The following is a 96762-nucleotide window of genomic DNA, read 5'->3' on the forward strand; positions in this document are numbered from 1 at the left end:
CCAGCCCGTGGCGGTTGCAAAGCTATTTACTCGGGGTTACCCTTGGCTCACTCGCTATATTATTGACATTTGCTTACCTCGCCAAAAAAATTGCTGATCGATTTCAGCAAAGTGTTCTTCTCAAAAAGATTCCGGGCATCACGTTGTTAATACTGGGTATATATGCACTGATGCAATATATTTTCTAATCAGCAAAAGTAAGTGCAGCGTGGGTATTTACAGTCAGTTTGCCATTGGCGCCATGCCTCCATGCGAGATTCGGGTTTTCATGACCGACAGGAAAACCGAAGCCAACCGGATAATTATAGTTGCGCACATGATTCAGAAGAATCTCTTCAGCGGTTTCTCCGAAACCTAGCTCTGAATCTTTTATATCTGTCATGTAACCAACAACGAGTCCGTTGAGCCTGGCCAGTTTTCCTGCGCGTTGTAATTGCATCATCATCCGGTCAATTTTATACCGGTACTCATCGATCTCTTCAATTACAAGAATGCTGCCTTCCATATCGGGCTCGCTGGAAGTTCCTAATGAGTCAACGATAAGTGACAAATTGCCTCCTATAACTTTTCCTTCGCCGATACCTGCACGGTTATAGTCACTCTTACGGGATTGAAGTATATCACCCTTTGTAAACAATATTCGGCGAAGACTTTCAACAGAAGATGCTGCACTTTCCCGTGCAAACAATATGGGCATCGTAGCATGAATGCTTTGAATGTTCATGCCATATAGTTTTAAATGAAGTGCTGTTATATCGCTAAACCCTATTATATATTTTGGTTGTGCAAGCAGTGGTGTAAAATCGATTTGATCAACAATGCGTGTGCTGCCATAACCTCCGCGTGCGCATAGAATGGCTTTTACATCGGCATCATTTATCAGTGATTGAAAGTCTGCCAATCGTTCTGCATCTGTACCGGCCAGGTATGAGTGTTTTTGACTGAAGAGATATGGTGCGAGGCGCACATTCAGTCCCCATGACTCGAGTATAGCAATGGCTGCCTTGAGGTCGGCTTCAGGAATTTTTCGTCCCGGTGCAGCAACGCCAATGGTGTCGCCCGGTTGTAGTTGTGGAGGAGTGATCATATCTGAATGGTATAACGATGTGTTGTAAAAATAAAAGGCTGCCTGTTTAAAGGCAGCCTAAATTTATAAAACCTGAATTCTTCTATAAAGACTTAGTGAGCAGCAGGTGCTGCAGAACCAGCCTTTGGTGTAATCATCGCCTTGAAGCGAAGTGTTGTTTGCTTGGGATACGTATTGGCTGTTACTGTAATCGACTTGCTTTGCAAGTCCTGTTTGCCGTTGCTGTCGAATTTAGCTCTTACATAACCTGTGCCTCCCACCGGGATAGGTTCTTTTGTAAAATCAGGCACAGTACATCCGCAGGAAGGTCGTGCACTTTGAATGATAAGTGGTGCTGCACCAGTGTTCTTGAGCTTGTAAGTATATTCAACAATATCGCCTTCCTTAATGGTGCCGAAGTCATGATCAACAGTTTCAAACTCCATGGTGGGAAGCGGACCGTCCGGCTTTGTTTCGGGTGCAGTAACGTCAGGAGCAGGTGTTGTAGCGGCAGGGTTTTTCTGTGCTTCCAGATTTGCTATTTTATCTTCCAGAGCAGCAATTCTTTTTTCAGCTGTGCGATCTTTACAGGCTGTGAATGTTACCAGCAATACAGCGGAAAATAAAAACGATTTTACAATTCCTGTTTTCATATTGTCAATCAAATCAGTTTAACCTTTCTTACCACGAATTTGCTCTAAAAGTTCATCCACATCTTCCAGCAATCGTTCGGCTTTGTTCTTGGCTTCATCAACCACTTTTTGTCCCTGCGATTTTGCTTCAGTAGTGAGCGGAGTTTCTTTGCCTTCTACAAAATCGTTTACCAGGTCTTGCAGCATCTTGCGATACTTGTCAAGCTGAAACGATAATTTTTCGCGCGTATTAGAGCCCTTATCTGGCGCATAGAGAATTCCGAGGATCGCACCGGTTGCTGCGCCCACGAGGAACGCCATCAAAAAATTTCCACTCTTTTTGCTCATAAACTTTTCAAATTAATTACGGTCTGGACGCAAATTCAAAATTTTAACAATTTTTAACAAACGGAATTACTTATTGTCCATAAGCCCGCGACCACTTTTCTTCACATCACCTTTATCTTTCAGTTCCTTGGCAATAACATCAAGAATACCATTGATGAACTGACGACTTTTCGGTGTGCTATAGTTCTTGGAGAGCTCGATGTATTCGTTGATCGTTACCTTTACCGGAATGCTGGGGAATTCAAGCAATTCGGCAATAGCCATTTCCAGAATCATACGATCTGTTAATGGTAAACGGTCAACCTCCCAATTACGTGTGTTGTTGGCAATCAGTTCCTTATATTTTTCGTCAAGATTAGAAGCTTTGTGATAGAGCTTTTCGATAAACTCTTTATCTTCTTCCCAATTCACTGACAAGGTGTGGAGTGTAAGGGTATTTTGATCCTCACCATCAAACGATTTCACTGTTTTTTCTACAAGACCTTTTACAATTTCCTTGTCTTCGGCCCAGCGCAGAACTTCTTCCTCAAAAAATTCATTGATCACCGTTTTACCCAGAATCACTTTCTTGAACAGGTGATTGGCAAATTTCTTCTGATCATCCAGTGTAGGGCTTTTCTTATCGAGGTAATTGAGGTACTCGTTATCCTGGCGCACAACATCGCGGAACCAGCCTTTTACGCGGTCGGCCTTGTCCTGCCAGTGGCGACCCAATTTGAGAGCATCTTTCTTCAACGCTTCCTGATTGCGAAGCGCTTTGATCCAGACGTTATTCACAAAATTTTTGTGGCTCACCTTTTTATCGGCTTCTGCTAATTCAGCAAAGGCCGGAAGCAGACTCAGCACTGCTATATAGTGGTCGTATATCTTTTCAACTTCGCTGATCAGGTTCTTCAGAAAGAAGTCGCTGTCTTTTTTGGATTGCTTCGCATAGAACAGGAAGCATTCGTTACAGATCTTTTTGATTTTGGGATCATCGTGGTCAACAGAAGTTTCTCCTTTTTTGAAAGCTTTTTCAAAAAGCTTGGAGGCTGTTTTCTTTTGAAGCGTTAAAGCAGCCTTGTCCTGAACTTCCATGGAGTTCAGATCGGGCGCAAACGCCTCACTGATCTTGTCAAGGCACAGTTCATAGTTGGCATCTTTACACTGTTGCAAGGCAAACAGGCTTTGCATGACTTTGATTCGGAGACTTCTTCGGTTAAGCATGATAAAGAACGGTGTTTTTAAAAGCTGGCCGTAAAAATAATGGATTGAGGTTCACAGTTCAAGATTATTATTACACGATGACCAACAGATTTACGTAGTTTTGTCAGTATTCATTCCTATAGGCCGGTTAAATGCGTACTGACAAACAGCACAGCAGGCTATGAATGATCCTCGCGATAAAACGAACAAGCCAGCAAATTCTAAAGAATTCACGCGAACTATTGAAAGGATATTTCGTTTTACCGTGAGCCACCAAATTTTTCTGCATGCGCGAACTGAAATATCTTAACAAATATCTTTTCAAGTACAAGTGGCATCTGATTCTCGGAACAGTCTTTGTCATTGTCTCCAACATTTTTCAAATTATACCTGCACAATTGGTGCGCGATTCCATTGACCTGGTGGTAGATAACATCCGGCTGTATAAATCGCTGGAAGGAACCGGTGTACAGCAAAACTTTTTCAAGGTTTTTGCCTTTGGCATTCTGATCTATGCCGGCCTTATTCTGGTAATGGCTTTTCTGCGTGGCATATTTCTATACTTTGTTCGCCAAACACTTATCGTAATGTCGCGACTGATTGAGTACGACTTGAAGAATGAAGTGTTTGAGCACTACCAGACGCTGCCGCTTAGTTTCTATCGAAGAAATAACACGGGCGATCTGATGAACCGCATTTCTGAAGATGTGAGCCGCGTGCGTATGTACCTCGGGCCTGCCATTATGTATGGGCTTACACTCATCACACTGTTCCTGATGTTAATACCGATTATGTTTAGCATCAGTGTAAAGCTTACCTGGTATGCCTTGAGCCCGCTGCCATTCTTGTCGCTCAGTATCTTTTTGGTAAATAACATTATTGAAAAGCGCTCAGAAGAAATTCAGCGTCATCAGTCACGACTGTCTACGTTTGTGCAGGAAGCCTTCAGTGGTATACGTGTACTCAAATCATTTAATCGCGAAGAAGAGTCTATCGGGAAATTTGAGAAGGCAACGGATGATTACAGACGTCAGTCGCTGAAGCTTACCAGTATGCAATCACTTTTCTTCCCCATTATCATGGCGCTGGTTGGTATCAGCACGATTCTTACAGTATATGCCGGCAGTATGGAGGTGATCAACGGCAATCTTACCTTTGGAAATATAGCGGAGTTTATTATCTACGTAAACTTGCTTACCTGGCCGGTAACATCACTCGGCTGGACGAGCAGTCTTGTGCAGCGCGCAGAGGCATCGCAGAAAAGGATAAACGAATTTCTGCGCACGCAAACCAATATAGTATCTGAGAAAGAACTCGTAAATGAAATACGAGGTAAAGTTGAATTCAGAAAAGTAACGTTTACCTATCCGGATACCGGTATCAAGGCGTTGAAGAATGTTTCGTTCGTCATTAACCCCGGAGAATCGCTGGCTATTATTGGTACTACGGGCTCTGGAAAAAGTACGGTATCAAATCTTGTATCACGTTTGTATGATGTACGCGAAGGCGAGATATTGATCGATGATGTTCCGATCACGCATTATAACCTCACTTCATTGCGAAGCCAGATTGGTTATGTTCCACAAGACGTATTTCTCTTTAGTGACACCATCTTCAATAATATAGCTTTCGGCATAAAAGACCCGGATGAAGGCAAAGTGTTACAAGCTGCTAAAGACGCAGATGTATATCACAACATCATCGAGTTTCCACAAGGATTTGATACACGCGTTGGCGAGCGTGGTATAACGCTTTCCGGAGGACAAAAGCAACGCGTGTCTATCGCGCGCGCCATTGTGCGTGAGCCGAAGATATTAATGCTCGATGACGCTCTTTCTGCTGTGGATACGAAGACGGAGAACAACATTCTCACCAGCATGCGCCGGATCATGCAGGGAAGAACCACGATCATTATCTCCCACCGCGTGTCATCGGCGAAACTTGCCAATAAAATTATTGTATTGATTGATGGAAGTATAGCGGAAGAAGGAACGCACGAATCCTTGATCGCACAAAACGGCTTGTACAAAGAGCTCTATGAGAAACAGGTTCAGTTAGATGAAGAAGAAGCTTAAGTCACCTTCTTCTTCATTAAAACGAATATATAGTGAGATACTTAAAATCTATAGCGGGCACCCGTGCCGGCAAACAGCCGGAATGTAAACCGGTCTACGAACTCGAGTTGTAAACTGGTTTCTGCAAACAGCGATAGGGGTAAATCTTCAAACGTATATTCCACTCCGAATATGCCTTCCGGACCAAAGTCAACATCGGTGCGCTTGTCGTGCAGGTATTCGTTGTTGTTGGCGGGGTTGAAATACCAGTAATCTACTTTGGCAAATTTGAGCATTGCTCCCGCACCCCAATACCATTGAAATTTACCGTCCACATCGGTTACATCAAGATCATAATGAAAGAGCATCCGTGCCTGCATATATACCGAACTGGATACATTTACAGCATTGTAGTTGTATTTATCATAACGGCTCATGTGCTTGAAGGAATTTTTATAGTAACGGTTGTCCATATTGTTTGGTGTAGTGCCCAAACCAAACTCCACCGCTTTAAAATCGGAGAGAAAGCGCTTGTAGGTAATTCCTGTGGGCAGACCAAGGCGTAAACCTATACCTTGCTGTTGCGCATGTGCGCTTGCAGCTACGATGATCAGGAGGGAAATCAACGCAACGTGTTTGTTCATGTTTTTATAATGGGTTAGAAAATATACCGAAGACCAACGCCGCCTTCTGTGCGGCTCCAGCCGGGATCAAGCTGTACGTCTGTAAAGTATTCAAGTTCCATGAAGGCAGAGATCGGCAATTGAAAGTAAGAGTACTCTATACCGATTACGCCCTGCGGGCCTTGCGTAAAACGCGACACAGTAAAATTTCCAATCTGGTTATTGCTATTGGGACTTGGATTGTCGGGCTCGTCATAAACATAATCATATCGTAATTTGGAGTACTTCCACTCCCATCCGGCTCCCACATAAAACTGTAGGCCTGGAGAAATTACCTTGGCATCGAAATGATAGAGGAGCTTTATTTCCCCTATGAAATCGGACTTTACGGTATGCGTTAGGTAACGTACTTGCGCTCCCTGCGAAAGTGTATCGCGCTGATACGTATTGAATGTCTGGCGGAAATAACGATTATATAATCCACTGGCAGGCTTACCCACATCAGCAGCGATAGCAAAATTCTTGTTAGGATAATATTTATAAGTGAGTGCAAAAGGATCGCCCATCTTTATGCCCAAACCATGATAAGGATACTTACTCTTATCAAAAACAGGGCACACAATCTTGGCTTTATTCCCGCGAACACGTGTGGCATTGTGGTTGAACCGCTCGCGGGTATACATACTTTTACCGCCATTGTTCATACGTGATCGCTGGGCAAACACACATGCACTTAGCAAGCAAAAAAATAAGAATACCGTTGTTTTTTGTACAAGCATTACGGCAAATATAAGCCTTTTGCCGTGCTCGCCTAAAACCCCGGAACGAAAGCAGCATCAAACAAACTCCTTATACTGCATTTTATGGAGCTGGGCGTAATAACCATCCTGCAGCAGCAGCTCTTCGTGCCTTCCTACTTCTTTGATCTCGCCGTGATCGAGCACAATGATCTTGTCAGCTTTTTGAATAGTAGATAGCCGGTGTGCAATTACAATGGAAGTTCTGCCGCTCATCATTTTCACAATGGCTTGCTGAATCATCTCTTCGGTTTCGGTATCTACCGATGATGTTGCCTCATCCAATACCAGTATTTTCGGGTTGAATACCATGGCACGGATAAAGGAGATAAGCTGTCGTTGCCCTACCGATAAGGTGGCACCACGCTCCATCACATTGTAAGAAAGTTTCCCCGGCAAGCGGTCAATAAATTTACGTGCCCCTACCAGGTCGGCAGCGTGCCAGACCATGTCTTCCGTTACATCCGGGTTGCCCAGCGTGATGTTGTTAAGAATAGTGTCTGAGAATAAGAACACATCCTGTAATACTACGCCAATGTTTTTGCGCAATGTGCCGAGCTCATATTGCTTCAGGTCTATATGATCGATCCTGATAGAGCCTTTATTGATCTCGTAGAAGCGATTGAGAAGATTGATAATAGAAGATTTACCGGCACCTGTTGCCCCTACCAGGGCGATGGTTTCACCGGGCTTGATATGGAAGTTAATATCTTTTAATACAAAGTCGGGCTCGTTATAGGCAAACCACACATGTTCAAATTGCACATCGCCGGCAATGTGCCCGGGTATATGGTTGCCGTTTTCCTGCACATGCTCCTTTTCATCGAGCAGGTTCATAATACGCGATGAGCTTACAATACCCATTTGTAAGGTATTGTAACGATCGGCAATCATGCGGATTGGCCGGAAGAACATTTGCACATACATGATGAAGGCGATAAGCTTACCAATGGTAATGCCTGTTTCCTGGTAATGTATAATTCCTTTGGCTCCATACCACACGAGCAGCCCTATACCGGCGGCAGCGATGATCTCTGCCACAGGGTAGTAAATGGAATAGTATAGAACAGAGCGCAGGTTTGATTGCTTGTGCTCGCTGTTAATCTCCTTGAATTTTTCAAACTCTCTTTTTTCACTACCAAAGATCTGTACGATGTTCATGCCGGTAATATGCTCCTGCACAAACGTATTGAGGTTCGATACCGCGTTACGCACTTCATTGAAAGCAACCTTGATTTTTTCTTTGAAGATATATGTGCTGATAAGAAGTAACGGAAGCGTTGATAAACTCAACAGGGCCAAACGCCAGTCTTCATAGAACATGAACCCGAGAATAAAAATGATTTGCAACAGATCGCCCGCCATGGCAGCAAGACCTTCGCTGAAAACATCAGACAGTGTTTCTACATCGGAGATCGTGCGTGTTACCAGGCGACCGATGGGAGTTTTATCGAAGAACTTTAATCGCAAGTGAACAATGTGCTGGTATAGACGAAGACGTATGTCGCGGATTACCTGTTGCCCGAGCCAGCCGGAAAGATACGTGTGTACATACTGCGCAATGGAATTGATAACGAGCAGAATCATGAGCACCCACATCATCCATATCATAGATTGATAATCTCCGCGAGCTACATCATGATCCAATGTATATTGGATCAGAATAGGCCTTGTGGGGGCGAGAATGCCAAGCACTACCGTGAGGAAAATTACCAGTACAAAGCGCCCCTTGTAAGGCATTACAAATTTCATAAGCCGGTTCAGCACCGACCAGTCTATGATATTTCCGCTGCTTACCTTTTCTTTCTCCACGGTGGTTGGGTCATTAAGTCACGTGACTTTGGGGGTGAACGTTGAACTGAAACAACTTGTTCGACCCTTGAGGTAGATTTTTTGAAGTTCAGTATCTTTTTAACCCACAGAAGCTTTATAGTATAACACACTCGCATTACTTTCCTGCAGCACGTCTGTAGCCACACGCTGAATGTCGGCTACCGTTACAGCTGTTAATTTTTCTGCCTCGCGATTTACCAGATCAGCATCGCCCGAAAGTTTGGAGAAAGCAAGGTTCATCGCGCGATTCATTACCTCCATTTCACCAAACTCTAATGTGGACTCTGCTTGATTCTTCACCTTTTCCAGTTCGTCAAAAGTTACACCGTTGGCAACCACTTCATCCAGTATAGCATTTACTTCCTTCTCGGCATCCTGCAGCGATACACCTTCTTTTACGCGGCCACTTACTACCAGTAGACCAGGATCAATCGTGCCCATTACAAAAGACGAAATGGAAGTAAAGATTTCCTTTTCTTTTATCAACTGCTGGTATAGTCTGCTTGATTGTCCGCGGCTTAATACATCGCTCAACAGATCAATCGCATAGTAGTCGTTATGAAAGCGACCCGGCATATGCCATGCTTTATAGAATGCATCGGCCGGTACTTTTGCTTCTACCTGGGCAAAACGCTTTTGTGCTTGCTTGTTTTCTTTCGGAAGATTTCGCGGCTTGAGTTTTCCGGCAGGTATAGGACCAAACCATTTTTCGGCAAGTGTTTTTACCTGGTTAAAAGTAACGTGACCTGCCACAACCAGTATAGCATTGTTGGGTACATAATGACTGAAGAAAAAATTCTTCACATCGTCCATGGTGGCATCTTCAATGTGTGCGATCTCCTTGCCAATCGTTGCCCATTGATACGGGTGTTGCTGATAAGCCAGCGGGCGCAGCTTTAACCAAACATCTCCATAAGGCTGATTCAAATAGCGTTGCTTGAATTCTTCTATAACAACTTTGCGTTGTACTTCCAGCACTTTCGGATCGAAAGAAAGACTTAACATGCGATCGCTCTCCAGCCAGAAACCTGTTTCAAGATTGGCCGCTGGTAACGTCAGATAATAATTTGTGATGTCGGTATTGGTGAAAGCGTTATTCTCACCACCCACGCGCTGCAGCGGTTCATCATAGCTGGGTATGTTAACCGAACCTCCAAACATGAGATGCTCGAAGAGATGCGCGAATCCGGTTTTATCCGGATGCTCATCGCGTGAACCAACATCGTATAAAATATTCATTACAGCGATCTGCACGGTAGGATCTTCGTGTACAATTACGCGCAGGCCGTTCTCCAAAGTAAATTCCTGAAAGTTTATCATGTGACGCCAAAAATAACAAGATCAAACGATTTGATGACGATAAATAAATTGCCCTTATTCCGACACCTCTTGAACCGGCAGTGAGATTGTAAATACCGTGCCTTCTCCTAACACCGAAGTGGCTTGTACTGTTCCGCCCAGTTTGGCAACCGACTCTTTCAAAATATACAAGCCTAATCCTGAGCCTTGTGCATCTTCGTTGGCACGATAGAACATATCAAAGATGTGAGCGAGATGCTCATTTCCAATACCAATACCGTTGTCTTCTATGGTAATCACGTATTGTTTCTCCGATTTCTCCAGCGATATGCATACAAAAGGCTTTCGATCGCCACCCGTCCAATAGAACTTGATAGCGTTGGAGATAAGGTTGTTGAGAATGATCTTTAACCGGGTTACATCAGACACCATTTCGGTAGCCGCGCGATCATTGATCATAAACAATATTTTGTTATAGCTGGGAGCATATTGATGGTCGAGCAACAGGTTCTGAACAAATTCCCGGAACGAAAATTTTTCGAGTTTGACGGGCATGCGTGAGTTGCGCGAATAGCTCACCACTTCTTCAATAAATTCTTCCAGCTTGCGTACACTGCTCTCCATCATTGACAAATACGTCTCATGGCTTTCAATGGATTTATCCATGCGTGCTACCATAATAAGACCAAGAATGGATTTTAACGGAGCACTTAAATCGTGAGAGGCACTGTATACAAACCGGTCAAGCTCAGAATTGCGCTGCATTAATTCTTCATTGGCGCGTTGCAGATCATGTGTACGTTCAGTAACAAGCTGTTGCAGGTAAAAACGCCTCTTCTTCATGAAATAAGAGCTGATCGAGAATGTAACCCAAATAATGAACAGGGCAATGAGTATAGCACCGAATATAAATTTATCGCTAAGCCAATACGGTTGCCCTATAGATATAGCAAGCGATGTAACTTCACTCCACCCCAGACCAGTATTTTTCCGTGCACGCACATGGAGTGTGTGCTTCCCGAATGAGAGGTTGGATAGACTTAGCTCAGAAGATTCGAACGTATGCCATGTAGCTTCACTATCAATGCGGTACTGCATGGTAATCTTATTCTCCGGAAAGGTGATCGGAGAAAACTCCAGATTGATGAATGATCCATAGGGTGCATCGAGACCATCAACATATTCTTTACGTTTGCCATTTACCTGCGCACTTACGCAATACGGTTTTAACGTAGGCTTGTTACCCATGATGGATTGTACAGAAGAAGCAAGTCCGAACGAAGTTCCTACCCAGATACGTTTTTCGTGGTCAACATGTATACCTCGTGCGGTTATGGTGTTGGATGGCAGACCAGCATTTTCATTGTATAGCCAATACTCACCTGTAGTAATGTTGTAGCGGATAAGCCCGAACGAATTGGAAAAGAGTATATTTCGATCGTCCATAACTTCCACAGAGCTTACTGAAACATAAGTAAGCGGACTTCCGAGATCAATTCTGCGAATGGTTTGATGATCATAGCGAAGCAATCCTTCAGTGGATGCAATCCAAAGCACATCGTTTTGAACGGCCAGATCGCTGATGCTGAAATCGGATATAACTTTAAAGTGTACAGGAAGGCTTATATTCTTGAATTCATGAGAGCCATTTTCCTTCAAAAACAAATAGGCATCTACACCACTGGAGGCAACATATATACCGCGCGATCCTTCGCGCACCAGGTTTATTTCACTCTGGCTTCCCAGGGGTATTTTATAGCGCTCAATTTGCAAATCGTTATTGATAACTTTTAGTGTAGGGCTTCGTGCCTGCCCCAGCCATACGTTATCGTGAGAGTCCAGAAAAATGTCGTGAACAAAATTTCCTTCCTGTGAAAAATCCCACCGCTTCTGCACTGCACCATTTTTAAAAAGAAGTATGTCAAAAGCAGAACTTGCCCACAGACCTCGTTTACCAAACTGTAGCGATTGAAAATAGTTGTCTTTGTTATTGTATATAACTTTTGCTTCCCAATTGCGCCCATCCTTTAATGGGTGCAGTTGTATTAAGGTTTCCTTGTAACAATAATATACGGACTTTGTTTCGGGGTCATCTGCTATATCTTCAATAAAGTGTGCTTCCGAATTAAGATCGGGCACGGTGAATTGATTTTTCTGCGCAATCACCAGACCTTTATCAGAAGCAATCCACAAATCTCCTTCCTCACTGAAATAAGCACTGTTTACACTATTGAAATTAAACAACAATGCTTCTACCGGTGCTGAGGCACTATCGGGCCTTACGTGGTATACATCCTGCCCAAACGTACTGATCCATAGACTTGAATCTGCAGCCATCAGTAAATGGGAAGCATTCATAATGGGAAACGCACGCTGTAGCTGCTGCAGTTCTCCTGATTGAAATGTAGCCCTGTATATGCCTTCTTCTGATGCTATCCATAAGACACCATTATTATAAATCACATGACTTATCGACGCAGGGAGCGATGACTTCAATTGCAGGAAACTGCGTGTAGACCGATCGTAACGATATACTTTTCCCTGATACGATATAGTATAGAGCTGGCCTTCATTATCTTCAAAAAAACTGAACGACCTGACAAATACGGGCGAACGGTTTGCCATACCAAAATCGTAGCGATTGAACGTTTTACCGTTATAGGCCAGTATAGATTGCGACTCCCCGAGCCAGATCAAACCTTCTTTGTCTTCATAAATAGACTTGGCATACCAAAGCGTTGTATCTGTGAGGGTGCGCGCTCCGCGGATTAGTTTTTTGAAGAAGACGGTATCGATCCGGTTTTGTATTTCGATCAGGTCAAGGTCGCCAAAGGCCAGCAAGCGCCCGTCATGGGTTTTGAGAAATCCTTTGGTGTACTGACTAAGAAAAGCGTTTTTATACGTGTGAAAGTGAAGCCCATCGTATTTTACCAGACCATCATCGGTGGCTATCCAGAAAAAACCCAGCGAGTCTTGTGCAACAGCTTTAATAACATCGCTGGGCAAGCCATTCTCAACTCTGTATTCATGAAAACGAAACTCCTGCCCATGGATAGTAATAGTCGCCAACAAGCACCCGATAATCAATAGGCAGTACCTCATCACTTAAATCATGAACGCTAAAGATAACAGAGTTTTTGTAGTGTAAGTATTTGGGTGCATTAAGAATTCAATATCAGATTGGAAGTGAAAAACTCGTTTAACTTTGCCTGGCTCATTGACCCGAATTATGAAGTTTGACCGGAAAAATAACACAAACGATCAGTTAAAGAAACTGTACGAATCTCTTCTGTTTCCACGTATGATCGAAGAAAAGATGCTCATCCTGCTTCGACAGAATCGAATCTCGAAATGGTTTAGCGGCATCGGACAGGAAGCAATTTCAGTTGGGATTACACAGGCTCTTTATAAAGACGAATATATCTTGCCCATGCACCGCAACCTTGGTGTGTTTACAGGAAGAGATATGCCTTTCGAAAGACTTTTTGCCCAATGGCAAGGCACTATGATGGGCTATACCAAAGGAAGAGATCGCTCCTTTCACTTTGGCACCAACGAGCATCACATTGTAGGTATGATCTCGCATCTTGGTCCGCAAAATGGTGTGGCCGATGGTATAGCACTTGCCTCCAAACTGAAAGGTGAAAAGAAAGTAACGGTTGTGTTTAATGGTGATGGCGGTACCAGTGAAGGCGATTTTCATGAAGGCATCAACGTAGCAGCGGTGTGGGACTTGCCGGTAATTTTTGTGATTGAGAACAATGGCTATGGATTGTCTACCCCAAGTAGTGAACAATTTCGTTGCAAGCAATTTATTGATAAAGCCATTGGCTATGGTATAGAAGGTGTACAAGTGGATGGCAACAATATTCTGGAAGTATACAATACGGTATTGTCGCTGGCAGAACAGATTCGTAATAACCCACGGCCCGTCTTGTTGGAATGTATAACGTTCCGCATGCGGGGTCATGAAGAAGCTTCAGGTACTAAATATGTACCGAAGGAATTGATGGAAACCTGGGCCAGTAAAGATCCGGTAGAGAACTATGAAAAGTATTTGCTGGATGAAAAGGTCATCGATCAGATATATATCGACAGCACCCGCAAGGAAATTAAAAAGAAAATTGAAGATGGTCTGGAGATCGCATTCCAGGAAACGCATCCCATAGCGGATACAGCACTGGAAGAGAAGGATGTATACGCGCCCTTTACACAGGTAGTGATTGCACCATCATCTGAAAAAAAATCAGAGAAACGATTTATCGATGCCATTAGCGATGGTCTGCGGCAGAGCATGGAGCGTTTTGATAACCTCGTGCTAATGGGCCAGGATATTGCCGAATATGGTGGTGTATTTAAAATCACAGAAGGCTTTGTTGAAAAATTTGGGAAAGCACGGGTACGCAATACTCCGTTGTGCGAAGCCGCTATAGTAGGTACCAGTCTCGGCTTATCGGTAAAAGGCATGAAAGCGATGGTTGAAATGCAGTTTGCTGATTTTGTTACTGAAGGATTCAACCAGATCGTTAACAACCTGGCAAAGACACATTGGCGTTGGGGCCAGGCAGCGGATGTAGTGGTGCGTATGCCTACCGGAGCAGGCACAGCGGCAGGGCCATTTCACTCCCAAAGCAACGAAGCATGGTTCTTCCACACACCTGGACTAAAAATCGTATACCCTTCTAATCCTTACGATGCAAAAGGTTTGTTGTGCGCAGCACTGGAAGACCCTAATCCGGTAATGTACTTTGAGCACAAGCTGATGTATCGTTCTCTGAAAGACACTATACCGGATGATTACTATACGGTGGAGATCGGCAAAGCAAAAATAATTCGCGAAGGTTCCGATCTGTCAATCATTACCTATGGTATGGGCGTTCATTGGGCAACAGAAATACTGGATACAATGCCCAATGTAAATGCAACGTTGCTGGATCTGCGTACATTATTGCCATGGGATCATGAAGCAATACTGGACGCAGTAAAGAAAACAAACCGTGTGTTGATCTTGCATGAAGATACATTAACAGGAGGTGTCGGAGCGGAGATCGCTGCCTGGATAAGCGAGCATGCCTTTCAATACCTCGATGCACCAGTTATGCGCGAAGCCAGCCTGGACACGGCCATTCCCTTTGCACCAACTCTGGAAACGAATTTTTTACCCAAAATCAGATTAAAGAAAAAGATCGAATCGCTGCTGGAATATTGACGGTTCAGTGCAGCTATAAAGAGCCAATAAAACGCTTTGTCGAACGTTCTGGATCAGGGATTTAATTTTTACTTATCTTAGCCTGTTTCTTTTCCATTTTTTGAACGCAAGAACACACAATAGCAACAGCATTTTTTCAACAGCCATCAAGTCGGCAGGACTTATCGTTATTCTTTTTCTGCTGGCACTTCCGGCCATGGCCCAGAACACGAAAGGTGACAGACCTCAATCTTCAGGAGGAGGCGGTACCAGACGCGAAAGCCGTTTCAAACTTTTCAAGAAGAAGAATAAAGGATCTAAGGGACCAGGCTACAGCCGGGCTCAATCCAGAGGACCGTCACGGGCGAGTAGTGCACGTAAGCCATCGAAGACAAAACCGGGTAAGCCTATCGGCGGACGCCTGCCGCGTACTGCTTCCAAGCCTGGCAAACAGCGAGCCTGGCGTGGTGATATTACCGGAAGACGCATCCGTACTAAAAACACAGAGAGTGCCGGTAGCGCCCGAAATGTATACCCACAGAGTGGCCGCTATGTAAACCACAGCTCTACAAGTGAACGTGGCACGAGGCAGAATACAAGGTCACAAGCACCGGTTCGCGTACGAAGTGTGTCGGGTAAAATGAAGAAAGTATATCCGCAGAGCGGGCAGTTTGTACATAATCCATCAAAAAATCCCCATGAGGGTTCTCCGCCCGGAAAAAAAAGAAAAGTAGTGCGCTCCGCCTCCCGGTCATTTATAGCGCGGAAGAGCACAAACATTTACGCCAACTTTCCACGTCCCAAGCATAAACCTGAAAGAGCGTACGTTGGCGATATAGCAGGGCGAAAACTGCGCACTAAAAATTATGAATCGCCAAGACCCGGCCTGAGTGCTCCCGGATTTAAACCGTATGCAGGCAGGAAGCGGGTGGGCGAGCGCCCTTATCGTGGTCCGGCAGCAGGCAGCTACCGTTCAGCCACACGCACCAAACCACAGGCGTGGATCGGCGATGTTTCCGGAAGAAGAATAAGAGGCCGAAATTATACCTCTAAGAAACGGGTAGAAGGTGTACCCATGCTTGGTTCAAGACCTCGGTCGGCTACCCGCACGGGTATGCGTTCGGGTGCGCTTCCACACAAAGTTCCAGGTAGAGGCTTTTTCAGTTTGCGGAAATATCAATCACAGGCCAGAGGAAGAAGACCTTTACAGGGCGGAGGCAGCGTAAGTGGCAAGCTCTGGAACAACCAGCAATCGGCTATACCAGTTCGTGTACCGAAGTCAAATGCGATGGTCGGTTATTCAGGTAGAATAAAATCGGGCAGACCGTTGAAGGGAGGAGGCAGTGTAAGTGGCAAGCTTTGGAATAACAGGCAATCTGCTATCCCTGTTCGTGTACCCAAATCAAATGCAATGGTGGGTTATTCGGGCAGAATAAAATCGGGCAGACCGCTGAAAGGCGGAGGCAGTGTAAGTGGCAAGCTTTGGAACAATAAGCAGTCCGCTATTCCTGTTCGCGTACCCAAATCAAATGCAATGGTAGGTTACTCAGGCAGAATAAAGGCTGGCAGACCTCTAAAAGGTGGTGGAAGTGTAAGCGGCAGAATATGGAATAACAATGGCAGTGCTATCCCTGTTCGCGTTCCTAAATCGGATGCCATAGGCAAATATAGCGGTAACATGAAAGGAGGTCGCCCCTTGAAAGGTGGCGGTAGTGTGAGTGGAAAATTATGGAACAATAATGAGTCTGCTGTTCCTGGAAAACTCCCTCCAACATCGGCACAGAAGATCAATGGCTATCCGGGGAAAATGAAGAGATTTTCTGCTCAGCCCGGATTCTCAGATCAGGGTGAAGAATTTACAGGCTACATCAGACGGCCCCGGTTGTGGAAAGACTATATCAAAAATCCAAAGTCGCACGAAGAAGCCTTGAAAAAGAAAAGACCGAAAAGCCCTGTGTATGCGGTAGATGGTTATCAGATAGCAGTGCGCACACGCAAGTATGTGAAGAACGAGAACGCTGCCGAAGATGCAACACCCAAACTGAAACCAACACGCGCAACGCATCAGGTAGGCGAACTCCAGATTCGGGTAAAACAGCCGGCTCATGGTAAGAAAAAGAATGCTCCCGAAGATGCTCTGCCGGGTTTAACACCAACCAAAGAAACCATAAAGGCAAGCCAATACGCAAAAGGTGTGCGCCGCACGTGGCGTTATATTCACAATCAGAGCAGTGCAGAAGAGGCCATGAAGGTGCGCGAACCCGGAAAAGCCTTTGCGCGCGCTACCGATTACCAAGGCAACATCAAAATGCAAAAGTTCAGGCTCTTTGAGAAGAACCGGGCACTACATCCGGATGCAAAGTTTGTAAAGCTCAACAAGAACAATGTAGATGGAGAACGTGATCTGCTCACGAACTTTAAGCTATGGTGGGCGCGTTTATTCAAGAAAGAAGAAACACAACCGGATCATCTCAAAGACAAGGGGCATAAGCCTCGTTATGATAAAGGTGAACAGGGACTGTGGTATGATTAACAAAGAACTATGAATTGGAGTACTCTGAACACCTTGACTCAGCTTGAGCAGATCAAAGAAGAATCAAAAGCAAATCCGGTAGTAATTTTCAAACACAGTACGCGTTGCTCCATCAGTCGTACGGTACTCGACCGGTTGGAGCGCAACTGGAAGCATGAAGATTTGGGCCATGTAAAAGCCTATTATCTTGATCTTATTTCCTACCGCGAAGTGTCCAATCAAATTGCTGAGCAATTTGAGATTGAACATGAATCGCCACAGGTGCTAATTATATCGCAGGGTAAGGCAGTATACGATCAGTCTCACCTTGGTATTGATTACAACCAGCTACGCCAGGAGCTCAAAAATTAAAACTGCTAATCTGCGCAATAAGGTGAAGTGTATTGGGTACGATTGTTAACTTTCTCTTGATAAATTCCTGTTGTTGAAATCATTATGAATAACTTCAGGTTTGTATTTGAGTTGGGTATTTAAAAGTCTAAATTTATTGCAAAGATTCTTGTGAGGATGTTTCGGTCTGTAAGGATTCCCATTTTATCGGTCTTGGCCGTAGTACTGGCGGTGGCTGCAAATGCGCAAACGCAAGACAGCTATACATATTCCAAAGAATTTACCTGGGGAATCAACAAGAATACTTCCGGTGGGCTTATCGGCGGGCTGGTTTTCAAAAAAGCAAGAAAGAGAAGTGAACGAGTGCTGGAGACTTTCGGCCTTGAGATCATGAATGTGAAGCACCCGCAGGAGGTACGCACCAATTCCATTCAAACCGGTAACTTCTTCATTTTCGGCAAAAGCAATTATCTCTATGCACTCCGTTTTCAATATGGTCGTGATCTGATTCTTTTCAAAAAAGCTCCGCAGCAGGGTGTGGAGATCAAAGCCGTTTTTGCAGCAGGCCCAACGTTAGGTATAGTGGCGCCTTACTATGTAGAATATGCGCGCAGCAATGATCTCGTTTCTAACTCGGTGCAATATCATCCCGGCATGGCGGCTGAAGATATACTGGGCACAGGAAGATTGTTTCAGGGAATAGGAGAGTCTAAGATTGTTCCGGGCGGAAATTTGAAAGCTGCAATCAACTTTGAATTGGGAACCACCAAAAGCCAGGTAACAGGTTTTGAAGCAGGCTTCCTGTTAGACGCCTATACCAAAACAATCGAGCTAATGCCTGAATCCAAAAATTACTCCGTGTTCCCTACATTGTTCATCACACTGTTTTACGGAAGCAGGAAATAAATCCTGAGCTCCTGTTAGCGCGATCATCCTTTATCTTCATAATCACAAAACTTCTATGCAACGCAAGCAGCTTCATGCTAACGGCCCCGTTTTTTCCAGAATTATATCCGGTGCCTGGCGATGGAATTTACCGGAAACAACCGTTCATGCATTGATTGAAAGTTCGCTTGCCTGTGGCATCACTACATTCGATCATGCAGATATATATGGCGACCACAACAATGAAGCGATCTTCGGAAATATACTTCGCAAAGATCCATCGCTGCGCAGGAAGATGGAGCTCGTTACCAAGTGTGGCATCAAATTCCCTTCTGCTCACAGGCCTGCCAGCTGGGTAAAACATTATGATACCTCCAAAGAACACATACGCTGGTCAGCAGAAAACTCACTGAAAACATTGGCCACAGATTATATCGATCTTCTCCTCATTCACAGACCAGACCCCTTATTGAACCCGGAAGAAGTAGCAGGCGCGTTCACGGCATTGAAGCAGAGTGGTAAAGTATTGCATTTTGGTGTTTCTAATTTTACACCCGCACAATTTGAAATGCTGCAGAGCTATCTGTCATTTCCGCTGGTAACAAATCAGATTGAAATTTCTCTAGCAACTCACGCACCGATGTTTGATGGTTCATTGGATATACTGATGAAACATCGCGTAGCCCCCATGGCGTGGTCACCTCTTGGTGGCGGCAAACTTTTGAAAGACGATGCTGCTGTATTTTCAAAGGCTGGTAAATATGCAGCTACCCAAACGCAGATGGCACTTGCGTGGCTATTGAAACATCCATCCGGTATATTCCCGGTGATTGGAACAACAAAGCCAGACCGCATCAGGGAGAGCGCAGATGCAATCAATATCCAGCTTGATCTCCAGGATTGGTTTGAGATGTTGAAGATCGTTCAGGGAAAAGAAATGCCTTGATGCTGCGCGATTTTTTACCAGGCGATGTGTGTTGGAAAAGCGTACTATTCAGTTGGAAGAATACTAAGAAATCGCATACTTTTAATCCTGGCAAAAGAAAGCGAACCCAATCCGGTAGCACACGTAAAGTAAAGCATGGCAATGTTTCAGAAATGATGGGGCAAACAGCGGGATAAGATGTTATAATTCTTTTTCCCATTTGACCGGAAACATTCAGCAGAGCATTTTTGTATTCCTCTTATTGCAAAGTTTATCATGGCGAAAGCAGCAGAAAAGAAAGCGATTGACCTGACAGGTCATGAAAATATTGAAGTGATCGGTGCAAGAGAGCACAACCTCAAAAACATCAACGTAGAATTTCCGCGTAACAAGCTGGTGGTAATTACCGGTATTAGTGGCAGCGGTAAATCTTCACTGGCATTTGATACAATCTATGCAGAAGGGCAACGCCGCTATATGGAGAGCTTTTCTGCTTATGCACGTAGCTTCCTGGGCAATCTGGAACGACCGGATGTTGACAAGATCAATGGTTTGAGCCCGGTGATTTCCATAGAACAGAAAACCACTTCACGCAATCCACGATCAACAGTAGGAACCGTAACGGAGATATACGACTTTATGCGCCTGCTATATGCGCGCGCTGGAGAAGCATTTTCGTATCTCTCAGGCGAGAAAATGGTACGCCAGTCTGAAGAGCAGATACTCGATGCTATACTTCAGAATTTCAAAGGAAAGAAACTTGTGCTGCTGGCTCCCATTGTGAAAGGACGCAAAGGCCATTACCGTGAGTTATTCCAGCAGATACGGAAGTCAGGCTATACAAAAGTGCGTGTGGACGGTGAGTTGCAAGACATCACCGCGAAGATGCAGGTGGACCGTTACAAGATTCACGACATTGAAGTGGTAATCGACCGCATCGTTGTAGATGCGAAAGATCGTCATCGTATAGGACAGTCAATAGCCAAATCGCTCAAGGAAGGTAAAGGCGTTATCATGGCCATGGAAGAAAATGGTAAGGTGCATCACTTCTCCAAATTCCTCATGGACCCTAAAACAGGATTGTCGTACGATGAACCTGCTCCCAATGTGTTCTCCTTCAACTCACCGTATGGTGCTTGTCCTGTTTGCAATGGTTTAGGACAAATTGAAGAGATCACGGAAGAATCAATTATACCCGATAAAAAATTAAGCATTAGCCGCGGAGGCTTTCTGCCACTGGGAGAGTATCGCGACATCTGGATCTTCAAAAAAATTGAAGCGATACTAAAGCGATATAAATTAACGCTCACAACGCCTATCAAAGAATTTCCAAAGGAAGCATTAAAGGTGCTGCTCTATGGCGATGATGAACCGGTAGCAGTGGCCTCTGTAAAATATCCTGGCACAGAATGGAATACGCGCTTCGAAGGCATTATCAACTTCCTGGAAAAACAACGCGATGAAGGTTCAGAGGCCATTAAGAAATGGGTAGAAGATTTTACCATCATCAAGAAGTGCCCCGAGTGTAATGGTGCACGTCTGAAGAAAGAATCGCTGCACTTCAGGATCGACAATAGAAATATAGCCGAGCTTGCCGAGTTGGATATACTGGCACTGCAAAAGTGGTTTGAGGGATTGGAGAAGCGCCTTAATGAAAAGCAACGTGTAATCGCTACCGAAGTATTGAAAGAGATACGCAAGCGCATTGGCTTTCTGCTGGATGTGGGATTGGATTATCTCAACCTTAATCGCCCGATACGCACATTGAGTGGAGGAGAGTCGCAACGCATTCGCCTGGCAACACAGATCGGTACACAGCTGGTGGGAGTGCTATATATACTTGATGAACCCAGCATTGGTCTGCATGCACGCGACAATGTGAAACTTATCAAAGCATTGAAAGATCTCCGCGATATAGGCAACAGCGTAGTGGTGGTGGAGCATGATAAAGACATGATGCTTGAATCAGACTATATCCTGGATATAGGCCCGGGTGCCGGAAGACACGGAGGACATGTAGTAGCAGCTGGCGATCCTAAAACATTTATTGCCAATAACAGCACCACCGCTAAATTTCTCAGCGGAAAAATTTCTATTCCGTATCTGAAGGAAAGAAGAAAAGGCTCAGGTGAAAAAATAGTATTGGCGGGTGCCTCCGGTAATAATCTGAAAGATGTAACGCTGGAGATTCCACTGGGAACGCTCACCTGTATAACCGGTGTATCAGGCAGCGGTAAGTCTACACTGATACACGAAACTCTTTTCCCGATACTGAATCGTCATTTTTATAATTCGCGAACAGAGCCACTCGAACACGAGAAGATCGAAGGACTCGAGCACATCGATAAAGTTATAGAAGTAGATCAATCGCCTATCGGCAGAACACCACGTTCCAATCCGGCTACGTATACAGGTGTATTCAGCGATATACGCGATCTCTTTGCACAGATGCCCGAAGCAAAAATACGTGGGTATAAAACAGGACGTTTCTCCTTTAATGTAAAAGGAGGACGCTGCGAAACATGCGAAGGAGCTGGGCTTCGCCTTATTGAAATGGAGTTCTTGCCCGATGTACACGTGCCCTGCGAAACATGCAAAGGCAAACGCTATAATCGGGAAACACTCGAAGTACGCTTTAAAGGTAAATCCATCAGCGATGTGCTCGACATGACGGTAGAGGAAGCGATATCATTCTTCGAGAATCAACCGAAGATACTCCGTAAGATACAAACGCTGGGTGAAGTAGGATTAGGGTATATTTCACTCGGTCAGCATGCCACTACACTTTCAGGAGGCGAAGCGCAGCGTGTAAAACTGGCTACGGAACTCTCGAAGCGAGATACCGGTAAGACATTTTATATACTGGACGAGCCAACAACCGGTTTGCATTTTCAGGACATAGCACACCTGCTCGATGTATTACAGAAGCTTGTCGATAAAGGCAACACTGTACTAGTGATTGAACACAACCTCGATGTGATCAAAGCATCAGATTATATTGTCGATCTTGGCCCTGAAGGAGGAGCGAAGGGAGGAAAGATCATTGCTAAAGGAACACCTGAAGAAGTGGCCAAGAGCAACCAAAGCTACACCGGTAAATTCCTGAAAGCAGAATTGAATTAATATACTATATCTTTCGGGAAGAAGAAAGACACCAATCAAAGAGTGACTATGAGTGCTACTATTCGTCAGTATCTTTTCGGGGCGATTTTTTTTGCTGTGGGTATTTACCAACTATACCGGAATGATTTCCTGGAGGCAGCACTTTACCTGTTGGCGGCATTATCGTTCGTGTTCAACACGCTGGCAACGGAGCCTAAATTGTTGGCCTACAAGAAAATGCTGGTAATTATAACCTGGTCGCTGATCATCATTACCGCCCTGGTGTTTCTGTATGTGCTCCAGTTCAAATTCCTGTAAAGCCCTGCTTCTGCCATCCACATAAATCCTGCATCCGCAAGGGAGCGATTTCAGTACCTTTGAAGTTGAAATTTTAAATGGTCAACAAGCATAGACTATATTGGACATTGCAGATAGGCGGATGGTTGCTATACGCATTCATCCAGATCGGCTCCAGCGTTCTGGCGGCAGCCGGCGATGTTACGCCCAGGCGCATTATATTCCTGATGGTGGAGGCCATGCTTTGCCTGTTGATTACACACCTCTTCAGAGGTTTTTTGATTCGCTGGAAGTGGCTTTACCTTTCCATGCCCAAGCTCATACCGAGTATACTCATTGCGGTATTTGTTATGGGCGTTATAGTATACTTCCTCCGTATACCAGTAAACCTGGTGCTTGGCAGATTGTTTGACCCCATTGTTGCATTCGATCCGTCACAAATTGTTGGGCAGTCGTTTTTCTATGCCATTGTGTTCTTCCTGTGGTCACTTTTTTACTTTATATACCATTACTTCGATCGCTATAATAAATCATTGAAGTACGAGGCTTCCATGATCGAAATAGAATTGAATAACCTCAAATCGCAGCTTAATCCGCATTTTATTTTCAATGCGCTCAACAGTATTCGGGCGTTGGTAGATGAGAATCCGTCTAAATCGAAACAGGCTATTAATCAGCTTTCCAATATTTTGCGTAACAGCTTGGCGTCTGACAAAAAAGGCTTGACTAAATTTGATGATGAACTACGAATGGTGAAAGACTATCTTGGCCTTGAGAGTATACGTTTTGAGGAACGACTGAAGACTGAGTTTGATATTCACCCCCTGTCATACGGTTTTCTGGTGCCACCACTAATGATTCAAACACTTGTAGAAAATGGCATCAAACATGGCATATCCAAGCTCACGAAAGGTGGCATGATACAAGTAAAAACGTATGTAGATAATGATCGCATGAAGATCCACATTCGAAATACTGGACACCTGGTAAATGGAGCCAAGCGAAGTAAAACAGGGCTTGGACTGAAGAATACAACGCAGCGTCTTAAGCTTATTTATGGAGATGAAGCGTCTTTCCGTATTGTAAATGAAAACGATAATTTTGTACTTACTGAAATCATAATTCCTCAACACATCACTTATGAGAGCATTAATCGTGGATGACGAGCGCCTGGCGCGCAAAGAATTAATGAAATTATTGGAGGACCACCCGATGATTGAGGTTGTTGGGGAAGCAGCCAACGCAGATGAAGCAACACAACTTGTAAATGATCTGAATCCGGATCTGCTATTTCTAGATATTCAGATGCCGGGTAAAACAGGATTTCAACTCCTGGAAGAGTTAGATGGTGTGCCACTGGTGGTATTCACCACTGCGTATGATGAATTTGCCTTGAAAGCCTTTGAAGTAAATGCACTGGATTACCTCCTGAAACCGATACAGCCCGAGCGCCTTGCTGAAACCGTTTCGAAGCTTGCAGAGAAAGAGCGTGCAAAGACCGTGGCAATGCGTGGCCCTGAAAAGAAACTCGGTCTCAATGACCAGGTGTTTGTAAAAGATGGTGACCGTTGTTGGTTTGTAAGCCTCTCCAATGTTCGCCTTTTTGAATCCGATGGCAACTATATCAAAGTATATTTTGATGCAAATCGTCCCATGATTCACAAATCATTGAACGCACTCGATGAGAAACTGGATGAACGCGCATTTTTCCGGGCAAGCCGCAAGCATATCGTAAATCTGAGCTGGGTAGAAGGCATAGAACCCTGGTTTAACGGAGGCCTGATGGTAAAGCTGCGTGGTGGTGATAAGGTGGAGGTAAGCCGTAGGCAAGCGGCTAAATTCAAAGACATGATGAGTCTCTGATATAGCGGTTTACGCCAGTACGAGTTCGATTAATTCTTTTTGCACATTCCAGTCTTTCGCCAGCTTGAGCATGGCGGTGGCTTCCATTTCTGTTACGTAGCCTTTCAGATTGTTGGCCTGCCATACCATGTTGATTAACTCAATGCGTTTTTCTTTTTGGTAATCACCAATAATGTTATTGAGAAATTCGCGTGCGCGGTCAAAGGCAGTGACATAGTCTTCGGCGATAAAATCAAGCGCCCAGGCATATTCTACGTGTGCATCCAGCTCCAAGGCTGTTTTATCAAGATCTTTCTTCTCTTCATCATCAAGCCCGTGGTAGTAAAAAATTACAGACTTGAGTAGCATGAACACTTTCTTCTCTTCGGAGGATTTCATTTTTGGGTCGAAAGCATGAAAAATACGAAACTTCCTTGAGCTTGAACGACAATCAGTTACTGAATCAAAAATAAATCTGAGGCAATCTTGTCTGCTAGCAGTCTGCCCGCTTTTGTTAATACCAGTACGTTATTTTCAAGTGTAGCAAATTTCCGTTCGAGCAACGAATCGATGTACGCACGATGATCAAATATCAAATCATAACCATATAATGTTTTCAGTTTTTTCAGATCAGCGCCCCATTGTGTGCGCAGTGTGGTCAATAAAAAATCATTGATCTTGTCTTCAGCGGTCAACTCTTCCAGTGTAAAAGGAATAATATTGCGTCTAATGCTTTCGATGTACCGGTGGTTGTTGTTGATGTTGTATTGTCGGCTGCGCTCGTTATATGAATGTGCACTAGGCCCGATACCAAGGTATTGCTCCTGCTTCCAGTAGCTGCTATTGTGCTTCGATTCAAAGTCAGGTTTAGAGAAATTTGAGACTTCATATTGGGCAAACCCTGCATCTTCCAGCTCAGCCACCAGAATCTCCAGTTGTGTGGCAGTTGTTTCGTCTTCTGTAATCTTCAGTTTTCCTGCCGCTGCCCAACGACCAAAAACAGTTTTGTCTTCAATGGTAAGTGAGTACGATGAAATGTGTTCCGGATGAAGATGCAATGCTCGCTGAATGTTCTGTTTCCAGAGCGCATTGTCCTGATCCGGAATAGCATAGATCAAGTCTATACTGATGTTATTGAACCCGGCTTGACGAGCTTCTTCCACACATGCCGTTGCTGCACGACTGTCGTGAGCTCGATTCAAAAATTTCAATACTTGGTCGTCAAAAGATTGTATACCAATACTTAACCGATTAATACCAGCAGCGCGAAGCTTACTCAAATGAGATATTGAAAGATCATCGGGGTTTGCCTCCAACGTAATTTCTGTCTGTGGATTAACGCGGAAATTTTTATAAATAGTATCCATTATCAACTGCAATTCATCTTCCGACAACAGCGATGGAGTCCCTCCGCCAAAATAGATCGTGTTGATCACATCGTTGCCCAGGTATTCTTTCCGAAGCACCAGCTCTTGCGCCAGGGCCTGCACTAGCTCATGCTTTCGCTGAAGATTGGTAGAGAAGTGAAAGTCGCAGTAATAGCAGGCTTGTTTGCAAAAAGGAATATGTAAATAAATTCCGGCCATAAAATCAGGTGCAAACTTACCAGCATTTCCGATATCAGACCAATTCTGATATTTTTGAGACTTTCTTATGAAGCTGATCCGACATTTTATTGCTGTACTGTTGATGGCTGCCGTTGTGACAGAAGGTTATACGAGGGATACAAAAGATCTCGTGGTAAAGACCGATCTGAGATCACAATGGAAAATTTTTCAGCAAGACCAGTACTTGCCTTTTGACAGTGCAGCCGGAGATGTTTCAACCATATATTTTCAGTTATTGGCAGCAGAGTATAGTGGAGATTTTTTACTCATCAAAGATTCAGATCCTGTTAGTCTCTTTGTGAATGGAAAATTTGCAGCACAGTCACAACAAATGCTGCTTGACATAGACAGCCTATCAAAAGCATTTGCCTCCGACAAAATGATGGTGGGTGTTCGTACACAAGGCAATGTTACAGAAACGCTGGTGATACAAGTGCGTTCATTGCCAGCACCCGTAAAGCCTGGTGAAGAAATATTATACCCGAGGTCATCATCTTTTCGTGATTTCGCCGTGGTGAGTTTTACAATTCTTGTGATCATGCTTATCACCACTATTCGGTTAAATCCCAAGCTGGCATCAGATTATTTTTCGATTAATAAAATATTTTCCCTGCGTGAATCCGATGAGGCACAGGTGTACTCTCGCATTACCAGCAGCAGTAATATTTTGTTTTATGTTTTCTGTAGCCTGATGCTGGCTTATTACCTGATGATTATTTTTCACTTTGTTCCAGAGCATCATACCATTGCCTTTTCTTTTCAATCCGAAAGCTTCAGTGTGGCCATGCTTCAATGGCTGAAATTGAGCGGTATATTATTAGGGATATTCTTTGTGAAGATCATTTTGATCTACGGACTGACAGCAATGTTTGGCGCCAACGAAATAGCTGGTGTGCATTTTTTTAACTGGGTGCGCATGGTGCTGATATTTTTCGGAGCACTCACCATCGTGCTGTCAGTTTATTTTATCATGCACGGCCAGCAAGTGAAATTCTTCTCGCTTCTGCTAAAACTTTTATCGTGGGTGTTGGCCGGTTGGATGATCCTGATCGGTTTGAAACTAAGTAACAAAATGGGACAATCTATGTTTCATTTATTTTCGTACATTTGTGCCACAGAATTGATACCCTTTCTGATTACACTTAAGGTATTGTACAATTAGCCTGAATTCGTCTACGTGTTGATATGAGTGAAATTGCTACTGACAGAATGCGCAAAGTGAAAAGCATTCTGGTAACCCAAGAAGCTCCGGCAGATGCTAACTCTCCATACTTAAAGCTTGCTGAAAAATACAATCTGAAAATAGACTTTCGTCCATTCATTCAGGTGGAGCCAGTGCCTGTAAAGGAGTTCCGGAAACAGAAGATTGATATCCTCAATCACACCGCCATTATTTTTACAAGTCGCAATGCGGTAGATCATTTTTTCCATATCTGCCAGGAGTTGAAGATCGAAATGCCTCCTGAAATGAAGTACTTCTGTATTTCTGAACAGACATCAAACTATCTTCAGAAATACATCGTGATTCGTAAGCGCAAGATATTCACAGGCCTGAAGACAGCTCAGGATCTTCTCGAGATTCTGAAGAAGCACAAAAATGAAAAATACCTTTTCCCATGCTCCGATATCCGTAAGAATGACATCCCGGATTTTCTGAAGGATGGTGGATACAATTATACAGAGGCGATCATTTACCATACCGTAGCGGCTGATCTTTCAGATCTGAAAGAAGTATTCTATGATATACTTGCCTTCTTTAGCCCATCGGGGATTAACTCGTTGTTTGTTAACTTCCCGGAGTTTAAACAAAATAATACCCGGATTGCTGCGTTTGGTCCTACAACGGCAAAAGCAGTTCGTGATGCCGGCCTGCTCCTCGACATCGAGGCACCTCTTCCAAATGCGCCTTCTATGACGGGGGCCCTTGAGCTCTATATAAAGAAGGCCAACGGCATAAAGTAGAGAAATAATTTAGTGTTTGAATAAAAGTTAGTGCTCACATCGTCAATCATTTATCGTTTTGGCATGGGCGATAAGTGGTATCATTTGGCCATCGGTTTGAACAAATAACTGCTTCATTCATTGAATATTATAAAGTCACATTTTTTATTACACTTTAATTACATTTGTTGATAGTGTCGTAAAAAAGCATTTACTTTAAATCTACTTTTTAACCTCAATGCTGAAAAAGATTTTTTATACCCTCCTGTTAGCACTGACTGGATCAGGTGTTTTTGCTCAGCAAGATCCCTTGTTTACCCAGTACATGTTCAATAACCTGTACATGACGCCTGCCTACGCAGGTGTTGATGGGGTAACCCGCATAACGGCCATTCACAGAAGCCAGTGGCTTGGGTATCAATCCAGCTTCGGTGATGGCGGTGCCCCTACCACGCAAATGGTTAGCTTTAATACGCCTATATACCGCTTAAGAAGTGGTTTCGGAGCGTACGTGATGAATGACAAGCTCGGCCCGCAAAACAACCTTGAAGCACAGGCAATGTATGCGTATCACCTTGGTATAAAAGAATCAAAACTAAGTATAGGTATAAAAGCAGGTCTTTACTCTCAATCAATAAATGGTAAATATTACCGATATATAGATGATGGCGATAATCTTATCGTGGAGGGCAAAGAATCGCAGGTACGCCCTGACCTTGGTTTAGGTCTCTTTTACCGTGCCGAAAAATACTATTTAGGTGTGGGATTTAATCACTTGCTGCGCTCTCGATTTGATTTTGGAGCAGACAGTGTAAGAGGAGCATTGGAAAATCATATCAACGTTACCGGCGGATATTTCTACGAAGTTAGTTTTGATCTGCGTGTGCAATTCAGCGCTGCTGTTCGGACGGATTTAAATAAGACTCAGCTGGATTTTGCCGGCATTGCCTATCTAAAAGATACGATGTGGGGCGGATTAGCGTTTAGGCAAGGTGAGGCGGGAAGCTTGTTGTTAGGATATGCTCTCTTGAAGGATAAATCGCTGAAATTAGGAACGGGTATTGACTTTATAATTAAAGACCGCCAGGCCAAGGATAACTTCTCACTTGAAGTAATGCTTAGCTACGATTTGCCAGTGAATCCGGGTAGCGGTAAAAAAGTCGTTCGAACCCCTAGGTACAGACACTAAGCGACATTTGATTTTGGTATTTTTAAGAATTTATGGAATTTGTATCTACTTTCTTCAAAAAATAAAGCGAATAAGAAGTAACTTTCGTCCCCAAAAATTTTTTAGCATAGACAAACTGAGATAGCAGTATGAATAAATCGGTTCTTTCAAAAGTAGTGTTAGTGCTTTCAGGAGCAGTGGCCAGTGCGTGCGGCCTGCTGGGCCTAGGAGGTGGTAAAGGTGGCGGCAACGACCAGGGTGAACTCGTTGGAGTTCCAGGCCGCGAAGGTTGGGTAATGACAATTCCGTACGGAATGGTGCCAATACCTGCAGGTACTTTCCACATGGGTCAGGCTGATGAAGACCCGGCATCTACACAAATCAATTTCAACAAGCAGGTTACCATTGGTTCATTCTTTATGGATGATACTGAAATAACCAACAACGAGTATCGTCAGTTCACGAATTTCTTCCTTGTTGACAACGGAACAATTGAAGGCTTCGAAACAGTAGATGCTGAAACATTCCGTCAAAAATATTATCCGGATACTTCTGCGTGGGTTCGCGACTTTTCCCACCACATGGGAGACCCTATTCAGGATTACTATTACTGGCACCCTGGTTATGATGATTATCCGGTAGTAGGTGTTAACTGGGATGCTGCTGTGTTCTTTGGAAAATGGAGAACCGCTTATCTGAACGACTACAGAAAAAGCGTTGGCGATTTCCAGATGCCTGCATTCCGTCTGCCTTCTGAAGCTGAATGGGAATATGCGGCGCGCGGTGGTCGCGACATGGCTAAATATCCTTGGGGTAATCCATACATTCGTAACTCGAAAGGTTGTATGCTGGCAAACTTTAAACCTGGTCGCGGTAACTTCTACGACGATGGTTTTGCCTACACATCTCCCGTTCAAGCTTACTTCCCTAACGATTACGGCTTGTATGATATGGCAGGTAACGTTTCTGAATGGTGCCTTGACGACTTCAATCCTGCATCTGTTCCAACAGTTTGGGATTTGAACCCGCAGTATATAGATCCTAGAACTAACCCTGAAGGATCACAATACAATCCAAAAATTCCGCCTAAGAAAGTTGTTCGCGGAGGTTCTTGGAAAGACGTTGCTTATTATCTCGAAACAGGTACTCGTACCTATGAATTTAAAGATTCCACCAGAGCGTATATTGGATTTAGATGTGCTATGACTCACTTGGGTCGCTCTTCAGGACAGGAATTTTAATAGTTGAAAACTCTATCTATCTTTATCAAAAGGCAAAAACTTAAACCATTACGAAAATGAGCAAGAAAAAAGGCGGATTTACCGAGCTTCTCTACAAAACCATCATGCCTAAAATATACGGTATCGGTGCTGCAGTAGTAATTATTGGAGCTTTATTCAAAATCCTTCACTTAACAGGTGCTGACCAAATGCTGATGATCGGTCTTACAACAGAAGCTGTCATCTTCTTTCTTAGCGCTTTCGAGCCGCCTCACCAGGAACCAGATTGGTCTAAAGTATATCCTGAACTTTCAGAAGATTACGAAGCCCCCGCAACTCCTACAAGAATATCAAACAAACCAACAGCATCGTTGACTCAACAACTCGATGCTTCATTGGAAAAAGCTAAAATCGGACCTGAGCTGTTAGATAGCCTTGGCAAGGGACTGACCAACTTGGCTGAATCTGCTAAGAAAATGTCAAACCTTTCCGATGCAGCAGTTGCTACAAATGACTATGCTAATAACGTAAAGAAAGCTTCTGGCCAGTTGCTGGAAATGAACAAGTCATACGATGTAGCAATCAAGGCTGTGTCAAGCATGTCTGAGGCTTCTAAAGATGCTGGTGAATATCATTCACAAGTACAAAAAGTAACTAAAAATCTGGCTGCTCTGAATTCTGTATATGAGATGGAATTGAAAGATGCTGATAGCCATGTTAAGAATATGAACAAGTTCTACGAAAGTCTGACTGGTGCTATGAACGGACTTTCCAAAGTTGGTGATAACACAGCGAAATTCACTACTGAACTTGGTAAGCTTACCGATAACCTGACTGCTCTCAACAATGTATACGGAAGTATGCTGACGGCTATGAGAGGCAGCGGCCAGAAATAATAATGTTTGAAGGTTTCTATCGTTAAAATTTAAAACAACCAACAATGGCAGGTGGAAAGGAAACCCCCAGGCAGAAGATGATTGGTATGATGTACCTGGTACTTACTGCGCTCCTCGCGCTGCAAGTAAGTAACGCGGTGCTTGAAAAATTCGCCATCATCAACGGTACCCTGGAAGGACTTATTAAAGAAAGTTCTGCGAAGAACGAAGCTCAACTTGGTCAGATCGTGACCGATGGTTCTAAAAGTAACAAACCGGAAATAGTTGCAGCTGTTGAAAATGCTAAAAAAGTACGTCAGCTTGCAGCTGATATGGTAAAATATGTAGACGGTGTCAAAAAGAAAATGATGGACGAGTCTGGAGCAACAAAAATTGATGAAGGATTCATCAATGACCATAGCTCTAAGGTTGCAACCATGATGATTGACAAATCTACAGGTGTAGGGGTTGAGTTTCAGAAGAAACTGAACGAGTACACGAAGAAACTTGAAGAATTAAGCGGAAGAAAATTCGCTACGCTCGCAAAGGCGCCCAAGGATATGGATGCTTTTAAAAATGACGAGAAGCACGCGAATAAGGACTTCCTGACGTTCACATTCGAGAACACGCCTCCTGTAGCCGCTTACGCTTCTGTAACACAAATTCAGACTGAGATTCTTGCAAATGAAGCTCTTGCGCTGGATGAGTTAGCAAAGAAGGCTGGTGCTGCTGTAGTGAAATTCGATAAAATTGTACCAATGGTTCGCCCTGTATCAACAGTAGTAGCAGCTGGTGCAAAATATCAGGCTGATATGTTCATCACGGCTTCATCTTCTGCGATTACTCCTGAAATGTACTACAATGGACAAAAGCTTCAGGTGGTAGATGAAGGTGGTGTTAAGATGGGTAAAGTTGAATTCGTCGCTAGAGCGAGCAGCTTCGACAAAGACGGATACTCAAAACAGTCTTTCAAAGCAAGAATTATGATCGATGGTCAGCCTTATGAGAAAGATATGGAATATCTGGTGGCGCAGCCTGTAATTCGTGTAACAACAGGTAATGCTCCTACTCTCTACATGAACTGTGGTAACATTGTAAATATCGAAGTACCTGCATTGGGTACTAACTACAACCCTTCATTCTCTGCCGGTGGTGCCGCTGAAATTGTGAAAGGTGATAAGCCTGGTCGTGTAACGATCATACCGAAGCAACGTAAAATTACGGTTGCTGTAAGCAACGGTGGTGCTCCGATCGGTAATCAGCCGTTTGATGTGAAAAATGTACCAGATCCAAAATATATAGCGTACATCGGTACAACACCGGTTGATTTGAGAAACGGTATCCGTGCAAACCAACTTGGTAACCTGCGTATTGTGGCTGAGCCAGAGTCTAACTTCAAGGAAGAGGTTCCTAAGGATGCACGTTACAGAATTAAGCGTGCTGAACTTATCCTGGGTCGTGGAACTGCAGGTGTACAGCGTATGAATGCAACGAATGAAAACCCAGACCTGCGTTCTTGGATCAGCCAGGCTCGCCCGGGCGATCGTATCGTTATCGATATCAAGGATGTAGTGCGCAGAACCTATAAGGAAGAAGAAGAAAAAGTAACTCCTAAAGGTTCAAGCGGTATCATCATGATTCCTGTGAACTAAAACATTGTTATGAAGAAGATAATATTTTTTGCAGCGATTTCGGCAGTCTGTTTTGTGGCGCAAGCACAAGAGGTGCAGGATTTGGAGGTTCAATACAACCCCAATTCCATTAACCCCATTCCTTTGTATGAACAACATTACAAAGTGCGCGTATGGAGGAACATTGATCTGAAGGAAAAACAGAACAAAGGTTTCTTTGCAAAGAATGGTGAACTAAGCCGGTTAATTTCCGAAGGTGTAAAGTCTGGGGAAATAACTGACATTTACGCTTCCGATTCACTGACTACCAAAATCTCTAAAGAGGATTTCATCGGAAGACTTGTAGCTGAACAAGCTCAGGCTTTTGACGCATGGGAGCCTGGACGTGACTGGTATACTGACGATATGTGTACTCACAAGGGTAAAAATTATAGAGCCCTTCGCGACAATAAAGGTGTTGAGCCTGGTTCTGAAAACTCAGACGATGACTGGGCGGTAACCTCTCAAGGCAGTGGTATAGAATACCAGGTAGCAGACATGAGCAATGTTCACATGGTTGAAGATATTATCTTCGATAGAAGAAGATCAAGACTGTATTACGATATTCAGGCACTTGAAATCATTATTCCTGGTGCTAAGACAAATACGGGTATTGATGTTTCATTAGGATGGTTTAAGTATAAGGATCTGGAAAAACTGTTCAGGAACAACATTCCAAAAGCAGTATGGTTCAACTGGCAGAACACTGCGCAAAACAAAAATTTTGCGGATGCATTCCTGCTCAGATTGTTTCATGGTACTATCTATAAAGTACAGAACCCTGATGACGAAACAATTGACGACACATACCGCGCTAACGGCAGGCCATACCGTGAAGGTGTTTGGGCTCGCGAGTGGACGGAAATGATGCTCATGGAAAAAGAGCATAACTTGTGGGAGTTTTAAGTTTTGCTCTTTGATATTGAAAGGAGGCGAAAGCCTCCTTTTTCTTTTTAGCGTTTTATCAATTCTGCTTTTTTCATTCCTGTAATCTTCGCGATCTCCTCGATGGGAGCTTCCTTGATTTTCTTTACAGACTTAAAGTGTTGAAGTAACTTTTCAGTAGTCTTTTTGCCAATGCCCTCTAAACCTTCAAGCTCCGAGATGAGTTGTGTTTTACTCCTTTTCTGGCGATGGAATGTTATCGCGAAACGGTGCGCTTCGTCACGAATTTGTTGAAGCAGTAACAAACCTTGTGACTTCTTATTTATATGCAGAGGCAAAGGATCTTCGGGATAGTATATCTCTTCTAATTTTTTTGCGATACCAGCTATTGGCACCTGCCCATAAACACCTAATTTTTTTAATGCTTCACAGGCACTGCTTAGCTGTCCTTTGCCACCATCTACAAGAATGAGATCTGGTAACTTAGTGCTTTCTTCCATCAAACGTTTATACCTGCGGCCAACGATCTCTTTCATTGAAGCGAAATCGTTCGGACCCTCCACTGTTTTAATGTTGAAATGCCTGTACCCCTTTTTATCAGCTTTACCATCTACAAAACGTACCATAGAAGCTACAGGTGTTGTGCCCTGAAAGTTTGAGTTATCAAAACATTCTATAACCGATGGAAGTGTTGGAAGCTTCATATCATTTTGCAATGTGATGAGTACTTCTTTTTGTTTCGATTTTTTTCCTTCGCGCAGTATCTCTTTTTCCTTTCGGAGTTCCAAAGCGTTTTTTAATGAGAGCGCGATCAGCTTCTTTTTATCGCCGATCTTAGGAATTACATTTTCAACACCATCTTCCAGTACGATAATGGGGATGTTACTAAGTATAGTTCGGTTCGGACTATGCGTTTGCTCGCGCAGCTCAACTGCAGCTATACTTAATAGTTCTTCGTCAGGCTCATCCAATTTCTTTTTCAGTTCCACTGTTTTGGAGAAAATGATAGAGCCTTCTTTGATCTGCAAATAGTTTACATAAGCGTATGATTCTACGCTGGTAATGGTAAATACATCTATATCGGTTAGATCGCGATTAACAACGAGGGATTTGATCTGGAAGCGTTCCAGTGTATCAAGCCTCTCCTTGAATGCTTGTGCTCGCTCAAATTCCATAGCGGCAGCAGCACTTTTCATGGCATCCGTAAAGTATTGATAAACGATACTGATATTTCCTTTCAGGATGTTTCGTGCTTGTTCGATCTCATCTGAATAAGATTGCTCTGCTTGAAAGCCTTCGCAAGGTCCTTTGCAATTTCCGATATGGTATTCCAGACATACCTTGAATTTTTTCTGCTCAACATTGGCCGCGCTGAGCAAGAGATTGCAGGTACGTATAGTATATAATTTCCGTACCAATTCGAGTACATTCTTCATGGCCACTACACTCGAATAAGGGCCGAAATATTCACCTTGCTGAGGTATATACTTGCGTGTGTAGATGATGCGTGGAAACCGCTCCTTCAGAATGCAAATATAGGGGAATGTCTTATCATCCTTTAGCAGAATGTTATACTTGGGCTGATTCTGCTTAATAAAGTTGTTCTCAAGCAATAACGCATCGAATTCAGTATTGGAAACCGTGTAATCAATTCTCCTAATCTCAGAAACCAGCTTCAGCGTTTTGCGGTTTACGCCCGTACTTTTTGAGAAGTAGCTGCTTACTCTTTTCTTGATACTCTTGGCCTTGCCAACATAGATCAGTATGTCATCTGCATCGTAGAAGCGGTAGACACCAGGTGACTCTGGCAACAGACTTACCGCTTCTTTTAATGAATCCATATATTACGTGTTCACGTATTAAAATGCTTATGTGTTTACGTTTAAACGCAAACTGTCAATGTATAACCTTAACACTTCTATTTAATAACGAGGCCTGTCCCAGGCGTCCTCATCATTTACCTCAACCGTAGAATCTGATGATACTCTTACGTGTTGGCTGCAATCAAGAGTCATGTCAAGACCTGTAGCCGGGCGCCTGAAATAACCTTTGCCATAGCCTATATTTTTATCGCGATACACTCGTGTCATGAAACCATCCCAGATTGGACGCGCACTCTTGGAACCTTGTCCAAAATCCCATGAAGGAAAGTGTATACTTCTTTCATCTCCGCCTACCCACACACCTGTTACGAGGTTGTGTGTAATGCCCATGAACCATCCATCCGAAGCCTTGTTGGTTGTTCCTGTTTTTCCACCGATTTCATTATCAACTTTCAGATCATAGCTCAATCCTCTGGATGTACCCAGCTCATCTGTAACACCACCCTCCAGCATGTATATCATTTTATAGGCAGTCTGTTCATCCATCGCCTGGCGCGTTTTTGGTACAAAGTTGGCAATTACATTTCCGTTCTTGTCCTCAATACGCGTGATGTAGTACGGCTCTATATATATACCAAGATTAACAAAGCTGCAGTATGCTGCGACCATTTCGTAGAGTGATACATCACTCGTGCCGAGACATAGTGAAGGAACCGCTTCCAACGGACTGGTTATACCCAGTCGTTTTGCAAAGTCAACAACGTTCTCTGGTTTAACCCGGTCGATCATCTGCGCCGTGATAGAGTTGATAGAACGGGCCATGGCCTGTCGTATGGTCATTTCCTCACCACTGCCATACCCTCCATCTGAATTTTTGGGGCGCCATGTTCCACCCGAAACTTTAATGGTTGGCGATATATCCAGTAATTTCAAACAAGGTGAGTATCCTGCTTCGATGGCAGTGCCGTAAACAAAAGGTTTGAATGTTGAACCAGGCTGACGTGTTCCCTGTCGCACGTGGTCGTACTTGAAGTATTTGTGATTGATGCCACCTACCCATGCTTTAATAGCTCCTGTTTTCGGGTCCATCGACATCAGGCCGGTTTGAAGAAAACGATTATAATAATTAAGTGAGTCCATCGAGCTGAACAATGTATCGCGCTCACCTTTCCAGGTAAAGATTGTCATCGGCCGTTTTTTGTTCAGCAGTACATCTATTGAATCCGAGTCGGCACCAAAACGTTCTACTAGGCTTCTATACGTTCCTGTACGTTTGATCTTCTTCTGAAGGAAATTCTTTATTTCTCCACCAGTCTCATCATCTACCCACGGATTACGGTTTCGTTGTTTCCATTCTCTGTCAAACTGCTTCTGCAATTTCGACATGTGTGCTATCATTGCCTCTTCTGCGTACCGCTGCATCTTACTGTCAATAGTAGTATATATTTTAAGACCGGATTCCCACAAGTCATAACCATGGTCTTTACACCACCCGATCAACTCATTGCGCAGTACGTTGCGGAAATAAGTAGCTATACCCTGATTCTGGTTTTGAACGGCAAACTTCAGCTCGATGGGAAGAATCTTCAACGAATCAAATTCATTTTTACTGATGAATCCATGATCATATAGTTTATAAAGAACCTGGTTTCTTTTCTTTAAAGCGTTTTCGGGAAAACGTTGCGGATTATATAGCGATGGATTTTGGCACATGCCTACAATAACGGCAGCTTCCTGCAGGTTGAGACTATCGGGTTGTTTATCAAAGTATGTTTCGCATGCTACCTTAATGCCATACGCATTGCTGCTGAACTCGATCGTGTTGAGATACATAGTAATGATCTCTTCCTTTGTATAATTCTTTTCAAGCTGATGGGAGATAGCCCACTCTTTTGTCTTCTGGATAATTCTTCGTGGATATTTACCAAGCTTGGCCAATGGTCCATCCAGCTCAAGAGTATAAAGATTTTTGGCAAGTTGTTGCGTAATGGTACTTCCGCCTCCCTGACTCCTGAAAGTTACCAACCCCCACAGTACGCGCGGGTATGCCCAGAAATCAAGACCTGAGTGTTCATAGAAACGATGATCTTCAGAAAGTATAAGTGTCTTTACCAACAGTGGCGACAGCTGATCATACGTAACCTGACTGCGATTAAAACGAAAGTAGCGACCAAGAGAAACGCCATCGGAAGAAATGAGTTCGGATGACAAATCGTTTTCCGGATTTTCGATCGCTTTCAAACTGGGCATCCCTCCGAACAACCCGAACAGATCGTTGCTCACGGACCAGACATACAATGGAAATCCCAGCACTACGCAGATGAAGAGAATCCAAATTGCTTTGACAACTTTTCTGAACCACGGCTTATGTGTCAGAAGAAGACTATTGATTCCCTGCAGGGTAATTTTTTTCGAAGAATTTAATGTACTCATCAAGACCTTTTGTTCTGTAAAAGATATCGAAATTGTCTTTCGTAATTACAAAGGTATTGAATTTATGGTTCTTCAGTTCGGCGAGTGTAGGAAGCTTCTCGTTAAATGTTTGCATGTATTCGAGGGCTGAGCTTACGCGGGTAAGTCCGTCTACCAACGTAAGAGTATATTCATCGTTTAAGATCAGGTTGCTTGTCTTCAATCGAAGATCCCGGAAATTTGCATCATTGAATTTCTCCAGTGCAGCGGAAGCAAACATTCTCTCGTCTTTTGAATATACCATTACAAAATAATGAGGTTCCTCGAAGGACCGGATGTATTGTATACCCTGGCTTTTCTCTTGGGTTAATTGGAAATCCTGTGAGGTTTTCAAAAGCTTTTTAGCATACTCTGCCAAACTGCTCTCCGGGTATGTTTTGGCAAACTGCTCCAGTTCAAACTGGTATTTTGTTACGTCTTCTGTTTCACCAATAATCAGCACACGAAGCATTGCCAGGTTAGGTACAAAAGATGTTTGGCCTAAGGCAAGCGCGTTATCAATTACAGAATTCGCAGCTCTGTATTCTTTATTTTGAAAATGCCCGTATGCAGTTTTGTAAAGTACTTTTTGCTTCTCTACAGCGAGGCTGGATTCCTGCAGGTAATTTGGGTTCACCAGAATTTTTGCAAAAGTAGATTCAGGATACTTCCGTTTTAACTGCGAAGCATACTCTTCGGCTTTGGATGGATTAGAGTCTTTTGTAATGAGGTATAATTTATACAGAACTTCCGGTTCGTAGTCCGTTTCGGGAAAACGCTTTAAGAGTGTAGTATAAGAATTAACAGCGTTGTCGTTTTCTAGAAGTTTGAAATAGTAAATATCACCCAGCTTGAAGTAGGCGTCCTCTATTTTTTTGTAAGCTTCTTTCTTTTGTTCTTCAGTTCGCGGAATTTGTTTGTTCACGCGATCATACTCTGCTGCTACCGGATCGGGTGGTGTTGTTACATCTGCTGGTTGCGTAGAAGTCTGGGTTTCCTGTGTCTCAGCTTGCCGGTTAACACCGGTAGCATTTGCTCGCAACGATCTTCGCCAGTTATCTTCTAACGGCAAATCTCCCCAGATACGCTTGAACTCCGATTGCCCCAGCGACATGGCCGAAGGATTTCCAAAATACCAGTCTGCATTTTCCTCTGTTGAGTTGGATGATGCATCAGCTTGTTGATCTTCTGCTGTGTCGAATAGTCCATTGTTTGTGTTTTCATCGATCTCAATCCGGTTAGATCGTTTCTTTTTCTTGCCAGCTTTTTTTTCATCGGCTGCTTTTTTTGCCTGGTAGGCAGAGTCGATGCGGGTGCGCAGGTGGGTTGAATCAAGCGAAGCCATGGCAAGCAAACTGTCTTGCCATTTTATAGTGTTGATCTGTGTAACAAATTCATCAAGTATTTCCTGACGCGCTTTGATCCTTGCATAGCCTTCATAGTCTTTCGGTAATGCACTGATGGCACTGTCGTAATATGCTTGCGACAATTCATATTTGTGAAGCGTATCATAATATATTTCGCCCAGTCGCAGATAAGCTTCGCCATCGATGCGTCTGTTGCTTCCTTCGCGAACGGATCGATTAAGATCGGTGATCGCTTCATTCAGATTCTTCTGCTTCAATTCAAATACACCCATCTCATAGTATATCTTGTCTTTGAAGTCTTTGTTCTTGCCATCCTTCAATAATTTTTTAAACGACTTGCGTGCAGCGTTCACATCTTTGCTTCGCGAGATCTCCGTTACCTGTGCCATATACAGGCGAGCATAAAAGTCTACTTCATATTCAGGGTTCGTACCGAGACATTTCTTGTAGTAATTATAGGCTTCTGCTTCGAAGCCAAGCTTCTGATATACCTGGCCGATGATGAAGTAAATTCTTCCGGGTTTATCGCGTTTCTTTAACATAGGCACGGCTTGTGTCAGGCTTCGCACCATGTTGTCTAAATCTCCCTGCTCCTGATGAAAGTATGCTTTCTCCAATAGAAAACTTTTCTGATTCACTTTGTTCAGATCTTCTTTCTGAACATAATCGATAGCAGCCTGTGCATTGTTAAATTCTTTATGCTCTACGAATGTGCGAATAAGATGAATGAGCGCACGATGGCGTGCATCCTTATCTTTTGTAAGCTTTGGGTTATTTACATATTTGAATGTTTCAATCGCATTTCCCCAATCAAGACTATATAATCGGGCGCGGCCAACAAGAATATAGTTGTCGTCAACCCATTTGCTCCGGGGGTGCCGTTGTATGGAGATCGATGCCATCTTGATAGCCTCCTGAATTTCCTTATCGTAACTTTTGGCGAGTGTTGAATCCAATGCCGGATAAAGCCGGAGTACGCGATTGTAATCATCTTTAAGATTTGACCAGATGGTTTTGTCAACCTTGTTCAGTTCTTCGCGTGCATAGAAATAGCCGTTGAAGTGTGCAGTAGTATTATGATAGGCTTTACTAGTCCATGTGTTTCTTTCGGATGCGCAACCCTTTAACAGGACAAGAACAAAGAGAACGATGAGGTATCGGATGAGGATCTTCAATCAACTGCTATTTGTGATGGTAAAACGCAAAAATCTGACATTCCATATTTTAATGGATTGGAATATCTAATTTTGTGCAAAAAAGCGAAAATCAATTTCATCTGCTGAATGAAACCAAAGAAAACATTATCGAACTGGCTTACCACCCGCTATCAACTGATCATTCGCAACGAAGAGAACTTCGCCGAAAAAACCAGTCTGGGTTTTACCTATTCGAAAGTTATTCTTTTTTCGGTGATTTTGTTTACCGGCCTGTTCGTGATGAGCCTCTTCATGGCCAAGACTATTCTTGCAAAATGGTTTGATCCTAAACATGAGCAGATGGTTTTGAATCAGCAGCTGCTTGACCTGGGCAACAAGGTTGATTCATTGGCAATTGAGATTGAACAAAAGGAACGGTTCATTGCTAATTTTCAACGTGTACTAAGTGGTGATACCAGCAATTTTAAAGATCCTGCAAGGGATATGAAAACGGAAAGCCAGTCGGTAACCAAACCCGCCAACCTGGGAGCTACTGCTTCGGACTCATCGTTCCGAAAAGAGTTTGAAAAATCAGATCTCTCTTTAATAACATTGGCCAATGTAAAATACCGCGACCTGCAGGAGACTTTTTTCTATTCGCCGATAAGTGGTTTTGTTTCTGATCCTTACAATGTTGCCAAAGGACACATGGGAGTGGATGTGGTAGCAAAGGCAAATGAACCTGTGAAATGTATTGCCGATGGTACCGTTGTATTTTCATCGTGGACACAAGACTCCGGCTATGTGATTATGATACAGCACAGGGGCAACCTGATTTCCGCTTACAAACACAATGCGCAACTGATGAAAAAAGTTGGTACTTTTGTAAATGGCGGAGAGATTATCTCCATAGTTGGCAATAGCGGTGAACTCACCAATGGGCCACACTTGCACTTTGAACTGTGGTACAATGGGAATTCATTGAACCCGGAAGAATTTGTAACTTTTTAAACCAGAAACGTCATGCTAACTTCAAAAGAACAAAAACGCGCAGCCGATGAGATCAGCAACTCAAGCAATACCATTGGCAAGGGCACTTACCTGGAGGGTAATATTGAGACTTATGGCAATATTCGCATTGAAGGCAAAATAACTGGTAATATTAAATCGAAATCAAAAGTTGCTCTCGGGCCTCAGTCACATGTACAGGGAAATATCATGGCACAAAACGCAGATATCGAAGGAGAAATAAAAGGCAAGATTGAGATATCTGAATTGTTGGTATTGAAGGCTACTGCCATTATAAATGGAGATATTATAACTGGTAAAATGGTAGTAGAGCCGGGAGCGATATTCAATGGTTCCTGCAAAATGGGAGCCGTAGTAAAAGATATTAAAATAGGTGCTGATAATGGACTCTCCAGAGCCGTCCCACAACCAGAAATCAAAACCGTATAACAATTACCTTAAATATAGCAGCCTGGCTGTTCAGTTACTGGTAGTTATCGGTTTCTTCGGATGGCTGGGATATCTGCTAGACCGATATCTTCACCTCAAGTTTCCTGCATTCATGTTGTTGTTCGGCTTCCTTGCTTTTGGAGGCATGATGTACCAGGTATACCGGTCAATACAAAAAGACTCGTAAGCACCATCTTCATGGATATTGAAAGGGAGAAATCGCTGCTGCTGGAAGAACTGAAAGAGATCAATGATCCGGAGTTACTGCAATCCATACGAAACCTGATTGCGAATGCAAAACGGTGTCATAGCAAAGACTTCCTGCAAGCGGATCGCGAATTGCATGATCAGGATTTGGAAGACGTATTGGCAACAATCAAACATAGCCGGCAAACCAATCAATCCACTGACCTTAACAAATAGAATTTCTTGATCCGGTTCCTCATTACTTTAATTCTCTGTGCGTGTGCGCTGGCCGGACTCTCGTTGATGTTGGTAAAATTTCAGCCTTCTTTTTTTTACCAAACCCTCATCTTTCTGGTATTTAGCACAGCGATGATCTACCGCTATCTGTACAAGATCGATAAGCCTGCCTTTTTTGTGCAGTTATACCTGCTCACCATGGCGGTAAAGCTGTTGGCGTATGGTGCCTATAATGTTTTTGTGATCCTGGAAGACAAGGCCGGGGCAGCTGCCAACGTGGTCTTTTTCATGATCGTCTACTTCATTTTTACTGCCTTGGAGATTGCCTTTCTGTATCGAAAAATCACACGCGGATAAAGCATTTGCGGAGGCCAAATATTTTCCAAAACATTTTTTTGTGGTGGTATAATTAATACCTTTGCGGTCGGATTTAAAAAGCCTCCGAAATAAGCCAAAATGAGCGTTTTCTCCAGCATTTTAAGACGAATTTTTGTACTCGGCCTGTTGTCAGTTTTAGCTTTTTCTGTTGCTAACGCACAGGAAGAACCGATGCCTGAGTTTGCCAATCACGAGTCTACTGATGAAAAGGAATTTGATGCCGGTGCAGTGATTCTTCATCACGTAATGGACGACCACATCTGGCATTTGTTCGAAGGCCATTATGGCACAATCTATCTCCCTGTCATCGCCTATACCAGCAATGGGTTAAAAGTGTTTTCATCGCACCATTTTTACGATGAACATCACAACCCTTCTGTTGAACACGAAGGCCTTAAACTCGAGCACAATCACATTATAGAAACCAGTACCGGCAAAGCTGTGCTGGATCTTTCCATCACCAAGAACGTAGCCATGCTTCTCATCAATGCTGTTTTATTGGTGATTGTATTTTTAGCAGTGGCAAAAGGATATAAAACAAATACGGGCAAAGCTCCCAAAGGCATCCAATCTTTCTTTGAACCAATTATTCTTTTTGTACGCGATGAAGTAGTGAAACCAAACATCGGCCATCACTACGAGAAATTTCTCCCGTACATGCTCACCCTTTTCTTCTTCATCCTGTTCGGAAACCTGTTGGGTCTTCTCCCCGGTGCTGGTAATCTCACCGGTAACATCGCCGTAACACTCACGCTTGCATTGTTAACATTCATCATTACAAATGTGAATGGTAATAAAGCATACTGGTCGCACATTTTCTGGACACCGGGTGTACCCTTGCCGTTGCGTCTTGTAATTCTGCCGGTAGAAATCATCGGTATATTTACCAAGCCGATTTCCCTGACGATACGTCTTTTCGTGGCGATCACGGCTGGTCACATTGTATTATTAAGTTTGATTTGCTTGACCTTCATTTTCGGAAGCATCTGGGTAGGTTTCGGGTCATCGCTCATTGTATTGTTTATCAGTTTGATCGAGTTGTTGGTGGCAGGTATACAGGCCTATGTATTTACGTTGTTCACATCGTTATACATTGGTATGGCTATAGCAGACCATGACCACGATCATCATTAATAGATTTAAAGATTTCCCTGCCAATGGAGTTGGCGGGGTTTGTTTCACACTTAAATATTAACACTATGTTATTAGCACTTTTATTGGACATCAGCTATGCAATCATGGGCGCTGGTATCGGTGCAGGTCTGGCAGCAATTGGCGCTGGAATTGGTATCGGTAAAATCGGTGGCTCTGCTATGGAAGGTATGGCTCGTCAGCCTGAAGCTTCTGGTAAAATCCAGGGTGCGATGTTGATCATTGCCGCTCTTATCGAGGTGGCTGCTCTCTTTGCGCTTGTAATTTGCTTGTTGATTTCGTTCAAGGGCTAAAAAGCTTTAGAAACCTGTCTTAGGCACTTGGCCGGGCAGGTTTCTTACTTATGTAACTACACCAGACTTTAAATAAAGATATGGAACTTCTTACCCCCGGCACGGGACTTATCATTTGGCAGTTAATTGTTTTTGTAGGTCTGTTTTTCCTCTTAAGCAAACTCGCGTGGAAACCCATCATCAACTCCCTGAAAGAACGTGAAACATCTATTCAGGATGCATTGTCAACAGCAGAGAGAGCCCGCCTGGAAATGGCACAGCTTAAATCTGATAATGAAAAACTTTTGAAAGAAGCACGTGAGGAGCGCGACAAGATTCTGCGCGAAGCACGCGAAGCTTCCAACAGAATAAAAGATGATGCACAGGTGGAAGCGAAAAAATCAGCTGATAAAATTATTGAAGAAGCCCGTGCTGCCATCAACATCGAAAAGCAGGCTGCTTTAAAAGAAGTAAGAACACAGGTAGCGTTGTTCTCATTGGAAGTAGCTGAGAAACTGATGAAGAAAAATCTCACTGACGACAAGGCTCAGAAAGAGCTTGTGGAAAGCTACGTTAAAGACATTAAAGTAAACTAAGGTCATGGCGGATTCACGGGCAGCATCGCGATATGTAAAGTCCCTCCTCGGTTTGGCCGTGGAGCAAAACGCATTGGACCAGGTTCATGCTGATATGCAGTTGTTCGACAAGACGGTTGAAAGCAATCGCGATTTCGAGCTGCTGCTGAGAAATCCTATTATCAAGCACGATAAGAAGAGAGACATACTGGAGGCTCTTTTCAAAGGAAAAGTACATCCGCTTACCATGTCTATCTTCGATATCATTACGAAGAAAAACCGTGAGCCTCTTTTGCCTGCTATAGCAAAAGAATTCCATAATGCCTACAACGACTATAAAGGTATCCGCAAGGCTACCATTACTACCGCTGTACCACTGGATGCCAAGCTCAAAGCAGAGTTCGAGCAGATCGTAAAAGATCTGAGCAAACAGAAGCAGGTAGAGCTGTTAGAGAGAGTGGATAAAGATATGATCGGTGGATTTGTACTGGAAGTAGGCGACAAGCAGATCGACACATCGATCAAGAACAAGCTGAAAGCCCTGAAAGTAAAATTCAGCGAGAACCCATACGTGAAAGAATTTTAACGTACCCCCTGAAAGTAATAAAATTAATAACGACTTAACGACTAACGATATCATGGCAGAGATCAGACCAGAAGAAGTATCAGCGATTTTACGCGAACAACTTTCTCAGTCCCGTACGGAAGCTCAACTTGAAGAAGTGGGAACCGTACTCACCGTAGGTGACGGTGTGGCTCGTATTTATGGACTTACGCAGGCGCAGGCCGGTGAGTTGCTGGAGTTTGAAACAGGACTCAAGGCACTTGTACTGAACCTGGAAGAAGATAACGTAGGTGCTGTATTGCTGGGTGATTCTAAAGGTATTCGCGAAGGCGATACTGTAAAGCGCACCGGTAAGATCGCTTCTGTAAAAGTAGGCGATGGTATGCTGGGTCGTGTAGTCGATACGTTGGGTGCTCCGGTTGACGGAAAAGGCCCGCTGAAAGGCGACCTGTATGAAATGCCACTGGAGCGCAAAGCTCCTGGTGTAATCTACCGTCAGCCAGTGAACGAGCCGCTGCAAACCGGTATCAAAGCGATTGATGCAATGATTCCGATCGGTCGTGGTCAGCGCGAGTTGATCATTGGTGATCGTCAGACTGGTAAGACTGCTGTTGCGTTGGATACCATCATCAACCAAAAAGAATTCTACGAAAAAGGACAGCCTGTATACTGTATATATGTAGCAATCGGTCAGAAAGCTTCAACAGTAGCAGGTGTTGCTGCCGCCCTTGAAAAAGCAGGCGCTCTTCCCTATACTGTAATTGTATCAGCATCAGCTTCTGATCCTGCGCCTATGCAATTCTTCGCGCCGTTCACAGGTGCTGCTATCGGCGAATTCTTCCGTGACACCGGTCGTCCTGCGCTGGTTGTTTACGATGACTTGTCAAAGCAAGCGGTTGCATACCGTGAAGTGTCTCTTCTTTTGAGAAGACCTCCTGGACGCGAAGCTTATCCTGGTGACGTATTCTATCTTCACTCTCGTCTGTTGGAGAGAGCTGCGAAAGTTATCAACAACGATGCGATTGCGAAAAACATGAACGACCTCCCTGCTTCTATCAAGCACCTGGTAAAAGGCGGTGGTTCATTAACAGCACTTCCTATTATTGAAACACAAGCGGGTGACGTATCAGCCTATATCCCTACGAATGTGATCTCGATCACAGACGGTCAGATATTCCTGGAAACAAACCTCTTCAACTCGGGTATCCGTCCGGCTATCAACGTGGGTATATCTGTATCACGCGTAGGTGGTTCTGCACAGATTAAATCAATGAAGAAAGTTGCGGGTACGCTGAAACTTGATCAGGCACAATTCCGCGAGCTCGAAGCTTTCGCGAAATTTGGTTCTGACCTGGATGCAGCTACAAAACTTACCATCGAACGTGGAAGAAGAAATACAGAGATCCTCAAGCAGGATCAATACGCTCCGGTTCCTGTAGAAGAGCAGGTAGCGATCATTACAGCCTCAACCCGTGGTTTTATGGATAAAGTGCCTGTAACCAAAGTGAAGCAATTTGAGAAAGACTTCACAGAGCTGCTGCGTGCGAACTACCGCAGCGTATTGGATAACCTCCGTGCCGGTAAATTTGAAGATGCCGATGTTGATACCATCAAGAAAGTAGCAACAGACCTGGCAAGCAAATACGCAGCATAGTAAGTAGTTGATTGCGTTAATATCAACACGTCAGCACTTAAAACACATACGCATTACAAGGTATGCCGAGTTTAAAAGAAGTAAAAAATAGAATTGTATCTGTAGTCTCTACGCAGCAAATCACCAAAGCCATGAAAATGGTGGCGGCTGCAAAACTGCGTAAGTCACAAGACAGAATCGTGCAGATGCGTCCGTTCGCGCAAAAGCTTTCTTATATTCTGAAGAACCTGTCGGCTGCCCAAAGTGGTGCTGACAGCGACAACTGGTATAGTGTAGTACGCGAAGAGAAGAAAATTCTCATTATCGCCATCAGCTCCGATCGTGGTCTTTGCGGATCATTCAACAGCAATATTTTCAAAGGTGTACTTCGACTGATCGAGGAGAAATACAGTGCACAATATGCAAAAGAAAATGTAACGATATTGACCATCGGTCGTAAAGCGACAGACTTCTTTGGCAAGCGTAAATACCCGGTAATTACTGACTTTACTTCTGTCTATAACCAACTCACATTCGAGAATGTATCGAATACCATGGAGTATGTGATGACGGCGTTTAAAGAAGGTAAATTTGATAAGGTAGAACTGGTGTACAACGAATTTAAAAACGTTGCTACTCAGATTCTTCGTGCAGAACAACTACTGCCAGTACCTGCACCGGCTGTGGAAAGCAATGCTTCCAATCAGATCGATTATATATATCAACCTGATCAGGAAGAAATCATTACAGGTCTCATTCCAAAGTCGTTGAAAGTACAATTGTTCAAGGCGCTGCTGGATTCGCAAGCTGCTGAAAACGGTGCCCGTATGACAGCGATGGATAAGGCTACCGAGAACGCAGGCGAATTGTTGAAACAACTTCGGCTTACGTATAACAGAACGCGCCAGGCAGCGATTACAAAAGAAATCCTCGAGATCGTGGGTGGTGCAGAAGCATTGAAGTCATCTTAAAATATTTTATCGCAATAGGAAAGTCCTCTGAAAAACCGGAGGACTTTTTTTATTTTATACTTGTTCTGATCAAAAGAGTTCATGCAGCAACTCGTTAAACTATATAGATTATTAAATCTGCTGAGTGTTGACGTTGCGGCAGGTGCGGTATGTTCTGCTCTTTTCTTTGCCCGCATTTTGAATGTTCATATTCTGCCCTATGGTTTGGTTGCGCTGGGCCTTTCAGTGTGGATCATTTATACGGCCGATCATTTACTGGATGCATACAAGATCAAGGCTCCAGCTGCTACCGAGCGCCACAGATTCCATCAAAAACATTTCAGACTACTCGCGCTGCTGCTACTGATAGCGGTATCAATAAATGGCATCATCATTTTATATATAAGGCATACTGTTTTTGTTGCAGGTCTGTATGTTGGTGGAACAGTAGGTATATACTTTCTGATAAATCGTTATCTGAAATTTTTGAAGGAATTTTTTATAGCAATAGTATATACCATTGGTGTAATACTTCCTTCTGTATCTGTCGCAGCATTACCTGCCAAGGAATGGCCGTGGATGACGATTGCTCAGTTCTGCCTCACGGCCCTTATTAATTTGATTTTATTTTCGTGGTTTGATCACGAGCGCGACAAGCAGGATAACAATATATCTTTTGTAACGATATTGGGCGAAAAAACAACCCGTATTTTTATATGGATACTTTTTGGCTTAGCAATCTTCATCACGGGTATTCATATTTCTTTAGCCGATATCATTATCCTGCTTATGAATGTAGTATTGCTCATCATCTTCGTGGCAAGCCGCTACTTTGCTATATCCGATCGATTCAGATTAGTCGGTGATTTTGTATTTGTGATGCCGGCGATCTACCTATTCTTTTAACGGTATGAGCTTCGATCGTATCGCCCCGGTATATGATACACTTTCGCGCTTGGTGTATGGAAAGAGCATGGTAGCATCGCAGCGCCATTTCTTGGCTGCTATATCTTCGCACGCCACCGTGCTGATCATTGGCGGAGGAACGGGTTGGATTGTGCAGGAGCTATTTGCCGTGAACAGCACGTGCTCAGTAGTGTATGTTGAAGCCTCGCAAGAGATGATCCGGCAAACGGAGAAAAAAATAAAGCCGAAAGATGCATCGCGTATCCGATTTGTGTGGAGTGAGGAAATTCCTGTTGGCGCAGTATATGATTGCATTATCACTAATTTCTTCCTGGACCTTTTTTCAGAACAGCACGCGTCCAATCGCATACATCAGATTAAAAATATACTGAAAGAAGATGGATGCTGGATTGTTACCGATTTTGTAGATGAAGGTAGGTGGTGGCAAAAAATCTTGCTGAAAAGCATGTATATATTCTTTCGCACCCTAAGCAAGATCGAAGCAACATCATTACCTCCGTGGCGCTTGCAGCTGGAACGCGAAGGTCTTCGCAGAAAGGCATCCCAAAAATTCTATCATGGTTTTATTGAAAGCTCACTCTATGTACATGTTCACAAACCGTTGACGTAATCGGTGAGATATTCAAAATGAGTAGTAAGTTTCCCGTTTGCAGCTATCGTAGCTCGTTTGATAACATCGTCAGGATCGGCGTTTACCAGCATTGGCAGTACTTTGTTGATGAGGTCCTGGCCAAATTCTTCGGAAGCACTTCGTGGCAATTCGCAAGGTAAATTGTCAACGGCCATCACCGTAATATACTTTTCTCCGGAGAGCTCTGGTTTTAATGAATCCGTAGCAGGATCGTAATCATACAAAGGTTGTGCTATGGTAGTTGCCTTCTTTGTGCTGGGAATGGAACCATCTATATCGCACGTAACATCAGCAACGATGGTTATCTTAAATTCAGATGATTGCATATCAGCCCGTGTGAAAAGTACCGGAGCTTTCGGATTCCAATAGGCGCCTGCAATAAGTATATCTGCCACTTTTGTGAAGTCTGTAAATGTTGAAGTATATCGCTCCGGATTTTTATGAAACTCTTCACGATTAAAATTTCCACCTTCTTTACGAATATGATAATCTGCACTGCCGAGCTGAACATATACCGGTTCATTAAACTGCCGTGTGAGGAAATCCTGCGGGTTTACCTTGCGTATACCAGCAGAGTCTAGCGTCTCCATACATCCTTTGCCTACGCGCCCTGCACCCGTAAGTATGATTTTAACGGCTGGTAATTTTACTTTGCGCAGTTCCAGTTTAAGATCATTTACATCGTGGCACTCGTGTGCCCTTCTTAACGAAAATGTTTTGAAACGTTTACCATACGTCCACAATGCATTGTAGGCACCTACTATACCAGCATATCGGCCAAAGGCCACGAGCCTGTTGCCATAGCGATCGGTGAGTACTTCATAATCAATAAGGCGTATGTTTTTCTTCAGCACAGCCTGCAGCAGCTTTCGGTTGTAGGCCTGCTTTTTAATAGTATGCGAGAAGAAAAAATACGTTTTGTTTTCGATAAGCTGATCAATGGGAACTTCTTTTATACCCATCAGTATGTCGCAATCACTTACATCTTTTGTTACCGGTATATGCAGTGTACGATACTCGTCATCCCTGAAACAACGAATGCTGCTTTCTTCGCATACTACTTTTAATAGCGGAAAATGTTGTTGAATTTCAAGAGCCTGTTGAGGAGTAAAGGGTACACGCTTATCGGTAGGAATTTTACCCTCTCGGATTAATCCGATTTTCATAGGTGAGTCAATCGTCATGAAGTGTTTGTAGCGATGAGTTTAAAAGATAAGGATCAGCTTGATGTATATATACTTGCATCAAAGCTGATCCTTCGTTCAAAAAATTAGAGCTTTCGCCTGTCGAGCTCAGGAATGTGATCGAACAGCTTAATGGCTTGCATGAAGACTTCGTTCGTTTCATTAAACACCGGATAGAATCCATCGTTGCCCCAAAGCTTGCGTGCGATCTGTGCCTTAACGTGTACCTGGAATAGTTTGCGTTTATCGCGAAGTTCTTTCTGGTTCGGTTTCACCTTGTTCCGTTCACCAATTTTCACAAGCTCATTGATCATTTTGTCAGTAACAACAAAGTTCTTCAGATAATCTTCGTATCCTTTTTTCTCCAGTTCTTCTTTGTGTACTTCGGCATATCCAAACGTAAATTCCTGAATGGAAGTAGAAGTATACAGCTCGTTCAGGTAATGGCTGTTCAGCGATGTATCCAGCGGTACAAAATAGTCGGGCATAATACCGCCACCGCCATATACGGTTCTGCCGTTTGGAGTAGTATATTTCAATGAGTCGTTAAACTTGATACTGTCGGCATGGAAAAACTCGCCGTGATTATAACGGCTTACAATATCCAGTGCATATTCATCTTCGTCCTGGTAAGGCTTTTGAATAGAGCGGCCACTGGGAGTATAATAGCGGCTTACGGTGAGGCGCAGCTCGGAGCCATCGCTCAGGTCGAATGGTGATTGAACAAGTCCTTTACCAAAACTTCTGCGTCCCACAATCAAAGCGCGGTCATTATCCTGTAAGGCACCCGATACAATTTCAGAAGCAGACGCGCTGCCTTCGTTAACGAGTACAATAAGATCGCCTTGCTCAAATGCTCCGCGCTCGGTAGAATATGCTTCGGAGTTGTTCTTTTTGTCTTTACCTTTCGTGAACACGATCTTCTTGCCGGTTTTCAAAAAATCGTCAGCCATATCGATCGCAATGTTCATATACCCGCCTGGATTTCCCTGTAGATCGAGCACAAGTTTTTTCATGCCCTGACCTTTCAGTTTATTCAGTGCTTCGTGAAACTCATCGTAGGTTGTAGCTGCAAAGCGATTCACTTTGATATAGCCGATCTCTTTATCAACCATATAAGAAACATCCACAGAGTACTGTGGTATTTTGTCACGAATAATTTTGTACTCGATCTCTTTGCCTCTTCGCAGGATTGTAACCTTTACCTCTGTTCCTTTCGGGCCTTTCAGTGCCTTCATCACCTCCGCAGAGGTAACGCCCACACCTGCCAGTACTTTGTCATCTACCTTTACGATCTTGTCGCCTGATTGAATGCCCAGCGCTTCTGACGGCCCACCGCTCAGCGGTGTAACCACAACGATGGTGTCTCGAAAAATATTGAACTCGATACCGATGCCATCAAAATTTCCGCGGAGATCTTCGTTCGCAGCAATGCGATCGCGCGCTGGTATATAAGACGAATGCGGATCGAGTTTGTGAAGCATTTCCTGAATGGCTTCATCCACCAGGTTGCCCGTGTTTACCGTGTCTACATATTCATCATGAATCTCGGTGAGCACTTCGCGCAGTTTCTGAACATCAGCGCCTACATCGGCAGTACTTTTTCGCGAGCTGAAACTTGACCCCACAAACACCCCTGCTGCCAGCCCCAGACATAACACGATGGGTAAACTTATCTGATACTTTGAATTTCTGTTCTCACTCATACGGCAATAATAAATAATCTATTAACGAAGTCCGAAGATAAATGTTGGACGAGAAAGTTCCAGAAAACAGGCGGTAATATCCTTGCAACTTTCCCTTATCAAGGGGCTGGCTGCTGCGGTTTGCCATAGGGTTATGAATGCGGCCGATGGCCCGTTCATTGTAATTTAACCATTTTTGCGCCCCGTTGACCCCATGGGATTTTCTTCGGGCATCTGTAGCTGACTATGGCGTTTTTTTAGCTTATCTTTACCAGAACCATGAGTAAATCAACATTGAAAGATACGCGCATCTCAGAACTCGTAGATCAAAACTACGTGCATGCGTATGTGTTGTTTTACTTTGGCATTCGCTTCTATGAGTATTCGGAACTTACGCTGGAGCAGGTATGCCGCGAACGAGGCTTGCGCGTAGAGCAGGTGATTCGCGAACTGGAGTCGCCAACGCATTTGCGCGAAGCTGATCTGCCATTGATTTCTTACCCGATCGATCTGATCATTGAGTATCTCAAGCACTCACACTTTCTGTTTGTAAAACACAAGCTCCCTTACATCGCACGCCTTGTAGAAAGTTTCAAGGCTCACCACGAAGACTATATCTCTGTAGAGCGTGATCTGAAGCTGGTGTTTCCGCTTTTTGTAGAAGACTTTATACAGCATATATACGAAGAAGAAGATACATTCTTCCGGTTCATTCAAACACTGGAACGTGCTTCAAAAGGTAATTTTGTACCCACCAGGCTATATTTTCTGTTAGAGAAAAATTCGGTGCAGAAATTTGCTGTCGACCATGAAACACATGATGATGAGATGGACGGCATACGCAAAATCACAAAAGATTACAGGATTGAAGCAACGACTCCGTTACACATCAAAGTGCTATACAACGAGCTTCGTGCGTTCGAAACGAGTCTGATCACACATGCACGCATTGAGAATGAAATTCTCTTTCCGAAAGCAATGGCACTCGAAGCCAAAGTAAAAAAAGCGTTTCTCGACAAAGTAAAATTCAACTAATTTCTTCATCTCTGTTCCGCGCTATATGGGAAGAATCCTGGCGATTGATTATGGTACAAAGCGAACCGGTATAGCCGTTACCGATGTTCTTCGGATAATTGCTACCCCGCTGGACACAGTGCCGAGCCAGGAGCTTTTGAATTTTCTGAAAGTATATCTGCAAAAAGAACCCGTGGATGAGTTTGTAGTGGGCATGCCCAAGACATTAAAGAACGAAGATTCTGAAATCGCTCCCCTCGTAAGAAAGTTTGTAGAAGAACTGAAGAAAACATTTCCCGATAAGCCAGTCCATCTGGCCGATGAGCGTTTCACCAGTAGTATGGCGATGCGCGCCATGATCGATGGCGGTATGAAAAAGAAAGACCGCCAGGTAAAAGGCAATGTAGACAAGATCAGTGCTACCATTATTCTCCAATCTTTCATGGAGGCTGCCCGGTAACTTACCGATTCAGCGGCTATCTTCTATAATTTCCCCTGGCAGACGATTAACCAATTCCGGATAACGGTTAACTTTGCGTCCATGATTTATCCTATCGTAATGTATGGTGACCCGGTGCTGCGCCAGCGGGCTAAAGATATAGAGCAGGGCACGGATCTGAAACAGTTGATCGAAGACATGTTCGAGACAATGCATGCAGCTAACGGCATTGGTCTGGCTGCGCCGCAGATCGGTAAAAGCATTCGTCTGTTTGTTGTGGATGGCACAGAGCTCGATGAAGAAGGAATGGAAAATTTCAGGCAGGCATTTATCAACCCGCAGATACTGGAGGAGACTGGTGAACCCTGGGAATTTGAAGAAGGCTGTTTGAGTATTCCGAATATACGGGAGAACGTTTCGCGCAAGGCCGATCTCAAAATCCGTTATTACGATGAACAGTGGAACTTGCATGAAGAAGCATTCGATGGAATGAAAGCACGTATTATTCAACATGAATACGACCACATTGAAGGCAAGCTCTTTGTTGACTATCTACCGGCATTGAAAAAGCGTTTGCTCAAAGGCAAGCTGGCCGATATCAGCAAAGGAAAAGTAGATACTGAATATAGAATATCTGCTCCCGGAAAATAACTGGTGCAGTATAGATGAGCAATTTCCGGTTGGTGAAATGGTATCTCGATGCCTCCGACAACGAACATCAGGCATTTATCGGGTATGCAGCAACACTAGCCTGGAAGTGGATCAAACTACACTATAGCGGTTATACGTTTCTCGACAGCCACGGGAAACTTCGCAAGAGAAACAGGTTTTCAACAAAAGCATTTCCGGATACAGATAGCAATACGATCCGTTGGAAGGCCTTCGATTGTGCTGGTACATGGCAATCTTCTGATCCCCCTATAGAAGAGGCTTTACTGGATAATGGTGATGGAAAAGCTATACGTTGGCAATGTATACTGCCGCAAGGTGATGCAACGGTGCGCATCGGCAAGGGCGGTATATATAGCGGACGAGGCTATGCAGAGAAGATCGAGTTGACCATTGCTCCCTGGAAACTTCCCATCGATGAGTTGCATTGGGGAAGATTCCTCGCAGAAGGTCACACGATAATCTGGATTCGCTGGATAGGCGCCGCCCCCAAAGCGCTGGTATATTACAACGGACAAAGCATAGCTGCCCCTGGTATAGCACAAGACAAAATTGTATTTGACAGATACATCCTCCAACTGTCAGATGCACACACTTTGCGGAAAGGAACCGTCACCACCACAGTTTTTGCAAGATTTCCTGCACTTGCAAAACTATTCCCGAAATCTATACTTCAACTGCAGGAAAACAAATGGCTTTCAGCCGGAACATTGTATCGTGGTAAACACGTTATGGCAACCGGACAAGCTATACATGAAATAGTACAATGGAAGTGAACAGTTCTTTTCTCGGCAAATTTCTGTATGCCGTTTTCTTTTGCATGATCGTTCCCGCGGGGTTGTATTGGTGGGCACTACAACTTCCTGTTACATTACCCGTAGTGGGTAATGCACTGATCGGATCGGCTTTGGCGATCATTGGTTTTTTACTCGTTGCATTATCCATGTTCGATCTCTGGCGATATGGCGAAGGCTTGCCCATGAATGCCTATCCTCCTAAAAACTTTGTAGACAGAGGGTGGTATAGTTTATTTCGACATCCTATATATACAGGATTTTGTTTTTGCTGTGCCGGTATATCTATGGTGGCTCAATCGGCTGGCGGCTTTTACGTAATAACCCCGGTGATGTTTATACTGTGTATTGCGTTGGTTGCCGGATACGAAGAGCCGGATCTTCTGAAACGTTTTGGTAAGCTGCCACGCAAAACAATTTTTGGATTGCCTGAAGAAGCTACAGCACAGCCCGTCATCGCTGAACGCTTCGGAGTATTCGTATCCGCCTTTGTGCCCTGGTTTGCCATGTATGAGTTGTTTATATACATGGGCATCGATCATTACTATATAAATACAATTTTACCCTTTGAAGAGAATTGGCCGGTGCTGGAATGGCCCGAGGTATTCTATGCATCTATATATTTCTTTGTTGGTTTGCTGCCCTTCTTTCTCAAAACAAAATCGCAATTGCGTAGCTTTTTGTTACTGGCGTGGTGGAGTGCCGGCATTGGTATATTTATGTTCTTTGTATTTCCATTTTACTCAGCACCCCGTGCCTTTGTGCCTCAAACGTGGTTGGGAGAATTTATTCTGTACGAGCGTTCTATCGATGGGCCTTCTGCGGCATTTCCTTCCTTTCATGTTATATGGTCGCTGGTGGCTGCTGTTACATGGAGCGCATTTATACCACGGTGGCGCGTTATATGGTGGTGGCTTGCAGGTATGATTACTTTCAGCTGTATAGCCACAGCAGTGCATTCTGTAGCTGACGCAGTTATGGCCATGATAGTAGTATGGACCGCAGCGAAGCGCAACACCGTCTGGACATATCTTCAGCGCAGAAGCGAACAATTGGCAAACTCCTGGAGGGAGATCCGGATTGGTAAATTCAGAATTATAAACCATAGTATATATGCCGGTCTTGCAGCGGGTCTGGGTATTTTGATTGCAGCACAGTTTTCCATTCGTATAGAAGTGCTTTTAATTACATCGTTCTCGTCTTTGGCGGGTGGTGTGCTATGGGGGCAGTTTGTTGAAGGTTCTCCCAGGTTGCTCAGGCCGTTTGGTTACTACGGTGCCTTGCTCGGAGGGTTGGCAGGATTATCTATAGCGCATATAGTATACGGGCAATCTTATGTAGCGATGGCATGTGCTTTTGCACTGGCTGCTCCGTGGACACAAGCTGTTGGCCGGCTGCGTTGCATGGTGCAAGGATGTTGCCATGGTACTGTAACCAGCGGGCAGTGGGGCATCCGGTATATAAATGAGCATAGCCGTGTTTGTAAAGTCTCTGATCTGAAAGGCAAGCCGCTGCATAATACACAACTATATTCTATCTTCTCTAACATCATTATTGGCCTGGTATTGTTGCGTTTATGGGTGGCAGATGCTTCGCCTTCGCTTATTGTAGGCATGTACTTTATACTTTCTGGTGCAGCGCGTTTTATAGAAGAAGCCTATCGTGGCGAAGCACAAACGAAGATCATTGCTAAACTTCGTATATACCAATGGCTTGCTATCGCTTCCATAGTGGCAGGTGTAGCGGTTACAGTGATACAATCGTCCGATCAGGTTTTGTTGACTCCTTCCTTTTCCTTTCCGGTTGCATTAGCCATTTTTGTTTCGGCGCTAAGCTGGGCGTTTGGCATGGGTATGGATTTCCCGAACTCAAACGTTCGCTTTTCGAGACTTACAGGATAGCATGCAGATACAATCAAGACTTCCCGATATAGGTACATCTATATTTTCGATCATGTCGAAAATGGCGCTCGATCATGGAGCTATCAACCTGTCGCAGGGTTTCCCGGATTTCAGCATAGATGAAAACATCATTAATCTCGTGCATCGCTATATGCTGGAAGGCAACAACCAGTATGCGCCTATGCCGGGAGCACCCATACTGCGCAGCACGATAGCAACAGTTATAGCCGACACCTATCAACGTACGATAGACCCGGAAACGGAGATTACCATAACAGCCGGTGCAACAGAGGGTATATTTGCCGTTATAGCAGCTGTGATCAGTGCCGGTGATGAAGTAATTTTATTTGATCCGTCATACGACTCCTACAATCCCGCGATCCGGTTGAATGGCGGTATTCCAATACACATCAACATGACTTCGGATTTTTCGATTGATTGGGATATGGTTCGTGCGAAGATCACACCGCGCACCAAGCTGATCATGATCAATACACCGCATAATCCCAGCGGTGCTGTTTTGCAGGAGCATGATTTGAAAGCGTTGGAAAAAATTGCGTTGGAATATAACCTGCTCGTGTTGAGTGACGAAGTATATGAACGACTCATCTTCGATGATGTCAAACATCAAAGTGTGTTGCGTTATCCGGCTTTGGCAGCGCGCAGCTTTGCCGTGTTCTCATTCGGTAAAACATTTCATGCTACGGGTTGGAAAGCAGGCTATGTCGTGGCCCCGGATTACCTGACGCGCGAAGTACGCAAAACGCATCAGTTCATTGTTTTCAGCGTTAACACACCGGTGCAACTGGCATTGGCGGAGTATATGCAAACACCTTCCCATTATCAGTCACTCGGTAAATTTTACCAGCAGAAGCGCGACTTCTTTTTGCACCAGATAAAGGGTTCTTCGTTTGAGCCACTGCCCAGCAGAGGTTCATATTTTCAGGTAGTGTCATACAGAAACATCTCAAAGCAAGGCGATGTAGCCATGGCAGAAGAACTTACCAGGCAATTCAAGGTCGCGTCTATTCCCGTATCGGTGTTCTATCAGGATAAAACCGATAATCACTTACTGCGCTTTTGTTTTGCCAAGAAAGAAGAAACACTCGAGCGGGCAGGAGCAATTTTGCGGAAGCTGTAGAGCCACTCACTGTAACAAAGAAGAGAATCGTGCCGCGGAAACTCGTTTGGGCTTATCTTCCCATGCTGGAGACCACCGGTGAAAAACCATCCAAAAAGAAAAATTTGGTCTTTAGATTTACTTGATCATTGCGTTTCTTTGCAGCCAAATCCACACCGCCATGCAAGACCTGAAAATCACCATAATCCAATCTGATTTACACTGGGAAGACGTTGAAGCCAACCTTTCGATGTTTGAAGAGAAGATTTGGCAGGTGAGCGGGCTCGATAAAGATGTGATTGTGCTACCCGAAATGTTCACCACAGGCTTTACGATGGCTGCCGGCCGCAAGGCCGAAATGATGAACATGCGCACCTTTAAGTGGATGCGCCAGATGGCCGATCAAAGCGGAGCGCTGATTCTGGGCAGCTATATCGTGAAAGTGCACGAGCGCTACTACAATCGCCTGCTGTGGATGGAGCCGGGCGGAAATTTCAAGACCTACGATAAACGCCATCTGTTCCGGATGGAAAATGAACATAAAGTTTATACTCCTGGCGAGAGCTTACTTATTGGCACCTGGAAAGGCTGGAAGATTTGTCCGCTGATCTGTTACGACCTGCGTTTCCCCGTATGGAGCCGTAATCGCTGGGATCGCGCCACTCAAAAACTTTCTTACGATGTAGCCATCTATGTTGCCAACTGGCCAACGATTCGCATCGATATGTGGGATACGCTGCTGAAAGCCCGCGCCATTGAGAACCTGAGCTACGTAGTAGGTGTAAACCGCATTGGGCAGGACGATCAGGGCGTAGAGTATAACGGCCATTCATCCATTATCAGTCCCAAAGGCGATGTAATCTATACCAACGAAGGAGCCGAGGCGATACGAACCATGGAATTAAGCGCCAATGCACTGCATGCTTTCCGCGATCGTTTCCCCGCCTATATGGATGCCGATGACTTTACAATCGAATTCGAAGAATACGAAGCGTCAGATTATCTCGATTGATGCAAAAGCGGGTTACAGGTTCAAAGTTCAAGGAGCGTTTAAGGTTCAGGTTGGGTGCTTATTGGCGAAAGAAAATTCACAGGGCTCTTCATAAATCGTGTGTCAAAAACTACTTTTGCACCCTCATTTTTAATCACTTATAATTTACCTGAACCTCATGGCCAATCAAAAGATTACCCGAGCCCTTATTTCTGTTTTTTATAAAGATAACCTTGAGCCGATCGTTCACGCACTCGGCAAGCAGGGCGTAGAATTTGTATCTACCGGAGGCACTCAGGATTTCATTGAGAAGCTTGGCTATAAAGTAACGCCTGTAGAAAACCTTACCGGATATCCTTCTATTTTTGGTGGTCGCGTAAAAACATTGCACCCTGCTATCTTCGGGGGTATACTATATCGCCGCGATGATGCCGGTGACATTAACCAGGCAAAAGAATTTAAGATCGCCCCGATCGACCTGGTGATTGTTGATCTGTATCCTTTCGAGGAAACAGTTGCCAAAGGCGGTTCGGAAGAAGATATCATTGAGAAAATAGACATCGGAGGAATATCGCTGATACGCGGTGCTGCCAAGAATTTTAACGATGTGCTCATCGTTTCTTCGCGTAATCAATATGGTGCGTTGCTCCAGCTTCTGCAGGAGAAAAATTGCTCGTCAGACCTGCGCGATCGCAAGAAGTTTGCTGCGATGGCTTTCGATGTTACCTCGCACTACGATGCTGCTATATTCAGCTACTTCAACAACGAGTTTCAGATTCCCAGCTTTAAAAAAAGTTATCAGGAAGGACGTGTACTTCGCTATGGGGAAAATCCGCATCAAAAAGGAACATACTATGGCGACCTCGATGGATTGTTCGAACAGCTTAATGGTAAAGAACTTTCCTATAACAACCTGGTAGATATAGATGCTGCTGTAAACCTTGTAAAAGAATTTGAAGGTGAAACAGCGTTTGTTATTATTAAGCATACCAATGCGTGCGGTGTAGCTACAGCACCTTCCGTAAAAGAAGCATACCTCAAGGCTTTTCAGGCTGATACTATATCTGCTTTCGGAGGTGTGCTGGCAACAAACAAAACGATAGACCTGCCTGCAGCGGAAGAGATCAACAAACTGTTCTTCGAAATATTGATTGCTCCCAGCTATACCGAAGATGCACTCGCACTGTTGAGGAGCAAGAAGAACCGGATGTTGTTGCTACAGAAAAAGCAACTCATCGAAACCCGACAAAGCAAGACTATATTAAACGGTGTGATTGAGCAAGACCTCGATCTGAAAACCGATTCACAAGCCGACTTGAAAGTGGTAACAAAGGTGGCGCCTACAACGGCGGAAGTAAATGCTTTACTCTTCGCCAGTAAAATATGCAAGCACACCAAGTCGAATACAATTATACTGGCTATAGAAGGGCAGTTACTGGCCAGTGGAGTAGGGCAGACTTCACGTGTAGATGCATTGCGGCAAGCTATAGAGAAGGCCGGTACATTTGGCTTTAACCTGCAGGGTGCCGTGATGGCATCGGATGCTTTCTTTCCATTCCCCGATTGTGTGGAAATTGCTAACCAACATGGGATACATGCGGTGATACAACCGGGTGGATCAGTAAAAGATCAGGACTCGATTGACTACTGCGATCAGCATAACATGGCCATGGTGTTTACAGGCATTCGTCACTTTAAACATTAATCCCAACTTTTTTATATGTCTTGATGTTCACTGTTCCATGGCAATGTCTTCATTGGACAGGAACAGTGAACATGAAAGCTTTAACCCCTGTCGGTTCATCGACAGGAATTTTTTAGCCCGGTAAAAAACTTACATTTTTAAGCTGTTAATCATTATTTTGGTAAATTAAATGCAATTTTACGGGCGACTATATCAGTCAAACTTTTCCGGTTATAATTTTTAAACTTTAGGGAATACAGATACATGGCATTTTTTGACTTCTTTACCAGTGACATTGCAATAGATCTGGGGACAGCAAACACCCTTATCATTTACAAAGACAAAATTGTAGTAGATGAGCCTTCTATCATCGCGCTGGATAAAGTAAACAGCAAGGTGTTGGCCATCGGTCGCGAGGCGATGCAGATGCACGAGAAGACGCACGATCACATCAAGACGATCCGTCCGCTGAAAGAAGGTGTGATTGCCGACTTCCAGGCTGCCGAGATGATGATCCGGGGGCTCATCAAAATGATTGATACCGGCAAGCGTCTCTTCCCACCGTCATACCGCATGGTAATCTGTATACCTTCAGGTATTACCGAAGTAGAGAAGCGCGCTGTACGCGACTCTGCAGAACATGCCGGTGCTAAAGAAGTATATATGATCTACGAACCGATTGCCGCTGCCATTGGTACAGGTATAGATATAGAACAGCCGATCGGTAACATGATCGTAGACATTGGCGGAGGTACCACCGATATCGCGGTGATAGCACTCTCGGGTATAGTGTGTGACCAGTCGATTCGAGTAGCCGGTGATACCTTTAACCGTGATATCCTTGATTATATGAGACGCCAGCACAACCTGTTGATTGGTGAGCGCTCGGCTGAGAAAGTGAAGATCGAAGTAGGCTCTGCGCTTACTGAGCTTGATGACGGACCGGATGATTACGAAATCCGTGGTCGCGACTTGATGACCGGTATTCCTAAAACAATCAAGATATCCTATTCGGAAGTTGCCTTTGCTCTTGATAAGTCTGTTTCCAAACTGGAAGAAGCGGTATTGAAAGCATTGGAAACATCTCCTCCCGAATTGTCGGCCGATATATATGAGCGCGGTATATACCTTACAGGAGGTGGCGCGTTGCTGAGAGGGCTCGACAAACGTCTTGCACTCAAAACCAAGCTGCCTATTCACGTGGCAGACGATCCGCTGCGTGCCGTTGTTCGTGGCACAGGCCAGGCACTGAAAAATATTCCACAGTTTCGTGCAGTATTAATGACCTAGTCTGCAGTTGGCGAATGGGTGAGGTACGAATATCATCGAGGGTTGAACGCACCTTAACTGAAGTTTAATGGAGCGTCTATTTTATTTCATCTATCAGTATCGGGCTTTCTTTACGTTTATCGTGCTGGAAGTATTTTGCTTCTGGCTGGTGGTGGAGAACAATGCATACCAGGGAGCCAAATTCTTCAACTCCTCCAACACCGTAGTTGCTTCCCTCAACAATTTCTCCCAGAGCATCCGCGATTATTTTTTGCTACGCGATGTAAACACCACACTGGCAGAAGAGAACGCTGCCTTACGCAAGCGGGTAGAACAAAATAACCAGCGTGTGCAATCTTCCGACAGCGTTGCATCCGTAACGGATTCTTCCTTCATTAAACGCTTCGATTTTATCAGTGCCAAAGTCGTTAACAATCACGTAGATCAATTCAAGAATTTCATCACGATTAATAAAGGAAAAGATGCCGGTATAGAGCCCGGCATGGCTGTAATCAGCCCGGGTGGTGTTGTGGGCAAAGTAAAAATGGTTTCCAATCATTATGGTGTTGTAACTTCTTTACTGCATATCGATCTGATGGTTTCCGCTTTGCTGAAACGCACCGGGCACTACGGATCGGTGCAATGGGAAGGCCGGGATCCGCAAATTGTCAAGTTCAAATATATTCCGCGCCACGTGAACCCGATGGTGGGCGATTCGGTTGTTACATCCGGATTCAATGCCATTTTTCCCGAAGGTATAATGATCGGAACGATCGTGGATGTGAAGCTGGGCAATGAGGCACTCTCATACGACCTTAGTGTAAAACTTTCGCAAGACTTCCGTAAACTCTCTTATGTTACCGTTGTGCGTAGTGTTTTAAAGAACGAACAGGATTCGCTGGAGCATGCCGTAAACGAACTGGAGCGATGAACAGAGGTATAATACTACAGGTTTTTGCTTTTTTTGTTTATCTGTTCTACCAGGTATTAATCCTGCAGAATGTAGTATTGTTCCACACGGCTTTCTGTTTTCTCTATGTAGTATACCTATTGTTGTTGCCTGTGGAAACCAATCCGCTGGTGTTGATGGGTATAGGGTTTATGATGGGCTTTGCCGTAGATATGTTCTATGAAAGTATAGGACTTCATGCCTTTGCCTGTGTACTGATCATGTATCTGCGGAACTATTGGCTTAATTCCATGACACCGCAGGGAGGCTACGATAGCAATACCACCCCTTCTCTGGCTATGGGAGGATTTCAGTGGTTTGTGATCTATTCTTTGCCTTTGGTGTTTGTGCACCACGCAGTTTTATTTTTTATGGAAGCAGGGGGCTTCGGTATGTTCTGGTTCACACTTTGGAAAACAATTACCAGTACATTTTTTACCATGCTTGTAATTTTAATCGCACAATTTCTGTTTCCAGGAAGAAGACGATAGGTAACTTTGTACTCGCTTCGCTGCTCGTCAGCGTTCCGTTAAAAGCGAACCACCTACCTTCTGATCTTTTCCTGAAAACCAAAGACCCACACCCTCGCTCCGCATGTCCCCTATATTTACCGGCAACAGTGCCATGATGCATTGCTGCCGAAACCTGCAAGCTTTACTTTTTTAAATTGCCTGTACTATTATGAACGAAGGCCGAAAAGAAGTTTTACAAATTGTTTTTGTTCTGATAGGAGTAGTTTTCCTGATAAAATTATTCTTCATCCAGATCGTAGAAGACAGCTATAAAAATATGGCGGGTGTTAATGCCATCCGCAAAGAAATTCAATATCCCATCCGCGGTATTATTAAAGATCGAAACGGTAAACTCATTGTATATAATAACCCGGAGTTCGACCTGATGGTGATCCTGCACGAAGTAAAACACTTCGACAGTGTTCGCTTCTGCCATGTGTTTGGCAAAACACAGGATGAGCTTCGCCAGTTGTTTAAAAATTTCTACACCGAGATCAGAAACAGAAAAGCAAACCAGTTTCAGCCGTTCCCTTTTCTTCGACAGCTCTCTACATACGATCTGGCGAAGATCCAGGATAATATAGATGAGTTCCCCGGCTTCTTTATTCAAGACAGAACTACTCGTGCGTATGCAAGCAAGGCGGTGGCCAATGCTATCGGCTATGTAAGTGAAGTATCGAAAAGGCAGCTTGATAACGACAAGACCGGTATATATCGCCAGGGTGACTACATGGGGCAAAGCGGCCTCGAAGCATATTACGAAGAATATCTGCGCGGCAAACGCGGTGTAAAATATCTGATGCGCAATAAAGATGGTGTAATCAAAGGCTCGTACGAAGACGGTAAATATGATACATTGTCAGTACCCGGCCAGGATCTTGTTTCTACCATAGACCTTAACTTGCAAGAGTACGGTGCATTTCTGTTGAACGGTAAAGCGGGAAGTATCATTGCGATCGAACCTTCTTCCGGAGAGATACTCGCCATGATATCCGGACCATCGTATGATCCCAATCTCCTTACCGGGAAGAATTATAGCGAGAACTTTGTGATGATCAGCAATGATAGTCTCAAGCCGCTCTTTAACCGCCCGTTGATGGCGCAGTATCGTCCGGGATCTATATTCAAGATTGCTCAGGCGATGGTGGCATTGCAAGAGGGTGTGATTACTCCAGAGACACGTATCAAATGCGATCGCTCCATCATCAATTGTCACGGTCCACATTCAAATGAAGATTTGCGCGGTGCTATAGCAAACTCGTGTAATCCGTACTTCCACAATGTACTTCGCAGAATGCTGAACAAGGGCAAGGCAAACAATCCATTTGATGATACGCGTATAGGCTTGGAAGAATGGAACAAACACATCAGCAGCTTTGGCTTTGGCAAGCGCCTGGGTATAGATCTTCCCAATGAAAAGAGAGGTCTGGTGCCAAGCCCTGCTTATTACGATCGCGCTTATCGGGGTCGCCCGTGGAAGTTCTCCAATATATACTCAATTGCCATTGGCGAAGGTGAGAACATGGTGGTGCCGTTGCAGATGGCTAACTTTGCGGCAACATTGGCTAATAAAGGATTTTATTATACGCCACACCTGGTAAAATCCGTTGGCAGCACAGGTATGCCGTTGCCTCAATATTTAGAGAAGCACTACACAACCATTGACTCTGCCAACTTCCGCATAGCACGCGATGCCATGCAGCGCGTGGTAGAGGCTGGCACAGCACAGTATCGAGCCAAGCTTAAAGATATAGTGGTGTGCGGTAAAACAGGTTCCGTGCAGAATGAACCGAACCCGGATCACTCTGTGTTTATAGCGTTTGCTCCGAAAGAAAATCCGAAGATCGCTATATCAGTATATGTAGAATATTCCGGTCAGGGTGGGCGTGCCGCTGCATCTATTGCCAGTTTGATGATTGAGAAATATCTCCTCGGCAAAACAGAGCGGCCGAATATAGAAGAGTATGTTTTGAAGGGTAAGTTCCTCCACTAATAAACGTTGAAAGAAATTGAGAAGAGACGAAATTATATCGCAGAAACTTGATTGGGTTACCGTACTCATTTATGGTCTCATGGTGTTCTGGGGCTGGCTGAATATATACTCTGCTACCTACGATGAAACTCAATCCATCTTCGATCTGTCGCTAAATTCAGGCAGGCAGATGATGTTCATTATAGCATCCATTGTGTTGATCCTGGCAATCCTCATCATCGACATGCGCTTTTATGAAACATTTGCCTACTTTATATATGGCGGAGTGTTGTTCCTGTTGTTGCTGGTACCGTTCATCGGTAAAGAGGTTGGTGGTAACAGGGCGTGGCTGGGCTTTGGATCATTTGGCGTGCAGCCTTCGGAGTTTGCCAAATTTGCAACAGCGCTCGTAGTAGCGAAATATATAGGCACGATTGGATTTCGCATGGATAACCTGCGGAATCAGATTATACTCTTTGCGATGATAGGAGCTCCTATTTTGTTAATCCTTCTGCAAAAAGACTACGGTACAGCCATGGTATTTATGGTATTTCTGCTGGTGTTTTACCGCGAAGGCATGTCGCCATTTCTGTTGCTCGTAGGATTGGGTATGGCGGTTATTTTTATACTTACACTATTGGTGGAAAACAACTGGATTTTGTTCGGAATAATTGCCGTGGCCTGGGCCATCACTATATATTTCAATCGCAGAAAGAAGATCAAGCGGCTCATAATCATAACAGCAGGTGCATTAGTACTGGCATTCACCATTACCAGCGTTGAATTTATCTTCAACAACCTGTTGGAAGAACACCACCAGAAACGGGTAATGGTGTTGATCAACCCGGAGCTTGATCAGTTAGGTGCCGGGTACCACGTATATCAATCGAAAGTAGCGATTGGTAGTGGTGGCTTTTTTGGAAAGGGATTTTTGAAAGGCACACAAACGAAGTTGAAATTTGTGCCGGAGCAGTATACCGATTTTATCTTCTGCACTATTGGTGAAGAGCACGGATGGGTAGGAAGCCTGTTTATGGTGGCGTTGTTTATGGCATTGCTCTTGCGCGTAGTCTATCTGGCCGAGCGACAGAAAAACCGGTTCGCGCGGGTATATGGTTACTCAGTGGCGTGTATACTATTTTTTCACTTTGCCACGAACATTGCCATGACGATCGGGTTATTCCCGGTAATTGGTATACCATTGCCATTCTTTAGTTATGGAGGTTCCTCGCTACTGAGTTTTACCGTGTTGCTCTTTATCCTGCTGAAGCTGGATGCACACAGAATGCACGTACTGCAGCGGCTTTGATAAGTTTAATTATAGATACAAATAAAAATCCCGGATGAGCCGGGATTTTTGTTTATGATTATAGCGGTTGATCTTGGACTATACCGTCATGATCTCGGCTTCTTTTTTCTTCATCAGCGCATCAACCTTTATAATGAAGTCGTCAGTCATCTTTTGAACTTTCTCTTCCGCATTCTTTACATCATCTTCAGACACACCTTTGATCTTCTTCAGTTGTTCGTTGGTATCCTTGCGGATGTTACGAATGCTCACCTTGCCGTGTTCGCATTCCTGGCCAACTTGCTTTACCAGTTGTTTGCGTCTTTCTTCCGTAAGCATCGGTATGTTGATGATTACCTGCTGACCATCATTTTGAGGATTCAACCCCAGGTTACCATTGATGATGGCTTTCTCAATTTCCTGGATCATTCCTTTCTCCCACGGCTTAACAAAAAGTGTACGGGCATCCGGAGAGGTAACGGAGGCCACTTGGTTCAGTGGTGTCATGGCGCCATAATAACTAACCTGCAAGCCATCCAGCATAGCGGGGTTGGCTTTGCCGGCACGGATCTTTGTAAGCTCATGACCAACGTGATTTAATGCCTTGGTCATCGATTCGCGGGCATCTTCCAGATATAGTTCAATCTCTTCCATAAAAGAAAATATGAGTATGAGTTCGTTTACAAATTTAGATTCGTGATGTTAATTAGCTGATCAACGTACCAGCTTCTTCACCATTCACCACTTTCAATAAATTACCTTTCTTGTTCATATCGAAAACAATGATCGGCAACTTGTTTTCTTTGCAAAGAGTAAAGGCAGTCATGTCCATAATGTTGAGATTTTTCTCATACGCTTCCTGGAACGACAGCTTGCTATAACGCACAGCATCCGGAAACTTTTCCGGGTCTTTAGTATAAACACCATCTACACGTGTGCCTTTGAGCACCACGTTTGCCTGCACTTCAATAGCGCGTAAGCTGGCTGTAGAGTCTGTTGTGAAGTATGGATTACCAATACCCGCACCGAAAATAACGATTCTTCCTTTTTCCAGGTGGCGTATTGCCCGGCGTCTGATGAATGGCTCGCACACCTGTTCCATTTTTATACCAGCCATGAGGCGGGTAAACATACCATGACGTTCGAGCGCACTTTGCAATGCCATAGCATTGATCACCGTAGCCAGCATACCCATGTAGTCGCCCTGCACACGGTCTATACCCAGCGCCTCTGCCTGGCCACCTCTGAAAATATTTCCTCCACCAATTACAATGGCAATTTCTACACCCTGATTCTTGATGGTTCTGATTTCTTCACAATACTGCTCCAGCACATTGGGATCGATATTGGTGTTTTTGGAAGATCCTTGCAATGCTTCACCACTGAGTTTGAGGAGGATACGCTTATACTTCATTCGTATGTTGGGTTGATTATACAGCGAAATTGGCGCAATATATTCAAAGCACAGGGCTTTCTAAAATTCCGCAACAAAGTACGGGAAATGAAATATGGGATTTTTTTACTGTTCGGCCATGCATTTGGTATACGCACGGAAGGGAGGGTGCTTCAAGAGTCCAGCCGGAGTTTAATACACCGTTAGCCCTACACGCCCGGTTATTGGCTGCGTTTAGAACTCGATCAACACCTGATTTTTTTCTACGCTATCGCCTTTCTTCACTTTCACATTTTTAACCGTTCCCTCGCCTGGCGATTTGATGATGTTCTCCATCTTCATCGCTTCCAGTATCAGCAACGGATCGTTTTGCTTTACAACATCGCCGGCTTTCACTTTCAGATCAATGATCAGCCCGGGCATAGGGGCCTTTAATAAATTCATCTTGCCAGCAGCACCGTTGGCCATGCCCATCTTTTCCAGCAACAAGTCAAATTTATCTTTGAGGGCCACGGTATATATTCTGCCGTTTACTTTAATCGTAAAGGTTTTGGTGGCGGCATCGGTCTTTACCACTTCAGCACGATAACTTTTCTGTTCATACAAAATATGAAAATATCCATCGCCAACCTTTACCAGGTCCCAGCTCAGAGGACTTCCGTTAACTGTAAATCCATCATCGGAAGAAGCGATATCGAAATTCTTTTTGTTGACTGTAGCCTTGAACATATCCTAAAATTATTGCACCCGTAAATGTGCAAATTATTCCCGATAAGGATAAGTAATTCAACGATTTCGATTCAGGCAGGCGGTCCAGTAATTCCGGTTGCTGACAATCTTTTTTGCAAAATCGGTTTTTATGCTTTTAACTTTGTGCTGTCGAAAGACGAGGGGTGCCTTAATATAACGGGCTGAGATTATACCCAATGAACCTGATGCCGGTAATGCGGCCGAAGGGAGGCAAGGTTAAACGTACGCAGAGCATTCCCCTGTGCGCTGTTAGTTTAAACCACATTTTAAAAAAATGTACAAGGTAATTTTTATGGCAGCAACGGTGCTGTTGTCGTTGCGCGTGCATGCGCAGGAGTTTTCGGTTACGGGAAGCGTTCGTGATTCCCGGAGCAATCAGTTATTAACAGGCGCATCGCTGCAACTGGAAGGCACGAATTATATAGCCGTGAGCGATGCCTTTGGAAGGTACCGGTTTGAAAAAATACCGGCAGGCGAATATACCCTGATGACACGCTTTATCGGATATGCTGATAAAACGGAGAAAGTAAATGTATCTTCTAACACTGAGCTTAACGTTCGTCTCGAAGAAACCTTTGTGATGACCGATGAAGTAGTAGTATCCGCTACGCGTGCCGATGAAAAGACCCCGGCTACATTTACAAACGTAAACAAGGACGCCATCCAGAAGCAAAACTTCGGGCAGGATTTACCTTTATTGCTCAACTGGACTCCATCTGCCGTAACAACTTCCGATGCAGGTGCTGGTGTAGGCTATACCGGCATTCGCATTCGCGGAAGCGATGCCACGCGCATCAATGTAACGGTAAATGGTATACCCTATAACGATGCAGAGTCGCTCGGAACATTTTGGGTGGATGTGCCAGATATAGCAGCATCGTCACAAAGTGTACAAGTGCAACGTGGTGTGGGTACATCTACCAATGGCGGTGGTGCATTTGGTGCCACTATAAATTTGCAAACCAACACTCGCAATGACAAGCCGTATGCTACCATTATGTCATCGGCAGGTTCGTTTGGAACGTTTCGTAACAGTGCATCTTTTGGTACAGGGTTATTGGACGATCATTGGGTAATTGACGGACGTGTTTCAAAAATTGTATCCGATGGTTTTATAGACCGCGCCACTTCCGATCTGCAATCGTATTATTTCTCCGCCGGATATTATGCGGGCAATACGATGATCAAAGCCATCACCTTCGGTGGCAAAGAGCGAACATACCAGGCGTGGTATGGCGTGCCGCAATCGCGCCTCAACAACGATGTAGAGGCCATGCTCACTACCGCTTCCAACGAAGGATGGAACGAAGCACAAACGCAGAATTTGCTGAACTCCAACAGTCGTACATTCAATCCCTATACTTATAAAAACCAGGTGGATGATTATCGCCAGGATCATTATCAGCTGCATTTCTCACAACATATAGCCGATGGTTTTTCAGCAAACGTATCGCTGCACTATACACCGGGTAAGGGCTATTATGAAGAATATCGGTACAATCAAAAATTCTCGAGCTATGGATTATCACCGGTGGTAATTGGCGATTCCACGATTCAATCAACCGATCTTGTGCGCAGGCGTTGGCTGAACAATGATTTTTATGGATTTACCTATTCGCTCAACTACGAGAAGAATAAAGTGAATGCTATACTGGGCGGTGCATGGAATCGCTACGATGGCGATCATTATGGTCAGATTATCTGGGCACAGGTATCGCCTGTTCCTACAGAATATCAATACTATTTTAACAATGGCGACAAGCGCGATTTTAATATATATGGTAAAACTACCTATGCGTTTACCGATCGGCTGAATGGCTATATCGATCTTCAATATCGCAGGGTAACGTATAAGGCGGCCGGTACTGAGAACGAGCAGAATACTATTGCTATTGATAAGGAATTTAACTTCTTCAATCCGAAGGCTGGCGTTACATATGCTGTCAATGAAAATCAAACCGTATATGCATCGTATAGTGTAGCAAACCGTGAACCGGTGCGTGATGATTTTGTGGCTGCCCTTCCGGGACAAGATCCTCGTGCCGAGCGCCTGCATAACCTGGAAGCAGGATATAAAGTAATGGGAAGAACCTATATGCTGAAAGCCAACTATTACCTGATGGACTATAAAGACCAGTTGGTACTCACAGGACAATTGAATGATGTGGGAGCTTCCATTCGCACCAATGTGAATAATAGTTACCGCATGGGTATAGAGCTGGAAGGGGCGCTTAAAATTTCGGAGCGACTCTCGTGGAATGCGAACGTTACACTGAGCCGCAACAAAATCAAAAATTTCACAGAAGTATATTACGACTACGGTGCAAACTTCGATGAGTATAACGAGGTGCGCAAGCAATATCACAATACCGACATTTCCTTCTCGCCAAACGTAATTGCAGGATCGGGCCTCAACTATAAACCCTTCCGCGGACTGGAAGCTACATTGCTTACCAAATACGTTGGGCGTCAATACCTCGATAATACCTCGAATGCCAGCCGCAGCATCGGCTCGTATGTAGTGAACGATGTGCGCCTTACGTACACCATTCAACCGACTTTCATGAAAGAGATCGTGTTAAGTTTTCTGCTGAATAACATCCTGGCCGAGAAATATGCTTCCAACGGGTATACCTGGGGTTATGCGGCCGGTACGCAATTGTACCGCGAGAACTATTATTATCCCCAGGCCGGGCGGAATTTTATGGCTATGCTAACGTTGAAGTTTTAATTCTTCTTTAATAAACCTTCCGGGGCTTTACACCTGGAAGGTTTATTCCTTAATTTGCCATGCAGGTATATCATGGCTTCCATTAACCGTACGCGCACATTTATTGAATCATTGCTGAAGCTCACACGTTTTGGCAACTTGGTTATTATTGGCATTGCGCAATATTTCACTGCCGGTTTTCTTATAGACAAAACCTTGCCGGGCGACATTCGTCTCTTCCTGCTTTCTGCATCCACCATTGTTATTGCTGCGGCAGGATACGTTATTAATGATTACTACGATGTAAAGATCGATTACATCAACAAGCCGGATCGCGTTGTCATTGGCCGGAATATACCGCGCAGGTATGCTATTCTTTTTCATGTAGTGCTTTCGGGTGCAGGTATTTTACTGGGGTTATTTCTTTCGTGGAGAATAGCAGCCATCAATGTGATGTCAGTATTCTTGCTCTGGCTATATTCCAATAATCTCAAACGCCTTCCGTTTATCGGTAACTTTTCGGTGGCATTGCTCACCGGCTTGTCGATCTGGATTGTTGACCTGCTATATTATCGCGGCAGCGCACTCATTCTGATCTATGCCAGCTTTGCATTTTTTATGACGCTGGTGCGCGAGATCATAAAGGATATGGAAGACCTGAAAGGCGACAATACATTTGGATGCAGAACACTTCCTATTGTTTGGGGACTAAGGCGAACCAAGTTTGTTATATACCTGATCATTGCAGTCTTCGCCATCACAGTATTGCTGCTTAATCATTTTTATAAAGCCCTGCCAATTCAATACTACGTTATTTTCCTGTTTGTGCCGCTGCTAATTTTGTTATATCGCCTGGTGCTTGCCGACACCACCAAAGATTTTAACACGCTAAGCACAGTTTGTAAAATAATTATGCTGTTCGGCATCCTCAGCATGGCGTTTGTTCAATAACCGCCAAGGCATCACAAAAATTACTTTACCTCTATAACTGTTTTAGTTTTAGGAACAAGTCGCCCGAAAGGACGCAAGCTATAATTGTGCTGCAGCATCGTAGCCTCAAATTCAGTCTGCTTATCTTCATCGACTACAATCAATAATCCACCACTGGTTTGCGGGTCGGCCAGAATAACTTTTTGCTTTTCAGTGATAGCGCTGATCTTGGAACCGTAGCTATCCCAGTTGCGTATGGTGCCCCCTGGTATACTTTTCTGATCAAGGTATATATCGAGAAAATCGAACGTGGGAATTTTACTGAAGGTTATTTCAGCAGAAAGATTACTTCCTTCACACACTTCGTACAAGTGCCCCAGTAAACCAAAACCCGTAACATCCGTCATGGCACTTACATAGGGGAGTTTGCCGATTTCAGCACCCAGCCAGTTGAGCGTAAGCATACTGTCAACGGCTCGTTGATAATGTGCCTGCTGCACAATACCTTTTTTCTGTGCGGTGGTAACAATGCCTATACCAATCGGTTTGGTGAGGTATAGTAATGAGTTTACACGTGCAGTATCGTTACGTTTCAGGTTTTCTTTCTTCAGCTTTCCGGTAACGGCCAAGCCAAACACAGGCTCCGGGCAATCAATGCTGTGGCCACCGGCCAGCGGTATCTCGGCTTCCAAACATACTTTGCGGCTTCCTTCCAATACGCCCTTGGCAACCTCTGCGGGTATCTTGTTGATGGGCCAACCGAGTATAGCAATTGCCATGATCGGTTCACCGCCCATCGCATATATATCACTGATGGCATTTACCGATGCAATGGCACCAAAAGTGGCGGGGTCATCTACAATGGGCATGAAGAAATCGGTAGTGCTTACCACGCAGGTGCCATCGCCCAGATCGAATACAGCAGCATCATCTTTCGATTCGTTACCCACCAGCAACTCGGGAAAGATGGTCTTGGGTGCATCGGAATGTAGAATGGTTTCCAATACAGCGGGAGAGATTTTACATCCACATCCTGCACCATGACTATATTGTGTAAGCTTGATCGTTTCCATACTGCAAAGTAAAAGGATCGGAATACTTATTGAAATGAATTTATAGCAACGTTGCTATAGGGTAAGCTTACCGCGAAACAGTTGGTTAACCGCCTGACTCAAATTACCGGCGAATGATTGCAGGTTGCTGCCATTCCAGGCAACAGAAGCTTTTACACGATGTTTCTTTTTGGATAAACCATTGGTGTAAGCCTTGTCGTAATAGGTGAGGAGAATGTCAATTACCGCAGGCATATCGTTGGTAAGCAGCTTATCGCGTGCTGCATTGAAGTGTTGACCGCCCAACTTTTTAGTGATGCGTGTCATTGCTTCGAGAAACTGTTCGCGATCGGCAGGTCCATACTCCTCTACAAGCCTTTGAATGCGCACAGCTCTGTCCACTACGATTTCAACGATTGGGCTCTCGTTCATCTGTCGCCACAATCCTTCCGGCAGAAATATTTTTCCAACCGCGATGGATTCATCTTCAATCCATACTCTCCGTAAGCGATCGAGCTTGAGTATATTTTCGAAGAGATCATTTTGAAACTGTTCTGTAGTAGGCTGTGGAGGCATGCTTAATCCTCCAAACACAGAGCCTTTGTGCGATGCCAGTTGCTCCAGGTCTATTACCTGTTCGCCATGCGCTTTGAGTGCGCGAAGCATTTCGCTCTTGCCACTACCCGTGCAACCACTTACCACTACCAATTCCAACGGCAGCATAAAAGACTCCAACGCTCGGGTGCGATATGCCTTATAGCCGCCGGCAAGCTGGTGTGTTTTGATTTTTGCCATGCCCACAAACTGGCAGAAGTTAGACGACCGCATACCGCCACGCCAGCAGTGCACGAGTAACTCATTGCCTACACGCTCTGTTTCATTAATGATATTCAACAACCGCGGACCGACCAGACGAAATCCGGTTTTTATTGCCTCCGCCTGCCCTTTGCGTTTATAGTCAGTGCCAACCTCCACACGCTCGGCATTGTTGAGAATAGGAATATTAACAGCAGCTTGAACATGACCTTCCTGGTATTCGCCTTCGGAGCGAACATCTACAACCGGCAGTTGCGCGCGGAGCTTCAGAAAATCATCGATGGATAGTTGCATGGCAGTATCACTACAAACTTAAACTATCTAAGTGAATGGTGAATTGCCACGCAAGCGATTATTAATTATCGGAGAAATTAACGGAGAGCGCTGTGCTGATGCCAATGCGAAATCCATAGTTAAGATATTTGCCATCCTGGAACGCTGCGATAGCTTCCAGCCGAAGAAAGCGCAGGATGCCATCGATCGAGTAGCCTACCTCAGTATAATTCTTTGACATAGGTGTGGCCAGGTAGTTCACAAATACGTTCTCACTTATACCGGCCATACGCGCCAGCGGAAAACTGGTAACCAGGAATCTGCGGAAGTGATAGTGAACATTACCGGCAAAGTAGCGGTCGTCCGTGCTATAGTTGTAATAGTCCAGCAAACGGAAACTTCCCACGGGATCGCTTGTGGCAAACGGCGTAAGGTTGCCCAGGAAGTGCTTATAATCCATGAAATACATTTTGTTGTTATTCAGGAATCCACCCGCACGCAATGCTACATCTACATGCCCGCGAACACCAATGTTAAATTCATGTTTTATACCCAGCTCGATCTGATCAAAATCTACATCACTTTGTAAAATGGAATTGAAGCCTTTCCGGTAATCAAGCGTAAAGGTTGGCGATGAGTTGGGTATTTCATGTTTATGTCCGTTACGGATATTGTATTTAAGCCACGGCCTCGCCGTTACCCGTACGGACCCAATGAACGCTTCGTGGTCGGGGAAGCCCGTATCTGCAAGCTCTGCATTTACCGGGCGATTCTCTGTATAGCCTTCAATACTCTTGCGGTCTACCCATTTATAGTTGGATGTATTTTGCAATTCGTGCCGTTTGCTCCATGAAAGTGTTCCACTCACAGACACAAATTGACTTAATTTTCTGCGATACAACAGGTCTATATACCTGCGCTCGTATAGCTTCATCAGGTTCTTCTCCAATAGCAGTGTCGTAAGACTGTTTACGATAGGCAGAATAGGTTCGTCTGCATTGTATTGCTTTACATATCGTCCGCCTTCCAACTCAAGCCGGTATTTACTATTGCGCAGCACCAATCTGGTATTGCCTGACGCAACTTTTCGGGAGAAAGCATAGCGAAACGCGGGTGTAATGGTGAGCCGCGTTTTGTTGGTGTCTTGCAAAATCGTTCCAAACGAAACTTTATATACCAGGTTCCACCCTTCCACGGTATTAAAGCCCGGCATTGGAAAATGTATTTTGAAATTGGAATGCCTGGAAACTTTATAGCTGTCTCCAATCAGAATATCCCACGGTTGAAAACCTTTATGTTTAGATGACTTCAGCGTGTCGCCTTCTTCCTGCTTGCGTGCAACGGCAGCCATGCTGTCTGACTTCTGATAGCCTTTTATTTCCTCGGTGGTTAAAGGCACCGGTCGCACCGACGACCAATAGGTAGAGTCTTTCTTATAAGCACCACTATCGATCTTGAAGGTATTGTCAGAAATAACTTCAGGCTCTTTTTGTTGCTTTAGTTCCTGCTTTTCATACTCTTTCATCATTGTCTTTAACTCCTTGCGTGTAATCTCCTTCCCGGATTCCAGACGTTCCTGCAAGAGCTTGGCGTTATCCTGTTGTGGCTGTTTCCCTTTTTTGGAAGCAGCAGCTTTACTCTGTGCTACTATTTTTCTGGCTTCTTCTTTCTGTACTTTTTCATCAATCACCTCCATCTTTTCATTGTCTACATACAGCTTGGGGTTGAGCTTGATCTTGTAATCGCTCACCGTGGCGAGGTATTTATACTCAGCCTCAAATCCAAACGCCTTGCCTTCAATTTTAAATTGATGTGAAACCGGCAACCATGCTTTGTCTTCTATAGGAGCATAGATTGCTTTGATATAAACCTGTATGCCCATCTTGCTCGTGTGGATGTCGATGCTGTGTATACTCCACCAGTCTTCCACCAGGTTAATAACACCGTCTACTACATTATCGCCTTTGAGGCGTGGTGTTACTTTGATTTTGCTCACTTCATAATTCCTGTCCTGGAAGGTTCCCAGATATTCAAATTTATAGTATGAAAATGCTTTGGGCGATAATGGCGATATAGTGCCTTGTATTTCGGGCTCGTAAAAGCTGCCGAATATATACTGGTTAGGCGAAGTGTTGTTGTCCTTTCCATCACTGCGAATGGATATTACTTTCTCTTCAAACTTATTGGGTCGGGTATATTTTACATCACTTACGGATTCTGAAATATATACCCGGTTCTTTTCGATCCCCTCTTTTTGCAGCGCGCGTTTGGCAAGCCATGGATAATCTTTCAACTTACCGGCTCCTTTAATGTATACCCGTGCAGTATAGCTGTCCAGTTGCTGCGTGTGATATTTAGCTTTGGCAATAGCTTTTCGCATGATGGTATAGGCAGGGTCTTCGTTGCCATCCTGCACCACTACCGTTGGCAGCACGGTAGCCTGTGGTTTCAGTGTTACATTTACCTGAACAAAATCGTGGAGCACTTCAATGTTTCGGACCTCCGTTTGATAGCCAAGAAACTGATAGATGATTTCATACCGGCCGGAGTCCAGTGTAACTTCGTAGTAGCCGATTTCATTCGCGGTTGTTCCGGTGCCAGCACGTTTCACAAATATTGAAGCAAATGCCAGTGGCTTTCCGTTCTCATCGGTAATCGTACCACGAATGCCACTGCCGAAGGACGGCATGGATAATAAAATACATGGGAGCGAGAGCAGGTATACCAATCTTGAAGCCGGTGTTAACGCCTGCAACAGCCATTTGAATATTGACATGAAATACGATCGGGTTTTAATCTTGGTAAAAGCCTTTAGTGCGAATCATCTCCTCCACAACATCCGGAACAAGATAACGCACAGATTGTTTATTTCTGATGCAGTTACGAATGAATGTAGCAGAAATATCAAGCAACGGAGCTTCTACGATTGTAACGTTAGGATGCGAATGGAGTTCCGAAAGTTGCACGTTGGGCCGGCGATACACATAAAGTCCATAATCTTCCAGAATGCGTTCGTAGTTTTTCCATTTGGTAAAAGAGGCCAGATTGTCTTCGCCCATAATTACCTTAAAGTCTTTATCAGGAAAGCGTTCGCGCAGGTGTACCAATGTATGAATGGTATAGCTGGGCTTGGGAAGATGAAATTCTATATCCGATACCTCTAATTTATAGTTATCAAAAATAGCGGCCCGCACCATATCGTAGCGGTCAAACTCATGTAACAGACCCTTGCTGGGCTTTAACGGATTTTGAGGAGATACAACAAACCAGACTTTCCTCAGATCGGTAGTTTCGGCCATTAAATTGGCAATGATGAGGTGTCCCATGTGAATGGGATTGAATGAGCCGAAGAAGAGACCTGTTTTCATTGATGCCGAGAAGACGTTTAAGTGGTTCCTATGTTACAATATATAGTATCTTTATTTAAGATACTTCTATGCACAGGAAACATTGAACCTCTTAACTGTTCTTGAAATTATTGTACAACTGCTGCGCTTCGGCCAGCGATTTATCCAGCGTTTCATTAACCAGTACAACATCAAATTTATCCTGGAAGCTCATTTCGAAATTAGCTTTGAATAATCTGCGTGAGAGACTTTCGGGCGATTCTGTTCCACGATCATTGAGTCTTTCCTTGAGAACTTCTATGGAAGGAACTTTAACAAAGATGGCCAATGCTTTATCGCCAAAATATTTTTTCAGATTAAGTCCGCCTTTAACATCTACATCGAAGATCACATCTTTACCTTCTTTCCAGATGCGCTCGATCTCTGATTTTAATGTGCCGTAAAAATTACCCGCATATACTTCTTCCCATTCGATGAATGCATCTTCATCGATTTTCTTTTTAAACTCTTCGGGTGTTAGAAAGTAGTAATCTTTACCGTGCTGTTCAGTACGGCCACGCTTGTCGCGGGTAGAAGCAGAAATGGAAAAACCCAGATCAGGGTTCGTGGCGAGAAGATGTTTAACGATCGTAGTTTTCCCCGAACCGGAGGGAGCAGAAAAAATAAGCGCTTTGCCCGCCATTCGTTAGCTCGCCAGATTTTGAATTACTTTTGCCTTGATGTCGTCTACCAGTTGTTGAGGCGCATCCTGGCAGCATTTGGTTTTGAGGAGCTGACGTATGGCTACTTCCAAATGATAATTCTTATAACAAGGCATGCACTCTTCGAGGTGATGTTTCAGAAAATGATCTTTTTGATCGGCGGTTGCTTCGCCATCAAGAATTAACTGAAGCATTTTGAGGCATTCGTTTTTCTCAGGACAATCAAGCTTCATCTTACTCGGATCAGGGGTGCTCATAAGGTTCATGCGGTTTTATAACCCATTTGTTTCGCGTACTCACTTAATTTCTCTTTCAGAAGGTTACGGGCCCGGTGAAGACGGCTACGAACGGTTCCAATAGGGATATCGAGAATCTTCGCCATTTCTTCATACTTAAATCCTTCCAGGTCGCATAAAATTATAACTGTTCTGAAATCAACATCCAGGGCATTGAGGGCGTTGGATATTTCGTCACCGATCATATCCTTCAGCGCCTCCACTCGCAAATCAGGTGTTATTTGCCTGTCAACCTCTTCCGAGTTGTAATAGCTTTCAACTTCCTGATAGTCTACCTTCGAAGGCTCCTTGCTCTTCTTTCGGTAGTCATTAATAAAGCTGTTTTTCAAAATTCGAAACAGCCACGCTTTAGCATTAGTTCCTTTCTGAAAAGATTCAATGAACCGATACGCTTTTAAATAAGTATCCTGCAACAGATCTTTTGCATCGTCTGAATCAAGTGTAAGCCTGTAAGCAAAGTTGTACATGGAGTTGATGTGGGGCATAAACTCACCATGAAAAATCGCTTGCTTCTCAGCTTCAGTATAGTGTTGTTTCGGGAGGTCTTCCATCAAGCGCAAAAATATAAAAATAACAGCTTCCGGGAAGTATTAAAAATTTCCCGGAAGCTAATTATCTGTGGAATAAAATCAGCTATCGGCTGGCTATCAATCCAAAAGACTTCACCATGTTGATAAATTCAATGCGGTAGCCTTCCTTATCTTCTCCCCGCGACCCCTGCGCTAACTGCACTACATCATCATAGGTAAAGCTTTTAATGTATTCTGATTCGCGCAGCAACATGCCAAACGCTGCAACAGAAGCTGACCACCGGAAGTTATCAGATGTTTTGCCAAGTGCAATGTTGTTGTCCTTCAATGGATGTACAATGAGCTTGCTCACATCTTCATCCGGTTTTTTATAGCGCAGCTTGATCGTCATCAACTCTTCTGTTTTCTGTGCTGCCGGATCAACTTTGGTAGTCTGATATTTCAGTTCATCAATCTTGAAGAACTCGCTCTCAACACCAACCGGAATAATTTCATATAGCGCAGTAACGGTATGGCCGGAGCCCAGCTCGCCTGCATCTTTTTTATCGTTGTTGAAATCTTCGCTCTTCAGCATTCTGTTTTCATATCCGATCAATCTATAGGCTTTTACTTTTGCCGGATTAAATTCGATCTGCAACTTCACATCTTTGGCAATGGTAAAGAGCGTACCTCCAAATTCATTTACCAATACTTTGCGGGCTTCCGTAATGTTGTCGATATAGGCATAGTTACCGTTACCTTTATCGGCGAGCACTTCCATCTTTGAATCTTTATAGTTGCCCATACCATAGCCGAGCACAGTGAGAAATATACCGTCTTGTCTTTTCGCCTCAATCAGTCTTTCCATCGCAGCGTTGCTGGATTCTCCGATGTTAAAATCACCATCAGTTGCCAGGATCACGCGGTTGTTACCGCCTTTTTTAAAGTACTGTTTCGCGGTAGCATATGCCAGATTTATACCGGCACCACCTGCAGTTGATCCACCGGCTTCGAGTCTGTCCAGCGATTCTATAATTTTCTTTTTATCGGCACCGGATGTAGGCTCCAATACCAAACCTGCGGCTCCGGCATATACCACAATGGCAACGTGATCTTGCGGACGCAATTCTTCTACCAGCATTTTTAAAGATGATTTGAGTAACGGCAATTTGTTAGGATCACTCATAGAGCCTGATACATCTATAAGAAACACGAGGTTGGAAGCCGGTAAATTTTCAGTAGCAATCTTTTTGCCTTGCAGACCTATATGTACAAGCTTGTGTTTGCTGTTCCACGGAGCGGAAGATATTTCGGTGATTACAGCAAAAGGATCTTCACCTTTTGGTTGATTGTAATCGTAATCAAAATAGTTTACCATCTCTTCAATGCGTACTGCATCTTTCGGAGGGCGACTGCCATTGTTAATAAAACGGCGCACATTGCTATAGGATGCTGCATCTACATCAATAGAGAAAGTAGAAAGAGGATTTCGCAACGCATCATGAAAAATATTTTCATTGATAGCATCGTATTCTTCTGTATTCCATTGCTCTGCGGGCTCCGGTTGCACATTTCCCATCGATATGGACATATCATAAGTTTTTGCCTGTTCGGCCGCTACACGAACAGGCGCTTGCTTGCGATACAATCTTTTGTCATCCTTTACAATAACAACTTCCTGCAGTTCCTTTGCATCGTCTTGCAGTGAAACGTTGAGTGTATTAGAGGTGCCGATCTTGACCTCTTTCGATTGGAATCCGATATAGGAAAACACCAGTTTGCCTCCCGATTCTGGTACAACAATACTATACATACCAAGATGGTCTGTTACGGTTGCCGTAGTGGTGCCTTTCAGAATTACCGTTACACCCGGAAGCGGGCTGCCATCTTTTGCATAGGTAACTTTACCCGTAATCGTGCGCGGCGCAGGCGCTATAAAACCGGTGCAGAAGATCACCAGCATCGCCAGAATCCCAATAGACTTTTTCATGACAGTATAAATTTGATTTGTCAGTGAGATGCGGATGCGCAAAAGATTCCATAAAGCAGTTGGAATTTTTTTTCTATTTTTCAAACGAACATGTCTTCGTTGAAAATCCATAGATCATTAACCGATGCAGAGCTTCTGGCACAGTATAAGCGTAGCGGTGAGCTGCCGGTGCTGGGCGAGCTGTATGACCGGTACATGACGTTGGTGTTGGGTGTATGCATGAAGTATCTGAAAGACCGTGAGGAAAGCCGCGATGCGGTGATGCAGCTGTTTGAAAAGCTGGTAATTACGTTACGGGAACATGAGGTAACGCATTTTAAAAGCTGGCTTTATGCAACGGCGCGAAATCATTGCCTGATGCAGCTACGATCGAAGAAGGGAAAGATTTTTGAAGAAATCTCACCATCGCTTATGGAAAATGATGGCTTTTTACATCTGGAAGAAGAACCCGAAACAGAGGCAAATATCACTAAATTGGAGAGATGTATCGATACGCTGGTGGTTGAACAGAAACAGTGTGTTCAATTGTTTTATCTGCAGCAGAAGTGCTACAAGGAAATTGTGCAGCTCACTGGCTTTGATGATAACAAAGTGAAAAGTTATATCCAGAACGGCAAACGAAATCTGAAGATTTGTATGGAGCAACATGGCTGATCTGCAGCACGATATTGAAAAATACCTGAGAGGTGAACTATCGCCGGCCGAGATGCACGCGCTCGAACGAAGAGCGTTGAGCGATCCATTCCTGGCAGATGCACTGGAAGGTGCTGCTCAGTTGTCGCCTGATGATTTGAGTAATGATATAAAACTGTTGCAGGCATCGCTGAAAGATCGGATAGCGAAAGAACATGTTAAAGTTGTACCGATGTGGGTATGGCCGGCACGCGTTGCCGCTGGTTTGGTGTTGCTGGCGGTTTCGGGGTTTATCATTTTCAATTTACTGCAGGAAAAAGATACTGTACAACTGGCGATCAATACGGCGAAAGAAGAACCTGCCCCCAAGACAGATGACGTACCGCCTCCGGTAGATTCATCTGCGGGTTCAAATTCAGGCGCTGCAGAAGAAACAGATAACGATCGGTTTCAACCAGCACTAGCGAAACCCGAAGAAGAAAAACTTGCCGAACCCGATCAGGTGGCTGCACAAAAATCGCGAAGCAAAACCGAAAATGCAGAAGCTGTAGCAACCGAGCGTGCTGTAGCGGGAGAACCGGCAATTTCCTCAGCTGATAAGGTGAGCGGCCAGGTATCAGAGACTGATCAACAAAAAGTGCAGGAAGCGTTGGAATCTCAGGAGTCTGTAGCATCTGTGCCTGTGCAGGTTCCTATGATGGCTAAAGATATAGCAGTAGAGAAAGAAGCGGCTGAAGAAGCTAAACGGAAGGCTGATCAGAACGCTTACCGGCCAGCAGAAAAGAAAGCGGCTGCTGCTGATGTCCGCCTTCGCAGATATAGCAGTGCACCCACCAACGCGCGTGTTATACGCGGAAAAGTAACATCGGAAGATGGTTTGGGATTGCCCGGTGTAAACGTGATGATTAAAGACTCTAATGTAGGTACGGTAACCGATGCAGAAGGCAACTACCAGGTAACTACTCCAGATGACAGCCGAGAGCTTGTGTTTTCCTTTATTGGTATGCAGAGTAAGGAAGCAGAAGCTACTTCCGATAAACTGGATGTACAGTTGGAACAGGACGTATCGCAGTTAAGCGAAGTAGTAGTAGTAGGATACGGTGCCGAGCATAATGTTGAAGACGATGTAACAAATGTTGAGTTAGCAGCACCAAAGGGCGGCCGTGCTGCATACAAACAATATCTTGAAACAAGCATGCAGTATCCCGAAGAAGCACTTCAAAACAAAATAGAAGGAAAAGTAACAATACAATTTACGGTAGAGCCCACCGGTCAACTCACCGATTTTAAAGTGTTAAAAGGATTGGGCTATGGCTGCGATGAAGAAGTAATTCGTCTGATCAAGCGTGGGCCAAAGTGGATACCTACCAAAAAAGATGACGAAGCTGTGAAAGACCGGGTAAAAGTACGATTGCGCTTCAGGCTTCCTAAAAAATAATCGATTTATCTATAGTATATATATCAGCATGATTGAGAGTTCGAAGTATAGTATTGCTTCGAACTCTCAATCATATTGATTACTTAAGTTCAATGCTTCCGTCATGCTCATGGCAAGCTTCGGCACAGTGTTCACATGCATCAGCGCATTTTTGGCAATGTTCAAAGTCATGTTTACGGCATTCTTCTGCGCATGTGCGACAGGCTTCTTCGCATACGCGTAAAAGGCTCGGCAAAAGTTCGGAATCACGTTGAAGCAAGCGGGCAGTCTGCACACATATTTCAGCGCATTCGCGATTCAGCTCAATGCATCGCGTCATAATGTTTACATCGCGTTCTTGCAGGCAGGCTGTGGCACAAGTTTCACATGCCATAACACATTCGAGCAGTTCACGTACCATCGCATCATTTGAATGAGGATCGTGCGGACGAAATGTTGTTTTCTGTTGGTCTTTCATGGTTTTTCATTTTAATGTGAATAGTATAACAAAACATAAAAAACTGTTCCTTCTTCAGGCGCTACATCCTGGCATGGATTTTTGAAAGCAGCAGTCATAACCAGTATCATTATGGAAAAAATAAGAAACGGAGATCCGGTGATCTACAGAAATCAACAAGGTATTGTATACGGACGTCCGCGCGAGATCAAATCAAGAGGATTGATCTATACCATCCGTATAGGCGATGAATACGTAAAAGCATTACCCAGTGAAATAACACTTGCCGGCAAGCACTGATCTATATGCTAACGGAAGTAATCGGTATAGGAGCCGGTGCATGCACGGCTTTATCATTACTGCCTCAGCTCATCAAGATTATCCGCGACAAACAGGCCCGTGATATTTCGCTGTTCTATCTGATTGTGCTTCTGGCAGGGCTATCGCTCTGGATCTGGTATGGTATACTGCGTGATGATATGCCTATCATTGTTACCAACGTTACTTCTATAGTTCTGAACATCGCCATAATTATTCTAGGCATCCGCTATAAAAAGAAATAACCCGTCTGTTATACCCTGGCTTTTTTTGCGATTCAGAAGGAGATGTGTTCAAATGAATGGTGTTATTGTTAAATGTCGTCCGATTCGATTCGTACAGGGTACAAAATGAGGCTGTGAATAAAAAATTTCACATTATAGAGTTATACTCCGGTGGAAAAATATACCTGTGACTTTTATAATGTATTGGCATCACAATATCAATTTGGTTATCTTTCAATAACCATATTTCAAGGAAATAAACTTTTGGAAAAATGCATTATACGGAATGAAATTTCTGACGAACAGATCTTTTCGAAATACACCGTTTCAGAGTAATTATAACACCACCTTTTGTTCTGAAATCAGAAAGCAAGTGATGGATTTATCTATCTTGCAACCGTTTTCGAATTAGTTTTTTGAACCTTTTTTCGAGCAGAACACGATAACCCAAACAGACTTCTAAATTTTATTTTATGGCATATATTGAACCGGCCCCGCTTAAGGACAAAGAGAATCCCTTCGAGGCTATGATGTCGCGTTTTAAAGTCGCTTCAGAAATTCTTGGACTGGAGGAGGAAATCTATAACGTATTGAAAAACCCTGCACGTCAGGTGATCGTATCGCTCCCGGTAACAATGGATGATGGCAGCATCAAAGTATTTGAAGGCTATCGTGTTATTCACTCTACTATTTTGGGACCATCAAAAGGTGGAATTCGCTTCGATCCACATGTAAACCTGGACGAAGTAAAAGCATTGGCTGCATGGATGACCTGGAAATGTGCTGTGGTGGATATTCCGTATGGTGGTGCAAAAGGTGGCGTTACCTGCAACCCGCGTGAAATGTCGGCTGGTGAAATTGAGCGACTGATGCGCGCTTATACCCAGGCAATGGCGGATGTGTTTGGACCCGACCAGGATATACCGGCCCCGGATATGGGTACAGGTCCTCGCGAAATGGCTTGGTTGATGGACCAGTATTCACGCATTCAGGGCATGACTACACATGCCGTTGTTACCGGTAAGCCACTGGTGATGGGGGGTTCACTCGGAAGAACCGAAGCAACTGGCCGTGGTGTAATGGTGTCTGCCATGGCAGCGATGGAAAAACTGAAGATCAATCCTTATAAAGCAACCTGTGCTGTGCAGGGTTTTGGTAACGTAGGTTCATGGGCCGCTCGCCTGCTGCACGAACGTGGTTTGCTGGTGCAAGCGGTAAGCGATTTGTCGGGAGCTTACTATAACGAGAAAGGCATGGACATTGAGCAGGCTGTGAAGTACAGAGATTCCAACAAAGGATCGCTTGATGGTTTTGGCGGAGCACAAAAGATCAGCAACGAAGAATTGCTTACGCTGCCGGTAGATTTGCTCGTGCCCGCTGCAACAGAGGATGTAATTACCAGCTCGAATGCTTCCAGCATTAAAGCAAAGCTGATTGTAGAAGGTGCCAATGGACCTACTTCATCACGGGCAGACAATATCATCAATGATAAAGGCATTATGGTAGTGCCAGACATTCTGGCGAATGCTGGCGGTGTTACAGTGTCATACTTCGAGTGGGTGCAGAACCGACTGGGCTATAAGTGGACCGCTGATCGTGTGAACCGCAGAAGCGACCGGATCATGAAAGATGCCTTCAACAACGTGTACAAAACATCGCAGGAATATAAAGTGCCGATGAGGATTGCTGCCTACATGGTGGCGATTGATAAAGTATCGAAGACCTACAAGTTCCGCGGAGGATACTGATTGCAATGTTCAGAATGCCGGTTTGTGTTTGATGAACGGCTATTCTAAATCTGAACTTTCGTGATTTCTTCCGGAATTTCACACTAAATTTGTGCAGCAAGTTCACAACGGACTTGCTGCATTTATTTTAAACGACCATACAAAACCTTTAGACATGACCATTCACCGCGAAGGCCGCATATTATTGTTTGTTCTGCTCATCCTCTTGTTTGCCTTGAACTGGGCCGTGCTGTATTTCTTTCCGCAAAGCAGCCTCGTGCAGAACAGTGTGATATTGGCCAGTGTGATATTTTACCTGCTCATCCTGCAGTTTTTCAGAAACCCTATCTTCTCCATCTCTAAAAATGAAATGCACGTGTTAGCTCCTGCCGATGGAAAGGTAGTAGTCATTGAAGATACTGAAGAGACCGAATATCTGAAAGGTAAAAGAAAGCAGATATCAATTTTCATGTCACCGGTAAATGTACACGTAAATCGAATGCCGGTGGGAGGTACTATTAGCTTCTTCCGTTATCACCCTGGAAAATACCTGGTAGCATGGCACCCCAAGTCAAGCACTGAAAATGAAAGAACTACGGTAGTGGTAAAAACCAAAACAGGTGTGGAGATATTGTTTCGTCAGATAGCCGGAGCGCTTGCCCGCAGAATTAAATGTTATGTAAAAGAAGGTCAGGCATTGGAGCAAGGCCAAGAGTTCGGCTTTATCAAGTTCGGTTCGCGTGTAGATATATTTCTACCACTTGATGCCAAAGTAACCTGCAAGATTGGCGATGTTACCAAAGGTGGCCGAACGGTAATTGCAGAGTTGAATTAATCGCTTAATCATTCGTAAATAGGTACACCCCAGTATACCGATACAACGGTATAGTTATGGCTTTTTGTTACGCAGGTAATGCACCAAGGAATGGCTTTTCGGTTTTTCGTGATAACAAGGTACATGACTATAATTTCATCATTGAAAAATACCGAGTTGCTAACACTCGTTACCAATAGTATTATACCTATTTTTAATCTCCGGTGATTTTTAGCTGGAGATTTTGCACCTAACGAATCAGTGAATGAAGCCTGCCTCCATCAAATTTTCTTCCACCCGAAGCGATTTCTTTACGACATTAAATCAACGGGTAAACGAATATTTTAAGAACAACAACATTTCGCGGTATGCCAACACCGAAATGAAAGTAAAAACAGTGTTCATGCACGTGTTATACTTTGTTCCATTCATACTGATGATTACCGGTGTTGTAACGAACCCTTGGTTAATGCTGCTCATGTGTGCACTTATGGGATGTGGTGTGGCCGGTATAGGTTTGGCGGTAATGCACGATGCCAATCATGGAGCGTACTCTAACAAGAAGTGGGTAAATCAGTTGCTGGGCTATTCGCTGAATATAGTGGGTGGAAATGCTTTTAACTGGAAAGTGCAGCACAACGTATTGCACCATACGTATACCAACATTCATGACGTGGATGAGGATATAAGCCCGCGGGGTATTTTAAGAATGACGCCTTATAGCGATTGGAAATTTATCCACAAGTTTCAGCATGTATATGCCTGGTTCTTCTATGGACTGATGACGTTCGTATGGGTATTTGTAAAAGACTTCGTCAGAATAATTCGCTACCAGAAAGATGGTCTTGTAAAAAATCAGAAAGCAGATATTCGCACGGAGTGGGCGATCCTGATTGCTACCAAAGTACTTTACCTCGCTTACATCATGGTTCTTCCGCTTGCTATCCTGCCAATCACAGGTTGGCAATGGTTCGCCGGTTTCTTCCTGATGCACTATATCGCCGGATTTATACTGGCGGTAATCTTCCAGCCTGCGCACGTTATTGACGGTACCGAGTATCCGCTGCCCAATGAGGAGGGCAAAATCGAAAACAGTTGGGCTATACACCAATTGCACACCACTACCAATTTTGCACAGAGCAACAAAATACTTTCGTGGTATGTAGGTGGATTGAATTACCAGGTAGAGCATCACTTATTCCCCAATGTATGCCACGTGCATTACAGGAATATCTCGGGCATCGTAAAGCAAACCGCAGAAGAGTTTGATCTGCCCTATAAATCGCAACCTACATTTATCGGTGCTTTGATCGGCCACGCCAAACTTTTGAAAGAGCTTGGTAAAAATCCGAAAACAGTATTGGCCACTGCACCGACTCCGGCAATCATTTAGTCGTATATATTTACCGGATTCGATGCTACAGGAATCGTAGTCCTATTTTTCCGCCAAACCACATTTTTGTGTTGATGTCATTGCTATTGGTGTGATCAGCAAAGAAATGTGGTTTATAGGATGTAAAGAGATCAGGATAACCATCGTAAGTACTATCTGTAATATAGGCGTTCACCGTAACGCCTGTTGTAATCGACATCTTTCTGGCAAACTGATAATCAACCCCTATATATAGCTTGTTGATCATGTTAATGGCATGAATCCAGTTTCCTTTTACAGCCTGATTGGAGGTAAGATCAAAATTGAGGAAAAGCCTACGTGAAAGCCGGGGTGCAGTTCCGATACCATACCCGAACGTCCAGAATGTTTCCGAATCACCAAAAGTATTGGGCTTCGCGCCAACATTCAGGATATTATAAAATTGCCGCACACCCGTGCGAAAGGAGATATTGGTATAGAAGATTTCATCAGCAGCAACTTCAATTTTGTGATAACCTCCGCGACTCACAAAGCTTAGAAAACCAACGGGTATACCTTTCATACTATCAGCTATATTCAGGAAGCCGAGCTGAAATCCTCGTATAGTCGTGGCGTAGTTCACAAATCCAATTTGCACGCCACGCATGCGGCCAGGCGCTGCGTTAAATATACCCGACACTTGTGCGCCGGTAACATTTTTAGCAGCGAAATTTACAAATCCTCCTGCTTGTGCTCCCTTCATGTCGTTTGCAGAAAAATTTAGTAGTCCTGCAATCTGCGTTTCAGCGTTGCCTGTAGAAAAATTAAAAAGTCCGGCTAAGCTCGGACCTTCTTGTTTCCCTATCGTAGTGTTTCCAAGTCCTGCCACACGTACTCCTCGTGAGTAGCGAAGACCAACATTGAGTAATCCAGCCAAGGCCACCGACCGTGTAGTGTCCATGTTGAAGTTTGCCAAACCACCCACTTGCCATCCATTCACTTCTTCCATGTTTGCATTCACAAACCCGGCTATTTGTACACCCTTTGTTTTACCGGCAACACCGTTGGCTAGTCCGGCAATCTGAAGGCCATGTACATCACCTCGCACAGCGTTAAATATACCTCCTATCTCCAGCTTTTCGACACCAAGCGAATAACCTCCCAGCATGTTGAGCGAGTAATCGTTGATAATATTACCACTGAGCTTGTGATTGGTACCAATGAAGGGTACTACTGAAAACTGAAAATGACGATGCAGTGTATCGTCAATGTTGATCATGTTTATAGCCTGTATGGTTGCGTTTTTTGTGGAGAGCCAGAATCGTTTTAGTTTCCTTCCCACACTGTCGGCGAGGACGTTGAGCTTTTCTTTATCGATCTTGATCGGTACGTTTAACAGCCCTTTGCCCTCGCCCGATACGGTTACCAGCGTATCGATATAGTTTAGTTTTTTTACCGAGAGGCTTACCTGCTCATTCGATGGTTTGGGAATTTCGATCTGGAAGTAACCATATGCATCGGTTACAGTAGAAGACAGCGAAACGGGATCATATATACTTACGTTCTTTAAACGCTCGCCTGTAGCTTCGTCAATAATATACCCGCTCACCTGCTTCGTGTCTTTCAAACTGGTGTCTGCCCTTACCAGGATGATGTGCTTCTTGCGCTCTTTATACTGTATTGTTCCTTTGAAGAGTTGATCCAACACTTCGCGCACGGTTTTATTGGTGCCTTCGTATGAAACAATACGACTGGCATCGAGTATATCCGGACTATAGGAGAATGTGAACCCTGCAAGATCACCGATCTTCCTGAGTGCAGAAGCCAATGTTTCATGTTCGAGGCGTATCGTAATGACCTGCTCCAGCAATGGTTTTCTCGGATCTTCCTTGGCTTGTGCAAAGTGCGCGAGAACCAGAAAGACAACAATCAGATATCTGCTACTGGTTTTCACAACCCTGGCCCTCCAACACAATTTCGTTTGCAGTTTCACGGATGGTAAGATTCAGTGTTTCTGCCATGACCTGTGCTATCTCACGGATGTCTTCATCGTTGAATGAAACTGTAAGGTGGCAGTTTTGCAGTGACTTGCTGATCACGATTTTTTTATCGTAAACGCTGTTCAGTGCTTCTGCTACTGTGCTGAGATCGGTATTGCTGAAACTGAAGAATTTAGTTTTATAAGAAAGCACATTACTTTCAGGTTGTTCGATGGAAAATGTTTTGGTGGTTTTGTTATACACTCCTTTGCCGCCAGCTTTAAGTTGTATACCCGCGTTGTTGTCAGTAAAGAATTGTACTTCTCCATCCACAACTACAACCTCTACGGTGTTCGACTCGGGATAGGCGGTTACGTTGAACGATGTACCGATATCGCGAATGAAAACACCTTCTGCATCTACCAGAAATTTTTTATCGTCTTCGTGATTGATGTTGAAGTAAGCCTCTCCCTGCAGCTTTACTACATGGCTCTTCTTCTTCTTGTCGTAAGCGTAAGTAAGTTTTGTTTTCCTGTTGAGGTATACATTGCTGCCATCAGGAAGTGTATCGCTCAATGTTTGTTTACCGGCAACTACTTCCACCGGTTTGCTTATGCCCGGATATACAAAGCGATATGCAAACCAGCCAACACCCAGAATGATAACAATGCTGGCAGCGATCTTGAGGAACGGGAAACCTGAATCGGCTTTACGCATCGGCACAACACGACCGGCTGGCTGATGCAGTTTCGATCTCATTTTGTTCCAGGCTGCATCGGTATCGAACTGTTGCCATTCTTTTACCGCCGATGCCCTGACAAATATAGTTCTGAACTGATCGACATACTTCCGGTTCGTTTCGCTCTGCGCCTGCCATGTTTCTATAAAGGCAGTCTCTTCCGCAGAGGCTTCACCAGCCAGGTATTTACCAATCAAATCATCAATATCGTTCGCGTTATATTGCAATGCTCTTAGTTAAGAAATCCATTCATTAAAACAATGAGTAATGGGAGATAGTCCTTCAATTGCTCGCGCATAATCTTTAGTGCTTTACCCATCTGGTTCTCTACTGTTTTTACAGACAGGTTCAGTTGGTCGGCTATCTCCGAATATTTGAGTTCTTCAAAGCGGCTGAGTTTAAAGATGAGGCGACATTGCTGCGGAAGCTTTTCCATCGCTTCGTAAATTTTTGTTTCAAGCTCCGAGGCCATTACGGAGCGAGTCACCGACTCAACACTTTTTTCGGCAACGGCAAGCTCGATGGTAGCATGTTGCTGTTTGATTTTTTCGTGTTTAAGCATATTCAGGCAAGCGTTGCGTACCATAGCATAGAGATACGGTTTTACTGCTGTGCGTATCTCCAGGTTCTCACGTTTTTCCCAAACCGACAGAAAGGTAGACTGCACGATCTCTTCGGCTTCGTCACGATCCTGAACGAAGGTGTATGCGTAATTGCAAAGCGGCTGATAGTGAGTTCGGAATAACATTTCAAAAGCAGTTATATCGCCTGTCTTAAGCGATGTGAGTGTCCGTTGTTCCGTGAATTCCACTGCTTTTGGTATTCGTTTAACAGCGAAATTTACGGTTTTACGGCTTTGAGGTTATGACAATCTCAAAAAGATTTACCCCTATCCTGCTAAAAATATTTCTCACGGCAGTTCGCCAATCCAGAAAATACTGTTGGAAGTAACCCGCACAAGACCATCATGACTAGCAATAAATCGGTTGCCATCGGGTGTTAGTCCTATATAAGATAGTGTTTGATCAGATTTATCAACCTGTATAAGAACCGGTGTATGGGCAGCCACCCATTTTTCAAAACGCTCAACATGCATCGACCACTTCAGTGTGTTATCCAGAAATATGATCTGCAACTCGCGATGATCTTTTGCAAGTTGAAACCTGCTTTCGGGATTTTGAATAACAATCGTTACGGCTGTGTTACCGGAATCTGCTAAAAATAAAATACCTTTTTCGATAGGATTTTCATCTTTCAAATATGCTTCAATAGTTACCGGATGTTGGTCAGCCAGTTTCTCCTTCAATGCAGGTATACGGTCTGTTGCGCCCATCACCACGTCAATCTTAATTCCCCACTGTAATACTTCATCTACGGCAGAGTCGAGCACAACCACCAGTGGTGCCCACTCCAATAGCGGTTGCACAAGTTCAAGTGACAACGCGTGCGTTATAAACAAAGCAGGTTCCTGACCTTCTTTTACAAAATGATGCGATGACATGTCGTCAGATTATGCCGGCATTGCAGCAAGGCTGTTTGATCGGCTGAAGTTAAGGTTTAAATTGCAACCTAATTGCTTCGTATGCTGTCAGCAAATCAGTGTTATAAAATTTTTCAACAGAGTATTGACGATTATCACGTTCACGATCATGTAGATACTCCTGTGAAAAATCCATTTTCACCCGGAAGTTTTGAGTATCTGTTGTACACCAAAAACTGGATCGATACCGTGCAATGGCACCTGGAAGATATTATCCGTTTGCCAGAGATAAATCCTGTGGAAGGTATTCAGATAAAAAGAAGAATTGACAAATCGAACCAGGATCGCACCGATATGGTTGAACAGATCGATGACTATTTTCTGGAACAATTTAAAAATGCAGTGCCCAAACCCGGAGCGCGCATCAATTCTGAAACACCAGCGTGGTTGCTTGATCGCATGAGCATTCTAATGCTCAAGATCTATCACATGAAAGAACAGACCGAGCGCACCGATGCCAGTGCCGAGCACATAGCCAAGTGTCAGTCAAAACTTTCCATTTTAATGGAACAGAAAACCGACATGCAACTCGCATTTGATGAGCTCATCGAAGATATTGGTCAGGGTAATCGCAGGTTCAAAGTATACCGTCAGATGAAGATGTATAATGACGCATCTTTGAACCCCATGTTATATACGCAGAAAAAGTAAAGGCTTGAAGAAGATACTTATACTTCGGTTTTCAGCTATGGGAGACGTGGCACTGCTGGTGCCGGTTGTGAAGTCATTCACGGCTGCCTATCCGGATGTTGAAGTTACTGTAGTAACAAGACCTAAATTTGGTCCGATGTTCTTCGATATAGAACGTGTTACTGTTTTTCCTGCGGATGTAGATTATACCTATACCGGTGTATTGGGCATGCGCGATCTCTTTCGCAAGCTCATGCGCAAAGGCCCATACGATTTAGTACTGGATATGCACGATCATGTGCGTACCATGATTCTGCGATCGCTCTTTAAACTCTTCGGAGCGAAAGTCGTTGTGTTTGAAAAGGGCAGAGCAGAGAAAAAAGCATTCAGCCGTAAAGACGATAAAGTAACAACACCACTCATTCACACCGTAGAGCGGTACAGGCTTGCCTTTGAAAAAGCAGGTTATCCGTTCAAGATGGTAGATGCGCCGTATTTGTCGCTGAGTGAATCGATCGAGAGTGCTTCCGGATGGTTCTCCTATAAAAAATCAATGGAGCTTACCCGGTGGATCGGCATTGCTCCTTTTGCCATGCACAAATCCAAAATATGGCCATTGGAAAATTATCCGGTGCTCATAGAATCCATTTTAAAAAAGACACCTGTAAAATTCTTTTTGTTTGGAGGAGGAGAGAAAGAGATAAAATACTTTGAAACCCTGAAGCAGAAATTTCCGGAACACTGCGAAGTAATAGCCGGTAAATTAAAACTCCGCCAGGAAATTGCATTGATGAAACACCTTGATCTGATGATCTGTGTAGATTCTTCCAACATGCACCTCGCTGCACTATCGGGTGTACCGCTGCTTTCCGTTTGGGGAGGCACCCATCCCGATGTTGGTTTCGGCCCCTATAATTATTCGAACGGAAGTATAATTCAGGTGAGTCGTGAAGAATTACCGTGCAGACCTTGTTCAGTATATGGAAAAGAAAAATGTTTCCGCGGCGATTTCGCTTGCCTCACCCGCATACATCCTGAAGCAGTAGCCGATCATGTGTTGAAGCGACTCGCGGTGTAAATTTTCAAAATGTACCATCACAAACTTTAGGGTAATACTTCATTGAGCGTAGTGTCTTGTATATTACCCTGTATCACTTTATGAATACAACCATTAACACCATTATTTTTGATTTGGGTGGCGTGCTCATCGATTGGAATCCACGCTATTTATACCGGAAGATATTCAAGACCGAAGAAGAAGTGTCCTGGTTTCTGGAGAATATATGTACCAACGATTGGAACGACCAGCAGGATGCAGGGCGCTCGTTCGAAGATGCTACACAGGAGTTGATTCAAAAATATCCGGAGTGGGAATTGCCCATCCGTGCGTGGTACGATCGCTGGCAGGAAACAATACCCGGACCACTTCATGATACAGTAGAAATACTGCGACACTTCAAAGAAAATTCTTCGCACCGTCTATACGCACTCACCAACTGGTCGGCACAAACATTTCCGTGGGCACTTGATAATTTTGAATTTCTGCATTGGTTCGAAGGCATTGTAGTATCGGGTGTTGAAAGAACACGGAAGCCGTTTCCGGATTTTTATCAGATACTATTCGAGCGCTATAAAATCAATCCAACCGAGGCGCTTTTCATAGACGATAACATCAAAAACATTGAAGGCGCCAAAGCGGTCGGCCTTAACACTATTCACTTTCAGTCACCGGAACAAGTGAAGCGAGAGCTTCAACAAATGTTGCTGATTCAGTGATGAGGAATTTGTAATCACCGTATAGCGTTACCTTTGCATCATGCAGCAACAGGCGCAACATAGTCGTTTCATCAGGCAGGTAGCTACAGAACTTGGATTCAGTTTTTGTGGTATATCAAAAGCTGAATTTCTGGCTGATGAAGCACCGCGACTGGAAGCGTGGCTAAAGCGTGGCTATCAGGGAAAGATGAGTTACCTCGAAAATCATTTCGACAAACGCCTTGATCCAACACTATTGGTGCCCGGGGCCAAATCGGTAGTGAGTCTTATATACAACTACTATCCACCGAAAGATCTCGCGAAAGAAGGCGAGCTGAAGATTGCCAAGTATGCGTATGGTGAAGATTATCACTTTGTGATCAAAGACAAATTGAAAGTCTTTATGCAGCGACTCGAAAAAGATATAGGCGCTATACAAGGTCGCGCGTTTGTGGATTCCGCCCCCGTTATGGAACGCGTGTGGGCCAAACGCAGTGGTATAGGATGGATCGGCAAGAACAGTTTGTTGTTGAATAAACAAATGGGTAGCTTTTTCTTTTTGGCAGAACTTATCATTGACCTGGAACTGGAATACGATGGCCCTGCCAAAGATTACTGCGGAACCTGCACTGCCTGTATGGATGCTTGCCCAACGGATGCTATACCACAACCTTACGTTGTAGACGGCAGCAAATGTATATCGTACTTTACAATAGAGTTGAAAGAAGAAATACCCACTGATGTAAAAGGTAAATTTGAGAACTGGATCTTTGGCTGCGATATATGCCAGGATGTTTGCCCGTGGAACAGCTTCTCCAAACCCCATAACGAACCTGCTTTCCAGCCACATCCCGACCTCGAAAACATGACGCGACAAGACTGGCGCGAAATCAC

Annotated in this window: 88 protein-coding genes and 1 riboswitch (1 of these 89 cut by a window edge); of the genes, 57 read left to right on the forward strand and 31 right to left on the reverse strand. The window is 44.1% G+C overall.

All coding sequences use genetic code 11. The annotated features are described in order from the left end of the window. Positions 1–188, forward strand: partial view of a LysE family translocator gene (locus V7Q33_RS01540; RefSeq protein ID WP_331983663.1) — the 3' end only. 424 nt of this gene lie to the left of the window's left edge; the window shows 188 of its 612 coding nt (coding positions 425–612); its start codon lies beyond the left edge, outside the window; it ends in the stop codon at positions 186–188. On the opposite strand, the gene V7Q33_RS01545 is transcribed toward V7Q33_RS01540, so the two are convergent. The 4 genes from V7Q33_RS01545 to nusB all read right to left on the reverse strand — a co-directional run bounded on the left by V7Q33_RS01545 (position 185) and on the right by nusB (position 3252). Beyond that, positions 185–1087: a S66 peptidase family protein gene (locus tag V7Q33_RS01545; RefSeq protein WP_331983661.1), complete on the reverse strand. Its 903-nt coding sequence runs from the start codon at positions 1085–1087 to the stop codon at positions 185–187. The genes V7Q33_RS01540 and V7Q33_RS01545 overlap by 4 nt on opposite strands. Positions 1088–1179: 92 nt before the next feature. Next, positions 1180–1719: a DUF1573 domain-containing protein gene (locus V7Q33_RS01550; protein ID WP_331983659.1), complete on the reverse strand. Its 540-nt coding sequence runs from the start codon at positions 1717–1719 to the stop codon at positions 1180–1182. An 18-nt stretch (positions 1720–1737) separates the two neighbouring features. Continuing rightward, positions 1738–2046, reverse strand: a complete 309-nt coding sequence (locus V7Q33_RS01555) for a YtxH domain-containing protein (protein WP_331983657.1) — start codon at positions 2044–2046, stop codon at positions 1738–1740. Positions 2047–2112: 66 nt separating this feature from the next. Then, a complete protein-coding gene (nusB, locus tag V7Q33_RS01560) occupies positions 2113–3252 on the reverse strand; it encodes a transcription antitermination factor NusB (RefSeq protein ID WP_333818684.1) in 1140 nt (379 codons plus the stop codon). A gap of 266 nt (positions 3253–3518) precedes the next feature. Here nusB and V7Q33_RS01565 point away from each other — a divergent pair, with 266 nt between their 5' ends. After that, the gene (locus V7Q33_RS01565) at positions 3519–5306 is read left to right on the forward strand and encodes an ABC transporter ATP-binding protein (protein WP_331983306.1); all 1788 of its coding nucleotides are present in this window, start codon (positions 3519–3521) and stop codon (positions 5304–5306) included. Positions 5307–5347: 41 nt separating this feature from the next. Here V7Q33_RS01565 and V7Q33_RS01570 read toward each other — a convergent pair whose 3' ends face one another. The 5 genes from V7Q33_RS01570 to V7Q33_RS01590 all read right to left on the reverse strand — a co-directional run bounded on the left by V7Q33_RS01570 (position 5348) and on the right by V7Q33_RS01590 (position 12906). Beyond that, a complete protein-coding gene (locus V7Q33_RS01570; protein ID WP_331983304.1) occupies positions 5348–5929 on the reverse strand; it encodes a hypothetical protein in 582 nt (193 codons plus the stop codon). A gap of 14 nt (positions 5930–5943) precedes the next feature. Continuing rightward, positions 5944–6687 carry a hypothetical protein gene (locus V7Q33_RS01575; protein WP_333818685.1) on the reverse strand — a complete coding sequence of 248 codons (744 nt, stop codon included), beginning with the start codon at positions 6685–6687 and terminating at the stop codon, positions 5944–5946. Positions 6688–6744: 57 nt separating this feature from the next. Continuing rightward, complete coding sequence (locus tag V7Q33_RS01580; protein WP_331978653.1) at positions 6745–8517, reverse strand: ABC transporter ATP-binding protein; 1773 nt, start codon at positions 8515–8517, stop codon at positions 6745–6747. A gap of 99 nt (positions 8518–8616) precedes the next feature. Beyond that, positions 8617–9858: a M16 family metallopeptidase gene (locus V7Q33_RS01585; protein ID WP_333818686.1), complete on the reverse strand. Its 1242-nt coding sequence runs from the start codon at positions 9856–9858 to the stop codon at positions 8617–8619. Positions 9859–9912: 54 nt separating this feature from the next. After that, positions 9913–12906: a sensor histidine kinase gene (locus tag V7Q33_RS01590; protein ID WP_331978656.1), complete on the reverse strand. Its 2994-nt coding sequence runs from the start codon at positions 12904–12906 to the stop codon at positions 9913–9915. A gap of 160 nt (positions 12907–13066) precedes the next feature. On the opposite strand from V7Q33_RS01590, the gene V7Q33_RS01595 reads away from it, so the two are divergent. The 9 genes from V7Q33_RS01595 (at position 13067) to V7Q33_RS01635 (ending at position 24960) form a co-directional block, all read left to right on the forward strand. After that, positions 13067–15046 (forward strand): alpha-ketoacid dehydrogenase subunit alpha/beta, encoded by a 1980-nt coding sequence (locus tag V7Q33_RS01595; RefSeq protein WP_333818687.1) that lies wholly within the window; start codon positions 13067–13069, stop codon positions 15044–15046. A 100-nt stretch (positions 15047–15146) separates the two neighbouring features. Continuing rightward, complete coding sequence (locus V7Q33_RS01600; RefSeq protein ID WP_333818688.1) at positions 15147–17558, forward strand: hypothetical protein; 2412 nt, start codon at positions 15147–15149, stop codon at positions 17556–17558. A 9-nt stretch (positions 17559–17567) separates the two neighbouring features. Beyond that, positions 17568–17909: a bacillithiol system redox-active protein YtxJ gene (gene ytxJ, locus V7Q33_RS01605; RefSeq protein WP_331980188.1), complete on the forward strand. Its 342-nt coding sequence runs from the start codon at positions 17568–17570 to the stop codon at positions 17907–17909. A 192-nt stretch (positions 17910–18101) separates the two neighbouring features. Further along, entirely contained in the window at positions 18102–18794 is a 693-nt protein-coding gene (locus tag V7Q33_RS01610) for a hypothetical protein (RefSeq protein WP_331980190.1), read from the forward strand. Positions 18795–18849: 55 nt separating this feature from the next. Continuing rightward, positions 18850–19719: an aldo/keto reductase gene (locus V7Q33_RS01615; RefSeq protein WP_331980192.1), complete on the forward strand. Its 870-nt coding sequence runs from the start codon at positions 18850–18852 to the stop codon at positions 19717–19719. A gap of 255 nt (positions 19720–19974) precedes the next feature. After that, positions 19975–22821: an excinuclease ABC subunit UvrA gene (uvrA, locus tag V7Q33_RS01620; RefSeq protein WP_333818689.1), complete on the forward strand. Its 2847-nt coding sequence runs from the start codon at positions 19975–19977 to the stop codon at positions 22819–22821. 48 nt (positions 22822–22869) lie between these two features. Next, positions 22870–23118, forward strand: coding sequence for a hypothetical protein (locus V7Q33_RS01625; protein ID WP_331980196.1), 249 nt, complete (start codon positions 22870–22872; stop codon positions 23116–23118). A gap of 77 nt (positions 23119–23195) precedes the next feature. Next, the gene (locus V7Q33_RS01630; RefSeq protein WP_331980198.1) at positions 23196–24260 is read left to right on the forward strand and encodes a sensor histidine kinase; all 1065 of its coding nucleotides are present in this window, start codon (positions 23196–23198) and stop codon (positions 24258–24260) included. Further along, entirely contained in the window at positions 24238–24960 is a 723-nt protein-coding gene (locus tag V7Q33_RS01635) for a LytR/AlgR family response regulator transcription factor (protein ID WP_331980200.1), read from the forward strand. Before V7Q33_RS01630 ends, V7Q33_RS01635 begins: the two co-directional genes overlap by 23 nt. A 9-nt stretch (positions 24961–24969) precedes the next feature. Here the strand turns inward: V7Q33_RS01635 and V7Q33_RS01640 are convergent, their stop codons facing one another. Both V7Q33_RS01640 and hemW read right to left on the reverse strand, forming a co-directional pair. Further along, positions 24970–25338: a hypothetical protein gene (locus V7Q33_RS01640; protein ID WP_331980203.1), complete on the reverse strand. Its 369-nt coding sequence runs from the start codon at positions 25336–25338 to the stop codon at positions 24970–24972. 56 nt (positions 25339–25394) lie between these two features. Further along, positions 25395–26525, reverse strand: coding sequence for a radical SAM family heme chaperone HemW (gene hemW, locus V7Q33_RS01645; RefSeq protein ID WP_333818690.1), 1131 nt, complete (start codon positions 26523–26525; stop codon positions 25395–25397). Between the two features lie 67 nt (positions 26526–26592). On the opposite strand from hemW, the gene V7Q33_RS01650 reads away from it, so the two are divergent. The 7 genes from V7Q33_RS01650 (at position 26593) to porN (ending at position 34326) form a co-directional block, all read left to right on the forward strand. Beyond that, positions 26593–27708 carry a DUF4271 domain-containing protein gene (locus V7Q33_RS01650; protein ID WP_331980208.1) on the forward strand — a complete coding sequence of 372 codons (1116 nt, stop codon included), beginning with the start codon at positions 26593–26595 and terminating at the stop codon, positions 27706–27708. A gap of 23 nt (positions 27709–27731) precedes the next feature. Then, positions 27732–28508 (forward strand): uroporphyrinogen-III synthase, encoded by a 777-nt coding sequence (locus V7Q33_RS01655; RefSeq protein ID WP_331980210.1) that lies wholly within the window; start codon positions 27732–27734, stop codon positions 28506–28508. Between the two features lie 217 nt (positions 28509–28725). Then, complete coding sequence (locus tag V7Q33_RS01660; RefSeq protein ID WP_331980212.1) at positions 28726–29676, forward strand: PorP/SprF family type IX secretion system membrane protein; 951 nt, start codon at positions 28726–28728, stop codon at positions 29674–29676. 128 nt (positions 29677–29804) lie between these two features. After that, positions 29805–30896, forward strand: a complete 1092-nt coding sequence (gene porK, locus V7Q33_RS01665) for a type IX secretion system lipoprotein PorK/GldK (protein ID WP_331980214.1) — start codon at positions 29805–29807, stop codon at positions 30894–30896. Positions 30897–30952: 56 nt separating this feature from the next. Further along, complete coding sequence (gene porL / locus V7Q33_RS01670; protein ID WP_331980215.1) at positions 30953–31771, forward strand: type IX secretion system motor protein PorL/GldL; 819 nt, start codon at positions 30953–30955, stop codon at positions 31769–31771. 44 nt (positions 31772–31815) lie between these two features. Further along, positions 31816–33402, forward strand: a complete 1587-nt coding sequence (gene porM / locus V7Q33_RS01675) for a type IX secretion system motor protein PorM/GldM (RefSeq protein WP_333818692.1) — start codon at positions 31816–31818, stop codon at positions 33400–33402. Positions 33403–33411: 9 nt separating this feature from the next. Next, on the forward strand, positions 33412–34326 hold the full coding sequence (porN, locus tag V7Q33_RS01680) for a type IX secretion system ring protein PorN/GldN (protein WP_333818693.1): 915 nt from the start codon (positions 33412–33414) through the stop codon (positions 34324–34326). Between the two features lie 47 nt (positions 34327–34373). Here porN and uvrC read toward each other — a convergent pair whose 3' ends face one another. From uvrC to porW, 3 genes are all read right to left on the reverse strand, one after another. Next, on the reverse strand, positions 34374–36146 hold the full coding sequence (uvrC, locus tag V7Q33_RS01685) for an excinuclease ABC subunit UvrC (RefSeq protein ID WP_333818695.1): 1773 nt from the start codon (positions 36144–36146) through the stop codon (positions 34374–34376). Positions 36147–36227: 81 nt separating this feature from the next. After that, positions 36228–38561, reverse strand: a complete 2334-nt coding sequence (locus V7Q33_RS01690; protein WP_333818696.1) for a transglycosylase domain-containing protein — start codon at positions 38559–38561, stop codon at positions 36228–36230. Next, the gene (gene porW, locus V7Q33_RS01695) at positions 38512–41121 is read right to left on the reverse strand and encodes a type IX secretion system periplasmic lipoprotein PorW/SprE (protein WP_331980225.1); all 2610 of its coding nucleotides are present in this window, start codon (positions 41119–41121) and stop codon (positions 38512–38514) included. Before porW ends, V7Q33_RS01690 begins: the two co-directional genes overlap by 50 nt. Before the next feature lie 108 nt (positions 41122–41229). Here porW and V7Q33_RS01700 point away from each other — a divergent pair, with 108 nt between their 5' ends. The 13 genes from V7Q33_RS01700 (at position 41230) to V7Q33_RS01755 (ending at position 50025) form a co-directional block, all read left to right on the forward strand. Continuing rightward, entirely contained in the window at positions 41230–42093 is an 864-nt protein-coding gene (locus V7Q33_RS01700) for a M23 family metallopeptidase (protein WP_331980227.1), read from the forward strand. Between the two features lie 12 nt (positions 42094–42105). After that, positions 42106–42540 (forward strand): bactofilin family protein, encoded by a 435-nt coding sequence (locus tag V7Q33_RS01705; RefSeq protein WP_331980229.1) that lies wholly within the window; start codon positions 42106–42108, stop codon positions 42538–42540. Next, the gene (locus V7Q33_RS23380) at positions 42494–42727 is read left to right on the forward strand and encodes an AtpZ/AtpI family protein (RefSeq protein ID WP_414693458.1); all 234 of its coding nucleotides are present in this window, start codon (positions 42494–42496) and stop codon (positions 42725–42727) included. Before V7Q33_RS01705 ends, V7Q33_RS23380 begins: the two co-directional genes overlap by 47 nt. An 11-nt stretch (positions 42728–42738) precedes the next feature. Further along, positions 42739–42963 carry a hypothetical protein gene (locus V7Q33_RS01710; protein WP_331980231.1) on the forward strand — a complete coding sequence of 75 codons (225 nt, stop codon included), beginning with the start codon at positions 42739–42741 and terminating at the stop codon, positions 42961–42963. Positions 42964–42969: 6 nt separating this feature from the next. Continuing rightward, positions 42970–43320: a hypothetical protein gene (locus V7Q33_RS01715; RefSeq protein WP_333818697.1), complete on the forward strand. Its 351-nt coding sequence runs from the start codon at positions 42970–42972 to the stop codon at positions 43318–43320. Positions 43321–43419: 99 nt separating this feature from the next. Continuing rightward, entirely contained in the window at positions 43420–44475 is a 1056-nt protein-coding gene (gene atpB, locus V7Q33_RS01720) for a F0F1 ATP synthase subunit A (protein WP_331980235.1), read from the forward strand. A 65-nt stretch (positions 44476–44540) separates the two neighbouring features. Further along, a complete protein-coding gene (atpE, locus tag V7Q33_RS01725) occupies positions 44541–44786 on the forward strand; it encodes an ATP synthase F0 subunit C (protein ID WP_079687920.1) in 246 nt (81 codons plus the stop codon). Positions 44787–44866: 80 nt separating this feature from the next. After that, positions 44867–45361, forward strand: coding sequence for a F0F1 ATP synthase subunit B (locus V7Q33_RS01730; protein ID WP_331980237.1), 495 nt, complete (start codon positions 44867–44869; stop codon positions 45359–45361). 4 nt (positions 45362–45365) lie between these two features. Beyond that, complete coding sequence (atpH, locus tag V7Q33_RS01735) at positions 45366–45926, forward strand: ATP synthase F1 subunit delta (protein ID WP_331980239.1); 561 nt, start codon at positions 45366–45368, stop codon at positions 45924–45926. Positions 45927–45978: 52 nt separating this feature from the next. Next, the gene (gene atpA / locus V7Q33_RS01740; protein WP_331980241.1) at positions 45979–47559 is read left to right on the forward strand and encodes a F0F1 ATP synthase subunit alpha; all 1581 of its coding nucleotides are present in this window, start codon (positions 45979–45981) and stop codon (positions 47557–47559) included. 62 nt (positions 47560–47621) lie between these two features. Next, positions 47622–48509, forward strand: a complete 888-nt coding sequence (gene atpG / locus V7Q33_RS01745) for an ATP synthase F1 subunit gamma (RefSeq protein ID WP_333818698.1) — start codon at positions 47622–47624, stop codon at positions 48507–48509. 81 nt (positions 48510–48590) lie between these two features. Further along, complete coding sequence (locus V7Q33_RS01750) at positions 48591–49394, forward strand: hypothetical protein (protein ID WP_333818699.1); 804 nt, start codon at positions 48591–48593, stop codon at positions 49392–49394. 4 nt (positions 49395–49398) lie between these two features. After that, entirely contained in the window at positions 49399–50025 is a 627-nt protein-coding gene (locus V7Q33_RS01755) for a class I SAM-dependent methyltransferase (protein ID WP_333818700.1), read from the forward strand. Here the strand turns inward: V7Q33_RS01755 and V7Q33_RS01760 are convergent. Beyond that, positions 50007–51212: an NAD(P)-dependent oxidoreductase gene (locus tag V7Q33_RS01760; protein ID WP_333818701.1), complete on the reverse strand. Its 1206-nt coding sequence runs from the start codon at positions 51210–51212 to the stop codon at positions 50007–50009. The genes V7Q33_RS01755 and V7Q33_RS01760 overlap by 19 nt on opposite strands. A gap of 104 nt (positions 51213–51316) precedes the next feature. Continuing rightward, on the reverse strand, positions 51317–52936 hold the full coding sequence (locus V7Q33_RS01765; RefSeq protein WP_333818702.1) for a S41 family peptidase: 1620 nt from the start codon (positions 52934–52936) through the stop codon (positions 51317–51319). A 258-nt stretch (positions 52937–53194) separates the two neighbouring features. Here V7Q33_RS01765 and V7Q33_RS01770 point away from each other — a divergent pair, with 258 nt between their 5' ends. From V7Q33_RS01770 to rodA, 13 genes are all read left to right on the forward strand, one after another. Then, positions 53195–53950 carry an iron-sulfur cluster repair di-iron protein gene (locus tag V7Q33_RS01770; RefSeq protein ID WP_331980255.1) on the forward strand — a complete coding sequence of 252 codons (756 nt, stop codon included), beginning with the start codon at positions 53195–53197 and terminating at the stop codon, positions 53948–53950. Between the two features lie 25 nt (positions 53951–53975). Then, a complete protein-coding gene (gene ruvX, locus V7Q33_RS01775; protein ID WP_331980257.1) occupies positions 53976–54389 on the forward strand; it encodes a Holliday junction resolvase RuvX in 414 nt (137 codons plus the stop codon). Positions 54390–54470: 81 nt separating this feature from the next. Beyond that, positions 54471–55019, forward strand: coding sequence for a peptide deformylase (gene def / locus V7Q33_RS01780; protein ID WP_331980259.1), 549 nt, complete (start codon positions 54471–54473; stop codon positions 55017–55019). Between the two features lie 14 nt (positions 55020–55033). Continuing rightward, positions 55034–55813 carry a hypothetical protein gene (locus V7Q33_RS01785; protein WP_331980261.1) on the forward strand — a complete coding sequence of 260 codons (780 nt, stop codon included), beginning with the start codon at positions 55034–55036 and terminating at the stop codon, positions 55811–55813. Beyond that, the gene (locus tag V7Q33_RS01790; RefSeq protein WP_333818703.1) at positions 55804–57732 is read left to right on the forward strand and encodes a prolipoprotein diacylglyceryl transferase family protein; all 1929 of its coding nucleotides are present in this window, start codon (positions 55804–55806) and stop codon (positions 57730–57732) included. Before V7Q33_RS01785 ends, V7Q33_RS01790 begins: the two co-directional genes overlap by 10 nt. A gap of 1 nt (position 57733) precedes the next feature. Next, entirely contained in the window at positions 57734–58873 is a 1140-nt protein-coding gene (locus V7Q33_RS01795; protein WP_333818705.1) for a methionine aminotransferase, read from the forward strand. Between the two features lie 160 nt (positions 58874–59033). Continuing rightward, a complete protein-coding gene (locus V7Q33_RS01800) occupies positions 59034–59864 on the forward strand; it encodes an amidohydrolase (RefSeq protein ID WP_331980268.1) in 831 nt (276 codons plus the stop codon). Between the two features lie 157 nt (positions 59865–60021). After that, positions 60022–61548: a bifunctional phosphoribosylaminoimidazolecarboxamide formyltransferase/IMP cyclohydrolase gene (gene purH / locus V7Q33_RS01805; RefSeq protein WP_333818706.1), complete on the forward strand. Its 1527-nt coding sequence runs from the start codon at positions 60022–60024 to the stop codon at positions 61546–61548. Between the two features lie 243 nt (positions 61549–61791). Then, positions 61792–62817 (forward strand): rod shape-determining protein, encoded by a 1026-nt coding sequence (locus V7Q33_RS01810; RefSeq protein ID WP_331961322.1) that lies wholly within the window; start codon positions 61792–61794, stop codon positions 62815–62817. A 67-nt stretch (positions 62818–62884) separates the two neighbouring features. Further along, complete coding sequence (mreC, locus tag V7Q33_RS01815) at positions 62885–63727, forward strand: rod shape-determining protein MreC (RefSeq protein WP_331980272.1); 843 nt, start codon at positions 62885–62887, stop codon at positions 63725–63727. Beyond that, on the forward strand, positions 63724–64236 hold the full coding sequence (locus V7Q33_RS01820) for a Rod shape-determining protein MreD (RefSeq protein WP_331980274.1): 513 nt from the start codon (positions 63724–63726) through the stop codon (positions 64234–64236). The genes mreC and V7Q33_RS01820 overlap by 4 nt, the downstream gene beginning before the upstream one ends. A gap of 190 nt (positions 64237–64426) precedes the next feature. Continuing rightward, entirely contained in the window at positions 64427–66250 is a 1824-nt protein-coding gene (mrdA, locus tag V7Q33_RS01825) for a penicillin-binding protein 2 (RefSeq protein WP_331980276.1), read from the forward strand. A gap of 16 nt (positions 66251–66266) precedes the next feature. Continuing rightward, on the forward strand, positions 66267–67538 hold the full coding sequence (rodA, locus tag V7Q33_RS01830) for a rod shape-determining protein RodA (protein WP_331980278.1): 1272 nt from the start codon (positions 66267–66269) through the stop codon (positions 67536–67538). A gap of 78 nt (positions 67539–67616) precedes the next feature. Here rodA and frr read toward each other — a convergent pair whose 3' ends face one another. From frr to V7Q33_RS01845, 3 genes are all read right to left on the reverse strand, one after another. After that, entirely contained in the window at positions 67617–68171 is a 555-nt protein-coding gene (frr, locus tag V7Q33_RS01835) for a ribosome recycling factor (RefSeq protein WP_331980280.1), read from the reverse strand. 52 nt (positions 68172–68223) lie between these two features. Then, complete coding sequence (gene pyrH / locus V7Q33_RS01840) at positions 68224–68931, reverse strand: UMP kinase (RefSeq protein ID WP_331980282.1); 708 nt, start codon at positions 68929–68931, stop codon at positions 68224–68226. Positions 68932–69144: 213 nt separating this feature from the next. Then, entirely contained in the window at positions 69145–69639 is a 495-nt protein-coding gene (locus V7Q33_RS01845) for a biotin/lipoyl-containing protein (RefSeq protein WP_331980284.1), read from the reverse strand. Positions 69640–69789: 150 nt separating this feature from the next. Then, a riboswitch (TPP riboswitch) is annotated at positions 69790–69886 on the forward strand. Between the two features lie 48 nt (positions 69887–69934). On the opposite strand from V7Q33_RS01845, the gene V7Q33_RS01850 reads away from it, so the two are divergent. Continuing rightward, entirely contained in the window at positions 69935–72391 is a 2457-nt protein-coding gene (locus tag V7Q33_RS01850; protein ID WP_333818707.1) for a TonB-dependent receptor, read from the forward strand. Between the two features lie 72 nt (positions 72392–72463). Beyond that, on the forward strand, positions 72464–73321 hold the full coding sequence (locus tag V7Q33_RS01855) for a geranylgeranylglycerol-phosphate geranylgeranyltransferase (protein ID WP_333818709.1): 858 nt from the start codon (positions 72464–72466) through the stop codon (positions 73319–73321). Positions 73322–73341: 20 nt separating this feature from the next. Here the strand turns inward: V7Q33_RS01855 and selD are convergent, their stop codons facing one another. The 8 genes from selD to V7Q33_RS01895 form a co-directional block, all read right to left on the reverse strand. Beyond that, entirely contained in the window at positions 73342–74373 is a 1032-nt protein-coding gene (gene selD, locus V7Q33_RS01860) for a selenide, water dikinase SelD (RefSeq protein WP_333818710.1), read from the reverse strand. Positions 74374–74427: 54 nt separating this feature from the next. Beyond that, positions 74428–75462 carry a tRNA 2-selenouridine(34) synthase MnmH gene (mnmH, locus tag V7Q33_RS01865; RefSeq protein WP_333818711.1) on the reverse strand — a complete coding sequence of 345 codons (1035 nt, stop codon included), beginning with the start codon at positions 75460–75462 and terminating at the stop codon, positions 74428–74430. A gap of 61 nt (positions 75463–75523) precedes the next feature. After that, positions 75524–78217 carry a DUF5686 family protein gene (locus V7Q33_RS01870; RefSeq protein WP_333818712.1) on the reverse strand — a complete coding sequence of 898 codons (2694 nt, stop codon included), beginning with the start codon at positions 78215–78217 and terminating at the stop codon, positions 75524–75526. 16 nt (positions 78218–78233) lie between these two features. Next, positions 78234–78809 carry a nicotinate (nicotinamide) nucleotide adenylyltransferase gene (gene nadD, locus V7Q33_RS01875; protein ID WP_331980296.1) on the reverse strand — a complete coding sequence of 192 codons (576 nt, stop codon included), beginning with the start codon at positions 78807–78809 and terminating at the stop codon, positions 78234–78236. 91 nt (positions 78810–78900) lie between these two features. Then, positions 78901–79470 (reverse strand): guanylate kinase, encoded by a 570-nt coding sequence (gmk, locus tag V7Q33_RS01880; protein WP_331980298.1) that lies wholly within the window; start codon positions 79468–79470, stop codon positions 78901–78903. 3 nt (positions 79471–79473) lie between these two features. Further along, entirely contained in the window at positions 79474–79746 is a 273-nt protein-coding gene (locus tag V7Q33_RS01885; protein ID WP_331980300.1) for an anti-sigma factor, read from the reverse strand. Positions 79747–79751: 5 nt separating this feature from the next. Beyond that, complete coding sequence (locus tag V7Q33_RS01890; RefSeq protein WP_331980302.1) at positions 79752–80336, reverse strand: sigma-70 family RNA polymerase sigma factor; 585 nt, start codon at positions 80334–80336, stop codon at positions 79752–79754. Between the two features lie 82 nt (positions 80337–80418). Beyond that, on the reverse strand, positions 80419–82284 hold the full coding sequence (locus V7Q33_RS01895) for a vWA domain-containing protein (RefSeq protein ID WP_333818714.1): 1866 nt from the start codon (positions 82282–82284) through the stop codon (positions 80419–80421). Between the two features lie 90 nt (positions 82285–82374). On the opposite strand from V7Q33_RS01895, the gene V7Q33_RS01900 reads away from it, so the two are divergent. The 7 genes from V7Q33_RS01900 to V7Q33_RS01930 all read left to right on the forward strand — a co-directional run bounded on the left by V7Q33_RS01900 (position 82375) and on the right by V7Q33_RS01930 (position 89267). Further along, entirely contained in the window at positions 82375–82938 is a 564-nt protein-coding gene (locus V7Q33_RS01900) for an RNA polymerase sigma factor (protein WP_331980305.1), read from the forward strand. Beyond that, positions 82931–84355: an energy transducer TonB gene (locus V7Q33_RS01905; protein ID WP_333818715.1), complete on the forward strand. Its 1425-nt coding sequence runs from the start codon at positions 82931–82933 to the stop codon at positions 84353–84355. The genes V7Q33_RS01900 and V7Q33_RS01905 overlap by 8 nt, the downstream gene beginning before the upstream one ends. A gap of 568 nt (positions 84356–84923) precedes the next feature. Beyond that, positions 84924–85091 (forward strand): hypothetical protein, encoded by a 168-nt coding sequence (locus tag V7Q33_RS01910; RefSeq protein ID WP_331980309.1) that lies wholly within the window; start codon positions 84924–84926, stop codon positions 85089–85091. A gap of 5 nt (positions 85092–85096) precedes the next feature. After that, on the forward strand, positions 85097–85354 hold the full coding sequence (locus V7Q33_RS01915; protein ID WP_331980311.1) for a SemiSWEET family sugar transporter: 258 nt from the start codon (positions 85097–85099) through the stop codon (positions 85352–85354). Between the two features lie 452 nt (positions 85355–85806). After that, on the forward strand, positions 85807–87081 hold the full coding sequence (locus V7Q33_RS01920; RefSeq protein ID WP_331980313.1) for a Glu/Leu/Phe/Val family dehydrogenase: 1275 nt from the start codon (positions 85807–85809) through the stop codon (positions 87079–87081). A 154-nt stretch (positions 87082–87235) separates the two neighbouring features. Then, positions 87236–87895 (forward strand): phosphatidylserine decarboxylase family protein, encoded by a 660-nt coding sequence (locus V7Q33_RS01925; RefSeq protein ID WP_331980315.1) that lies wholly within the window; start codon positions 87236–87238, stop codon positions 87893–87895. Positions 87896–88139: 244 nt separating this feature from the next. Continuing rightward, positions 88140–89267 (forward strand): fatty acid desaturase family protein, encoded by a 1128-nt coding sequence (locus V7Q33_RS01930; RefSeq protein WP_333818717.1) that lies wholly within the window; start codon positions 88140–88142, stop codon positions 89265–89267. Positions 89268–89292: 25 nt separating this feature from the next. On the opposite strand, the gene V7Q33_RS01935 is transcribed toward V7Q33_RS01930, so the two are convergent. The 4 genes from V7Q33_RS01935 to V7Q33_RS01950 all read right to left on the reverse strand — a co-directional run bounded on the left by V7Q33_RS01935 (position 89293) and on the right by V7Q33_RS01950 (position 93444). Continuing rightward, entirely contained in the window at positions 89293–91179 is a 1887-nt protein-coding gene (locus V7Q33_RS01935; protein WP_333818718.1) for an STN and carboxypeptidase regulatory-like domain-containing protein, read from the reverse strand. Then, entirely contained in the window at positions 91166–92170 is a 1005-nt protein-coding gene (locus V7Q33_RS01940; RefSeq protein ID WP_331980321.1) for a FecR family protein, read from the reverse strand. The genes V7Q33_RS01935 and V7Q33_RS01940 overlap by 14 nt, the downstream gene beginning before the upstream one ends. Positions 92171–92175: 5 nt before the next feature. After that, positions 92176–92754: an RNA polymerase sigma-70 factor gene (locus tag V7Q33_RS01945; RefSeq protein WP_333818719.1), complete on the reverse strand. Its 579-nt coding sequence runs from the start codon at positions 92752–92754 to the stop codon at positions 92176–92178. 99 nt (positions 92755–92853) lie between these two features. Continuing rightward, a complete protein-coding gene (locus tag V7Q33_RS01950) occupies positions 92854–93444 on the reverse strand; it encodes a hypothetical protein (protein ID WP_331980325.1) in 591 nt (196 codons plus the stop codon). A gap of 81 nt (positions 93445–93525) precedes the next feature. Between V7Q33_RS01950 and V7Q33_RS01955 the strand changes: the two genes are divergently transcribed. The 4 genes from V7Q33_RS01955 to queG all read left to right on the forward strand — a co-directional run. Beyond that, a complete protein-coding gene (locus V7Q33_RS01955; protein WP_331980327.1) occupies positions 93526–94134 on the forward strand; it encodes a DUF4254 domain-containing protein in 609 nt (202 codons plus the stop codon). Positions 94135–94138: 4 nt separating this feature from the next. Continuing rightward, the gene (locus tag V7Q33_RS01960) at positions 94139–95191 is read left to right on the forward strand and encodes a glycosyltransferase family 9 protein (RefSeq protein WP_331980329.1); all 1053 of its coding nucleotides are present in this window, start codon (positions 94139–94141) and stop codon (positions 95189–95191) included. Positions 95192–95271: 80 nt separating this feature from the next. Continuing rightward, complete coding sequence (locus V7Q33_RS01965; RefSeq protein WP_333818720.1) at positions 95272–95889, forward strand: HAD family hydrolase; 618 nt, start codon at positions 95272–95274, stop codon at positions 95887–95889. Positions 95890–95929: 40 nt separating this feature from the next. Continuing rightward, positions 95930–96762, forward strand: an 833-nt coding sequence (queG, locus tag V7Q33_RS01970; protein WP_333818722.1) for a tRNA epoxyqueuosine(34) reductase QueG, incomplete at its 3' end; no start/stop codon positions are given.

Origin of the sequence: Ohtaekwangia sp., from assembly GCF_036786105.1 — a bacterium.
In the GTDB taxonomy this organism is placed as follows: Bacteria; Bacteroidota; Bacteroidia; order Cytophagales; family Cyclobacteriaceae; genus Ohtaekwangia.

Bases quoted from the DNA above. Each gene is read 5' to 3' on its own strand.
- V7Q33_RS01545 (WP_331983661.1), bottom strand. From the start codon at position 1,087: ATGATCACTCCTCCACAACTACAACCGGGCGACACCATTGGCGTTGCT.
- V7Q33_RS01550 (WP_331983659.1), bottom strand. From the start codon at position 1,719: ATGAAAACAGGAATTGTAAAATCGTTTTTATTTTCCGCTGTATTGCTG.
- V7Q33_RS01555 (WP_331983657.1), bottom strand. From the start codon at position 2,046: ATGAGCAAAAAGAGTGGAAATTTTTTGATGGCGTTCCTCGTGGGCGCA.
- nusB (WP_333818684.1), bottom strand. From the start codon at position 3,252: ATGCTTAACCGAAGAAGTCTCCGAATCAAAGTCATGCAAAGCCTGTTT.
- V7Q33_RS01565 (WP_331983306.1), top strand. From the start codon at position 3,519: ATGCGCGAACTGAAATATCTTAACAAATATCTTTTCAAGTACAAGTGG.
- V7Q33_RS01570 (WP_331983304.1), bottom strand. From the start codon at position 5,929: ATGAACAAACACGTTGCGTTGATTTCCCTCCTGATCATCGTAGCTGCA.
- V7Q33_RS01575 (WP_333818685.1), bottom strand. From the start codon at position 6,687: ATGCTTGTACAAAAAACAACGGTATTCTTATTTTTTTGCTTGCTAAGT.
- V7Q33_RS01585 (WP_333818686.1), bottom strand. From the start codon at position 9,858: ATGATAAACTTTCAGGAATTTACTTTGGAGAACGGCCTGCGCGTAATT.
- V7Q33_RS01595 (WP_333818687.1), top strand. From the start codon at position 13,067: ATGAAGTTTGACCGGAAAAATAACACAAACGATCAGTTAAAGAAACTG.
- ytxJ (WP_331980188.1), top strand. From the start codon at position 17,568: ATGAATTGGAGTACTCTGAACACCTTGACTCAGCTTGAGCAGATCAAA.
- V7Q33_RS01615 (WP_331980192.1), top strand. From the start codon at position 18,850: ATGCAACGCAAGCAGCTTCATGCTAACGGCCCCGTTTTTTCCAGAATT.
- uvrA (WP_333818689.1), top strand. From the start codon at position 19,975: ATGGCGAAAGCAGCAGAAAAGAAAGCGATTGACCTGACAGGTCATGAA.
- V7Q33_RS01625 (WP_331980196.1), top strand. From the start codon at position 22,870: ATGAGTGCTACTATTCGTCAGTATCTTTTCGGGGCGATTTTTTTTGCT.
- V7Q33_RS01630 (WP_331980198.1), top strand. From the start codon at position 23,196: ATGGTCAACAAGCATAGACTATATTGGACATTGCAGATAGGCGGATGG.
- V7Q33_RS01635 (WP_331980200.1), top strand. From the start codon at position 24,238: ATGAGAGCATTAATCGTGGATGACGAGCGCCTGGCGCGCAAAGAATTA.
- V7Q33_RS01640 (WP_331980203.1), bottom strand. From the start codon at position 25,338: ATGAAATCCTCCGAAGAGAAGAAAGTGTTCATGCTACTCAAGTCTGTA.
- hemW (WP_333818690.1), bottom strand. From the start codon at position 26,525: ATGGCCGGAATTTATTTACATATTCCTTTTTGCAAACAAGCCTGCTAT.
- V7Q33_RS01650 (WP_331980208.1), top strand. From the start codon at position 26,593: ATGAAGCTGATCCGACATTTTATTGCTGTACTGTTGATGGCTGCCGTT.
- V7Q33_RS01655 (WP_331980210.1), top strand. From the start codon at position 27,732: ATGAGTGAAATTGCTACTGACAGAATGCGCAAAGTGAAAAGCATTCTG.
- V7Q33_RS01660 (WP_331980212.1), top strand. From the start codon at position 28,726: ATGCTGAAAAAGATTTTTTATACCCTCCTGTTAGCACTGACTGGATCA.
- porK (WP_331980214.1), top strand. From the start codon at position 29,805: ATGAATAAATCGGTTCTTTCAAAAGTAGTGTTAGTGCTTTCAGGAGCA.
- porL (WP_331980215.1), top strand. From the start codon at position 30,953: ATGAGCAAGAAAAAAGGCGGATTTACCGAGCTTCTCTACAAAACCATC.
- porM (WP_333818692.1), top strand. From the start codon at position 31,816: ATGGCAGGTGGAAAGGAAACCCCCAGGCAGAAGATGATTGGTATGATG.
- porN (WP_333818693.1), top strand. From the start codon at position 33,412: ATGAAGAAGATAATATTTTTTGCAGCGATTTCGGCAGTCTGTTTTGTG.
- uvrC (WP_333818695.1), bottom strand. From the start codon at position 36,146: ATGGATTCATTAAAAGAAGCGGTAAGTCTGTTGCCAGAGTCACCTGGT.
- V7Q33_RS01690 (WP_333818696.1), bottom strand. From the start codon at position 38,561: ATGAGTACATTAAATTCTTCGAAAAAAATTACCCTGCAGGGAATCAAT.
- V7Q33_RS01700 (WP_331980227.1), top strand. From the start codon at position 41,230: ATGAAACCAAAGAAAACATTATCGAACTGGCTTACCACCCGCTATCAA.
- V7Q33_RS01705 (WP_331980229.1), top strand. From the start codon at position 42,106: ATGCTAACTTCAAAAGAACAAAAACGCGCAGCCGATGAGATCAGCAAC.
- V7Q33_RS23380 (WP_414693458.1), top strand. From the start codon at position 42,494: ATGGACTCTCCAGAGCCGTCCCACAACCAGAAATCAAAACCGTATAAC.
- V7Q33_RS01710 (WP_331980231.1), top strand. From the start codon at position 42,739: ATGGATATTGAAAGGGAGAAATCGCTGCTGCTGGAAGAACTGAAAGAG.
- atpB (WP_331980235.1), top strand. From the start codon at position 43,420: ATGAGCGTTTTCTCCAGCATTTTAAGACGAATTTTTGTACTCGGCCTG.
- atpE (WP_079687920.1), top strand. From the start codon at position 44,541: ATGTTATTAGCACTTTTATTGGACATCAGCTATGCAATCATGGGCGCT.
- V7Q33_RS01730 (WP_331980237.1), top strand. From the start codon at position 44,867: ATGGAACTTCTTACCCCCGGCACGGGACTTATCATTTGGCAGTTAATT.
- atpH (WP_331980239.1), top strand. From the start codon at position 45,366: ATGGCGGATTCACGGGCAGCATCGCGATATGTAAAGTCCCTCCTCGGT.
- atpA (WP_331980241.1), top strand. From the start codon at position 45,979: ATGGCAGAGATCAGACCAGAAGAAGTATCAGCGATTTTACGCGAACAA.
- atpG (WP_333818698.1), top strand. From the start codon at position 47,622: ATGCCGAGTTTAAAAGAAGTAAAAAATAGAATTGTATCTGTAGTCTCT.
- V7Q33_RS01750 (WP_333818699.1), top strand. From the start codon at position 48,591: ATGCAGCAACTCGTTAAACTATATAGATTATTAAATCTGCTGAGTGTT.
- V7Q33_RS01755 (WP_333818700.1), top strand. From the start codon at position 49,399: ATGAGCTTCGATCGTATCGCCCCGGTATATGATACACTTTCGCGCTTG.
- V7Q33_RS01760 (WP_333818701.1), bottom strand. From the start codon at position 51,212: ATGAAAATCGGATTAATCCGAGAGGGTAAAATTCCTACCGATAAGCGT.
- V7Q33_RS01765 (WP_333818702.1), bottom strand. From the start codon at position 52,936: ATGAGTGAGAACAGAAATTCAAAGTATCAGATAAGTTTACCCATCGTG.
- V7Q33_RS01770 (WP_331980255.1), top strand. From the start codon at position 53,195: ATGAGTAAATCAACATTGAAAGATACGCGCATCTCAGAACTCGTAGAT.
- ruvX (WP_331980257.1), top strand. From the start codon at position 53,976: ATGGGAAGAATCCTGGCGATTGATTATGGTACAAAGCGAACCGGTATA.
- def (WP_331980259.1), top strand. From the start codon at position 54,471: ATGATTTATCCTATCGTAATGTATGGTGACCCGGTGCTGCGCCAGCGG.
- V7Q33_RS01785 (WP_331980261.1), top strand. From the start codon at position 55,034: ATGAGCAATTTCCGGTTGGTGAAATGGTATCTCGATGCCTCCGACAAC.
- V7Q33_RS01790 (WP_333818703.1), top strand. From the start codon at position 55,804: ATGGAAGTGAACAGTTCTTTTCTCGGCAAATTTCTGTATGCCGTTTTC.
- V7Q33_RS01795 (WP_333818705.1), top strand. From the start codon at position 57,734: ATGCAGATACAATCAAGACTTCCCGATATAGGTACATCTATATTTTCG.
- V7Q33_RS01800 (WP_331980268.1), top strand. From the start codon at position 59,034: ATGCAAGACCTGAAAATCACCATAATCCAATCTGATTTACACTGGGAA.
- purH (WP_333818706.1), top strand. From the start codon at position 60,022: ATGGCCAATCAAAAGATTACCCGAGCCCTTATTTCTGTTTTTTATAAA.
- V7Q33_RS01810 (WP_331961322.1), top strand. From the start codon at position 61,792: ATGGCATTTTTTGACTTCTTTACCAGTGACATTGCAATAGATCTGGGG.
- mreC (WP_331980272.1), top strand. From the start codon at position 62,885: ATGGAGCGTCTATTTTATTTCATCTATCAGTATCGGGCTTTCTTTACG.
- V7Q33_RS01820 (WP_331980274.1), top strand. From the start codon at position 63,724: ATGAACAGAGGTATAATACTACAGGTTTTTGCTTTTTTTGTTTATCTG.
- mrdA (WP_331980276.1), top strand. From the start codon at position 64,427: ATGAACGAAGGCCGAAAAGAAGTTTTACAAATTGTTTTTGTTCTGATA.
- frr (WP_331980280.1), bottom strand. From the start codon at position 68,171: ATGGAAGAGATTGAACTATATCTGGAAGATGCCCGCGAATCGATGACC.
- pyrH (WP_331980282.1), bottom strand. From the start codon at position 68,931: ATGAAGTATAAGCGTATCCTCCTCAAACTCAGTGGTGAAGCATTGCAA.
- V7Q33_RS01845 (WP_331980284.1), bottom strand. From the start codon at position 69,639: ATGTTCAAGGCTACAGTCAACAAAAAGAATTTCGATATCGCTTCTTCC.
- V7Q33_RS01850 (WP_333818707.1), top strand. From the start codon at position 69,935: ATGTACAAGGTAATTTTTATGGCAGCAACGGTGCTGTTGTCGTTGCGC.
- V7Q33_RS01855 (WP_333818709.1), top strand. From the start codon at position 72,464: ATGGCTTCCATTAACCGTACGCGCACATTTATTGAATCATTGCTGAAG.
- selD (WP_333818710.1), bottom strand. From the start codon at position 74,373: ATGGAAACGATCAAGCTTACACAATATAGTCATGGTGCAGGATGTGGA.
- mnmH (WP_333818711.1), bottom strand. From the start codon at position 75,462: ATGCAACTATCCATCGATGATTTTCTGAAGCTCCGCGCGCAACTGCCG.
- V7Q33_RS01870 (WP_333818712.1), bottom strand. From the start codon at position 78,217: ATGTCAATATTCAAATGGCTGTTGCAGGCGTTAACACCGGCTTCAAGA.
- nadD (WP_331980296.1), bottom strand. From the start codon at position 78,809: ATGAAAACAGGTCTCTTCTTCGGCTCATTCAATCCCATTCACATGGGA.
- gmk (WP_331980298.1), bottom strand. From the start codon at position 79,470: ATGGCGGGCAAAGCGCTTATTTTTTCTGCTCCCTCCGGTTCGGGGAAA.
- V7Q33_RS01885 (WP_331980300.1), bottom strand. From the start codon at position 79,746: ATGAGCACCCCTGATCCGAGTAAGATGAAGCTTGATTGTCCTGAGAAA.
- V7Q33_RS01890 (WP_331980302.1), bottom strand. From the start codon at position 80,336: ATGGAAGACCTCCCGAAACAACACTATACTGAAGCTGAGAAGCAAGCG.
- V7Q33_RS01895 (WP_333818714.1), bottom strand. From the start codon at position 82,284: ATGAAAAAGTCTATTGGGATTCTGGCGATGCTGGTGATCTTCTGCACC.
- V7Q33_RS01900 (WP_331980305.1), top strand. From the start codon at position 82,375: ATGTCTTCGTTGAAAATCCATAGATCATTAACCGATGCAGAGCTTCTG.
- V7Q33_RS01905 (WP_333818715.1), top strand. From the start codon at position 82,931: ATGGCTGATCTGCAGCACGATATTGAAAAATACCTGAGAGGTGAACTA.
- V7Q33_RS01910 (WP_331980309.1), top strand. From the start codon at position 84,924: ATGGAAAAAATAAGAAACGGAGATCCGGTGATCTACAGAAATCAACAA.
- V7Q33_RS01915 (WP_331980311.1), top strand. From the start codon at position 85,097: ATGCTAACGGAAGTAATCGGTATAGGAGCCGGTGCATGCACGGCTTTA.
- V7Q33_RS01920 (WP_331980313.1), top strand. From the start codon at position 85,807: ATGGCATATATTGAACCGGCCCCGCTTAAGGACAAAGAGAATCCCTTC.
- V7Q33_RS01925 (WP_331980315.1), top strand. From the start codon at position 87,236: ATGACCATTCACCGCGAAGGCCGCATATTATTGTTTGTTCTGCTCATC.
- V7Q33_RS01930 (WP_333818717.1), top strand. From the start codon at position 88,140: ATGAAGCCTGCCTCCATCAAATTTTCTTCCACCCGAAGCGATTTCTTT.
- V7Q33_RS01950 (WP_331980325.1), bottom strand. From the start codon at position 93,444: ATGTCATCGCATCATTTTGTAAAAGAAGGTCAGGAACCTGCTTTGTTT.
- V7Q33_RS01955 (WP_331980327.1), top strand. From the start codon at position 93,526: ATGCTGTCAGCAAATCAGTGTTATAAAATTTTTCAACAGAGTATTGAC.
- V7Q33_RS01965 (WP_333818720.1), top strand. From the start codon at position 95,272: ATGAATACAACCATTAACACCATTATTTTTGATTTGGGTGGCGTGCTC.